This is a genomic window from Pedobacter hiemivivus, from assembly GCF_005144565.1.
Lineage (GTDB): Bacteria > Bacteroidota > Bacteroidia > Sphingobacteriales > Sphingobacteriaceae > Pedobacter > Pedobacter hiemivivus.
Genome location: NZ_SWDX01000010.1, coordinates 1 through 115,343, shown reverse-complemented (window position 1 = coordinate 115,343; position 115,343 = coordinate 1). Strand labels below are relative to the sequence as shown.

102 protein-coding genes and 1 pseudogene (1 of these 103 running past the window's edge) are annotated in these 115,343 nt (G+C 39.5%); 37 read left to right on the top strand and 66 right to left on the bottom strand.

Features of this window, described 5'->3' with window-relative positions:
* Positions 1-677: the 5' portion of a RagB/SusD family nutrient uptake outer membrane protein gene (locus tag FBD94_RS21465; RefSeq protein WP_136881723.1), read on the bottom strand. The gene continues 847 nt to the left of window position 1, outside the view; 677 of the gene's 1,524 nt are visible here — the first part of the coding sequence; the start codon lies at positions 675-677; the stop codon falls past the left edge of the window.
* A 3-nt stretch (positions 678-680) separates the two neighbouring features.
* Positions 681-3,968, bottom strand: coding sequence for a SusC/RagA family TonB-linked outer membrane protein (locus FBD94_RS21460; RefSeq protein ID WP_136881722.1), 3,288 nt, complete (start codon positions 3,966-3,968; stop codon positions 681-683).
* A gap of 218 nt (positions 3,969-4,186) precedes the next feature.
* On the opposite strand from FBD94_RS21460, the gene FBD94_RS21455 reads away from it, so the two are divergent.
* Both FBD94_RS21455 and FBD94_RS21450 read left to right on the top strand, forming a co-directional pair.
* Positions 4,187-6,019: a CocE/NonD family hydrolase gene (locus tag FBD94_RS21455; protein WP_136881721.1), complete on the top strand. Its 1,833-nt coding sequence runs from the start codon at positions 4,187-4,189 to the stop codon at positions 6,017-6,019.
* 6 nt (positions 6,020-6,025) lie between these two features.
* Positions 6,026-7,303, top strand: a complete 1,278-nt coding sequence (locus FBD94_RS21450; protein WP_136881720.1) for a M28 family metallopeptidase — start codon at positions 6,026-6,028, stop codon at positions 7,301-7,303.
* Positions 7,304-7,344: 41 nt separating this feature from the next.
* Here the strand turns inward: FBD94_RS21450 and FBD94_RS21445 are convergent, their stop codons facing one another.
* Both FBD94_RS21445 and FBD94_RS21440 read right to left on the bottom strand, forming a co-directional pair.
* Positions 7,345-7,803 (bottom strand): hypothetical protein, encoded by a 459-nt coding sequence (locus FBD94_RS21445; RefSeq protein ID WP_136881719.1) that lies wholly within the window; start codon positions 7,801-7,803, stop codon positions 7,345-7,347.
* Positions 7,800-8,204, bottom strand: coding sequence for a hypothetical protein (locus tag FBD94_RS21440; protein WP_136881718.1), 405 nt, complete (start codon positions 8,202-8,204; stop codon positions 7,800-7,802). Before FBD94_RS21440 ends, FBD94_RS21445 begins: the two co-directional genes overlap by 4 nt.
* Positions 8,205-8,470: 266 nt before the next feature.
* Here FBD94_RS21440 and FBD94_RS26025 point away from each other — a divergent pair, with 266 nt between their 5' ends.
* Positions 8,471-8,623 (top strand): hypothetical protein, encoded by a 153-nt coding sequence (locus FBD94_RS26025; RefSeq protein WP_169472382.1) that lies wholly within the window; start codon positions 8,471-8,473, stop codon positions 8,621-8,623.
* Positions 8,624-8,696: 73 nt separating this feature from the next.
* Here FBD94_RS26025 and FBD94_RS21435 read toward each other — a convergent pair whose 3' ends face one another.
* From FBD94_RS21435 to FBD94_RS21395, 9 genes are all read right to left on the bottom strand, one after another.
* Entirely contained in the window at positions 8,697-10,103 is a 1,407-nt protein-coding gene (locus tag FBD94_RS21435) for a DUF4972 domain-containing protein (RefSeq protein WP_169472381.1), read from the bottom strand.
* Positions 10,104-10,172: 69 nt separating this feature from the next.
* Positions 10,173-11,312 carry a DUF4972 domain-containing protein gene (locus FBD94_RS21430; protein WP_136881716.1) on the bottom strand — a complete coding sequence of 380 codons (1,140 nt, stop codon included), beginning with the start codon at positions 11,310-11,312 and terminating at the stop codon, positions 10,173-10,175.
* A 36-nt stretch (positions 11,313-11,348) separates the two neighbouring features.
* Positions 11,349-12,527, bottom strand: a complete 1,179-nt coding sequence (locus tag FBD94_RS21425; RefSeq protein WP_131608798.1) for a glycoside hydrolase family 76 protein — start codon at positions 12,525-12,527, stop codon at positions 11,349-11,351.
* Between the two features lie 71 nt (positions 12,528-12,598).
* A complete protein-coding gene (locus tag FBD94_RS21420; RefSeq protein ID WP_136881715.1) occupies positions 12,599-14,506 on the bottom strand; it encodes a RagB/SusD family nutrient uptake outer membrane protein in 1,908 nt (635 codons plus the stop codon).
* 9 nt (positions 14,507-14,515) lie between these two features.
* Positions 14,516-17,950 (bottom strand): TonB-dependent receptor, encoded by a 3,435-nt coding sequence (locus FBD94_RS21415; RefSeq protein WP_136881773.1) that lies wholly within the window; start codon positions 17,948-17,950, stop codon positions 14,516-14,518.
* Between the two features lie 106 nt (positions 17,951-18,056).
* Positions 18,057-19,247 carry a FecR family protein gene (locus FBD94_RS21410; RefSeq protein WP_136881714.1) on the bottom strand — a complete coding sequence of 397 codons (1,191 nt, stop codon included), beginning with the start codon at positions 19,245-19,247 and terminating at the stop codon, positions 18,057-18,059.
* A gap of 63 nt (positions 19,248-19,310) precedes the next feature.
* The gene (locus tag FBD94_RS21405) at positions 19,311-19,883 is read right to left on the bottom strand and encodes an RNA polymerase sigma factor (protein WP_205945923.1); all 573 of its coding nucleotides are present in this window, start codon (positions 19,881-19,883) and stop codon (positions 19,311-19,313) included.
* 5 nt (positions 19,884-19,888) lie between these two features.
* Positions 19,889-22,177 (bottom strand): GH92 family glycosyl hydrolase, encoded by a 2,289-nt coding sequence (locus FBD94_RS21400; protein ID WP_136881713.1) that lies wholly within the window; start codon positions 22,175-22,177, stop codon positions 19,889-19,891.
* Positions 22,178-22,219: 42 nt separating this feature from the next.
* Positions 22,220-23,089 carry an ROK family protein gene (locus FBD94_RS21395; protein ID WP_131608802.1) on the bottom strand — a complete coding sequence of 290 codons (870 nt, stop codon included), beginning with the start codon at positions 23,087-23,089 and terminating at the stop codon, positions 22,220-22,222.
* Between the two features lie 175 nt (positions 23,090-23,264).
* On the opposite strand from FBD94_RS21395, the gene FBD94_RS21390 reads away from it, so the two are divergent.
* Complete coding sequence (locus FBD94_RS21390; RefSeq protein WP_205945922.1) at positions 23,265-25,949, top strand: glycoside hydrolase family 78 protein; 2,685 nt, start codon at positions 23,265-23,267, stop codon at positions 25,947-25,949.
* A gap of 62 nt (positions 25,950-26,011) precedes the next feature.
* Here the strand turns inward: FBD94_RS21390 and FBD94_RS21385 are convergent, their stop codons facing one another.
* From FBD94_RS21385 to FBD94_RS21315, 15 genes are all read right to left on the bottom strand, one after another.
* Positions 26,012-27,529 (bottom strand): RagB/SusD family nutrient uptake outer membrane protein, encoded by a 1,518-nt coding sequence (locus FBD94_RS21385; protein WP_136881712.1) that lies wholly within the window; start codon positions 27,527-27,529, stop codon positions 26,012-26,014.
* A gap of 18 nt (positions 27,530-27,547) precedes the next feature.
* Positions 27,548-30,976, bottom strand: coding sequence for a TonB-dependent receptor (locus FBD94_RS21380; RefSeq protein WP_136881711.1), 3,429 nt, complete (start codon positions 30,974-30,976; stop codon positions 27,548-27,550).
* A gap of 202 nt (positions 30,977-31,178) precedes the next feature.
* Entirely contained in the window at positions 31,179-32,336 is a 1,158-nt protein-coding gene (locus FBD94_RS21375) for a FecR family protein (protein WP_131608805.1), read from the bottom strand.
* 100 nt (positions 32,337-32,436) lie between these two features.
* Positions 32,437-33,021: an RNA polymerase sigma-70 factor gene (locus FBD94_RS21370; RefSeq protein WP_131608806.1), complete on the bottom strand. Its 585-nt coding sequence runs from the start codon at positions 33,019-33,021 to the stop codon at positions 32,437-32,439.
* Between the two features lie 216 nt (positions 33,022-33,237).
* Complete coding sequence (locus tag FBD94_RS21365) at positions 33,238-33,858, bottom strand: cysteine hydrolase family protein (RefSeq protein WP_205945256.1); 621 nt, start codon at positions 33,856-33,858, stop codon at positions 33,238-33,240.
* Positions 33,859-33,894: 36 nt separating this feature from the next.
* Positions 33,895-34,425 carry a hypothetical protein gene (locus tag FBD94_RS21360; RefSeq protein WP_136881710.1) on the bottom strand — a complete coding sequence of 177 codons (531 nt, stop codon included), beginning with the start codon at positions 34,423-34,425 and terminating at the stop codon, positions 33,895-33,897.
* A gap of 16 nt (positions 34,426-34,441) precedes the next feature.
* Positions 34,442-35,527, bottom strand: a complete 1,086-nt coding sequence (locus FBD94_RS21355; RefSeq protein ID WP_131608809.1) for an NAD(P)H-dependent flavin oxidoreductase — start codon at positions 35,525-35,527, stop codon at positions 34,442-34,444.
* A gap of 11 nt (positions 35,528-35,538) precedes the next feature.
* A complete protein-coding gene (locus tag FBD94_RS21350; RefSeq protein ID WP_131608810.1) occupies positions 35,539-35,910 on the bottom strand; it encodes a nuclear transport factor 2 family protein in 372 nt (123 codons plus the stop codon).
* Between the two features lie 2 nt (positions 35,911-35,912).
* Positions 35,913-36,647: an SDR family NAD(P)-dependent oxidoreductase gene (locus FBD94_RS21345; RefSeq protein WP_131608811.1), complete on the bottom strand. Its 735-nt coding sequence runs from the start codon at positions 36,645-36,647 to the stop codon at positions 35,913-35,915.
* Positions 36,648-36,667: 20 nt separating this feature from the next.
* Positions 36,668-36,886: a tautomerase family protein gene (locus FBD94_RS21340; RefSeq protein ID WP_131608812.1), complete on the bottom strand. Its 219-nt coding sequence runs from the start codon at positions 36,884-36,886 to the stop codon at positions 36,668-36,670.
* A gap of 27 nt (positions 36,887-36,913) precedes the next feature.
* On the bottom strand, positions 36,914-37,432 hold the full coding sequence (locus FBD94_RS21335) for a YceI family protein (RefSeq protein ID WP_131608813.1): 519 nt from the start codon (positions 37,430-37,432) through the stop codon (positions 36,914-36,916).
* A 108-nt stretch (positions 37,433-37,540) separates the two neighbouring features.
* Positions 37,541-38,113: a Crp/Fnr family transcriptional regulator gene (locus tag FBD94_RS21330; RefSeq protein ID WP_131608814.1), complete on the bottom strand. Its 573-nt coding sequence runs from the start codon at positions 38,111-38,113 to the stop codon at positions 37,541-37,543.
* Positions 38,114-38,176: 63 nt separating this feature from the next.
* Positions 38,177-39,157: an alpha/beta fold hydrolase gene (locus FBD94_RS21325; RefSeq protein ID WP_136881709.1), complete on the bottom strand. Its 981-nt coding sequence runs from the start codon at positions 39,155-39,157 to the stop codon at positions 38,177-38,179.
* 121 nt (positions 39,158-39,278) lie between these two features.
* Positions 39,279-39,785 (bottom strand): TlpA family protein disulfide reductase, encoded by a 507-nt coding sequence (locus FBD94_RS21320; protein WP_136881708.1) that lies wholly within the window; start codon positions 39,783-39,785, stop codon positions 39,279-39,281.
* 37 nt (positions 39,786-39,822) lie between these two features.
* Complete coding sequence (locus FBD94_RS21315) at positions 39,823-40,923, bottom strand: tetratricopeptide repeat protein (protein WP_136881707.1); 1,101 nt, start codon at positions 40,921-40,923, stop codon at positions 39,823-39,825.
* Between the two features lie 375 nt (positions 40,924-41,298).
* Between FBD94_RS21315 and FBD94_RS21310 the strand changes: the two genes are divergently transcribed.
* Positions 41,299-42,363 carry an IS110 family RNA-guided transposase gene (locus FBD94_RS21310; protein WP_136881706.1) on the top strand — a complete coding sequence of 355 codons (1,065 nt, stop codon included), beginning with the start codon at positions 41,299-41,301 and terminating at the stop codon, positions 42,361-42,363.
* Positions 42,364-43,019: 656 nt separating this feature from the next.
* Here the strand turns inward: FBD94_RS21310 and FBD94_RS21305 are convergent.
* The 4 genes from FBD94_RS21305 to FBD94_RS21290 all read right to left on the bottom strand — a co-directional run bounded on the left by FBD94_RS21305 (position 43,020) and on the right by FBD94_RS21290 (position 46,717).
* A complete protein-coding gene (locus FBD94_RS21305; protein WP_131608818.1) occupies positions 43,020-44,168 on the bottom strand; it encodes a porin family protein in 1,149 nt (382 codons plus the stop codon).
* Positions 44,155-44,793, bottom strand: a complete 639-nt coding sequence (locus FBD94_RS21300; protein WP_225874694.1) for an RNA polymerase sigma factor — start codon at positions 44,791-44,793, stop codon at positions 44,155-44,157. Before FBD94_RS21300 ends, FBD94_RS21305 begins: the two co-directional genes overlap by 14 nt.
* A 29-nt stretch (positions 44,794-44,822) precedes the next feature.
* Positions 44,823-45,533 carry a DUF4397 domain-containing protein gene (locus FBD94_RS21295; protein ID WP_131608819.1) on the bottom strand — a complete coding sequence of 237 codons (711 nt, stop codon included), beginning with the start codon at positions 45,531-45,533 and terminating at the stop codon, positions 44,823-44,825.
* Positions 45,534-45,715: 182 nt separating this feature from the next.
* Positions 45,716-46,717, bottom strand: a complete 1,002-nt coding sequence (locus FBD94_RS21290) for an NADP-dependent oxidoreductase (protein WP_136881705.1) — start codon at positions 46,715-46,717, stop codon at positions 45,716-45,718.
* 128 nt (positions 46,718-46,845) lie between these two features.
* Between FBD94_RS21290 and FBD94_RS21285 the strand changes: the two genes are divergently transcribed.
* The 3 genes from FBD94_RS21285 (at position 46,846) to FBD94_RS21275 (ending at position 48,980) form a co-directional block, all read left to right on the top strand.
* The gene (locus FBD94_RS21285; RefSeq protein ID WP_262710997.1) at positions 46,846-47,211 is read left to right on the top strand and encodes a winged helix-turn-helix transcriptional regulator; all 366 of its coding nucleotides are present in this window, start codon (positions 46,846-46,848) and stop codon (positions 47,209-47,211) included.
* 55 nt (positions 47,212-47,266) lie between these two features.
* The gene (locus FBD94_RS21280) at positions 47,267-48,511 is read left to right on the top strand and encodes a cation:proton antiporter (RefSeq protein ID WP_136881704.1); all 1,245 of its coding nucleotides are present in this window, start codon (positions 47,267-47,269) and stop codon (positions 48,509-48,511) included.
* A gap of 115 nt (positions 48,512-48,626) precedes the next feature.
* Entirely contained in the window at positions 48,627-48,980 is a 354-nt protein-coding gene (locus tag FBD94_RS21275; RefSeq protein WP_131608823.1) for a hypothetical protein, read from the top strand.
* Positions 48,981-49,126: 146 nt separating this feature from the next.
* Here the strand turns inward: FBD94_RS21275 and FBD94_RS21270 are convergent, their stop codons facing one another.
* Positions 49,127-50,482, bottom strand: a complete 1,356-nt coding sequence (locus FBD94_RS21270) for an ATP-binding protein (RefSeq protein ID WP_136881703.1) — start codon at positions 50,480-50,482, stop codon at positions 49,127-49,129.
* 522 nt (positions 50,483-51,004) lie between these two features.
* Here FBD94_RS21270 and FBD94_RS21265 point away from each other — a divergent pair.
* Together FBD94_RS21265 and FBD94_RS21260 are read left to right on the top strand one after the other, a co-directional pair.
* Entirely contained in the window at positions 51,005-51,472 is a 468-nt protein-coding gene (locus FBD94_RS21265) for a mobile mystery protein A (RefSeq protein WP_136881702.1), read from the top strand.
* Positions 51,463-52,044, top strand: coding sequence for a mobile mystery protein B (locus FBD94_RS21260; RefSeq protein ID WP_205945921.1), 582 nt, complete (start codon positions 51,463-51,465; stop codon positions 52,042-52,044). The genes FBD94_RS21265 and FBD94_RS21260 overlap by 10 nt, the downstream gene beginning before the upstream one ends.
* 395 nt (positions 52,045-52,439) lie before the next feature.
* Here FBD94_RS21260 and FBD94_RS21255 read toward each other — a convergent pair whose 3' ends face one another.
* Positions 52,440-53,678: a TlpA family protein disulfide reductase gene (locus FBD94_RS21255; RefSeq protein ID WP_169472380.1), complete on the bottom strand. Its 1,239-nt coding sequence runs from the start codon at positions 53,676-53,678 to the stop codon at positions 52,440-52,442.
* A gap of 114 nt (positions 53,679-53,792) precedes the next feature.
* Between FBD94_RS21255 and FBD94_RS21250 the strand changes: the two genes are divergently transcribed.
* The 4 genes from FBD94_RS21250 (at position 53,793) to FBD94_RS21235 (ending at position 57,461) form a co-directional block, all read left to right on the top strand.
* On the top strand, positions 53,793-54,011 hold the full coding sequence (locus tag FBD94_RS21250) for a hypothetical protein (RefSeq protein WP_136881700.1): 219 nt from the start codon (positions 53,793-53,795) through the stop codon (positions 54,009-54,011).
* 188 nt (positions 54,012-54,199) lie between these two features.
* Positions 54,200-55,786 carry a hypothetical protein gene (locus FBD94_RS21245; protein WP_136881699.1) on the top strand — a complete coding sequence of 529 codons (1,587 nt, stop codon included), beginning with the start codon at positions 54,200-54,202 and terminating at the stop codon, positions 55,784-55,786.
* Positions 55,787-55,864: 78 nt separating this feature from the next.
* A complete protein-coding gene (locus tag FBD94_RS21240) occupies positions 55,865-56,062 on the top strand; it encodes a helix-turn-helix domain-containing protein (protein ID WP_136881698.1) in 198 nt (65 codons plus the stop codon).
* Positions 56,063-56,150: 88 nt separating this feature from the next.
* Positions 56,151-57,461 carry a hypothetical protein gene (locus tag FBD94_RS21235; protein WP_136881697.1) on the top strand — a complete coding sequence of 437 codons (1,311 nt, stop codon included), beginning with the start codon at positions 56,151-56,153 and terminating at the stop codon, positions 57,459-57,461.
* Positions 57,462-57,732: 271 nt separating this feature from the next.
* Here FBD94_RS21235 and FBD94_RS21230 read toward each other — a convergent pair whose 3' ends face one another.
* The 6 genes from FBD94_RS21230 to FBD94_RS21205 all read right to left on the bottom strand — a co-directional run bounded on the left by FBD94_RS21230 (position 57,733) and on the right by FBD94_RS21205 (position 64,139).
* Complete coding sequence (locus tag FBD94_RS21230) at positions 57,733-58,638, bottom strand: hypothetical protein (RefSeq protein WP_136881696.1); 906 nt, start codon at positions 58,636-58,638, stop codon at positions 57,733-57,735.
* A 345-nt stretch (positions 58,639-58,983) separates the two neighbouring features.
* A complete protein-coding gene (locus FBD94_RS21225) occupies positions 58,984-60,171 on the bottom strand; it encodes an AAA family ATPase (RefSeq protein ID WP_136881695.1) in 1,188 nt (395 codons plus the stop codon).
* 2 nt (positions 60,172-60,173) lie between these two features.
* Positions 60,174-61,016, bottom strand: coding sequence for a hypothetical protein (locus FBD94_RS21220; RefSeq protein WP_205945920.1), 843 nt, complete (start codon positions 61,014-61,016; stop codon positions 60,174-60,176).
* Between the two features lie 250 nt (positions 61,017-61,266).
* The gene (locus FBD94_RS21215) at positions 61,267-62,118 is read right to left on the bottom strand and encodes a TIR domain-containing protein (protein ID WP_136881694.1); all 852 of its coding nucleotides are present in this window, start codon (positions 62,116-62,118) and stop codon (positions 61,267-61,269) included.
* An 809-nt stretch (positions 62,119-62,927) separates the two neighbouring features.
* Positions 62,928-63,203 (bottom strand): hypothetical protein, encoded by a 276-nt coding sequence (locus FBD94_RS21210; protein ID WP_136881693.1) that lies wholly within the window; start codon positions 63,201-63,203, stop codon positions 62,928-62,930.
* Positions 63,204-63,245: 42 nt separating this feature from the next.
* Complete coding sequence (locus tag FBD94_RS21205) at positions 63,246-64,139, bottom strand: HEPN domain-containing protein (RefSeq protein ID WP_136881692.1); 894 nt, start codon at positions 64,137-64,139, stop codon at positions 63,246-63,248.
* Positions 64,140-64,579: 440 nt separating this feature from the next.
* On the opposite strand from FBD94_RS21205, the gene FBD94_RS21200 reads away from it, so the two are divergent.
* From FBD94_RS21200 to FBD94_RS21190, 3 genes are all read left to right on the top strand, one after another.
* A complete protein-coding gene (locus FBD94_RS21200; RefSeq protein ID WP_136881691.1) occupies positions 64,580-64,798 on the top strand; it encodes a helix-turn-helix transcriptional regulator in 219 nt (72 codons plus the stop codon).
* 69 nt (positions 64,799-64,867) lie between these two features.
* On the top strand, positions 64,868-65,203 hold the full coding sequence (locus FBD94_RS21195; protein ID WP_136881690.1) for a toxin-antitoxin system YwqK family antitoxin: 336 nt from the start codon (positions 64,868-64,870) through the stop codon (positions 65,201-65,203).
* Positions 65,204-65,628: 425 nt separating this feature from the next.
* Positions 65,629-67,194 carry a recombinase family protein gene (locus tag FBD94_RS21190; RefSeq protein ID WP_136881689.1) on the top strand — a complete coding sequence of 522 codons (1,566 nt, stop codon included), beginning with the start codon at positions 65,629-65,631 and terminating at the stop codon, positions 67,192-67,194.
* Positions 67,195-67,316: 122 nt separating this feature from the next.
* On the opposite strand, the gene FBD94_RS21185 is transcribed toward FBD94_RS21190, so the two are convergent.
* Together FBD94_RS21185 and FBD94_RS21180 are read right to left on the bottom strand one after the other, a co-directional pair.
* Positions 67,317-67,811 carry a hypothetical protein gene (locus tag FBD94_RS21185; protein ID WP_131608825.1) on the bottom strand — a complete coding sequence of 165 codons (495 nt, stop codon included), beginning with the start codon at positions 67,809-67,811 and terminating at the stop codon, positions 67,317-67,319.
* Positions 67,812-68,019: 208 nt separating this feature from the next.
* Positions 68,020-68,376: a winged helix-turn-helix transcriptional regulator gene (locus FBD94_RS21180; protein ID WP_131608826.1), complete on the bottom strand. Its 357-nt coding sequence runs from the start codon at positions 68,374-68,376 to the stop codon at positions 68,020-68,022.
* Between the two features lie 114 nt (positions 68,377-68,490).
* Here FBD94_RS21180 and FBD94_RS21175 point away from each other — a divergent pair, with 114 nt between their 5' ends.
* Complete coding sequence (locus tag FBD94_RS21175) at positions 68,491-69,465, top strand: alpha/beta hydrolase family protein (protein ID WP_131608827.1); 975 nt, start codon at positions 68,491-68,493, stop codon at positions 69,463-69,465.
* A gap of 389 nt (positions 69,466-69,854) precedes the next feature.
* Positions 69,855-70,385, top strand: a complete 531-nt coding sequence (locus FBD94_RS21170; RefSeq protein WP_136881688.1) for an antibiotic biosynthesis monooxygenase — start codon at positions 69,855-69,857, stop codon at positions 70,383-70,385.
* A 41-nt stretch (positions 70,386-70,426) separates the two neighbouring features.
* On the opposite strand, the gene FBD94_RS21165 is transcribed toward FBD94_RS21170, so the two are convergent.
* Entirely contained in the window at positions 70,427-70,720 is a 294-nt protein-coding gene (locus FBD94_RS21165; protein ID WP_136881687.1) for a hypothetical protein, read from the bottom strand.
* 156 nt (positions 70,721-70,876) lie between these two features.
* On the opposite strand from FBD94_RS21165, the gene FBD94_RS21160 reads away from it, so the two are divergent.
* Positions 70,877-71,131, top strand: coding sequence for a hypothetical protein (locus FBD94_RS21160; protein WP_136881686.1), 255 nt, complete (start codon positions 70,877-70,879; stop codon positions 71,129-71,131).
* Positions 71,132-71,243: 112 nt separating this feature from the next.
* On the opposite strand, the gene FBD94_RS21155 is transcribed toward FBD94_RS21160, so the two are convergent.
* The 6 genes from FBD94_RS21155 to FBD94_RS21130 all read right to left on the bottom strand — a co-directional run bounded on the left by FBD94_RS21155 (position 71,244) and on the right by FBD94_RS21130 (position 79,221).
* On the bottom strand, positions 71,244-71,435 hold the full coding sequence (locus FBD94_RS21155; RefSeq protein ID WP_048905418.1) for a cold-shock protein: 192 nt from the start codon (positions 71,433-71,435) through the stop codon (positions 71,244-71,246).
* Between the two features lie 132 nt (positions 71,436-71,567).
* The gene (locus FBD94_RS21150) at positions 71,568-71,798 is read right to left on the bottom strand and encodes a hypothetical protein (protein WP_136881685.1); all 231 of its coding nucleotides are present in this window, start codon (positions 71,796-71,798) and stop codon (positions 71,568-71,570) included.
* 67 nt (positions 71,799-71,865) lie between these two features.
* Positions 71,866-73,119: a TlpA family protein disulfide reductase gene (locus tag FBD94_RS21145; RefSeq protein ID WP_136881684.1), complete on the bottom strand. Its 1,254-nt coding sequence runs from the start codon at positions 73,117-73,119 to the stop codon at positions 71,866-71,868.
* Between the two features lie 12 nt (positions 73,120-73,131).
* Positions 73,132-74,571, bottom strand: a complete 1,440-nt coding sequence (locus FBD94_RS21140; RefSeq protein WP_136881683.1) for a RagB/SusD family nutrient uptake outer membrane protein — start codon at positions 74,569-74,571, stop codon at positions 73,132-73,134.
* 12 nt (positions 74,572-74,583) lie between these two features.
* Positions 74,584-77,895, bottom strand: coding sequence for a SusC/RagA family TonB-linked outer membrane protein (locus FBD94_RS21135; protein ID WP_136881682.1), 3,312 nt, complete (start codon positions 77,893-77,895; stop codon positions 74,584-74,586).
* A 153-nt stretch (positions 77,896-78,048) separates the two neighbouring features.
* Entirely contained in the window at positions 78,049-79,221 is a 1,173-nt protein-coding gene (locus FBD94_RS21130) for a FecR family protein (protein WP_136881681.1), read from the bottom strand.
* Between the two features lie 207 nt (positions 79,222-79,428).
* On the opposite strand from FBD94_RS21130, the gene FBD94_RS21125 reads away from it, so the two are divergent.
* Complete coding sequence (locus tag FBD94_RS21125; RefSeq protein ID WP_169472378.1) at positions 79,429-80,001, top strand: RNA polymerase sigma-70 factor; 573 nt, start codon at positions 79,429-79,431, stop codon at positions 79,999-80,001.
* 57 nt (positions 80,002-80,058) lie between these two features.
* On the opposite strand, the gene FBD94_RS21120 is transcribed toward FBD94_RS21125, so the two are convergent.
* A complete protein-coding gene (locus FBD94_RS21120) occupies positions 80,059-80,592 on the bottom strand; it encodes a carboxymuconolactone decarboxylase family protein (protein WP_136881679.1) in 534 nt (177 codons plus the stop codon).
* A 124-nt stretch (positions 80,593-80,716) separates the two neighbouring features.
* On the opposite strand from FBD94_RS21120, the gene FBD94_RS21115 reads away from it, so the two are divergent.
* A complete protein-coding gene (locus tag FBD94_RS21115) occupies positions 80,717-81,577 on the top strand; it encodes a helix-turn-helix domain-containing protein (protein WP_136881678.1) in 861 nt (286 codons plus the stop codon).
* Between the two features lie 243 nt (positions 81,578-81,820).
* Here FBD94_RS21115 and FBD94_RS21105 read toward each other — a convergent pair whose 3' ends face one another.
* The 7 genes from FBD94_RS21105 to FBD94_RS21075 all read right to left on the bottom strand — a co-directional run bounded on the left by FBD94_RS21105 (position 81,821) and on the right by FBD94_RS21075 (position 92,285).
* Complete coding sequence (locus tag FBD94_RS21105) at positions 81,821-82,954, bottom strand: TlpA disulfide reductase family protein (RefSeq protein WP_235884589.1); 1,134 nt, start codon at positions 82,952-82,954, stop codon at positions 81,821-81,823.
* 40 nt (positions 82,955-82,994) lie between these two features.
* A complete protein-coding gene (locus tag FBD94_RS21100) occupies positions 82,995-84,131 on the bottom strand; it encodes a TlpA disulfide reductase family protein (protein WP_131608836.1) in 1,137 nt (378 codons plus the stop codon).
* 32 nt (positions 84,132-84,163) lie between these two features.
* Positions 84,164-85,135, bottom strand: a complete 972-nt coding sequence (locus tag FBD94_RS21095; RefSeq protein ID WP_131608837.1) for a discoidin domain-containing protein — start codon at positions 85,133-85,135, stop codon at positions 84,164-84,166.
* A gap of 15 nt (positions 85,136-85,150) precedes the next feature.
* Positions 85,151-86,530, bottom strand: coding sequence for a RagB/SusD family nutrient uptake outer membrane protein (locus tag FBD94_RS21090; RefSeq protein ID WP_136881677.1), 1,380 nt, complete (start codon positions 86,528-86,530; stop codon positions 85,151-85,153).
* Positions 86,531-86,541: 11 nt separating this feature from the next.
* Positions 86,542-90,090: a SusC/RagA family TonB-linked outer membrane protein gene (locus tag FBD94_RS21085; protein ID WP_235884588.1), complete on the bottom strand. Its 3,549-nt coding sequence runs from the start codon at positions 90,088-90,090 to the stop codon at positions 86,542-86,544.
* A gap of 363 nt (positions 90,091-90,453) precedes the next feature.
* Positions 90,454-91,629, bottom strand: coding sequence for a FecR family protein (locus FBD94_RS21080; RefSeq protein WP_136881675.1), 1,176 nt, complete (start codon positions 91,627-91,629; stop codon positions 90,454-90,456).
* Positions 91,630-91,706: 77 nt separating this feature from the next.
* Positions 91,707-92,285: an RNA polymerase sigma factor gene (locus FBD94_RS21075; RefSeq protein WP_131608841.1), complete on the bottom strand. Its 579-nt coding sequence runs from the start codon at positions 92,283-92,285 to the stop codon at positions 91,707-91,709.
* Between the two features lie 144 nt (positions 92,286-92,429).
* On the opposite strand from FBD94_RS21075, the gene FBD94_RS21070 reads away from it, so the two are divergent.
* From FBD94_RS21070 to FBD94_RS21045, 6 genes are all read left to right on the top strand, one after another.
* Positions 92,430-92,627: a P-loop NTPase family protein gene (locus FBD94_RS21070; RefSeq protein ID WP_235884587.1), complete on the top strand. Its 198-nt coding sequence runs from the start codon at positions 92,430-92,432 to the stop codon at positions 92,625-92,627.
* 234 nt (positions 92,628-92,861) lie between these two features.
* The gene (locus tag FBD94_RS21065) at positions 92,862-93,443 is read left to right on the top strand and encodes an RNA polymerase sigma factor (RefSeq protein ID WP_136881673.1); all 582 of its coding nucleotides are present in this window, start codon (positions 92,862-92,864) and stop codon (positions 93,441-93,443) included.
* Between the two features lie 94 nt (positions 93,444-93,537).
* Positions 93,538-94,761 (top strand): FecR family protein, encoded by a 1,224-nt coding sequence (locus FBD94_RS21060; RefSeq protein WP_136881672.1) that lies wholly within the window; start codon positions 93,538-93,540, stop codon positions 94,759-94,761.
* A 357-nt stretch (positions 94,762-95,118) separates the two neighbouring features.
* Positions 95,119-98,445, top strand: a complete 3,327-nt coding sequence (locus FBD94_RS21055) for a SusC/RagA family TonB-linked outer membrane protein (protein WP_169472377.1) — start codon at positions 95,119-95,121, stop codon at positions 98,443-98,445.
* Positions 98,446-98,456: 11 nt separating this feature from the next.
* Positions 98,457-99,965 carry a RagB/SusD family nutrient uptake outer membrane protein gene (locus FBD94_RS21050; RefSeq protein ID WP_136881670.1) on the top strand — a complete coding sequence of 503 codons (1,509 nt, stop codon included), beginning with the start codon at positions 98,457-98,459 and terminating at the stop codon, positions 99,963-99,965.
* Between the two features lie 94 nt (positions 99,966-100,059).
* Positions 100,060-101,235 (top strand): TlpA disulfide reductase family protein, encoded by a 1,176-nt coding sequence (locus FBD94_RS21045; protein ID WP_136881669.1) that lies wholly within the window; start codon positions 100,060-100,062, stop codon positions 101,233-101,235.
* 93 nt (positions 101,236-101,328) lie between these two features.
* On the opposite strand, the gene FBD94_RS21040 is transcribed toward FBD94_RS21045, so the two are convergent.
* Complete coding sequence (locus FBD94_RS21040; protein WP_136881668.1) at positions 101,329-102,144, bottom strand: alpha/beta fold hydrolase; 816 nt, start codon at positions 102,142-102,144, stop codon at positions 101,329-101,331.
* Positions 102,145-102,258: 114 nt separating this feature from the next.
* Here FBD94_RS21040 and FBD94_RS21035 point away from each other — a divergent pair, with 114 nt between their 5' ends.
* From FBD94_RS21035 to FBD94_RS21025, 3 genes are all read left to right on the top strand, one after another.
* Positions 102,259-102,855 (top strand): Crp/Fnr family transcriptional regulator, encoded by a 597-nt coding sequence (locus FBD94_RS21035; protein ID WP_136881667.1) that lies wholly within the window; start codon positions 102,259-102,261, stop codon positions 102,853-102,855.
* Positions 102,856-103,004: 149 nt separating this feature from the next.
* A complete protein-coding gene (locus FBD94_RS21030) occupies positions 103,005-103,754 on the top strand; it encodes an alpha/beta fold hydrolase (RefSeq protein WP_136881666.1) in 750 nt (249 codons plus the stop codon).
* Positions 103,755-103,780: 26 nt separating this feature from the next.
* A complete protein-coding gene (locus FBD94_RS21025; protein ID WP_136881665.1) occupies positions 103,781-104,518 on the top strand; it encodes an SDR family oxidoreductase in 738 nt (245 codons plus the stop codon).
* Positions 104,519-104,574: 56 nt separating this feature from the next.
* Here the strand turns inward: FBD94_RS21025 and FBD94_RS21020 are convergent, their stop codons facing one another.
* Positions 104,575-105,750, bottom strand: coding sequence for a DUF3095 family protein (locus tag FBD94_RS21020; protein ID WP_136881664.1), 1,176 nt, complete (start codon positions 105,748-105,750; stop codon positions 104,575-104,577).
* A gap of 257 nt (positions 105,751-106,007) precedes the next feature.
* Here FBD94_RS21020 and FBD94_RS21015 point away from each other — a divergent pair, with 257 nt between their 5' ends.
* Together FBD94_RS21015 and FBD94_RS21010 are read left to right on the top strand one after the other, a co-directional pair.
* The gene (locus FBD94_RS21015) at positions 106,008-106,802 is read left to right on the top strand and encodes an alpha/beta fold hydrolase (RefSeq protein WP_136881663.1); all 795 of its coding nucleotides are present in this window, start codon (positions 106,008-106,010) and stop codon (positions 106,800-106,802) included.
* Positions 106,803-106,986: 184 nt separating this feature from the next.
* Complete coding sequence (locus FBD94_RS21010) at positions 106,987-107,199, top strand: hypothetical protein (RefSeq protein ID WP_136881662.1); 213 nt, start codon at positions 106,987-106,989, stop codon at positions 107,197-107,199.
* 118 nt (positions 107,200-107,317) lie between these two features.
* Here FBD94_RS21010 and FBD94_RS21005 read toward each other — a convergent pair whose 3' ends face one another.
* The 4 genes from FBD94_RS21005 to FBD94_RS20995 are packed head-to-tail and all read right to left on the bottom strand — an operon-like array spanning position 107,318 to position 110,815.
* Positions 107,318-108,637, bottom strand: a complete 1,320-nt coding sequence (locus tag FBD94_RS21005; RefSeq protein ID WP_136881661.1) for a MutS-related protein — start codon at positions 108,635-108,637, stop codon at positions 107,318-107,320.
* Positions 108,634-110,202, bottom strand: a complete 1,569-nt coding sequence (locus FBD94_RS26355) for a MutS-related protein (RefSeq protein WP_235884586.1) — start codon at positions 110,200-110,202, stop codon at positions 108,634-108,636. Before FBD94_RS26355 ends, FBD94_RS21005 begins: the two co-directional genes overlap by 4 nt.
* Positions 110,203-110,213: 11 nt before the next feature.
* A complete protein-coding gene (locus FBD94_RS26010; protein WP_169472376.1) occupies positions 110,214-110,378 on the bottom strand; it encodes a hypothetical protein in 165 nt (54 codons plus the stop codon).
* Positions 110,379-110,422: 44 nt separating this feature from the next.
* Positions 110,423-110,815, bottom strand: coding sequence for a hypothetical protein (locus FBD94_RS20995; RefSeq protein ID WP_136881659.1), 393 nt, complete (start codon positions 110,813-110,815; stop codon positions 110,423-110,425).
* A gap of 321 nt (positions 110,816-111,136) precedes the next feature.
* Here FBD94_RS20995 and FBD94_RS20990 point away from each other — a divergent pair, with 321 nt between their 5' ends.
* A complete protein-coding gene (locus FBD94_RS20990; protein WP_136881658.1) occupies positions 111,137-112,030 on the top strand; it encodes an oxidoreductase in 894 nt (297 codons plus the stop codon).
* Between the two features lie 31 nt (positions 112,031-112,061).
* Positions 112,062-112,865 (top strand): helix-turn-helix domain-containing protein, encoded by an 804-nt coding sequence (locus FBD94_RS20985; RefSeq protein WP_136881657.1) that lies wholly within the window; start codon positions 112,062-112,064, stop codon positions 112,863-112,865.
* Positions 112,866-113,084: 219 nt separating this feature from the next.
* Here FBD94_RS20985 and FBD94_RS20980 read toward each other — a convergent pair whose 3' ends face one another.
* Positions 113,085-113,537 (bottom strand): nitroreductase family protein, encoded by a 453-nt coding sequence (locus tag FBD94_RS20980; protein ID WP_136881656.1) that lies wholly within the window; start codon positions 113,535-113,537, stop codon positions 113,085-113,087.
* A 106-nt stretch (positions 113,538-113,643) separates the two neighbouring features.
* On the opposite strand from FBD94_RS20980, the gene FBD94_RS26145 reads away from it, so the two are divergent.
* Both FBD94_RS26145 and FBD94_RS26140 read left to right on the top strand, forming a co-directional pair.
* Positions 113,644-113,838, top strand: a complete 195-nt coding sequence (locus FBD94_RS26145) for a helix-turn-helix domain-containing protein (RefSeq protein ID WP_205945919.1) — start codon at positions 113,644-113,646, stop codon at positions 113,836-113,838.
* Complete coding sequence (locus FBD94_RS26140; protein ID WP_205945918.1) at positions 113,819-113,974, top strand: hypothetical protein; 156 nt, start codon at positions 113,819-113,821, stop codon at positions 113,972-113,974. The genes FBD94_RS26145 and FBD94_RS26140 overlap by 20 nt, the downstream gene beginning before the upstream one ends.
* Positions 113,975-114,025: 51 nt before the next feature.
* Here FBD94_RS26140 and FBD94_RS20970 read toward each other — a convergent pair whose 3' ends face one another.
* Together FBD94_RS20970 and FBD94_RS26630 are read right to left on the bottom strand one after the other, a co-directional pair.
* On the bottom strand, positions 114,026-114,244 hold the full coding sequence (locus tag FBD94_RS20970; protein ID WP_136881655.1) for a hypothetical protein: 219 nt from the start codon (positions 114,242-114,244) through the stop codon (positions 114,026-114,028).
* Positions 114,245-114,905: 661 nt separating this feature from the next.
* A pseudogene (locus FBD94_RS26630) lies at positions 114,906-115,049 on the bottom strand (RHS repeat-associated core domain-containing protein); the annotation flags it as partial.
* Positions 115,050-115,343: the final 294 nt, after the last annotated feature.

Sequence of the window (115,343 nt, the reverse complement as noted above, 5' to 3'; positions counted from 1 at the left end):
GTTTTATAATTGCCAATTTTCTTAAATAAATTTACCGACAACTCCGCATCTTTGATGATCAAATCCCAAACCTGTGCCGAAGTAGCTCGTGGCTGGGGGTCACCCGAAGGATCTACAATAGGAACACCTAATTTGTCCTTTCCGCCATGCAAATAATCATCCTGATAAAGCCACATCAAATTAGTGTAAGCAAATGAACGCATAGCCAATGCCGTTGCTTTATAGCGCATGATAGATTTATTGGTAGTAGACAATACACTTTCGTCTATTTCAGGAATTACCGATAGTATTTGATTCGCTTGGAAAATATAACGGTAAAATGTCCCCCAATAGATCTGGGTACGTGGCGAATTTTCTTCTCGATAAGCACGCATCTCATAGTCACCCTTTAACCAACTTGTTGAATTGGCCAATACCATGTCATTACCTTTCAGACTCAGGAGCAAATTATTTACGGAATAATTTCTTGTGTCTACAGAATTGCTGTAGGTATAATTATTTACCTGCTCAACCAGATTTGTGACCAGGGGATTCAAAACTTTATCTGGATCTCTTTTAACTATTTCTTTGATATCATCTTGGGTCAAAGTGCTTTCTGGATCAACCATTAATGATTTCTGACAGGATGCCAATACCAGGGAGGCTATAGCGAGTAAATATATTTTTCTGATTTTCATGATTTATAAAGTTAAGTTAATGGCAAATGAAACAACTCTTGATTGTGGATATCCGAATGCACCTACACTGGAGCCATCATCAAATGCAGTCCTTGGGTCGACACCTTTTTTAGCGGAGATAAAGAATAAATTCTCTGCAGCCAGGTAGCATCTTAGTTTTTGAATTTTGTATTTCGATAATAAACTTTGTGAGAAACTATATCCTAAAGTCATCGATTTTAGATTCAGATAACTGGCATCAAATAGGGCAAAATCAGAATATTGGCCGGCACCACCACCCAGCGGTACACTGCCATAGTTGGTGCCGCCCAGCATGCGCATAGGGATATTGGAATCTTTATTTTCAGGAGTCCATGCATCCAATAGATCTGTGTGTATACCCCTTCCAATTGAATTTCCTGTCAGTCCCTGATAGGATAAGGAAACGGTTTTACCCCCTAACTGATAACTTGCATAGATAGAGAAATCAAAATTTTTATAGTTGATACTGGTATTGAAACCACCAACTAAATCAGGATTTGATGTACCTAATTCGTAACGGGTACCATCGATGCCTGTAGTGGTTACGATATCACCAACTTTATTATTCGGATATTTAGTGAAATCATCCGTTTCTTTCAAGGTTTTATAGATCATTCCTAAGCCCGTATTCTGATCAACACCAGCATATTTGTACAGATATAAGTTGTAGTAATCTTTACCCGGTCCTCTCAGGAAGTTTCCCTGAACAAATGCGCCGCCCAGGTCTTTACTACCAACTCCCGTTGGCATCGAAACTAAGGTCGTTTTATAGTACGATGCATTTGCGCCAAACGACCACCTTAAGTTATCATTACGAAGGATAACATAGTTCAGATCAATCTCAAACCCTTTATTGTTCAGCTCTCCTGAATTTTCCAATCTGGAGGAACGTCCTGTTGAAGCGGGCAATGGTTTACCGAACAATAAATTCTTTGTATCTCTGTTAAAATAATCAAAACTGCCAGATAAACGGTTAAAGAAACTAAAGTCAAGTCCGATATCATAAGTATTGTTCGTTTCCCAGCTAAGATCTAAGTTACCCCAGGTTGCCTGCGCAAGCGAAGCAACTGGTGTGACCAAGGTACCGGCATTGCTGAGTGTCCATGTATCAATCCAATTGTTTGCTCCTACTGCGTTATTACCTTGAACGCCCAGACTACCACGGATTTTTAAATCATTGATCCAGCCAATTTTTTTCAGGAACTTTTCTTGTGAAAGACGATATGCACCACCCACGGACCAGAAAGTTCCCCATTGGTTGTCTCTAAAAAAGGAAGATCCATCAGCACGCACACTTGCTGAGAGGTAATATTTCTCATCATAGTTATAATTGAATCGGCTTAAATAACCTTCTATGGTTGATGAGCTTTCAGTTCCATTAAGATAGCTAATGCCAACTGCGTTGTTAAAGGTAGGTTTGTCATAGGCCAGCATCATATATTTCTGGCCTGATTGATCGTCTGAACGTGCCCACCTGAATTCATGACCTAATAAGGCATCGACATGGTGTTTTGCAAATTGTTTATTCCAGGTCAACAGTTGTGTTGTATTTACCTGAGAACCGCGTGCCCAATAGCCTGCAATAGTTCCCTGAAAATCACGCGCAGCTGTTCCACTTTCGTTATTGCCATAACTTTTATTAAAGAGATAAGAGTTGTCTAATGCCAGATCAACCTTAAACTTGAAATCTTTTAAGAAAGTAGCTTCCAAATATGTTCTTCCTGAAAGGACATCTTTTTTTTGATTGGTATAGTCCTTTTGAAAATAAATTCCAGGAGAATAACCATTAAAGGCTAATCTGGCTGTAGAACCATAAGGCGAATAGGTTTCACCGGTACCTAAATCAAATAAGGTTTTACCAAATTGATCGTATTTAATTTTACCCTGTTCGTCATGGGCAAACAAGGAATTGATTGGACTAAAGTAGTTTAACCAGGTAAACAGGTTGGTATTAACCGTACCACCAGTATAGCCTGGAACATCAGAATTCGTACGTGAGTAGAACAAAGAAGCTCCGCCTTTTAACCAATTGTTAATCTGTGAATTTACATTAATACGTGCGTTATAGCGATCAAAATTTGAAGCCATTACATAAGCTGGATCATCCAGATAGCCTAAGGAAATGAAAAAGTCATTTTTCTCAGAACCTCCGCTTATGGATAGGTTATATTCTTGTCTTGTAGGGGTTTTGAAGAAATAATCCTGCCAGTCATCATTGTACAACAATTGCGCATCCGGGCGAATTTTACCAGTAGTTGGGTCGATTAGCGTTGTACCATCGGGTATTTTATAGGACATGTAATTTCCAAGACCATTTCTTGCTGACAATGCGTTTCCATTGGCTTTGAATAAGTTGTCTGCAGCATATTTTTTTAAGTCTGCATCGCTCATGGTTTTAAAACTTGCGTTACGATCTGGAGAATACTTGACGTAATTGTAAATTCCTTGCCAGGTATATTCATAATAGGTAGCGGGATCGGTTACTTTATCAAAATCACTCTGACCAATGCTGGTTATACCAAGACGCATATCAGCAGAAATAGAAGTAGCTCCTTTTTTCCCCTTCTTTGTTGTTATTATTATTAATCCATTCGCGGCTCGAGAACCATAAAGTGCATTCGCCGCTGCATCTTTCGATACAACAATTGACTCAATATCCGCTGGATTTAATGAATTTAAACTCACATTGCTAGGTGATCCATCGACTACAACTAAGGGGTTGCTGCTGGCGTTTAGTGAGCCCAATCCACGGATTCTTAAGGTTGCATCGGCACCAGGTTGTCCTGAATTTGTAGAAAACTGAAGCCCTGGAACTGTTCCTTCAAATGCCCTGGAAATTGTAGAGACCTGACTTTTTTCTATAGTCTCGGGCCCAATGGAAGAGACAGCGCCTGTAAAGTCTTTCTTTTTCATAGTTCCGAATGCCACTACCACCACTTCATCTAATTTGGATTCCTCTTCCTTCATCGCTATACTAAGCGATGTTTGATTAGAAATGCTGACGGTTGTACTTTCATAACCAATGTATTTAAAAGTTAATTTTGAATTTGTTTTTGACCCAATCTCAAATGAGCCATTTGAAGATGTGGATGTTGAATTTTTGGTACTGGCATCAAGAATAGAAACTCCCCCTAGCGGAGTTCCTGTTTTTGCATCTACAACAGTACCTCGGATTTTGAGATCGCCTTGCGCATAACTTTTTACGTTTACGTTCACGAGGAGAACACAGAGCAATACTGAGCAACAACTCCATAATTTAGATTTCATCATGTTTTTAATTGGTTAATTGTTGATTTAATTGGTTAATTGTGATTTTCTTTAAATCCACTGCGTTAATTAATGGCGTCTTAAAGTCTTGATTAGTGGAATTTAAGTGACTGTAAATTAATGAAATATAGTTATTTTGACAAAATTTTTTCGGAAGGTATTAGCCCGCTGTCGATTTTTTTTGTTGATATTAGTCGGTATTCGGCTTTATAAATCGCGATATGAGATTACTAACCATTTGTTTTTTTTTATGCGCCTTCACTAGTCTGTATGGACAAGTTCCTGAAATCGTCTTTTCTACTCAAAAAAACTATACAAAACGCGAGGTGCATATAGCCATGCGAGATGGTGTTAAATTGTTTACCATCATCTACGAACCGAATGATAAACTGCAAGATTATCCTATTATGATGATTCGCACACCATATAGTGTAGCCCCTTATGGTCAGGATAATTTCGGAAATAGCCTCGGACCAAATATTGAATTTGCTAAGGAAGGTTTTGTTTTTGTGTACCAGGACGTTCGTGGTAAGTATAAGTCAGAAGGTGATTTTATTGCCAACAGGCCGTATATACAGCATAAGAAAAAACAGGAAACCGATGAAAGTTCTGATACCTATGATACGATTGATTGGTTAGTTAAGCATATCAAATCAAACAAAAAGGTGGGTATTTGGGGTGTTTCTTCGCCGGGCTTTTATGCATCAATGTCCTTAATTGACTCCCATCCGAACTTAAAGGCTGTATCTCCTCAAGCACCTGTTACAGATTGGTTTTTAGGGGACGATAGACATCATAATGGTGCTTTTATGTTAATGGGTAGCTTTTCCTTCCTCTCTTCCTTTGGAAAAATAAGAGACTCCATAGGAACCAGGCATCCAGGTGGGTATGCTGCTTACCATACAACTGATGGATACGATTTTTATTTAAAGTCTGGTCCGCTTAAAAATTTCAATCAAAAATATTTATTGGGTAAAAGTGTCCTCTGGAATGAAATGATGAATAACCCTGATTACAATGATTATTGGAAAGACAGAAGTTATACTAGATATTTAAACAAAGTAAAGCCCCATGTTCTTGTTGTAGGCGGTTGGTTTGATCAAGAAGATTTGTATGGTCCTTTAAAAACCTACGCCGCTTTAGCTAAAGCGCCTGGTCATCAAGTTTCTTTGGTGATGGGCCCCTGGTATCATGGATCCTGGACTCGCGGAGAAGGAAATGCATTGGGGAACCTGGATTTTAACGCCAATACATCTCGTTTTTACAGAGGCGAAATCGAACTCAAATTTTTCAAAAAACATCTGAAGGACAATAAAATTCCGGCAATTGATCCAGTTTCTATATTTGTTACTGGTGCTAATGAATGGAATTCTTTTAATCAATGGCCTCCTGAAGAAAGTAAAATGACGCCGTTATATCTTAGTGCCAATCAAAAATTAAGTTTCCAAAAACCCATTGAAATCAATAATGGTCATGCTAAATATATAGGTGATCCTCAAAAACCAGTTCCATATACAGCTGAGAAAACATTAATGCGTGGTTTTCAATATATGTTTGAAGATCAGATTTTTGCTTCTCGTAGACCTGATGTATTGGTCTTTGAAACAGAAGTACTTACAGCGGATGTAAAGATTATGGGTAATATTCAAGCTAGTCTTTTTGTAAGCTCTACAGGAACGGATGCTGATTTCGTGGTTAAATTGATAGACGTTTATCCTTATGATAAAGAGAGTAAATTATCTGATTGCCAATGTTTAATCAGAGGAGAGGTTATGCGCGCCAAATACAGGAATAGTTTCTCAAAAGCTGAACCTTTAGTGCCAAATCAAATTGCGAATGTCAGTTTTGATATGCAAGATGCTGCGCATGTTTTTAAAAAGGGACACAAGATTATGGTGCAAATCCAAAGCTCCTGGTTTCCGCTGGTAGATCGTAACCCACAAAAATTTCTGAATATTTATGAAGCAAATGAAAGTGATTTTGAAACCCATGAACATACAATTTATTTCAATCAAAATCATGCATCCAATATTATCCTTCCAATTTTTAAATAGAATAAAATGAAAATTAAACTCGTACTGGTATCGTTATTTCTAATTGTTTCTGGTAAATTATTTAGCCAGGTAGAATATGGCAAAAGTGTTGTCAAGGTATTAGCTTCTGATAAGTTTGCAGGAAGAGGCTATGTTTTTAATGGCGACAAAAAAGCTGCGTCGTTCGTAACTCAGGAAATGAAGAAGTCCGGCTTACAGCCTCTGGGAAACTCCTTTGAACAACCGTTCGATTTAGCAGCTAATATTTTCCCTAAAACAGCTAAGATTAGTATGGATAATAATCCTTTAAAAATGGGGAAAGACGTGTTGATTGATGCTACAAGCCCATCTATTAAGGGAACTTTTGACATTGTTCCTGCGGAATTACCTTCGGCAGATTTAGCTGATTTGAAAAAAATGCAAACTGATGCTCAATTCAAAAACAAGATTATTTTTATTGACGAAGCAAATCACATTAAAAAAATTACTGCCGATGGGTACAGAAAAAGTTTAGCATTTCTAATGACTGAAGGAAATTATGCTGCTATTTTAGTTAAAACAAAACAGAAATTTACCTGGAGGGGAGCTACGCTACAAAATAAGATACCGGTAATATATATTCAGGAAAGCGTTTATGATTTATTAAAGCAACCTCATCATATCACCTTAGATATTACAGCTAAGTTTCAGCCCGCTTATCAGAGCCAAAATGTATGCGGGTTCTTAAAAGGAACGAGCAATTCCGATTCTACTATCGTGGTTACAGCTCATTATGATCATATTGGATCAATTGGGAAAAAGGTGATATTTAATGGCGCTAATGATAATGCAAGTGGCACTGCAATGATGCTTTATCTGGCGAATTATTATGGCAAAAATAAGCCTAAATACAATATGATCTTTTTGGCTTTTTCTGGCGAGGAAAGTGGCCTGCTGGGTTCAAAATTTTATGTAAACAACCCTCTAAATAATTTAAGCAAAATTAAGTTCCTATTGAACCTGGATATGGCCGGAACAGGTGACGATGGAATTCAGGTGGTTAATGGTACCGAATTTAAAAAGGAATTTGAATTACTTCAGCGGATTAATGCCGAGAAAGGCTATTTGCCAAAGGTATTAGTAAGGGGGCCAATGAATAGAAGTGATCATTTTCCTTTTTATGAAAAGGGCGTACCTTGTTTCTTTATTTACACCTTAGGTGGAATTGCAGCTTATCATGATATTTTTGACCGTTATGAAACGCTGCCTTTTACAAAGTTTAATGGATATGCAAACCTATTGATTCAATTTTTATCACAACTATAAGATGAGGGGGTTGATTGGACATCCATAAAACCCCACCTCCATCAATAAACCAACTCCGATCCTTTTACCACCACTTCAAAATCCTCAGACATCTCCGCATCATACACCCGAAAACAAATCTCCCAGGGATCCCTCACCAGATTCATGATAAAAGCTCTGAACAACCTTTCAAACCGATCGAAATCAATCCCATTTTTACAAACCAGCAAATACTGACGATCCCCCTGCGCAATCACTTCCTGCAGATAGGCCTCCCAATGTATTTTGATCTCCATCGGAAAACGGTTAAAATGCTGCTGATCAATCAATCCACCAATACCCTCAATTAGCTCCTGCGGAATACTCAGCTTCCCTTTCACATACCACAAACCATCCAGCTTTTCCATACACCAGATCAGCTCACCTGCATAAACAATCCGCCATGGTTCACCAGCACGAAACTGCAATACCTGATAAACTACGCCATCAACTCCATCTGGGAAATAATCCAACTCAATCATCTGTCCTCCGATCCTTTATTTTGAGCAACAATTAATATGGTCTTACTCTTTTCAATCACCTGGCTACCATACCTGAACCTCAAACTGAATCCTTGTGCATCAAAACCAATCTCTTTAACAAAGCCTATCAACACCGGATTGATCAATTCTATAAACCTCAGACAGTATCCCTCCATATCGGGCAAAATAAACTTCTCGCGATAAGCTTCAGAAAACTGCATCAAATTGAACTCAATTGCCTCCGCGGTATTGTTCACAAAAGGGTGCTTGTCAGCAATATTGTTGCGTAGCTTCTCATTGAGCCTTAAAAACAACACCAACTTTTCCTGTAATAATTTAACTGTATCCCGGTACTCCGGTTGCCAGAGATACCCATCAGCTGTATATCCTAATCTTTGCATAACTAAATCCTTTGCCCTTTTTAAACTTAGGTCCCACAAATCTAGGTCAATTAAGGTATCAATTCCAAATAAAATACTAATATTTTTAGTATTTAAAATTCAACGAGCGACCTGCGAACATTGTCAGACCTTAACATTATATCTTATAAAAGGTTTGGATTTCAAAGCTATTTACCTCGGGAAAGGTTCTAAACTTATTCCTATTTACCAGATCCTAACGCTATCCATCAAAAGTAAAGTTTGCTGCATGGCTAATCGGAAGCATCATGATGCTGCGCTGGCTGGTTATTTTCGGGAGCACATTATTAAAAAACAAAGCAGCACTTACAGATATCCTGACTGATACGATTGCAATAGCTATCGTAATTACCGTAATCATTTTAGGAACAAAAGAAAAACGAAAGAATACTGCACAGTAAGTAGCCAATTTTGACGGATATGACAAAAGCCACTACATCACTGCAGTGGCTTTTGTTTATTTATGCTACTATTTTATTCTACTGACTCTACCCAACTATAATTTCCAATAAGTTTGGCCGTATGCTTACCCGTAATATCCTTAATTTCATCACTTTGCCCTGCCGGTTTTGTTCTGAAATCCCAGGCTCCAACTAAATCAGGATCCTGAGGATCAATAGTATTTTGTCTGTTATAGGATAATTTTATTTCTCCCGGAGTTTTGGCTATTTTCCAAATCCGCATGTATTTGATAGATCCATTAAAATATTCCAGTCTATTACCATTAGCATCCAGACGGGTAAATGCCGTCATTTTCATTTTTTTAGAAATAGCAGATGCTGCATTATACTGGCGTTCTTTTTCTCCAATTCTGATGATATCACCGGTTTGATTTCCGTTTTTATAAATCTTCGATCTGTTATCAGCATCGCCATCCAGTCCTTTATCGCTATAGATAAATACAAAATGCATCCATTCGTCCTTATTAGAATAGCTAAATGCAGGCTCCCACAACATTCTGTTCTGATTATTAACATCTACTATACCTACAGACCCCCTAACAATATTCTTGTTTCGTGATTGAACGCGCCAACCCGAGTAAAAACTATTTTCCGTAGTATAAGTGGAAAGGAAAGTACTATTGTCTTCACCTGCCAGATTGCAATAATCTTTAATCTTCACCCACAATTCAATGGTAAACGCCTGATTGCCCTGCGCTCCAAACTTGATATAATCATCACTGTATCCAAAGTCAATATAACCACCGCTATTTCCGTTGACCAGCAATTCATAACTTATATTATCTACAATCCGAACAGAAGCTTTAAATTTCGTTATTTCTATTTCAGCATCATTTAAAGCTGCATTTATTTCTTCATTGCCGACAGTTAGCATGGTCCCACCTTTAATCCTTTCAATCAATTGATCTAACTTTTCGACTGCTTTCTGAAGTATTTCTTTGCTCAAAGACGGATAATTACCCTCATAATTTCCATAGGTAGTATTATCTCTCATATCCTTAATGGACTTAGATTTAAGTTCTACTCTTTCTAATAAAGCGGTTGCTGCAGGATTCAGGTTGATCCGCCTGGAATCTTTGAATTGGTCTATAGCCACATGCGCCCTTTCTATTGCTGCCTTTACCGTACCCTCATCAGGTATACTTCCATTCTTTATTTTAGCAAGAAGTTCATCTATTTCAGCAATAGCTTTATCCACTATAATTTTGCTAGACGCTGGATAAGTACCAGCAACATCGCCATAGGTAGAATTTTCACTTAAATAATTCAGTGCATTTTTCGTTACCTGCACCTGAGAAACATAAGCAGGATTAGTGTCTTTATTTTCATCTTTACAAGCAGCAAAAACGAACAAGATACATAGCCATAAAAATAACCGTTTTACACCGATCGTTCCCGCTCTATTATTTATTAATTTCATAATCATTTTCAATTATTGAATGTTCAATTATATTTTAAGATCATTGGATTTTAATGATGATCCCGACTATTATCGATTTTCCCACTTGTATGTACCAATAATTTTCGCAAAGTGTCTTCCCGTTATGTCAGCAATTTTTGAATCATCAAGCGCTGTATGCTGCAGGTCCCAACCGCAAACTAAATTAGGATCACTGGCACTTATGGTCTCAGTTCCATCTTTTGAAGCTTTTATATAAGCATCGTTTTTATCCGTTTTCCAGATACGGATTTTTCGCATATAACCTGTAAAGCCCTCTATGAGCTTCTTTTCCTTTGTAAACCGGGAAAACGCTGTCATAGGAATCTGTAACTGTGCTGCCTTTTCCGAATTGTACTTATAATTTAATTCGGAAACATTAAGACGCTCGGTAACCACTCCATTTTTATAGAGTTTTGCCCGCAGACCAGGATTTCCATCTAAGCCTTTATCGTTATATACCACAGCAAAATGTATCCATTCTGCAACACCACTGTAGGCAAAGTTAGGTTCCCACAACCTGTACAAATCGTTGTTATCTGTGTTTTTAACGCCCGTTGTAAGGCGTAAAATGTCTCTATTGCGCGAATACATCATCCATCCTGTACGGTATTTTGGATCATTATCCATATCTACAAAAGTGGAAAGCAGAATACTATTGTCTTCTTTACCATAAGTGGTAATTTTTACCCAAAACTCAATAGTGAATGCCTGGTTACCGGTTGCTCCGAAAGTACTGTAGTCCGGACTATAATCAAAATCCAGGTAACCGCCATGATTACCATCCACGAATAAATATGCAGCTGGAGTTTCAGCGTTCTCGCCGCGTTTACTAGCTTCGAAACTGGCAATTGCAGACGTTGCTTTTTTAAGAAAGCGATCTTTCTCTTCTGAAGATAGCTTCGGCACCCCGTATTTAATTAACAAAATATCTCTTTGTGCACCACTAATGGCCGCAATCAATATTTCTTTACTATCCTGAGGATACTTGTCTTTAGCAAAACCATAACTTGAATTGTTCATCAATTCAGTCATTTGGCTAATCAAAAGGTCAAGTTTTCCAACAATAGGATCAGGAGCTGGTTCAGCTATTTCATTCTTATCAGAGCAGGATAGCAAATTAAATGTAAATGCAATAAGTAAGGTATAGCACACAACCCTAAGTATGGATAAGTTTCTTGATTTACTCATTATATAATTTTATTTGGTTCAGAATTTAAACATGAATTATTTTTCTGCCGGAATAACCAGCATTAGTGCGGTAATTCCCGACGCATCGTAACATTCAATCACATCATTCGCAGTATATTGCTGAGTATAGTTTTTTCCCATAAGATTTCTTGATTTATCTCTGTTCTTCCAACCATAATTGATGGTTCTCTGGAGCCATGGTAAATATTGCTTCTGATTTCCATCTTCAATTAAACGAACAATATATTGAGCAAAGATTGCCGTATAAATTCCCTGTTCAATTCCGTTTTTATAAGGCATGATCATCAATGGGGCCGACATCGTATTCATGGTATAATCTGCCGTCAACTTTGCCGCATCAAGATATCGTTGTTCACCAGTAGACTTATACAACATGGTGGCAGCGCCAATACAAGTTGCCTGATTATAAACTTGTGATGTCCAATCGTTTGCTTTACCGTGTCTGGAATCTGCAACCAACCCTCTTTTATTGTCAAACAGATTTTTGTAAGACCACTCGTAAATCTCCTTTGCCTTACTTAAATACTCTGCTTTGCCTGTAGCATTATATAATGTCATCGCAGCAATAATGGTAGGATAATTAATGCATGCCATTTTACCAGCTTTCAGCTTTGATGGATTATTGTTTTCCCATGCCCAAAACATGCCCCCCTCTACCGGATCGTATGATCCCGGGTCACCTAGCTGAGGAGAACCGCTCCAAACTCTCTTAAAACCAGATTCTGCCAGTTCAAGATATTTTGGGTCTTTAAACAATTCATAGGCACGGGCATGTGAGATTACCCACCACATGATATCATCGTAGATAAACCAAACCTGACCATTATTCCAATTGTAATTGTCATAATAGTTTTTGTTTCCCTCAAAGAGATCATTAACCAATTGCAGGTATTTACCATCCTTATCTCTTTTGTAGGCATTCATCGCCATATCCCAGAAAATTGCCTGCGTCCATATCGCGCCTACTGCATTCGCATCACTAGCTTGTCGGTTAGTATCGCGGAAATAAATTTTGCGGTTCTTATCTAACAGTGATTCATTAAATGCATTATAAGCCACCCAGGTATCTGCGTTGGTGTAAGGAGTTACCAAAGTATATTCAGGTACAAATATTTCATCCTTATGGTCTGCGTTGCAATTGGTAAATAACAACGAGCTGCTAAGCATACTTAGCGCGAAAATCAAATTAATCATGATATATTTTTTTTTATTTAGACCGTTCATTTCATGGTTTTGTTTATACATTTCCTAAAGATTGAATTTGATTAATAGCCATTGTTTTGAACCAGATTTTTATCAACATCTATTTCCTTCTGAGGAATAGGGAAGAAATATTGTCTTGGCGCAAATGTGCGGTTGGCAACTTTTGTTCTGTTATAAAAAGCATTCCCGTCAGCTTCCACATTCATCCCATAAATAGGTTTATTCAGATATTCATTAGCCATTCCCCAACGCCTCAAATCGAAATATCTGGTATTTTCAAAAGACATCTCTACCCTTTTTTCAGCCATAATAGCTTTCATAATATTCTCCTTACCTGTAGGTGCAGGAATTCTGCCCGAACCACTTCCATATTGAGGTATACCTGCTCTTTCTCGAATTTCGTTTATATATTTCCAGATATCCGGATTTGTAGGATCGTACTGACATAGCGCCTCTACATAGTTAAAATAAACCTGAGGCAAGCGAAGAAGAATACAAACCCTATCCCCTGTTCCCCAAGGACCTTCTGGAGCACATTTACGAACTACATATCCGGTTTTAGAATAATCATTAACTCCGTTTAGCTTTCCGGCATTGCCACTGTATTCCATTGAGGTATAAATGTTCCCATCTTTGTTATAAAGCCACTTCTGATTGTTAAAAGTAACATCGGCATAAAAACGTGGCTCCCGTTTATAGTACATGTTTGAAGAACCCGCTGGTGCATATAACTGGTCAGTACCGCTGCCTTTATAATCTGTTGCAATGGTTCCACTCTCCACATAACCAGACGCGCCATTAATAATTGGACTCTTTCCATCAGCTTGATAACCCAAAACAGGAGGCAATCCATTGTCCATAAAATAAGCATCTACCTGTTCTTGTGTAGCGCCCAGGAAACCTCCGCCACGATAATCTCCACCAGCACCCTTATGGTTAGGTGTTCGGTCATATTGCATAGTTGCGGCAGAATTGTCGATTCTATAAAAAATCATCTCTGTATAGCCAGTCATTTCACTATAACTGCCCCTGGTGGCCGTACGATACGATTTATAAGGATCAAGAACCCCATTTGTCAGTACCCTTTCCAGCTTATAATAAGTTGGCACATAAGTGTTCAGGAATTGCTTTGACTCATTAATCACATCCAGCCATTTAGCAGTAGCCTGAGACGCATTTTGTGGAAACAATTTCGTGCCATCCGGATTTGCCATATTTGAATAATAGGCATTACTACCATTAAACAACCAACTTGCACGGAATGTCAACGCTTCAATAATAAATGCCTGAGCTATACTCTGATCAATCCTTCCTGCTCCGCCACTGCGGTCTTGCGAAACATGTACTAACAAGCCCTCTTGCTGGGCGGCTTTTAATTCAGAAACGATAAAATTAAAACATTCATCTACGGTATTTCTGGGCAATTGTAATTCTGCCGAAGGTGTATCCTGAGTAAAATTACCCTTAATAAGTGGTACCGGACCATAAGCACGAACCAGGTAAAAATAGTAGATGGCGCGCAATGCTCTTGCCTCCGCTCTCCATTGATTTTGGTTTTCTACGGACAATTGGGAGGTTGGACACTTATACACATTGTCCATAAAAACAGTAGCTTCCCGTATGCCAATATACCAGCTTTTCCAGCGGTTTTTAACAAACGTATCCTCTGTAGCAGTAAGTGTATTGTTATTGATCAGTTGCGCTTTATTTCCACTTGGATACTCCGTCTCATCGCCCGCAGCGGTCCATGGCCCTGGCGTACGAAAAATCGCTTGTTCCTGAAGCTGCCGCTGGTTAAACTCATCTGGAATATAGGTGTATACACCTGCAAGGTGTTTTTGAACGCCATCTCGGGTATTGAATATTTCGGCTAATGAAAGGCGGTCTTGCGGCACCTGGTCAAAATACTTCTTACAGGAAACCGTAAATAGTAAAGACACAATCCCTAATAATATTATTATTCTTTTCATGTTATTAAATTAGAAGGTGAAATTAATACCCAACGAATAGGTAGTGGTATTTGGATATTTACTGCCGTTATTGGTATTTAACTCAGGATCCCACAGTTTAAATTCACTGATTGTAAACAAATTATTCCCCATCATATAGACCGCAGCATTCTTAATATTAATTGCGTTAATCCATTTTTTAGGTAAGTTATAGGAGATTTGTAAAGTCTTCAGACGAACGAAACTCATATCATGAATCCACCAGTCGCTGGGCTGAAAGTTATTGGTATTACCATCCTGATCATCACCATAAGCTAACCGGGGATAAAAGACATCCTGACGAGGGTTACTTTCCATCCACCTGTCTTTAATATTGGTATAAAGATTTCCTCCACCTCCGGTACCGCGGAAAGGTTGAATACTATTTCCGGACACCATTCTATCTGCATTTTCTGATCCTTGAAAAAGAAGTCCAATAGAAAGTGCTTTATAACCTACATTGAATCCAAATCCATAAATAATCTGAGGGACATCTCCGCGACCAACATAAGTTTGATCATAAGAGTCAATCACACCATCGCCATTCAAATCTTGATATTTAATATCTCCAGGTTGCATCACCCCCCATTGCTTAGCAAAGGGACGAGGCGTAATCGCTCTATCTACAGGAGTCATAGACTCCCATCTTTTGATGTCGGATATGTCATCCTTGGTAAATAATCCCACTGCTACATATCCCTTTTGTGCCAGAATGTTATGACCATTTAAATTCATCCAGGGATAGCGTTGATCTGGAATCTCACTTTTTGTCCATTTATCATCATTGTAAGTGATATTTCCGCGAACTGATAAAGACCAGTCTTTGCCAAGTGACTTACTATATTCGATTGTTCCATCAAACCCTTTATTGTCAACCACACCTATGTTTCCGTAGGGAGCGGCCATATATCCTAAAAAGCCTGGAATAGAACTTTCCCGTTTTAATAAAATATTTGTACGGTGTTCCTTAAATAAATCGAATACGATGGACAAACTATTGTCAAAGAGTTTCAGGTCCATACCTAAATCCTGCTTTCTGGATTCTTCCCAACCAACGTTTACTGCGTTATTTCTAACTTCGTAGCCATTAATCCTACTACCTGTATTACTGCCTAATTTATAACCAAAGTCACCGTTTTCTACGATTTGATCCAGGTACATAAAACGTCTGTCAGACACGTTACTGTTACCGATCTTTCCATCCGTATACCTAAATTTAAGGAATGAAATAACAGAAGATAAGGGTTTGAAAAATGATTCATTGGAAACTACCCAACCGATACCAAATGCCGGGAACACCCCATAACGACGAGCTGGTGAAAAGTTTTCGGCACCGTTATAACCGATATTGAACTCTGCAAAATAGCGATCATCATAAGAGTAAGTAGCTCTTCCTGCAACGCCCATCATCCGATAAGGAATAGAAGCCTCCAAAGTTGTTGTTGGATAAAGTAACTTTTGTTGTGAATTAAACAAGGTTAAACCACTCACACGATGCTTACCAAATGTCCTATCGTAAGTAAGAGAAGCCTCTAAATATGTTTTTTTATTGTTAATCCCTTGCTCACTTCTTTGTTCAAAACCCAATACATTAGAACCGCTATAAGTCTGTACTAAAATAGGCTGCTTATCTAATCCGTAAGGCACAGATCGATCTGCGAAATAAAAGGTAGACTCTCTTTTACTTTGTATTAAATTTACCTCATTATAAACATCGTAGGCAAACATAGCTGAAGCCTTCAAACCTTCAGTTACCATACTTAAATCCTGAGTAACACGAAGGTTGGAGTAAATCTGATTTCTAACATTATTGTTATAGCCCCTTCTAGTAGCATCGGCATAGGGGTTACGATAGCCTCCATTTGGATTAATCCCAGGAACAAATGACGCTCCATTAACGTAAAACATTTTCGGATAATCAACTGGAGAAATATCCATAGCCGAATTGTAAATATCAGATGAAGATATAGCGGGATAATTACCCTCTCCTAGGTACCCTTGTGCACCAACATCTACGGTTGTAGTTGGTGTAGCTTTAAGACTTAAATTGGTTGTAAAATTATATCGGTTATAGCTTATTTTTGAATTAAATTCACTCCTTTTATCTGTTTTAGTCATGCCCGCTTCATTATAATAGCTGACAGATGCATAATATGTTGCACTCGGACTACCTCCACTCACATTTACATTCATCCGTTTGTTACGACCATATTCGTTAAATATTTCGTCCAACCAATTCACATTAGGATATAAATAAGGATCAAGTTTATTTTGAGTACTCTCAATGTAGGCGTTAGAATACTTAGGGTTATAACCATTATTTGCCAGGGCTTCATTTGCTGTCTTCATATACTCAACCCCATCAATAAGATCAACTTTTTGAGTAAACCGGCTGATGGATTGATAATAGTCTGCACTTATAACCGGCTTTCCGATTTTCCCTGGTTTTGTTTTGATAAGGATAACCCCATTGGCACCCCGAACACCATAAACTGCTGTAGCCGAAGCATCTTTTAGTGTGGTTAAAGACTCCACATCCTCGGGATCAATGTCATTAAATCCACGTTCAACACCGTCTACCAATACCAAAGGACTAGAAGAGTTTGGTGTAGCAATACCTCTTATCCATATATCCGCTCCATCTTTGCCTGGTTCGCCGGTACGTTGCACCGCGATCACTCCAGATAGTCGCCCAGCTAAAACAGTTGATAGGCTGCCAGAAGGAGATTTAATATCCTGACGCTTTAAGGTCGATTGTGCGCCAATATTACTAATCTTCCTTTGTTCACCAAACCCAACAACAACCAATTCATTAAGCTCATTTTTATCCTCTTGCAGCGTAACATTATAGGTGTTCTTGCTGCCAATGCTGAGCTCCACCATCGTATAGCCGACAAAAGAGAATCGAAGAATTGTTTTGTTCTGATCTATAGAAATTTCATAACGTCCATCAATATCCGATTTAACGACCCTGTTCGTTCCAACCAAAGCAACACTTACGCCCTGCATAGGTTCTCCTTTTGAGTTAACCACACGTCCGGTAATTTTCTTTTCTTCCTTTTGTAAAGGATGCGTTACTGCAGGTACCTTTCTAGAAACAAAGATCTGGCGGTCTGATATCCGATAAGTATAATCTGTACTTTTAAATAACTCAGTTAGAAGATCATCAATGCCTTTATTTTTGATATCCAACGTTATTTTTTTGTTCAAATCAACAACATTATCAACATAGAAAAATATATACTTACTCTTACCTTCTATTTCTTTAAAAACATCTTTAAGGTTTCGATTGTACACGGATAAAGTGATCGGCGTACTTTGAGAATAGCCAACCGTTGCAAAAGAGCTACTAACTCCAAAAAGGATAAGAGATATCATTAACCGTATCGTCCTAAATCCCCACCAATGGACTTTTCCTAAATCCATATCATTGATTTTATCATACATTTAATTTGGTTTATTTGGTTACACTAATTGTTTATTATACCTCAAACGTCTTTGAGTTTAAAATCCCGGGTGTAATTTTGGGTAATTAATTTTTTCTTCTTTCTATTCTAAAATCTCCATTTTCCTTAACTGCGCTTACCGGAGCCAAAAATGAAAAGTCTTTCAATATAGTTTCAAGGTTATCCTTCAGATCTAATTTTCCGGAACACTTTAATTGAGCAGTTTCTGAATCACAGATAATTTTAACACCGTAAAATCTAGACAACCTTTTAAAGATTGAACCTAACTCCTCACTGTTAAATTGATATAGACCCTTTGTCCAGGATACATAGTCATCAACATTAACTTGACTAACACTTTCTAACTGTCCTTTAGCTTGGAACATTTGATTGGGAACCAATAAAGTTTTAGGTGTCTTCGCCGTTTCTACCTGCACACTTCCAGACAATAGCACTACAGACTGCTGATCATCCGAATCATAAGACATCACGTTAAACTTGGTTCCTAAAACCCTTACGTCCATGTTTTTTGTCTTTACAAAAAAGGGCCTTTTTTTATCTTTAAAGACTTCAATGTATATTTCTCCATCCACATACACCTCTCGCTTATCCTTCGCAAATTCAGCAGGATATATCAATCTACTTCCAGAATTCACCCATACTTTGGTACCATCGGAGAATGTAAGTGAAGATCGCTTACCATATGGAACAATCAATTGATTATATCCGGCATATTGGCTTTTTGAAATCCGTTCCTCATTCGTTTGAATATTAGCAGAATCGTAAATAACCTCGGCATCCTGTTCATTTAAAAGAATAGTTTTATTCTTCGAAAGAATAAGCTGCGTTTGATCACTACCATTTGTATCCGCCTCGTGCGCTGCAGCGAATGTGGTAATATCTGTTGACCTATCTTTATTCATTAAGCTCTTTATGGCGAGAGTAGAAATCAGTATAACACCTATACATGCTGCTGCCATTGAGACATAATATAACTTGTGTTTCTTTCGGGTATGAGTGTTCTGCGCTACAATACCGTCCCATAGTTCCTCCTCTTCCTGATCGGTAAGAGGAATTTGTTGTGCAGCAAAGCGTAAGCAGTGATTTTTGGCGGCAAGGTACTCCTGTAAATTCTCGCAAGAATGCTCAAATTTATCCCAGAATTCTTCAGTTTCAGGAGTTGGATTTATAATGGAAGAAATAAAAAAATCATCCTTTAGGAATTGTTCGTAGGTATATAAAAGATATTTTTTACTTGCTTCGATGTGGTCTTTCATTACTATTATTTTGCTGTTTTATATTAGAACAGTTAACAGTAACTTTTATACTCGCCTATTTGGTTATTTTTTTATTAAAGCTTTGATTTTTATTAAAGAGCGCTGAATAATATTGGATACCGATTGATAATTAACACCTTGCTCTTCGCTAATCTCACTTATACTCATCCCCTTGAGAAACCTACTAGAAATAATTCCACGCTGCCGATCTGTAAGTTGAGATAAAAGTAAATCAAGAGTAAGGTGATTCTGGGTTTGGGTCTCTCTGTCAATATATAAAGATTCAGGTGTTTTTTCATCTTCCCATGATTGCTCATCAACAGCTTCCAGATATTGAACCTTACGATTGTGTTTCTTTACGGCATTTATAATACTGTTTTTTACCGCTACAGCTAGATATAAAAAAATGTTATCCGTTGAACTTACCCCTCTGCGTTTATTGTATATTTTGACAAATACATCCTGAATGCAGTCTTTTACGACATCCCTATCTGATGAATAAAATAACCCGTATATAAACAACTTTTGAAAATGTTGTTTATATACTTGGGCATAAGCTTCATCATCACCCATAAGAAACTTATTCCATAAAATGGAATCGGGTAACTCATGAAGCTTTTTATCCTGCTTTTCCAAAGCTCCTACTCTTTTACCGTCGATAATGAATAAGGGTAGTCTGCACGATCCACTCCTCTTTTTTTGTTGGGTACTGCAGACATTTCAAACTCTAATACTCCTCCTTTTTGTAAGTCCGAATGACTTAACCAATTCTTGGAATATGCTTTTCCATTATATGTTAAGCTTTTAATATACCTGTTTTCCTTACTGTTTTTAGGCGCGTTAATCGTCAATACCTTCCCATTTTCAAGTTTCAAAGTTACCTTTTTAAATAAAGGTGCACCGATAACATATTGGTCAACTGCAGGTGTAACCGGGTAAAAACCCATGGCAGAAAACACATACCATGCAGAGGTCTGACCATTATCTTCATCACCACAGTAACCATCTGGAGTAGGTTTATACATTCTATCCATAGTCTCTCGTACCCAATATTGCGTCTTCCATGGCGCGCCCGCATAATTGTAAAGATATATCATATGCTGTATCGGCTGGTTTCCATGTGCATACTGACCCATGTTGGCAATCTGCATCTCGCGGATCTCATGAATTACGCTACCGTAATAGCTGTCATCAAAAACTGGAGGAAGTGTAAATACAGAATCCAGTTTGGTCACAAACTTCTCTTTACCCCCCATTAATGTAGCCAAGCCGTCAATATCCTGAAATACAGACCAAGAGTAGTGCCAGCTATTTCCTTCCGTAAAGGCATCTCCCCATTTGAAAGGATTAAATGGAGTCTGGAACTTTCCATCTGCATTTTTACCACGCATTAAGCCTGTTGAAGCATCAAACAGGTTCTTGTAATTCATGCTGCGTTTTTTATAAATCTCGATTTCTGAAGCAGGTTTTTTTAATGCTTTGCCCAACTGATAAATGGTAAAATCATCATAGGCATACTCTAAAGTTCTTGCTGCATTTTCGTTGATCTTCACATCGTAAGGTACATAACCCAGCTCGTTGTAGTATTTAACACCACGGCGACCTGTTGCCTGCGGCCCTTCATTGTTCGCACCATGCTTAAGGGCTTCCCATAAGGTATTAATATCATACCCACGCCCTCCTTTAATGTAAGCGTCTGCAACAACTGAAGCTGAATTATTACCGATCATACAGTCTGCATAAGCGGGGCTTGACCATTCTGGCAACCATCCGCCTTCTTTATAGTCATTAATTAAGCCTTCCTGCATTTCTTTGTTTACGGATGGGTACATCATATTCAGGAAGGGGTACAATGCCCTGAAAGTATCCCAGAACCCAGTGCCTCCAAACCTGTAACCAGGTAAGGTTTTCCCAGTGTATGGACTCCAATGCACGACTTTATTGCTTTTGTCCAATTCATACATCTTATGCGGGAAAAACAACATGCGATATAAGCTGGAATAGAATGTTCGTGTTTGATCCACAGTACCACCCTCTACAGCAATTCTGCTTAAGGTTTTATTCCAGATTGCTTTTCCTTTTTGTTTTGTAGTCTCAAAATTATCGTTGGACAATTCTCTGCTTAGGTTAAGCTCTGCCTGCTCAAAACTGATGAATGATGAAGCTACCTTCATGTTGACCTGTTCGCCTTTTGCTGTTTTAAATCCAACAACAGCACCAGAATGATTTGCTGTAACCTCAAGCTCCCCTTTTAACAGTTCATTGCCTTCCCATCCGTTTGCAGAAGTAAAGGCTTTATCGAAATAAATGACAAAATAATTCTTAAAGTTTTCCAGTTTACCGCTACTGTAACGGGTACTGTAACCAATTATTTTACGCTCGGCAGGGATGATCTTAATGTAAGATCCTTTATCGAATGCATCTACAACTATATAAGAATCATCTGATTTTGGGAAAGTGAAACGGAATTGTGCAGCTCTTTCCGTAGGCGTAATCTCTGTGGTTACATCTGCATCAGCAAGGTATACGCTATAATAATATGGCTTTACAATTTCGGATTTATGGGAGAACCAACTGGCCCTGTCATCCTGGTTAAACTTCATTTTACCAGTTACCGGCATTATCGAAAATTGTCCGTAATCATTCATCCATGGAGATGGCTGATGTGTTTGCTTAAAACCCCTGATCTTATCTGCATCATAAGTATAAGCCCAGCCGTCGCCGATTTTACCGGTCTGTGGAGTCCAGAAATTCATTCCCCAAGGCATTGCAATTGTAGGATAAGTGTTTCCATTAGAAAGACTCGGCTTACTGGCTGTTCCCATTAAAGGGTTTACCCAGTCCACAGGGTCAGTGATTTTACCTACTGTCTGTGCAGACAAAGCAGAAGACACAAATAGTAGTGAGGCAGTCAAAAGTTCTTTAATCATATCTGTATGTTATCAAATCTTATATTTATAGTACTAGATTTTTTAGGTTAAACTCCAACAAGAACCTGCACCAATAAGCGCAGCATCTTCTTTTAACTCGGCAATTTTTATTTCTGGACAGCAATTCTCTTTTTTAAGATATAGCTCCAAATAAGGCATGAAACACTCGTGTGCATTCACTATATTTCCACCCAAAACTAGGAGATTCCCAGGCCTTTCCACAAGCAGCCCCTTAATAAACAGCCCCAAATTGTTACCAAATTCTTCAAATATTTGACGTTCGGGCTGCTCAAAGCATTCAGAACGATTTAGTTCCTTTACTCCCCGAATAGTCCTACCTGTAAGTTCAAAGTACCGCTTAACAAACCATCCGGTAGCCAAATAGTCTTCTGCAATACCATCTTTAAAAGTAGATTTCCACAATGCAGCATCTTCGGTTACTCCATCCTCAAAAAATGCAGAACCTAAACCCGTTCCCAGCGTTAGTCCGATTGCCTTATCATACCCTTGAGCTGCACCTCCAAACGCTTCCCCCTTCAGAAATCCGGCAGCATCATTGATAAACCGAATGTTATCTGTTTTAATATTTAAACGTGCAGCCAGTTCATGTTTAACATTTACGTTATACAAACTCTTAAATTTATCCTGATCCTTGATAAAGGAGATCCCATCATCATACTCGAAAGGTCCTGGAATTGCAATTCCAATTCTCTTTTCTGAAATATTCCCCACACCGAAAGATCCTTGGATGACATTGCACCAATTGTCAAAGATTGCCCCTGCTGAATCACCAGAATTGACTTGTTTTCGTTGAAAGGAATCTTTGATCAATGTCCCGGCTGCTAAATCTACTAACGCTGCCGTTATATGTGAGCCACCTATATCAACACCTAACACAATAGGATTTTTCATTTATATTCTTTGTTTGAATGAGTAATTGCTAAAACGTTTTACTAATATGAAAAATATATTTGAACATTACAAATTCCCTTGAAAAGAATAAATTTAGAATCTAGCAGGATGGTACAGGATGCGAATCCCCCATAAGGGATTTATTATTGCAATAATAACACCTAAATTTATACGAATGAGCCACTATTTAAAGAATTTGTTTTTTCCATTACTGCTGTTGCTAATTACTTGGTCATCAGCTGGAATGGCCAAAGATCCCCTGGTCGTGAAACCTGCCACCTTACAATGTGAATACCTCCTCAATCCGATAGGAATTGACGCGCTCAAACCGCGTTTATCCTGGTTAATGATAGATAATCGTCAGGATGCCAGGCAAACTGCTTATAGAATTATAGTTGGAAAGGATTCGATAGCAATCAGTAAAAGAATGGGGAATTCATGGGATTCCGGGAAGATAAATTCCTCAGATCGTCTAGTAAACTATGGAGGGCAGCCGCTAGAAGCTTTCCACAAATATTTCTGGACCGTAGAGCTTTGGGACAAAAATGGAAAATTAGCTGCCCCTGGTCCGATTTCAAGTTTTGAAACAGGCATGATGACAGCAGCTCATTGGAAAGGTGACTGGATCAGTGATGGGAATGACATTAATAAGCGTCCTGCCCCGTATTTCAGGAAAGCATTTGAATCTTCAAAACAGGTTAAATCGGCCCGGGCATATATCGCTGCTGCAGGATTATACGAGTTGTATCTGAATGGTAAAAAGATTGGTAACCACCGCTTGGATCCGATGTATACGCGTTTTGATAAAAGAAATTTATATGTGTCTTATGATGTGACTGCCCAGCTGCAAAAAGGCAGCAACGCAATCGGTGTTCTTCTCGGAAATGGCTGGTACAACCACCAGGCAATGGCAGTCTGGAATTTTGATAAAGCAGCCTGGAGGGCAAGACCTGCTTTTTGTATGGACCTCAGAATTACCTATACTGATGGCACAACAACAGTGATTACTTCGGGTAAAGACTGGAAAACCAGCTTAAGCCCAATCATATCAAATAATATTTATACTGCTGAGCATTATGATTTCCGCCTGGAACAACCGGGATGGAATACCTCAGATTTTGACGATCGTAAATGGGAATCTGTTGTGGTAAGAAAAGCACCTTCAGACTTGGTGGTCAGTCAGGCCATGCAACCTATCCGGAATGTGAAAGAAATTCCGGTTAAATCGATGAAAAAACTGGATGATACGACTTATGTTTTTGACCTTGGTCAAAATATATCCGGTGTAACTAAAATCAAGGTAAAGGGAGAAGATGGTACCATCCTCCGTTTAAAACACGGTGAACGCCTGTATGCCAATGGCAGAGTTGACCTTTCTAATATTGATGTTTACTACCGCCCTAAAGATCAAACTGATCCTTTTCAAACAGATATCATCACCTTATCAGGAAAGGGACAACTTGAATTTATGCCCAAATTCAACTATAAAGGTTTTCAATATGTAGAAGTAACCAGCAGTAAACCAGTTCAGCTAAGTAAAGAAAGTATCACTGGCTACTTCATGCATAGCGATGTGGCTCCAAAAGGCAAAATCAGCTCATCTAATCCATTAATAGATAAGTTATGGTGGGCAACGAACAATTCTTATTTATCCAATCTTATGGGCTATCCTACAGATTGTCCGCAAAGGGAAAAAAACGGTTGGACTGGTGATGGACATTTCGCTATAGAAACGGGTCTGTTTAATTTTGACGGGATCACTGTTTATGAGAAATGGCTGGCAGACCACAGGGATGAGCAAAAGCCGGATGGTGTATTACCAGATATCATTCCTACCGGTGGCTGGGGATATGGAACCGCAAATGGAACCGACTGGACAAGTACCATTGCGATCATTCCATGGAACATCTACCTTTTTTACGGCGATAGCCAACTTCTGGCTGATAGCTATGACAGCATGAAAAAGTATGTGGATTACATCACACAAATCAGTCCTGAGGGACTCACTACTTTTGGCCGGGGAGATTGGGTACCTGTTAAGTCGAAATCCAACCTGGAATACACTTCATCTACCTATTACTTTGTGGATGCAATTATTCTTGCAAAAACATCCAAAATACTGCACAAACAAAAGGATTTCGACTATTACAGTAAACTCGCCGAAAAGATCAAAGCTTCGATAAATAACAAATATTTTAACGCTGAAACGGGAATTTATGCTTCGGGAGTACAGACTGAATTGAGTGTTGCCCTACAGTGGGGACTGGTACCAGAAGGACTCAAAGCTAAGGTTGCGCAGAATCTGGCTAAAAGAGTTGCAGCAGATGGCATGCACCTGGATGTTGGGGTGCTTGGTGCCAAGGCGATATTAAATGCCCTTAGTGACAATGGACAGGCAGAAACGGCTTATAAGTTAGCTGCCCAAGACACTTACCCTTCTTGGGGATGGTGGATTGTAAACGGAGCTACTACCCTTTATGAAAACTGGGACATTAAAGCAGAAAGGGATATCTCTTTAAATCATATGATGTTCGGTGAAATAGGTGGCTGGTTTTTTAAGGGATTAGGTGGCATTCATCCTGATGAGCAGTATCCTGGATTTAAGAGGATCCAGCTGCGTCCAAATTTTGTATCCGGGCTTAACCATTTCAAGGCAGAACATGAAGGCCCTTATGGTAAAATCGTCTCCGCATGGAAAAGATCAGGAAATAAGGTCGTTTATACCGTTACCATTCCAGCCAATTCGGATGCAGTGATTAGTTTTCCGGTAGCCGATGGTAAAAAAGTATACCGCAATGGTAAGGTCATCGCTTCGAAGGTCAAGCTTAATGCTGGTGTATATCAATTTGAAATCGCTTAAACATAGACCATAAAAAAGCCGACGGGAATTCCGTCGGCTTTTTATGTTTACAACTATACCTGTTATTGTGGGTTCTGCGGTAAATTATCCAATGTCACTTCCCGTTGTGGGATTTGAAGCAACAGTTTATTCTGCGTTACCTGGTAAGAACCTGCAGGGAACTGGGAAGGCGCTTTCAGGATTTCCCTTTGACCATGCGCATTCATTACTGCTATGGCCGTTCCTGTTCTAACAAGGTCATACCACCGGTGGTTCTCAAAAGCAAGTTCGATTTTCCGTTCTTGATAAACGGCATCCCTAAACGCAGCCTGCGAATTCACATTCAGTGCAGGTATCGGATTACCAGAAGTTTTAAACGGAAGTCCAGCTCTTCTTCTGATTTCATTTAGCAAAGTAAAGGCCTCTCCGTTAGCAACAAATCCACCTTCGTTCAAACACTCCGCAATCATCAGCATTACATCAGCATACCGAATAACGGGAAAGTTGACATTGGTCTGTCCTGGTTGAACAAATCCCTGGTTGTATTTTTTAACATAGGGTACCGCCACAAAACCAGATGCATCTGTAAAACCCTCGCCCAGCGACACATTCTTCCTTAAGTCTCCTGCTTCATAAGCACTGATCAAATCAGTTGTTGGGGTATTCCATCCACTTCCAAAGCTAAGATTGGTCTTACTATCCCCTGTTACCACAGACCCGGAATTAAATGGGGCAAACTGGTACATAAAATTGCTCGACAGGTTAGTACCGGCCGTAGAATAATACTGGATTTCGAAAACAGATTCTACATTGTTCTTCTCTGTGGTAAGAAATATAGATGCATAGGTAGGCATTAAACTATAGCCGGTTACTTTTCTTAGCGCAATCAATGCGTCCGAAAACTTTCTTTGGGTCATGTAAACCTCGCCTAAAAGTGCATTTGCAGAGCCTTTTGATACCCGTCCTTTATCCCCCGAAGGATACGAGGATGCATCAGGCAGATTGTTAGCAGCATCGTTCAGATCGGTTATGATCTGATTGTAGACTTCATCTGCACTTGCCCTGCCTTTGGACGGGGAATCGCTTGGCGACTTGGTTACCGACAGTCTCAGCGGCACGCCACCAAACTGTCTTACCAGGTTAAAGTAATGAAAGGCTCTTAAAAACTTGACCTCCCCTATAGCCTGATTTTTTGCAACGGCCGACATTTCTATAGCGTCTACGTGATCCAACACATCATTACATCGCATTATTGCAGTATAAGAATCTCTCCAATAATCCTGAAGAAGCGTATTTGAGGAGCTCGCCAGAAACTGATCTACGAGTTCCCTGTTTTCCTGGCCTCTTTGAGGGGCATTGTACTGGAAGGTTGTATTGTCAGACCTCATTTCACCAAAAAGCCAGTAACTGAACGACCCCATGCCCCGAAGAGAACTGTAAGCCCCATTTACGCCTTGTTTGAGATCAGATTCTGTTTTCCAGAAATTCGTTCCACTTAGGTTCGATTCAGGAGGTTGTTCTAAAAAACCCTTTTTACATGATTGCATATTAAGCAATAGTGTCAGTGATGCCAGGACAATATATTTTGAGTTATTTTTCATTGTTGATTCGATTAAAGTTTAAAAAGTCATGTTTATACCAGCTGTAATAATCCTAGGAATTGGGTAACTGGTAAAATCACGCCCTGGAGTTAATGCAGAAAACCCATCGTTCGTTCCTGCCTGCGGATTGGCACCGCTATACTTTGTAAAAGTGACCAGGTTCTGAACACTGGCATATAATCTGACTGCTTTTACGATTCTGGAATTTGTGATAAAAGGCTGCTTAAAATTATAACCTAGTGTAACATTTTGAATCCTTAAAAAGCTGGCATCCTCTATCCATTGTGAATTGACCTCGCGATATAGTGTCCTTCCGCCAACTGTCGTTGGCACTAAGCCGCTACCGGGCTGTGCCGTTGACCTGAACCTATCAATAACTTTGCGATCAACATTAAAAACACCATCTATATTGGTTAAAAATTCATTACCAGTCCTCATGATCTGTCCGCCTTGAACGCCAACAACAATCACATTGAGATCAAAATTCTTATAACTAAAACTGTTGGTGATGCCATAAGTAAAATCTGGCTGGGTATCTCCTATTACCGTAAAATCCTTAACAGCTTCAATAATTCCATTGCCATCAACATCCTTATAGCGAACAGAGCCCACAATAGAAGAATTGTGCTTGGGCTGGCTCGACAGTTGCTGCGCGTTTTGGTAAATACCATCAAAAACGAATCCGAAGAACTGACCTATAGGTTTGCCAACCTCCGTTTTATGGGTAAAATTACCCTCTCCACTTCTACCACTATATACTGGAGCGTTGTTATTTCCCGGGTTAAGTTCAAGTACAACATTTCTGTTCAAGCTTAAATTAAGATTGGTGTTCCATCTGAAACTACCCGTAAGGTTTTTGGAGTTGACACTAAATTCAAAGCCCCGGTTTCTTACCTTACCCAGGTTAACAATAGCGGATGAGAAACCAGAAGCAGAAGGCAGCTCGGCATTTAGCAGCAGGTCGCTTGTAATCCGGTTATAATAATCTACCGTCAAGCTCAACCTGTCGTTTAAAACGGCCATATCAATCCCCAGATCTAACTCTCTCGATTTTTCCCAGGTCAGGTTTTCATTGGCAATTGAACCAGAAACCCTTCCGCTGGCCAGTTGATCTCCAAAAGCATAGTTTGAGGGTCCTACGCTGGAGGCATAGGCATAATTTCCGATGTTAAAGTTTCCAGTTTGACCGTAACTTGCACGTAATTTAAGGTCGTTTATCCATCGGATATTTTTAAGGTACTTTTCCTGTGAAGCCCGCCATGCAAAAGCAGCGGATGGAAAAGTACCATATTGTGTGTTCTTACCAAAACGGGAAGATCCATCTGTTCTTATGGTTGCGGTAAACAGGTACTTATCTTTAAAGGTATAATTAGCCCTTGCCAGGTAAGAGAGCAGAGACCATTTCTCTATACCGGCCCCGGCGCCATCTAGCAAAGTGGATGCATTTATAGTTTCGATGAGGTCATCGGGGTAATTTGTTGCGCCAAAAGAATATCCATTGTAACGTTCTTTCTGTGCTGTGTAGCCTAAAACTGCATTAACCCGATGGTCCGTACCAAATGTCTTATCGTAGCTAAGGGTTAGTTCCGAGAGCCAGTTTGTTGTTGTGGTTTGGGCAGTATTAGAACTTGGAATCGATAGACTAGGATTTGATGCTCCTGTTTCCCCGATCACAAATGTAGGATTAAACACAAAAGAGCTGTTGTTGGAATAATCCACATTGAATGCATATTTTGCCTTTAGTCCGTCGATGATCTTATACTCGGCAAAAGCTGTTGCCAGACCACGAAAGTATTTGGCTTCTGTTCCGCCATACTCCAGGGTATTCAGTGGATTCCCTGCTCCGATTGCCCCTGGTGAATGGATAAAAATTGTCCGGTTTCCGTTTGCATCAGTGATAGGAACGATAGGGCTCAGCCACAATGTACGTGTGAGCACATCCCGCTGACCACTCTCAAATCCATTACGATTCTGTGTCCCTGCTGTTGGTGAAAGACTGATACCGAGTTTTACTTTTTTGCTCAGATCCGATTCCAGATTAAAATTGCCCGAATAACGTCTGTAATCTGTGTACTTGATGGTTCCTTCCTGCTCCAGTCGGCCAATGGACACAGAATATCTTGTACTTTCGCTACCGCCTCTTAAACTGGCATCCACATTAGTTTGTATTCCTGTACGCAGTACAGCATCATACCAGTCTGTGCCTTTCCCATATTGTGCAGGATTTCTGAACGGGGCGGGAATATCTGCATCCGTTGGAACAGCACCCCTGGATGCGAATTCATCGATAATGATATCTTTCCTGAACTGGGCATACTCAGTTCCGTTCAGCACTTTTGGACGTCCTTTCTGCGGCACTTTTTGTGCACCGATATAACTGTTTACACTTACTACCGGATCACCTGGCTTTCCTTTTTTCGTTGTAATCACAATGACCCCGTTAGAACCTCTGGAACCATATATGGCTGTTGAGGAAGCATCCTTGAGTACAGTCACGGATTCTACATCATCTGGATTAAGCAAATTCAGCGGATTATAGTCGTGCCCCCCTGTATTTGATATCGCAAATCCATCAAGGACGAATAACGGACTGTTACTAAAAGAAATTGAGCCTGTTCCCCGGATCTGAATATTGACTCCCCCACCGGGTGCTCCCGTAGGTGAGCTGATCTGGACACCGGCAATCTGACCCACTAGTTTTTGATCCACCGAACTTACCGGAAGATCTTTTATCTGTGCTGAAGATACACTTGCAACGGAGCCTGTAAGATCTTTACGTTGTGTAGTTCCATACCCTATCACCAACACTTGCTCCAGTTGAGACACTTCAGCCTTGAGCTGAAAATTAGCTTCCAATACTTTTCCATCGGAAATGAGTAGCTCTTTAACCTGCGACTCGAAGCCCAGATATGAAGCTGTCATTTTATAGGAGCCAGTAGGCACATCTTTAAAAGCATAATCTCCATTGGCATCCGTCATTTTACCAATATTGATGTTCCCGCCAGTCAGCCTTACGGTTACTCCCGATATTGGAAGGCCTGTACCTGACTCCGTAACCTTTCCTTTAACGTCTCCTGTTACTGGTGGCTTTGGCGTTACAAGGATGGTTTTATTCTTAATCGAATAGGTAAAAGGCTGGTTGCTGAAACAAAGATTCAGTACCTGCATAAGGTCAGCATCGCTAACCTTTAAACTAATTAATTTGGCATCTTTAATAATCGGATTGGTGTACAAAAAATCATACCCCGTTTGCTTATTTATTTCCTTAAACAACTGCACAATGGAGGCATTGCTTTTAGAAATTGTTACTTTTTGGCCGTAGCCAGTAACTGCGTTGGCTTGCAGAATAAAAACAGCCATGATCACGACAATTAATCGCATAATCAGTATTATTTTAGGGGGCAGCAACAGACGTGGCATACCTTGTTTAAAAGCATTTAAATTCATACTTTTGAGTTGGTTTGAGTTAACAGATATAGTTCGATAAATTATTCTCCCGGCTTTGCGTCGGGGTTGGTCACTCAAATCAATTGTCGGGTAGTGCTAGAACACTGCCCGGCTTTGTATCTAAGTAACCCAGCGCTAATAGCGCTAAGTTCGTATTGGTTTGTTCATATTTGGTTAGGTTAGGTTTAGTAATTTATATTTATTAACGTGTTACAATTATCTTTTTTCCTTCAATTTTAAAATGCCCCACTCCTGTTGCTTCCAGTAACAATAATACTTCTGAAACGTTTTTATTTCTGGAAATCATTCCTCCCATCAAGGTGGTTGAAGGTGTTTGCTGATAAATTATTTCTGCATCGTACCAGCGTGAAATCTGACGCATAACGGTAACAATATCTTGATTTGAAAAAACAAACTTGCCATTTTTCCAAGCCACGGCCTGCTCAAGGTCATATGCCTCCTGCACACTTAGTTCAAAATTACTGTTCACTATCGATTCCTGCCCAGGTACAAGCGTTCTACGCTGCATTATTCCCGGAGGGCGCGTACCAACACGTACAGAACCTTCTAATAAGGTAGTTTTAATGTCCTCTTCATCTGTATAACTGTTGATGTTGAAATGTGTGCCAAGGACAGTGACCTCCTGTCTGGCTGTTTTAACGACAAATGGATGTTTTGCATCTTTACGAACTTCAAAATAAGCTTCGCCAATTAGATCAACCTTACGACTATCCTCTCCTGTAAAACTCGAAGGGAATTTAAGCACACTGGCGGCATTGAGCCATACTTTGGTCCCATCTGGTAGATGAACCTGATATTGGCCACCTCTAGGCGTTGTTGCCGTTAACATTTGAACAACTCCCCCGACGTGGCCGCTACCCCCGATCGGAATCAACGACCCGTCGTTATAGCTCAACTTAGCAGCGTCAATTATCACTCCATTCTTAGCATCACTTAATTTTATGATTTTACCGTTCGCTAATGTTAATGTGGCGGTATTTTTACCCGGGGTCATATCATTCTTGAACCGGCCATTGATCTGAGCTATTTCTTTATCTGCTTTTTGCAAAGTAAAAAACCATAATCCTGAACCTATCGTCAATAGTATAGCCGCCGCCGCCGCTATACTCGACCAAAGCTTATGGCGTTTTAACGGTTTAATCATCCTAGTCCTAGAAATTTTCGAAAGCATTCGTTGTTTCACCAACTGCTCTTCCTCAGTCGCATCAGTTGGCCATACAATATCCTTTTCATTCTCCCTGTTATACCATTCTAATAATTCGTACTGTTCAGTAACTGTCGCAGTCTTTAGGATATACTTTTCTATGAGGTCATTTAGCCGCTGGTTCTCCATCTTCATATTTGGTCTGTACTGTAATGTACCCGGCCAGATAGGATTACCCTTAGTCTAATTGAAAATATTTTCAGTTTTTTTTTTACCTCATTTCCTCAGCGGTATTTTAGTTCTTATTTAACAACGTTGACAAGAATAGGAGCAAAGCTCCAGTATCGGTAAGATTCCCTTTTACTACTTTTATGGCTTTACTTAAATGCGCCTCAACTGTCTTTTCAGAAATCCCCATTTCCCTCGCAATTTCATGATTTTTTAATCCAGCTTCCCTACTGTATTTAAATACGAGCCTGCACTTTTCCGGGAGTGTAGTTACAATCGAATCAATCTGCTCTTGTAGAAAACGAGCAGCTATTTCTTCTTCAATCTCATAGCTTTCCTGATAAGGCATCTTGCTCACCATATGATCAATTCGTTTTCGTTTACGGTAGTAATTATTGAATACCGTAAATTTCACGGCAGTTGCTAAATAGCGATCCAAAGCATGTACGTTCAAAGCCTCTCGTTTATTCCAAAGACTGAAAAATACTTCCTGCACAATCTCTTCACTATCCGATTTATCTCTGGTATGATTGTATGCTACTCCCAATAGCATCTTCCAATACCGATTATAAATCTCGGTAAAGGCAGCTTCATCTCCTGAATTTAATAAAGCAGTCAATTTGTGATCAGAATATGTGCTGTGAACGTTCATTACTATTTGGTCATTTCTTATGTAATTTATCAAAGAAACTTAGCAAAGACAAATACACGGTTGAAATTCCTCTCTCAAGTAAGTAAAATCAGGCCATTCTTTATATTGCCAATTATACATATTGAGCCGATTATTTTGTCTAATCAGCTCAAATATAAACAAATTCTGAGCCGATTAGGTAAAATAATCGGCTATCAAGCCTCGGGCAATTGAGGTCTATTTTATGGTTAGCGCATTAATCAGTTCACTGGTCGTTAATATGGCATGGGCATAGGTCGGACCATTGAGTGCATGGGCAGCGTGCATCATTTCCGCAGTAAAAGCTGCAGTAGCATCCTTGATGAGCGTAACATGATAACCCAATTCCATCGCAAAACGAGCAGTACTTTCCACACAGGTATTCGCTAACAATCCGATAGCGATGACATGTGTGATCTCTTTTTGTTTAAGTAGCATATCCAAATCGGTATTCGCGAAACCACTTTGTGCCCAATGCTCCTTAACAATGATATCTCCTTGCTGGGGAGTAAAGTCAGGATGCCACTCTCCACCCCACGTACCCTTAGCAAAGGTGTGACGTTCCATGATGCCCAACTGTGTTGGGTTAGGATGCTTCCAATATTGATAATCTGTTGCTTCCCACCGTTTATGTGGAACAATAAACACTTGAATACCGGCTTCTCGCACCGTTTTGACAATTGCCTTTAGATTATCCAATAAGTGATTAGCCTCGGCAACTTCTTTTACCCGAGGCCATATTTTCCCACCCTCTGACAGAAAATCGTTGTAGGGATCGATAAACAGCAGTGCTGTTTTTTCTCTCTGATAAGATTGCACTTTCATTTTATCCGTCTTATTTGTTTTAGATTTTGCTTATTTTTTTCCTAAAGCGTGACGCTCGATACTTTTTGCAAACAGCGGCGTCTCTGTCTGATTGTGATAGATGGAGGCCGGTTGTCGCTGAGCTTTGAACTGCTCAAAAGGAATCCCCTGCTGGTCAATAAACTTTATAAATTCTTCCGTAGCCCTTGATTGAACCCTGTTTGTAAATTCGCTGGTGTGATCATCAATTTTTTTAACGCTCAATTCCCAGTGAACATGAATAGTGCTGCGACCAGTTGGTGTAAATACATCTGAAACTGATTCCAGGACCAGATGTGTAGGTTCACCCAAATGCTCTACATAGTGCTGAACCATCAGGCTGCCTCCAATTACCTCTACATTTATGGACATACGTTTCCCCTCCGGCGAGGTCGTAAATCCTGCTGCGATATGGGCCGGAGAACACGACTGGTACTCCTTCTCCGGAAGTGTAAAGCACCATTCCGGAATGTTAATTTTTTCAATTGGGGCGTTGATCATCGCTGAAAAGCTCGATTCAACGATAATTTGTTCATTTTCCATGACAATTATAATTATTTTAAGATTTTAAATGGTCAAAGTGGGCCTGCGTTTCTTCCAAAATAGATTTCATCAACTCAGCAGCCCTGGTATGTTTCAGGATAGGTGCAATCTGACCGCCCCAAAATAATATCATATCCCATTTTTCTTGTTCAATAGCTGCTTTCCTTAAGCGCGACATAAACTGTGTTTGCAGTGGGAACGGTAAAAATCCTTCCTCCCGGGACACCAAATCCTTTGCAATGCGACTGGTTATTCCTCTGCCAAGCCGGCCAGTAAATGCCCGTGATAACGTAGTATATTTCGCTGCATCCGAAAATAGCATTTGTTTATGAATGGCTGTGGCATTAGATTCCTCAGTCGCCAGAAAAGCGGTGCCAATTTGTGCGGCATCTGCCCCGAGGGCCAACGCAGCGGCAACACCTTTTCCATTAGCAATTCCGCCTGCGGCAATCACTGGTGTCTTTACCTTCTCTTTAATCAGTTGGAGCAATACAAATGTTCCAATTGTAGATGTTTCCGCCGACGACAGAAACGATGGACGATGTCCCCCAGCTTCAAACCCGGATGCGATGATCATGTCCACCCCGGCAGATTCCAAAACAATAGCCTCATCCAGCGTGGTTGCAGCACCAATAGTTACAATACCAAGTCTATGGCACTGTTCCAGAATATCGGCTGTTGGAGCTCCAAACATAAAGCTGAACACAGGTGGCCGTTGATGCAAGATCACTTCGACCTGGTTTTCGAACCTGCTTTTGAATGGTGCTGGCTTTTCTGGAAGCGCTATGCCCAACTCCTCAAAATAAGGCTTAAACAACTGCTGAGCCCGATTAAACTGCTCGTCTGAAACAGTGCCGTCCACCGCATCAGTATCCGAAACCCATAGGTTAACATTGTAAGGCTTATTTGTAGCTAACTTGATCTGCCGGTCTACGGCTATAATCTCCTCAGGGCTCAAATTATAGGCGCCGAAGCCCCCAAGCCCTCCCAGATTTGACACTGTCGCTACCAACTCAACAGACGACAAGTTGCCTCCGAACGGCCCTTGCAGGATGGGATATTGAATGTTCAATATTTTGGATGCTTTTGTTTGATACCACATAACTTCTCTATTTACCTAGCCACATCGCTGAGCATTTTATTCACAATCAGCCATTGGTTATTGATTTTATGAAACGACAGGAACTCGTCATAATTGAAATCATACATTTTAACATGAACTTTTGCAACCGCTATTGTATTGACCACATCTATCGAGATAATAGTCCCCTTAAAAGGTTTTCCCGAATCTTTCACACTTTGTCGGTTCTTTACCGCATCAAGATACTCCTCACGGGTTTTGGCATAAGGCTGCCCCTTTACATCCCCAAACAACAGGGTTCCCGGATATATAATACGGCCTAGTTTTTCTACATCACCTTCATAAATGCCTGGAAAGTAATCGCTTTCCAGGGCAGCTGTAATAGCTAATGAATCTTCTTTCATAATTAGTTCAGATTATGGCCGGCGCCCATGCCACCGTCAACATTAATAATAGCACCATTGACAAAATTGTTTTTCGCAATGGTATAAACCATTTGTGCAACGTCCTGGGCTTCGCCCACCCTGTTCAATAAATGTAAACCAGCACTTTGATCAGCTTTATCACCATGCATAGGCGTACGAATGACACCTGGAGCTATAGTATTTACCCTGATGTTATTTTTACCAAACTCAGCTGCCAACTGTAAGGTGAGTGCGTGTATTGCACCTTTCGATGCAATTGGTGCTGTCGATGGTGCGCCACCCAATGCGTGATAGACCAAAGGAGTGCCAATATTAATGACTACGCCACCTAGCTGTTTAAGCATTTGTGGCAAGATAGCCTGGGTGGTAAAAAAAGTTCCCTTGAGGTTGGTATCCAAAAAGCGATCAAGATAGGCTTCGTCCACTTCCAGGAAGGGTTTGGTTTCATAAATCCCGGCATTGTTTACCAATACATCCACACCGCCAAACTTTTCAATAGCAGTGGACAGTAACTGCTCACCAGTGCTTTTATCTTTTACATTCCCTGCTACCTTAGCCAGGCGATCTCCTGCACCTAATTCCCGATACACCTCTTCCAGTTTTTCAGCTGTTAAAGAATTGATGATCACATTATCACCCCTTTCCAAAAAATAGCGGGCTATTTCTTTACCTATACCTGAAGAGGCACCGGTAACAATTATGGTTTGTGTTTTCATTTTATTTTTCTGTTAAAGCGTTATTTTTTATCCGCTGTAATTCCCCTTGCCCTCAGTTCTGACACCTGTTCTCCGGCATAGCCCCAGTCGTCAAGGTCATGTTCTTGTATTACTACGTGGGTCAAGTGTGGATCCTTATTCAGTACCTCAGTGATCAGGTCTGTTACCCCTTTTATCAGGGCCTGTTTTTGCGCTTTGGTAACACCTTCACGGGTTACTTCTATTTTTACAAATGGCATAGCTTAAAATTTATGCTAATGAGCCGATTACTCAGCTTTAGCGGTAATACTTACATTTAATTCAAAATCATTATATATCAAGGTGTCTCCCAGGTCTAGGAAAAAGTTTCCAGATCGGAACTTCATACCATATTTAGTGCGATCTACCAGGAGCTTAGCCTTTGCAGTCAACGTATCGTCAGTTTGACTGATAACAGCGTCAAAATCTATAGGATGTGTTATACCTTTAATGGTAAGGTCAGCGGAAATATGATTCCCGGTAACAGTGTTGATCACCAAATTTGCTTCCTGGAACTGTTCTGTACCAAAGAAATCGTCGGAGATCAGATGTCCCAGGAATTGGGCATTTGTATCAGGATCCGCAATATCGAGTATATTAATGGAGGTGGTGTCGACGATGAAATTACCGCCTGTGACTTTACCCTCATTCAAAATGATTTTACCGGCTTTAATGGCTATTGTCCCATTATGTGCGCCAGTTACTTTTTTTCCTATCCAATCAATATTGCTCTGTGCAGGATCGATGATGAATTTTTGATTTTCCATGTGATTTGTTTTTTAATTACACCACAAAGTACGGAAGGAAAAACGGTTGGCAGGCGTGACCTAGATCACATTTGAAACTGGCAATAATTATGTGATCTACATCACATTTCAGGTATGATAAAGTCTGCTTAATGTTTCCCGGGATACGCCAAGATAAGCAGCGATCAGGTTTTTGGGCACAATATTATAAAGTTCCGGATATAAGCTCAGCAATTCTTCGTATCTGAATTTGACGTTATTATTCATGAATGATAGCAATCTTTTCTGACTAGCTACATACCCCCTATTGGTTCGCCAACGGAAGAAGCTTTCTACGGAGTGGATTTCTCTGCAAATTTTTTCCCGATTCGCATTACTAAGGCGTAATACTTCTACGTCGGTAATGCAATCTAATGATATACTTGCTTTAGTATGGTTATAAAGTGCATCAAAATCAGAAGCCCACCAGGAGGGCATGGCAAACTGCAGGATGAACATCTTCAATTCGTCATTAATGAAAAAAGATTTCAAGCACCCGGAGATCACGAAATATTCATAATCGACAATGCTCCCCTCGGAAATGATTACCTGCCCTTTTTTGAAATTCTGGAGCTCAAAATGGGAAAAGAAATATTCGAACTCTTCATCCGTAAGTGCAACATTTTTTGCAACATGTTCCTTTAAAACTTCTTTAGCTTTCATCTAAATAGTCGTATTTCTAAAAACTACTGTTACCCAAAGTTAACATAAAAACGATTCCAAATATTATTTCTCATTAACAACGCTTTTCAAGAATTGTTGCATCAATCTTAAGATTTCAGGTTCGGCTTCATCTAATGCAAAGTGCCCTCCATCGACTATGTGTACTTCCGCTTTCGGAACATCATCCTTATATTTCCAAGCTCCTGCAACAGTAAATGAGGGGTCATATTTACCCCAAATAACAAGCATCTTAGGCTGATTCGTTTTTAACCATTTCTGCCATTTGGGATATGATTTAACATTGCTCTGGTAGTCGTAAAAAAGACTTAATTGAATATCTGCCATTCCCGGTTTATTTAGGAATAAATATTCGTCAACATACGTGTCAGGGTTAATTTTTTCAGGTGTCGGCGTACTTCCTATGTGTCTTTGCTTGGTCGCCTCTAAGCTTATAAAATTCTTTTTTACGGCATCATAATATTTCTCTTTATCAGCCCAAAATGCCTTTCTTGTTTCCCACAAAGGCGAAAGCCCCTCTTTATGGCTTACGGCATTCTGAACAATTATTGCCTTTACTTTTTCAGGATATTTTTCAGCAATCCGCATTCCAATCGGCCCGCCATAATCCTGTTGTACCAATACGAATTTCTCCAGAGATAATTGAATAATGAATTTACCTATATATTCCGCTAAATTATCAAAAGTATAAACAAAGCGATCTGCTGCTGGCTGGCTACTATGTCCAAACCCTATGTAGTCTGGTGCTATGACATGATAATCCGCCGATAATTTTTCCAATAAGGGTTGCCACATACGCGACGATGATGGAAAACCATGTAGAAAAAGAATTGTTGGCTTATCTAATTGCCCAGCTTCTCTATAAAAGATAACCCGACCGTCTACTTCAATCGTCTTGTAAAAAATTGAATGGTTATTTTGTTTTTCCAATAAATTTTCTGTTCGGGTCTGAGCCATAGCTTGATTTTTTGATGTGGCAGGCATTAAGGCAGTATATAGTAGTGCAATGTATATTAGTTTTCTCATAGTATTCACGATTAACAGTACAAATTTATCTGTATTTTCTCACCATTAAAAACAATATATAGTGATATATATTTATCACTAAAAACGATTGCAGGCTTATTTTGGGATGTCAATACCCAATCTAACTGCTCTTTTTGATCAAGTCTATCATTGAGGATAGTTCTGCAACCGCAGCATCATCTCCACCTGAAAATCCGGTTATTTTAAAACGGGTTTTACCTTTACCGTCAATTACGAACTTGGCAGGGATGCCCTTTACATCAAATGCACTTACGGCGGGATTGGTCTTTGTTTTCGGATCTTTTGTGTCCATATAAAGATCAAATTTATAATTGTTGCTATTCAAGTAGGATTGTGCATCTGCAAGCGGCTGATCAACCTTTTCCCAGGTATGAATAAACAAGAACTTTACGTTTGGATCATTTTTATATTTATTTACGGCCATCTGCATCGCCGGAAAGGATTTCTTACAAGGCCCACACCAGGTTGCCCAAAAATCGAGCACAATGGTCTTCCCTTTAAAATCAGCTAGTGAAACGGTTTTCCCGTTCACATCTTTAACTGTAAAATTTGGGGCCACCTCATCAATTAACATTTTGGAAACTTCAGCTTCTATTTTGGAGCTCACTCCCTGTTCTAAAACAAGCAGATAAGCTGCCGCATCCTTAACGGGATTTAAAGCCGAGTAGGATCAGCAGCAGACAGATTGCTACTACAGATCCAGTGGAGATCAGCGTGATCTTTTTATCAACTTTCAACTGCTGGATTTCGCTATCTTTTCTTTCTACTTCAAAAAAGGTTTGCAGTAAATTGATTTGCTTGCTACTTTCTTCCTTAAAGGTCTGGTGGTAATTTTTACTGGCAGTCTGACTGTAATAATAGGCGCTGTCGGTATTACCGATAAGCTTATAAGTTTGAGCAAGGTTGTCACAGGCGCTGATTAATTCTCTTTTGCTTTTGAGTTCAATTGCAAGTGATTTAGCTTGCATGGTCGCTGAAAGTGCTTTTCTGTAATCCCCGGTTTTGCGGTAGAAGTCACCAATATTATTGATATTTCCAATCTGCCCTAGACGGTTGTCCAAAGACTCATTGATTGATAGTGCCAATGTAAAATACTTCAACGCATCATTGTATTGACGCTTGCGCTCCAGAATAGATCCAATATCGTTGTATACTTTGGCCAGGCCCAGACTGTCGTTTATTTTTTTATAGTGCTGAAGAGCGAGTTGTTGATACCCAAAACTAATATCATACGTACCTTTCTTTTCAAAAAATTTCCCAAGAATGCTGTATGTTTTAGCTATTCCCTTGTCATTCCTAAGCTCCTGGAAAATTTTCAATGCTTCTTTAAACATGGGTAGAGATTTCTGTTTAAGATGGGCAGAACTATAAGTTTGGGCAATATTGTTGAGGTTTTGGGCGATAAGTAGGCGATCCTTTTCCTTTCGAAATATCTTGTCTGCCTTGAGGTAAAAGGTTAGCGCCTGGGCGTAGGCTCCCTGATAATGAAAAATCTTGCCCAGTTGCTGGTTACATACAGCCAAAGCATGCACGTCTTTCCGATCGGAATATTCTTTTCGAAGTTTTTGTATCAGTAAAAATGCCGAATCAGGATTGGTGAGTACTAATCTTTCTGCATAAGAGAGCGTTTCTTTGGGGCTGTTCTTTACATTCGCACTCAAACAGCTACTTCCACCAAAAAATGTGAATAGGAAACAGCATGCAATCGAAACACCGATTACAAAGAACTTATTATACACGTACATTTTAACAGGATTAATTGAACATTTATATAGTTGACACTATTCCATAGGAGACAAGCAAGTTTAAGCTTCTACTATGAACTTAAGTTTATCAAATGTTAAAATTCCAATCCTAATGAAATTTACTTGTCGAGACTCTCCTATGTTTGTGGTGGAATGAGAGATGTCCGTTAAATTTGAATTGACAATTGAAAAAGATGAGAGTATTCGAGACTCTAAGCAACTTCATGGTATGCAGTAATTCAGGTATTTCCTCATCCTTTTTTATCTTTTCGAGTTTGGACAGAATGTAAGGAGTAAGGCATCGCTTTATATCCAGAATAACCAGTAGGAGACAAAACGAAGGAAGATTTTCAATTTTAATCTAAAAAAATTGATATGAAAAAAGTAATCAAACAGGTATTAGGAATTGATGTTGCTCAAAAGGAACTAGTAGTTTGTTTAGGAAGAATGTTTGAAGATGTGCGATCTGAATTATATTCACATAAAGCATTTCCTAACACAACAAAAGGCTTTTCTACAATGCTCCAATGGACCAAAAAGCTAACAGATTCAAATGTTGCAGTCAGCTATGTGATGGAAGCCACCGGTGTGTATCACGAGCCATTAGCGTATTATTTGAAAGATCATGGCCTGATAGTAAATATCGTCCTTCCCAATAAAATCAGTAATTATGCAAAAAGCTTAACTGTAAAAACCGTAACAGATAAAACAGCGTCAGAAGCTATTGCTCTTTTCGGGTTGGAACGCCATCTTGAGCAATGGAATAAACCATCTCCACTATACAAAAAGATGAAGCAACTAACCAGAGAAAGAGATCAGATTATTGGAGAAAGAACAGTGGTGAAAAACCAATTTCATGCGGAGAAATCAGAGGCAGAGCCCAATAAAACATCATTAGCTAGGATTAAAAAAAGAATTATGTTATTAGATAAACAGGAAAAAGAGATTATGGCAGAACTCTCAGAACTTGTTAGCGCAGATGAAAAAATCCACAAAACAGTGAGCCTGCTTTGTTCTTTACCTGGTGTTGGCCTGCTAACCGCGACCATTGTATTAGGGGAAACCAGCGGCTTTGATTTAATCAGAAACAAACGGCAACTCTCCAGCTATGCTGGGCTGGATGTGCAAGAAAAAGAATCGGGGACATCGGTAAAAGGAAAACCTAGAATATCTAAAAAGGGGAATCGATTTTTAAGAAAAGCTATGCATTTGCCAGCGTTAAGCTGTAAAAGAAACGATGAATATTTTAATAATATTTTTACCAGACTATTAAGTAGACCTGGTGTTAAAATGAAAGCTATAGTCCCCTTGCAAAGACGGCTATTAGAAATGATGTATACTTTATATAAAACCAATAAAGAGTATGATAAAAATTACTCTAAAAATCATGTTCCAGAATTATTAGAATCAATACATAATAAAGGGGTAAATAAAAATTAGAAGGCGACCCCATAAAAAAGATCGCCCCTAAACTGGCTGACATAAAGCCGCCTTAAGAAACAAAAATAGCAAATAAAATATTTTGATTTTAACACAGAATCTGAATTAATACCTCATTTAAGAAGTATGATCTGTTATTGTCGTTTCTTTATTTCATTGGCTATCAGTTTAGGTGATTAATTTTGATATTTTTATCAGGTTATTTCAACAAACATCTCGAAACAATTAAAGATAAATCTACCCGGGCTCAAATTTGGTTGAAAACGCATCGGAATTGCATTTAACCCAAATAAAATACCTAAAAGCATCAAAAATCGAGTCAAGACCAAATTAAATAAGCTCCCTTCAAATTGATACTTTGTTCCATTTTATATTCTTTACGAGAATAATTGCTACATTTGTTAAGAGAGCGTTAATTTAACGGGGTAAGTCTTCGGATTTATCCCGTTTCTTTTAATGTTTATTTTTTAGGGTATAATATAAAAACTATATACCCTTTTTATATTATAATATTGATTTTGGCTAGCTAGAACAGGTTTTACATCAGTATATCATTCTAAGAATTGAAAAGAAGTCCGCTGGCAATATGATCAACAGCCTTTGCTATGCAGTTTATAAAAAACTGGCGATGGTCATTCAAATAAAAAAACGGCTTCCTAAAGATCTACTTTTAAGCGGATACCTCCAGAGATGAGTTTGACCTTTTCCGATGAAAAAGAATGCATCGGCAGCTTAACAAAGGGTTCAATGGTAATGTATTGTTTGTTGCTGATCTTCTGGTGCCGCCCTATAGAAAGATTATAAAAGCCCAAGTAGTCGTTTGCAGATAAATCGTCGTTTCTTACGGTCTCCTTTGTATTTTCAACAACCGTTCGGCTCTCCGTCCTTACTTCCCCCTGTTCATCGGTATAAGAACTCACAACGATTTTAGTATCAATATAATTCCGGGTCTGATGCTGTTTTAAAACTGCCATCGCCGACAAACCAAAACCAATTGCTGTATTTTTATTTAGGCTGTATTTTATTTCCAGGGGAATATCAATTCCGGAAACGCTGGTATAAACAGACGCTAGTGTTTTTTCCATGTCCGCTGCCCCCATCATTGAATTATCACTGGTCTTCTTCGATGCTAGCTGATTGTAACCAATACCCGAGGTCAATGCAATACGCTTTGTGATGTGTACATCTACTGCTGCCGCAACACCAAAGGTTAAGCGGTCAGCTGCATTATAACTATTGTTAAGCGCTGCGCTAATTTTCCAGGAGCTGCCCTGATCAAATCGCATTGCCAGATTCGGCCGTTCGTTTGCTATCGGATTATATGGCTTATTATTATTATTTCTTGTTCCCTGTTTTACTTTCTCTTTTACATCTTGTGCTATTTCATTTGCTTCAGCATACCCAGAGCCGATGGAAGCGGCCAATCGTTCAGCCACTGTACCCGGAGTCTGAGTCACCGCTTCTTTTTTTATTTGATACGGCGGCCTCCTATTTTTTTTCAGGACTATTTTTTTTGTTATTGCTTGCGCCCGTTTTGGCTGCGCGGCACCTGTCGCCGATTGACCTGTCCTCAGCGATGTAATTTTTTGTTTCACTTCAACGAAATGATCTGCCTGCGGCCAGAAATAAATCATACAACACATCACTATAACTGCCGCTGCAGAAATCATTGGAAAAAGCAAAGCACGTTTGGTTTGTTTTTCCTGATTCTTAAAACTTTCCCAGGCCCCGGCCCGATATGGAACCCGTTCCTGTTGGATTACAGCTTTCAGCCTTGCAAAAAAATCGTCTTCAATAGGTTCCATCTGAATCGACTGTTGATTTTTGATATAATAATCTTAACTTTTGTTTCGCCCGTCCCAGGTATACCCTACTGATATTTTCCTGGACATTTAACGTTCTGGATATCTCTTCGTGTGAGAAGCCCTCAATTTCATACATATTAAAAATCAGGCGCTGTGTTTCAGGAAGATTATTGATCATTTTTAAAATATCCTGAGCATTCAAATGAGGCATCACATCCGGATTAATCAGCGGATGAACATCATCATAGAGTTCCTCATCCACGGTCAACAACTTGCCTTTCCTTAAAAAATCAATCGCTATTCTGCAGCTGATTTTCACTATCCATCCCATAAAGGCTTTCTCCAGATCTGCACTTTGTGTGGGTGGACAAAACTTTGATAAATTTTGGAAGATTCGGATAAAACTATCGTTCACCAGTTCCTCCGAATCATTGCTGTTCCTGGTATATCGCATAATTACAGCCATGAGGTAGCCATAATAAAATTTATAAAGGGCTTCTTTAGCGGATTCCTTTTGATCTTTGGCAGCAGCTATAAGCTCAGCAAGACCGGTAGACTTTTTTAACACTTTTAACATATATCGGAACTGGCAGACACCAGCTTCAAAATCCGGTACCATTTGCATTCAGGCGCATATGGTACCGGTTCTGATTCCTATTTGTTAGTCATCACTGCTAAACCAAGTTTGGTGTCATCAGTAGCATCTTTCAAACCTTTAACCCAAATCGTATAAACTTTTCCCTTTTCAATTTTAACCTTGTCAAGCGTAGCCAAAACAACCGTTTTACCATTCTCTACAATTTCAAATTTAAGCTCTGCAGCCGCGGCTACATTCACAAAAGCAGTAGCTTCTTTAAATGCTTTTTTAGTCAGTGCCGCTTCCGCTTTACCCCCAACAATCAGGTCAAGTGCAGGCGCATCAGGACTTAAGTTTGCGAAACGAACTTTGGCATTCTCACCTGTTGGCGCCGACAAATCATCTTCAAACAAAGCAAATACAGCCTTAGGTGCTTTTTCTGTCACAAACGCCGTGTAAGATTTTTGTTCCTTTAACGTAAACGGAGTTTTTACAATGATATCCGTAGTTCCTTTTTTAACCAGGCTCAATTGTTTATCACCGGCTTTTACATCCTGGTAATCCAAAACTGTGTTATAGGTGAATGCCTTTGGCGTAGCTGCAACATCGTTGATCAGGAATGTGAATTCAGGGCCACCTGGAGAAGCATGAACCACAGTAAGTCTGGCGGGTTTCAAGACAACGGGAGGTTTAACCTTGTCCTTTTTGCAAGAAGCAAAAATAGCGGCTGCTAAAAGTAAAACCGTCCCTTTTTGTATTAACGATGACAAATTATTTGATGTTTTCATGTTTTAATTTCTTTTGTTTTTAAATGTATTCCAGTTAAATGGCCATTAACTCTTTTCTATTAAAACGGGATGGAAATTTAAAACGCAACAGGTCTGTTACAAAATCAGTTGTAGTACTATTTGCAATAACCTAAAAAGAAGGGTTAAGGTCAAAACAATTTAAAGACGAAAGAACCTGTGGCTTACTTTATTTTCACCACTACTTTTCCCTTGGCACGTCCAGTCTCTACATATCCCAGAGCCTCATTAATCCGATCAAAAGGAAACACCTTATCCACAACAGGTCTGATCACATTCTGTTTAATCAGTTTGGAAATTTCCTGTAATTGTTTACCATCTGCCCTCATAAACAGAAATGAATAGTCCACCTCTATTTTTTTAGCCCTCTTGCGGATTCCATAACTAAGCAGTGATAAGGCAATCTTTACAAACCGGCGGGCTCCGATTGCTTTGGCAAAATCCGGTGTGGGTGGCCCCGAAATAGAGATGGCCTTTCCTCCCGGTTTTAAAATTCGTAGTGATTTTTCAAGTGTCTTGGTATCCTGGCTGTTCAATACTACATCATAATCTTTCAGGATAACTTCAAAATCTTCCTTTTTATAATCAATCAAAACATCTGCTCCGAGTTCCTTTAACATTGCAAAACTTTTTTCACTTGCAGTTGTGGCGACCGTTGCACCAAGGTGTTTCGCCAGTTGAATGGCAATTGTACCCACTCCTCCTGAACCAGCCTGAATAAATACTTTCTGGCCTTTTTTCAGATTCGCCTTTTCTACTAACGACTGCCATGCAGTTAATGCCACTAAGGGAACTGAAGCCGCCTCTTCCATGGTGATGTTGCTGGGTTTGAGTGCTACATCGTCCTCTTTAATGGCTATATATTCGGCAAAAGTACCGATGTTAAAATCGGCAACACGAGCATAAATTTCATCACCCACTTTGAACTGTATCACTTTTGTTCCTACCTGGGTAATTATACCCGCTACATCATGTCCCAAGATGAGTGGCAACTTATAAGGCAATATTAACTTAAATTCACCGGACTTTATTTTAGCATCAAGCAGGTTTAGACCTCCAGCATGAATCTCAACCAGCACTTCATCTTCTTTTATGATTGGAACAGGAAGATCGGTAAGCTTTAGCGCTCCTTTTTTATCATATTTTTGTATTATGAATGCTTTCATATTATGGCTGTTTGGCAAGTGCCGTAGCATCTTCTACCAGCGCATGTATTTTTTTAGTATCACCAACCGGAACTTCGAACTGATCTTTCGCCAAGGCAACAAACAGCTCATCAGCCACTTCACTAGATATTTGGGGAGATAAGTGGTCATTGCTTATCGTTAGGGATCTAATGTTTTCAAAACAATGTACCTATGGTGACTTCCTGAAATCAGATGAGAAAATAGCCACCAACATTTTAGCTTCCCGGTTACAAATGTTAGAAACGACTGGCATAATTATCAAACAAGACCATCCCCAAAGCAAAGCAAAAGTATTATACAAGCTTAGTCAGAAAGGGATTGACTTGCTTCCTGTGATGATAGAGATAAATTTATGGGCCGATAAATATTTTACATTGCCTGAGGAAAGAAAAGAAATGCTTGCGGAAGTAAAAAAGGACAAAGAAGCATTTATAAAAGAAAAAACAAAAGAATTGACGGGGGATACTGAGTAAGAAATAACATAGAACATATCAGTGGAAGAATTGTTGTTTATTATTAAACACGCTGATGGACCACTATCTTCCGGTCATATTGATTGCTGGCCTGGCCAGCCTGGGTATGGCTTTTATGCCAGCAGTATCAAAACGCACAGGCATTTCTTACGCTCTGATTTATGTAGCCATCGGTATGCTCACCTATCTCCTGACTGAAGACTGGCTACCATCACCCCTACCTGCATCAAATAATGAAGTGACTCTTCGTTTGACGGAGCTCATCCTAATTATATCACTGATGGGAACCGGCATTAAAATCGACCGAAGTTTTTCTTTCCGGAATTGGTCTAGCCCGCTTAGGCTAATCTCAATCGCCATGCTCTTATGCATTGCAGCTTGCGTACTTATGGGAATTCTGGTGCTAAACCTTGCATTGCCGGCTGCACTACTTTTGGGAGCAGTTCTGGTACCAACAGATCCGGTTTTAGCCTCTGATGTACAAGTCGGCCCACCGAATGAAAAATACAAATCCGAAACCAGGTTCGCGCTCACCTCGGAGGCAGGATTGAATGACGGATTCGCCTTTCCCTTTACCTGGTTGGCCATTCTTGCAGCAACGATGGGATTACAATCCGAGTCCATCATCCACTGGCTTGGCTACCATCTTTTGTATAAAATTGCTGCCGGAATATTTCTTGGATGGCTTTGGGGGAAACTAGCAGCCTACCTCATTTTCAATTTCTCAGAAAAACACAAATTACTCAAACCCACTGATGGATTTCTCGCCATTTCTTTGACGCTCTGCACCTATGGATTAACCGAACTACTTCATGCCTATGGTTTTATTGCGGTGTTCATTGCGGGATTAACGCTGCGTCATGCTGAAAAAACTCATGACTACCACAAAGAGCTGCATTTATTCACCGATCAGATCGAGCGCCTGCTGTTAGGGGTCTTACTCATCTTTTTTGGAGGAGCACTAGTTTCAGGCATATTAAAGCCGCTTACCTTTGAGATGGGTATCTTTGCATTTGCCTTTTTGCTCGTAGTCAGACCGCTGTCAGCCTACCTGTCTTTGTTAGGTACAGAAATTCACTGGAAGGAAAAATTAGCCATCAGCTTTTTTGGAATACGTGGCATGGGCTCAGTTTACTACCTGGCTTTTGCCTTTGGCCATGCCTCCTTTGGCAGCGAAAGCCAATTATGGGCCATTGTTGCCTTCACCCTGATGCTATCTATTGTGCTGCACGGACTTACAGCTACCAGTGTTATGAAGCACCTGAAAATAAACATGCCTAAGGAGCCTGTTCCGGAATAGCACTAGTCACAAAATACATCCAAAACCGCTATAGTTTCGTTTGCTGCATCACCTGGAAATAATTGGCACAATTGATGCATATCCGAAACGGGATAATTTCACATTTTATTAGCGTATGAACGGACTGATTGATTTTGACTGCCACGAATTTCTTGACAACACCAACCTAGCCATCCTGGAGATTTCTCTGCCGGAGGATGATGGCAATGAGCGCCGCTATGAATGGCTGCTCATCAACAAACAAAATCTTTGCATCAAAAGGATGCTGCTTAAAACCAGGGACAGTTCCTCATCAGTTCAGGAGCGATTTTTTGACTTAGGATTTCTCAAATATGCCTCCTCGTCCGGAGTTTTTATTGAAGCAGCGGCAAAAGACCTGCATCACCTGGAGCACAAAGGTTGCGAAGATATCCCGGAGGAATATTTGTCTGCTGTTACCGGCTACCTGCTTGAAAACTTAGTCATGTAAAACACCCAGGAAAGTGAAGCCAGGCTGTAAAGCAGAAAGGCGTACAGACTTGACCACTTGGGTGGGCCATGATGGGCGCTTCTCGAACCATTTCCTATCTGATTTATGTTTAATCAGCGATTTGGCTGGCAAATGATATATAGGATTTAAACTTCCTGCCGAACAAACCACTCCACATACTGTGGCAGAGAGGTACCAGCATAGTAAGGCAAATTCATGAGTAAATATGGTTTTTGACTCGGTGTGATCGCTTTCTCAATGTTGAAAGTACCAGCATACATACGTATAGCATAAGGATGATCTGAAGCATCTATGAACTGGTGAAGTGATTTCAGACTCCCTGTGCTCCCTGATTTTATTTCAATGGGAATAACCAAATCCTGGTGGGTAAAAAGTAAATCAACTTCTGCATTCGATTGAGATTTTTCCCTAACCCAAAAATTAGGCTTATGCGCTGAAATACTTTGAAGGGATATAAGTTCCTGTGTTACTAAATGAGGTATAACAGCACCTTTGTAAGCTCTATTCAAATCATCCATAGCGAGCATTTCTAATTGGATACCAAGAGAATAATTGACTAAACCAGTATCTAGAAACTGTAGACGTGGCGACTTCTTTAGATCTGTTTTTATAGGAGGTTGCAAATCTGTTGTAGGATAAATCAACCGTATGATTTTTGCATCATCAAGTGTTCTAAATGCTTCTCCGACCTCCCTTGATCGGTAACTGGAATTTCCAAAACCCTGAAACTTTACACGTTCGTCGAGATACAATGGGGCGGTATCCATCAGATGTTTAATAATTTTCCTTTCCGTATCATTAGATGTATACTTCTCTACATCATTTTTATAAGTCCCCCAAATACTTTCATATATCCTAGGTAAATCTGAAAGGCTCTGCTGCTGAACATCCATTTTTATTATTTCTGGCATTCCACCAATAATTGCATAACGATGGAAAGCATCCATTAACAACTTATGAGCAACTGGTTTTATTGGAACAGACTGCAAATATCCTAATAGCTCTTGTTTACCTACGGCTTCCAGATATTCCTGGAAATTTAATGGATGGAGGTATAGAAATTCTACTCTTCCCACCGGGAAGCTTTGCACCTTTTGCATTGCAAACTCTAAAAGAGAACCAGCACTGATCACATGAAGCTCCGGCAATTCTTCATAAAAATACCGTAATAACTGGATGGCTTTTGGACTTTCCTGAATTTCATCGATGAAAAGAAGCGTATTAGCCATAGCAGATGAAGGTATGGTATGAGCTAAAAACAACGCTTCTAAAATCGTTTGAACATCGTCAAAGTCTTCAAAATAACGTCGATCGCCAGGCTTTTCCAGATTGAGTATAATTCTATGCTGATAAGCCTTGGCAAAATCTCGTATCAGTGTAGTTTTCCCAACCTGACGTGCTCCTCTAATGATGAGCGGCTTACGACTATCCCTTAATTTCCAGCTATTAAGATAATTTTCAATGTTTCTTTTAAATGACATGACCGGTATGATTTTTATTTTGTAATAAAACCAACCCAAATTTACTTAAATAATGTAACAGAACAAATCCATATTATCTCATATTTTGTAACAAACCAAACTCAGTTAAAATACCGTGACATGTTTGTTACGGTTTTAGGTATAGGAAACATAAATCTTGCAGCCGACAAATAATACTTAGAAACTAAAAAAGCCGTTTTTCTTATCGAAAAACGGCTTTTTAAGCAGTGGACCCAACTGGGTGCTTCTCGAACCATTTCCTATCTGATTTATGTTTAATCGCGAATCTAATAAAAATATAAATAAATAATAAGGTGAATTAAAAACCTTCTGGGCAGAACTACCAAGCTATTTTTATGCCCAAAGATGCCTAGGAGGCACTTGATATCGCAATTAATTTCCAACAATTAATTAAGCTATAGCTTAATATTTAAACTAGTATTTCAAAGCTATAACTTATTTTTATATTGACAATATTAAGTTATAGCTTTATATTTGATTAAATAAAATAAGGTATAGCTTATGAAACTAACAAATAGCAGACTTATCCTAATTAGACAGCTTGATAGCAAAATAGCATTATTTAAGGCTTTGCTTGCAGTTAAGTCATCCCCTAAAGGATGGATAAACCAGATTAGAACCAGTTTGAATATGTCGCAGGTACAGTTAGCCAAACGCCTAAAAATGTCTGCGCCTGCAATCGCTGATCTGGAAAAACGAGAGGCCGAGGGGGCAATTACGCTCAAATCCCTTAAAGAAGCAGGAGAAGCCCTTAACCTAAAACTGGTTTATGGCTTTGTTCCTAAGGATGGTTCATTAGAAGCGATGATTGCGCAAAAAGCCAGAGAGCAGGCCACCAAGATCATCAAAAGAACTTCTGTAACCATGAAACTAGAAGATCAGGAAAATTCACAATCAAGGCTCGAAGAAGCATTGGCAGAATTGACGAATGATATCAAAAGAGAAATGCCAAAAAGCTTATGGGATTAATTATAGAGTATGAGGATGGCCAGACTCCACTTGATGAAGATGAAAAGGACGGGCTGCTGATCCGTGCCATTACGACCAGGGGGGAACTGGACGAGGTAGAGCAACGTAATATTGAAGAAGCGATCCGATGGACAATAGAACGCCGCAGAAAGTTCAGGCCCTCTGAAATCTTAACCGAGGGTTTTATCTGTCAATTACACAAACGAATGTTAGCTGGTGTATGGCACTGGGCAGGATCATTCCGTAATTCCAATAAGAATATCGGTGTTGATAAATATCAGGTTGCAACTGAATTACGAGTACTTTTAGATGATTGCATCTATTGGATTGAGAAGAATACGTTTAGTCCCGATGAAATTGCAATACGGTTTAAGCATCGTATTGTTTCAATTCATTGCTTTGCTAATGGGAATGGCCGTCACTCCCGACTTATTGCCGATATTATCATTGAGAAGATATTTGGTGTTGAGGTCTTTACATGGGTGGTAATGATCTGTTATCAGCAGGAGAGTTCAGGGCAAAATACCTTAGTGCTTTACGTGCGGCAGATAAGGGCAATTATGAAGCTTTAATTCAATTCGCCAGATCATAAATGATTATGAATTACTATCGATATAGAATTTTCTCAATCAAAAAAAAAGATACAAAAAAAGCCGTTCTTCTTTCTAGAAAAACGGCTTTTTAAGCAGTGGACCCAACTGGACGCTTCTCGAACCACTTCCTATTTGATTTGCATTTAATCGCTGATTTGGCCAAAAAAGTAATATAATAGTTTGAATGAATGTTCAGTACGCAGCATTAAAGCTAAACCATGCTTGAGTCGAAATATTTAAATGATTGACAACGACCTCTTAGTACCCGCCTATGCATTCCGAACACACCGCTTTCTTGACGACTTGAAAGTGTTGGCTGGAATGGGCGAAATATATGACGGGCATGAAAAATACGCATCTTAGTATCTGTCTGACTATTTCAATAGCTGATCAAGCAGACTCCGTAAAGCGGGATCAGAAGGTCGTGCCGCATTTGCAAAGACAATCTTTCCATCAGGATCAATCAGAATAAACCTTGGAATTGATGCTACATTGAATTTTTTGATAAAATCAGAATTAAAATCTTTGTCGGCAATCACCTGTATGCCATCTAACTTATTATTCTTAACATAATTAACCCAATTTTCCTTATCTGAACTTTTATCTAAAGACAGGCTCAAAAATGTAATATTTTTATCGCTATAATTAGATACCAGTCTAGATAAAAACGGGATTTCAGCCTTACAAGGAATACACCAGGTAGCCCATAGATCAATGTAAACATACTTACCGCGAAGTTCATTTAGCCTAATCAATTTATCGTTTACATCGTAGTAACTGAAATCAGGTGCGAGCGAATTGGGTCTACTTAATACTAAATTATGGTATACCTGATCTATCTCTGATTTATTTTCGCTGTTCTCCCTTCGTCCTGCAAAGTCACTATATAAACTATCGAGCTTTTGCGGGTTTGTAACCATTCTCAGAGCAAAAAGTGTATACTGATAAGTAAGGTGATTTTTGATGAAACCAGGAGGTATTTTATTGTAAATCGCTTCTAATGGCAAAAGGTAGCGGTTTTCGTATTCGCTTGAGCTGTATCGAAATTGCCTGTCAATATTAAGATTATAAATATAGCTATCTATCCATTCGCGATAAGATCCAGAACGTTTAAACAGTTCAGGATCGTTTAAATCTGCAGAACCTAAAACAAATTGATTAAGAAACTTTCTCTCAGAAATACTCAGGACTTTGGTCTGCAATTTCTTAGATGCTTCTTTAATTAAACTGGAATAATTGGGGTTCGATTGCTGCTCTGAATTAATTTGCTGTATTGTAGCCATCGCTAAAGAATCTCGTCCATAATGGGAAACATAATATTCTACCATGTTTCGGGTAAAGTAATCTATGTCTTTCTTTAGTAAAGCCTCGTTGCTTTTATTTTTTATTTTTCTTGTAGCCTCTGCTTTAAATAGGTTGATTTGGTGTATAAAGGTTTTTGGATCTAGTAAACATGCACCATACGTAAGAGTTCCGTTATTTAAAGGAACGAATTTTGAGAATTCGTTTAATTTATCTGCAAACAGATTATCATGTAAGTTAGTTGTTAAAGATTGCGAAAAACATGGAATCCATACCAGATGCAGAATGATACAGGTAAGGTAAATTTTCATGGAATTATTGTAAAGCATCAATAGGCTTGACTTACTTGTTTATCTTTAATGCAATGTAAGTTAAATTTGTTTGGAATCAAATAACAACATTTGGTATTGATCCAACTCAACTTTATGCTTAAAAACGAAAATCACAGCCCTGCTCCACAACATTTGTTATTGACCCCAAACATCACACTGGCTACCAAGAAGTTAAAGGGTAAAAAAAAGTGGTCAAAATCTGAATTTTCAGACTTGACCACTTGGGTGGACCTGACTGGGCGCTTCTCGAACCATTTCCTGTCTGATTTACGTTTAATCGCCGATTTGGCTAAAAAACTTGAAACTAATTAAAAATGTGATTATAAAATAGAATGATTAGACTTACAATAGATATATTCTTCTAATTAATGATTATCGGTTTAGATTTGGCCTAAACTGATATTGTTATATACTATATGAAATTTACGATGCAGCCAAACTTAAGCCTACATTTGAAAAAATGAATCAAAATTATTAGGTTATTCCGATACATATATCACATGATCCCACAAAAAAAACTAAATGAGCTTTACGACCAATTAAAAAAGTTTCATTTATCCGACGCACTCTATGTGATCGGCGCCGTAAATGCGGCACTGAAATTTGGCACCAGTAAACCAGACAGGAAGAATATTCCGGACTGGATATGGACTTGGCTACAGACAAGAGGAAGAAGCGATCAGAATAGGAGATCTTTATCTATTGTTCTCTCTAGAATGGCACGTTTCCTTCTTCTTTCCTCGGCAAATGATTATAGAGGAGTTTTTCTTGACTTGAATAATTTAGAAGTTCGTAAAGCTTATAGTCAGGTGGCAAATCTGGAAGAATTAGATGATTCCTTAGGAGATGATATTTCAAGTCAGTTTTCTTTATATTTCAACAGAATAGGACAGTATCAATTTCCACTACAGGCTAGTAAAAAAACAATAATTGGAAGAGGTTTTTTGTTATTTCATAAGCTGATTCTCGCCACGCCTAGCAATTATGATTTTGATGTGAAGTTTAAGGAGTATTTCGATTTGACACTTATGGAGTTTATGTCAACCGGCTTCGCTATGTGGATTTTGTCAAATGGAACGTTGGACTATGAAATAAAAAATGAAATAAAAGAACTTACACATGTCATGACATTGAAAACACAACGTATATTTCTGTCACTATCTTGCGGGACTCCAAAACGTTATCGGGAATTGGTACGAGGGAGTGACTGGAAAACCCCACATAAACTTAAAGATATGTACGCGCTGGATCCCTTAGCAATTATGCCAGCTGTAATTGTAGAGAAATCTTCAAAATTGTCCTTTAATACTTATGTGGTGCCTCAAGCTAAATATTTACTCGACAGGGCAAGTTCGGGAATATTCTACCTCCTAGGAGACAAAGAAAAAGAACTAGCGGAAAATGAAGAAAAAAAAGGTAAAAATCCTTTTAGAAATGCGTTTGGAATGGTTTATCGTGCTTATGTGGGTAACCATTTATCAATACTGGGTATGCACGAGTTCATTGATCTTGACAACGATTTTGTGGAATACAGTGGGAAACTGCCAGACTTTGCAATTTTACAAGACGAAATATGTATCTTATTTGAGGTCAAAACTTCCTTACTCAACATCGACGCTCGTACATATTTTGAGAAACAAACATTAGAACGAGAGGTTAACAATGGCAATATAAAAAAGGCAATCAAGCAGCTAATGGATTTCAAAAATGAAATACTATTGGGGCGAATTAAAGACGCCAGATTTTCAAAAATCACCTCAGTAATCCGAATTGTTGTTGGCTACGAAGATATTTTTTCCATTAATTCAACCTTATTGCCACTGCTAGATAAGATAAGTGGATCAGTTTTAGATGATTTGCAATTTGCATCAATTTCCGATATTGAAGCCATTGGCAGCGCTATCGATCAAAAAATAAACATCATAACAATGATTCAAAAAAAGGTAGCAAGCCCTGATGAACGGCAGTGGTCGATCGCCACCTTATTCGATAAAGACATAGATCAAAAAAACTCTGTCTTGGATAATGCCTTTAACGAGTTTATAGCAAAAATGGGCGTTCCAAATTTCGCAAGCAAATCAATTTAAAAAATTTACTTAACCTTTTTCTGTTTATACAATATATTGCGTGAAACTCCCCCTAATTTCGGAGTAAAGCTGCTACCAATGGACTATTTTATTCACTTAAAAATGCAAAGAGCCTGTCAGTTTCTATATGCTAATGAGACAAAGATTAAAACAATTGCTTTGGACTTGGGATATGAAGATCCTTTCTATTTTTCAAGGGTTTTCAAGAGATACATTGGAATGTCACCAAAACAATATAAACTAACTACTAATATCCGATCGTCATCGCTTACCTAACCTTTATGATCCAAAGAACCAAAAATTCAAGTAGTATTATCAAATATAGAATATCTTACTATATTTAAGAAAATTAACCCAAGCTCTAATGACAGCAATAGTAGGTGTAATAAATGCGCAAGGCATAGCAATAGCAGCAGATAGTGCTGTAACAGTTTCCGGAAGTAAAGGGACGAAGGTATATAATAAAGGAAATAAACTTTTTACGCTTTCAAAATATCATCCAATTGGGATAGCAATCTATGGTAGTGCGAGCTTTATGGGTATTCCCCTAGAGACATTGATAAAGATGTATAGGGCAAAGCTTGGAAAGAAAGGATTTGATAAGGTAGAAGACTACAAGTTGGATTTTTTGAAGTTTTTAAAGACTAATCTGCCCCACGTAAGTAATGATTTCAAAACAAATAGTTTTTTTTCCTATTGTCATACAAATTATCTGGCGTTGTTAGAATTAATTGAAGAAGGGATCAATGTTGGAAAGGATGCAATTTCAAAGGTGCCAGATACGGCTACTCACAACACGATTCTTGACGGGATTTTTAAAGAAATATCAAAAAACTATGAGGCTGAGATAGCATCTTATACTAAGTCTAAAACCGTGGCATTCAATTATGATCCTTTCGTTAAGTTCTATTCAGTGCAGCTTGAAAATATTTGTGATGAATTACTGAAAACGATTATAAAAGACTTTCCAGATTATGTGTTTAGTCAAGATATAAGGAGCTCAATAAAAAAACTTTTTTTTAATGTGGTTAATCTTGATGCGATTTGGGAAGCTAGTACTGGCCTGGTATTTGTTGGTTTTGGTGAGAAGGAAATATATCCATCAAGCCAGCTGGTAACCATTGGTAGCGTGATTATGGACACAATAAGACATCAATTTGATGATCCAGTTCAAATTATTCCGGGGAGTAAGGATTCCAATATCCTGCCATATGTACAGGGCGATGTAACTTGGACTGTATTAAGTGGTATAGATCCAGCATATAAAAAAGAGGTTCATAATTCAATTTCAGAGGCATTTAATACTATTTCCGATGAAATTGTAAAAAAAATCCTTAACACTGACGATGCGAAGGCTATGTCTGACGTGATAAAGGCGACATCAAAAGAATTAATAGCAAGTTTGGAAAATTATAAATTTGAGACAATCACTAGACCTTTATTAGAAACTCTTACTAATATGGGCAAAGAAGACATGGCTGAGCTTGCTGAATCACTAGTTAATATTACCTCTCTCAAAAGAAAGTTTGCTTCTTTAGATTCTTCAGAAGAAAGTGTAGGGGGGCCAGTTGATGTTGCCGTAATTACAAAAGGAGACGGATTTGTGTGGATGAAGCGTAAGCATTATTTCGACATGGAAATTAATAAAGGTTTTTTTGAAAAATATTATAATTAATTTTATGACTATGAACAATCAAAGTTTAATGCATAAAAATACCAAAAAGGCAGTAAACGTGGCGAAACCACAAGACTATTCTACAACTAGAAATTATCAGGATATCTTGAGGGGGGGGAGTCACATTAAACCAGTTTCAGAAACGATAAAGGAATTTATTATAAATAGATTCTCAAAGCTGGTTTAGAACCACATATTTTTCTTTGCTCCTTATTCGGTTATTACAGTTTAAACAAGAGTTATTAAACTACGTTGGCGATGAAAGGTTAATCTATTTTAGAATTGAATCGATAAAATTATCATCGCTGTTATCGTACGGTCTATATACAACTCTATTATTAACTACTTCTCCTATGTTTCCATTACGTAATTTGACAGAACCGACACCATCACCAGTGACCTTAAACTTTATTATCTTTTCTAATTCAAAAAAAGCATCCACAACCTCTGGGTTCACTGCGAAATTGTTATACTCTTCATTTACTGAACTTGGATATATCAAAAAATCACACTCGTTTTCATTTAATATCTGATAACATAGCCAAGAAGAAAGATAATATGGTGGTTTATCATTGTTAATTAAAACTGGAATGAATTCATGCATCAGTTTAAGTTGCTCTACTTTATCATTGTTATATATTTTCAAATGTTCCTCAGTAAATTTATGTATTTCTTTCGCCATAAAGTTCAATGGGTTGTTTAAAGACATCTCTCTAGACAAACAAATGGATGCTTTTAGTTCCCTATGAGGTTTAACATTCCAAATGCTCAAATATAGAATGCTATTAATGCTTGGTCTGCTTTCTAAAATTGCACCCCATGCGGCATCACCACAATAAAAGACAGTTGTATTACTTAAATTAGCCCTTTGATTTTTGGCACATAATCCCGCTTTAGGATATGAATACGAAGATAGTTTATGTAAATCTTTGTCTTGAATGTTCGACCTTACTCTATAAAACTTAGTATTAGCTAATTCATTAATATCAAACTTGCGATATAAATTATGAAGTAAAACAAGCTTATCCATTATCCGATGCCCTAAATCTTGTATTGATAGTGTTGAAAAATCGATCTGAAATAGTTCATTTAATCCCCTTTTGTAAACGGAGTATTCTGGCAGGAGGTTCAGCTCTGAGGCATCATAAAAACTAGACTTAGGTTCAAAAGCTTCCATAAAGATTAATGTGAAAAGATAATCATGAAAATTATACCTTTTATGATTTGAATTAGACTTCCAATATCGGGATATTAATTATTTGAATGTATTAAACTCCTCCTGGTTATTTTCAAGTTACCATCACTCATCATATCCTTTTTTAGTATAAAAATCGTTACCAAATGGTGAGTAAAGATTTAGGCTGTTGAAAAGGAAGCTAAATCAGTCACAGATCATCATTATCTCCTTTATGATTTCGAATCTCATCAACGAAACATAGCAAAGGGAAAGTTGATTCTTCATACTTCTACAGACTTTTATTTCTAATGTAGGAATGCCTAAGATCATCATTTTTTTTATAATTTAAATATGAATTAGTGCAACTTGATTTTGTGATATAAATTTGACGAACAAACTTTTTATCCTTTTATTCAAATCGCGCATGTTATTGAATTCCGATACATTTATTTGGCCTATAATGTCATCATATATGTTAGGAGGCAGTGAATCCCGATACGTTTCATTATATTTTCGAATAACTGATTCTAATCGAAACTTCACGAACATCAATTTATCTCTATTAAGTAGAACACTAAAGTGTCCTTTATAATCAAATCGAGACCTTAATTCAGGTGATATCCGTTCTTTAAACTCATTTTTACTAACATTAGAAGTAAAAATAATAATGAAACCATTCAAATCTATCTCATGCGACATTGAACTCACCATTTTTCCGTTCTCCAGAACGTCTAGAAAATAGTTGAACAAGGTTGAGTTCGACTTTTCAAATTCATCAATCAGAATCAGTCCAGTATCAGAATTCTTTACTCGGATAAATATCTCTCCTTCATCACTGCCGATGTAACCTCTTGGACTTCCAATCAAGGAATTTAAAGAATTATCGCTGCTATAATTTCCGAAGTTTATTTTTGCGAGTCTTTTATTACCGTCAAGGCACTTATGGATAGCTCTTGCAACCTCGGTCTTTCCTACTCCCGACTCCCCCATTAGAAACAGAGAGAGAATTTTATGCTCACCCAGTTTATTAAACACCCTAAAATTATCGATCAATTCAGCAAAATCGTCCTTAAATTTATCATGTCCATATAATTCCTGAGAAAAGTTAGCCAAAAATTCATCTAATTCTTGTTTATCTAGGTTAATAATTTTTCGGTGAACCGGTTCTTCTATCTCTGCGGGCTCTTGTGGATCGGTTAAAAGCTCAAAGACATCTTCTATTACTTCCACTTCTTCGAAGCTCAAAAAGCAATAGCGAAGGCTGTAGGTAAGTAAATCTTTGTATTTCCTGTCTGCAATAAAGATAGTATCCTCCTCAAACAGCGGAAAGATATTTTCTGCATTATACTGAATTTCATTGAGTGAGACAATCGAAGTTATATCAACAATTTGTCGATTCACATCGAGGTCAGAAACCTTTTCGAAATTTTGTAAAAGGGTAGTTATACTCACTATTTCCAACCCTATTATATCTTTTTCTCCTCGATATTTATAAAAATTATCCTGACTAAAGAACAAAAGTTTTTCCTGCATACTTAGCTTTCTATAACTGGAATCTGTACATTCTGCACTATTGCTAGTAAATCAATGTAATGATATTCCTTGGTGTCATCTACATTTCTAAAAGTATGGTTTGCTTGAACCTGTGGATATTGGCTCTCTTGGATTTCTGGATCAGGTGCATTGAGAGAATTCTGCATACTACCGATTTCTTGAAAAAACTCAAACGAATTTCTTAACGCATCAGTTTTTATCTTTCCTTTATATAACCCCACAAGGGAAACTTTACCGATAAATAAATCGTCGACGCTGTAAGAACTCTCAAACTCACTCTCAAAAGTCAGTGGAATTTTTACAATCAGTTCTTCTTCAGAATCACTTACGTTACCTTTGATTTTATATGCATAATCCTTAAACATGGAATTAAAGACATTATTAATGTCCAGCCCATTTGCCCCCGGAATAGCCATCCCTTTAAAAGACCCGTTTGTGAACAATTTTACAGTACGAAGCTCTGTTTCATTCTCAAGCGTCAGATTAACATTATCAATTCTAAGCAACTCTCCCTCATTCAAGCTGCTTAACAAGGTTACTTTCTTAGCTTTTTCGATAACCTCATTTAGTATCACCGATTTTGTTGTTTTCACTTCGAATGTCTCCAAAACTTTTTGTGAATCCGAGCCAGTCGTCTTTCTTCCGGCTTCAACATCGGCACTAAAAATATTCATAAACCTTGCACCAAGCTTCCCTCTCATATCAAGTTCTCTGCCATCTGTTGTTTCCTTGTGGAGTTCTCCACCAAGAGAAATTACATTGCTAAGCATCATCTTGATCTCATAGACCTTAGGGAAATTTATATAGTATATATTGAAAATCATAATTATTAGATTATTAAAGATAATAGATCGTTGTTATTTGCATCTATTTTTTAAATTAAAAGTTTTTATTTTATTAAAGAACAAAATAAATAAAGAAGTACTTTCGAAGCCAGATCGAATGATAGACTGGTATAGTATGAGTGTCTTTGTACCTCATCATTATGCAAATCGTTATCATTGTGGTAAATGGTATCTAAAATGATTGAGTACTTACGTTATTCGAGCTAGTAAGGAAATTTCTTAACATTGACTATAGCTCTTTTAGTGACTCAATGATGTCATCTAATGTATGTATTGCAGTATTTAACGCCATCTTGTCTGCCAATGTTGGGCTAAATTTAAGCACCTCATCCTTGCTTATCTTATGCCAAATTGGTAAAATTACTTTATGCCCATTCATTTCCTTTGCGACCATTCCATTTAATTCATATTCCGTCCAGTTCTTTTTTACAAACGCTGGAGAAATAATTACTATACCATATTTTGATTTGGATAACCCCGCATCAATTTTTTTTCTTAAACTATCGCCAATTTTTAATTCAAATTCATCATACCACACATTAAAGCCATTACTTTTTAATGCATCAGCAAGTTCCCTCACAATTTCATCCTTATCTTCTGAGGCATGAGAAATGAAAAAATCAAACTCTTTGGTATCTTCAACTAAAAAATCCGATGTATGATTGGAAGCATAATTATGATTAATCAGTAATTCAAGTTGGGACTTTTGTATTGCAATATCCTGTTGAAGTTTTCGTTGAAAATCCAGCTGGTCTTTCTGATTCTTTTTATTTTCAGCATCCTCGGCCTTCCTAGCGTCTTGCTTTTTTTTAGCAAGATCCGTTGATTTTGTAGCAATCTGTTTTTGATATTCAGCTATCTTCTTTTTACATCCTTGAATGTCATTCTGGTAACCTTGTATTTGTCGCTGTTTATTTTGAAGGGTTGATGCTGAAATCGATTTACTAACTGACCTATTGACAGCGTCGATTTGCCTAATTTTGTCATTTTCCTTTTTAGACTCATCAGCGACCTTCTTATAAAGATCAGCGATTTCTTTCTCAATTTTACTAATTTGGTTAAAATAAAAGGTTGAGTTCATCTTAAGCGTTTAATTTTTCAAGCCAATATCATTATTTTTTTGGAAAGGACTCTAATTGCTTTAACATTAATAAGCAAAATGTGCTGACCTATTTTTTTGAACTATATTTAATAACTTTTAATCCTAAATAACCTATCCCTAATGTACTCAATAACAAGATTAAAACTACAAGAGAATTGTTATTAAGTAGTAATCTTAATGGAGCTGATTGTAAATTAGTCAAATCGAGTGTGAAGATCAAATTATTACTTTAGAAGATAAACTATTTGATGTTTCAAGCCCGAAAATAAATATTAAAAGTTAATTGAAAGATGCCGATAATGCACTTTTAAGCCTTTATTTACTATATAAAAACCGGAAAATCGGGTTAAAAAGAGAGATAATAAAGAAAAAACAGATGCGGAATTACCGAAAATTCTCATTGCAGAGAATAATCCAATTTTGTTTCAAGTTGCAAATGAACTAAAGACCTTAAGAGGGCGTAGAAACGAAGCGGATTATAAAGCAGGATGTACTGATTTTCAAAATCCAAATCTACTCAATGAATCAATTGGGATGGCCATGGCAGCTTTTTCAAAGCTAGAAGAATATTAAACAATAACCAAAGTTCTCCAATCCCGTAAAGGCTAACAGCGAGAACAGTGGGCTGATTGGAGCGTGGGGGTTTCGCAAGCCGCACCGAGCGTGAGGGTAAATTAAAAAGTAGTGCATTTCAATATATGACAAAAGCCACTCCATTGCTGTAGTGGCTTTTTATTTACGGGCCTGTGAATGATGGCCTTTCAAATTATGCATTAGGTTTCAAATTTTTAAAGTTCTAATTTTCTCTTTTCCGTATATATAAATGCAGCGTTTATAAATTCAACGAGTTGCGTGTAGAAATATAGCATATCAGCATTATCCTCTCCCTCGGCAAAATCGACCGAGTTGTTTACCCATCCTTTGTACAGTTGCCATGCTTTTTCCCTGATATGGTGAAGATCATTGTTGTCAAAAAAGTCGGTCATTGTGCTTAAAGGGCTTTCTAATTCGTAATCTGATAAATTTGCGGGCTGGTAATCCAGCTTTTTCATAATGTTTTCCATAATCTTAAGTTTTAAATCAGTATTGAATAGTAAAACTGCTTGCTAATTGGAGGCTCTGGCGAGGTTAACAAATTCATTGTATAGCATCGCCTGTTGCGTTAATTGCGCTATTTTCTCTTCACACATTACTTTGGCAAGTGTTACAAACTCTATAATCTTATTATATAAAAGCCAAGAGTCATCTTCGGAAACGTTAAAAGTATCCTTGTATCTCGCTGCCGAATAACTTTTAAGTAATATCTCAAAAAGTCTTTCGTCATCAGGGCTGCCAGATAGGAACATTTTAATTGGGGCATCAGAAAAGCAGCAGCACAGCCTTAAAAGACGGTTTAAATTATGAATATCTGATCGATAGGCCAGATGCACCCTGATGAGTGCAATACAGGTTTGTTCTACAACCTGATGCAGCATAAATACACATACATTATGCTGTTCAGTGATGATGCACTCATGCGCTCCGGTTAAGAAACCATCCGCTAATGTTATTCTGTGGTCGAAATGTTCTCTTGCTTTTATAGCTGCCCCAATTGGAATAAAACGATTGGAGAAATCGAAAGTTGTCATTCCATTATGGCTATAAATCAATTGAGCACTACTGCAAACCGTAATAAAAAAACGATTATTAGCCATAATAGCTTCCTTAATGGTTTCTTTCCCATGAGAGAGGATTGTAATTATGCCGTGGTTGTAATTTCCATTTGCAAAATCCTGTATCTCATGTTCAATTCGGGTGTTGCTATCAGTAACAAGCAGTAAGCAATAATTGCACTGATAGCTTGCGGCTTTTTCTTTAAAACAGCCCTCATCATCTTGGCTGTAAGTGTGTTTAAAAAAGCTAAAGATTTGAAGAGGCTTGAACTTTTGAACAAGCTTATGGATGAACTCTCTAAAGTAAATCGCATGATCTTCTGTTGGTGATAAGGTTTGTAGTTCCATATATTGATCTTATTTAATTTAAAAATCAAATAAGCCTCAAATCAGTGGATACCTTTTTTTTTGAAAATAGGGCTGGTAACTCACTTAGTTTGTTGCAGCATGGTTCTGGTAAACCGCCAAACCTTTCGGGATGGATCTCAGCAACATACATAAGTGAGCACCAGCCCTATTTATTATAGGGTGGTGGATGCTACACTTACGCTCGCTGAGATTAAATTTACCAGATTTAGCTCCGAGGCTCGTATGCAATCCTAATTTCTCTTGACTAGAATTACAAAAGTATAATATTTAATGAATAACAACTTTCACTCAAATTTAATATTTAATAATGTAAAACACAAATTAAATAATAAATAACATTAATATATTGACGTAATACATTACTAAATGGTGTAATATGATTATTTTACGAGTATTATATTTGTTTTACATCACTATATATGAGTAAAATAATTTATAACCGCATCAAATCAATATTAGCTGAAAAGGGTAAAACAAATAAGGATTTAGCGGATGCATTAAAAATTGCCCCTGAAACTGTTTCGAGTTGGTGTACAAATTCTGCGCAACCCTCTATAAAAAAACTATTCGAGATTGCCATCTTCTTAGGTGTTGAAGCAGGTAGTTTGCTAATTTCTTCTGTAAAGAAAGGTGATTAAGACACATATGCTGACTATTTTCATATAACATATTTAATTACTCTTATTAAGCCTTGATAATAGAATAATATGTTACGAATAAACATTGAAGATCCAAATTTAACATTAAGAGATAAACCGACTAACTGGGGAGGAGGGGTATCTCTTTATAACGGACAACCTTTTACAGGAGTTATGTACGAATATTTTCCAAATACTGATCAATATTCTTCAGAAGATGAATATAAAGACGGTATTCCAGATGGCCGCCAAGTTGAATACTGGCAAAATGGAAATATGAAAGAAGAATGTTTTGCTAAATATGATAACACTTACGGTTCTTTCAAAACTTGGGATGAACAAGGTATCTTAAACTTTTACGCTGAATATGATCAATTGGGAAACTTAATTAAGAGAATTGTTTGATTTTGGCGTTTCAGATACACCTAATTATGACTTTAGGCACACGAGTTCCGAGTGTGGCTCTGTCCAGCGGACGGGAATCATTTTCGTATGCGAAAATACATCTTTGCTAAGTCCGCTACGGACTTCAATTCCCCTACTCCAACAGTCCCCTTGTTATCCCAAGATATTAACTTGAAGAACGAAGTGATAATATCTTTATATTCTTAGGTACTACCTAATAGGTTGTCAAAAAGTAATTCTCTTTTATCTCAAATTGAGCAAAGAAAGGAGATATACATGGAAGACAACTATTCACTATTAACGCCAGAAAAAGTAGTTAAAATTCTAAAAAAGCATGGTACAATTATATCAGTAGAAGAAGCTAAAAAAGTATTGGAGTTTTATAAAAAATTCGCTAAATTATGGCTAACCCAAGTATTTAGACCATGAGAATAGCAGACTTATACATAAGAGTTAGCACCGATGAACAGGCGGAAAAAGGTTATTCGCAAAGAGATCAGGAAGAACGTTTAACCCGATACTGCGAATTTAATAACATCACGGTAAGAAAAGTTATTTATGAGGATCATTCCGCAAAAACCTTTAATCGTCCTACATGGGGCTTATTACTTGCTGATTTACGAAAAAATAAGGGTAGACTAACTGACTTGGTTCTATTTACTAAATGGGACAGATTCAGTAGAAATGCAGGTGATGCTTATAACATGATTAGTGTTTTAAGAAATTTAGGTATCGAGCCACAAGCAATTGAACAACCTTTGGATTTATCTATTCCCGAAAACAAACTAATGTTAGCTATCTACCTTTCTACACCAGAGGTTGAAAATGACAGAAGAGCATTGAATGTGATTAACGGAATGCGTAAGGCAAAAAAAGAAGGTCGTTGGATGTCTACAGCCCCAGTAGGTTATAGAAACATTACTACCGAGGATGGTAGGAAGCTAATCGTTCCAAAAGAGCCACAAGCCTCATTAATTAAATATGCTTTTGAAAAAATCACAACAGGAATGTTTTCTACCGAACAAATATGGAAAGTCTCTAAAGCTAACGGATTGAAGTCTGGTAAGAATAATTTCTTAGTCGCTATGCGCAACCCTGTCTATTGTGGCAAACTGTTTATTCCAAAATATAAAGACGAAGAGAGCCAATTGGTAAAAGGGATTCATGAGCCATTAATTTCTGAAAAGCTATTTTATGAAGTTCAGGATGTCATGGATGGAAGAAAGAAAAAACAAGCTACTAAAGTTTTTTCTCTTGAAGAGCTACCTCTAAGAGGATTCTTATATTGTTCAAAATGCACAAGGATGTTAACTGGAAGTGCATCAAAAGGAAGAAATCGTTATTATTACTATTACCATTGTTCGTCCTCATGCGGCTGTAGGTACAAAGCCGAAGATGTAAACAATGCAATTTTAAAGGATTTAAAATCCTTAGTCCCTAAAGCCGGAATGGCCGAAGTATGTGCAAAAACAGTTAACGAAATGTATCATTCAGAATTTTCAAATAAGGGCGATAGTAAAAAGGAGATTATATCTAAAATTGACGCGCTCAATAACAAGATTAAAACCGCTAGAGAATTATTATTAAGTGGTGATCTTGATGGAGCAGATTACAAAGCCGTCAAAATCGAATGTGAAGATCAAATAACAACTTTAGAAAATAAACTATTTGATGCCTCAAGTCCAAAAATAAATATTGAAAATCAATTGAAAGATGCCGTTAACGTACTTTTAAACCTAGATTTACTATATAAAAACGGGACAGTCGCTATAAAAAGAGAGATAATTGGTTCGATCTTTCCAGAAAAATTGAGTTTTGACGGGACGCAACATCGAACCACTCGGGTCAACGAAGTCGTTTCAATCATCTGCATGACTTCCAATGAATTAGGGAGCAAAAAAAAGCGGGCAAACGACTTATCTAAGTGTTTGCCCGCTTTGGTGGGCCATGATGGGCTCGAACCATTTCCTACTTTTAATAGGGGCAGGTAATCCATCTACTATTTAGTTTTATATTTGTTTATGCGTGAACGTTTTCTACCAGGCATATCCCTAATTGGGAAGGTTAGATTTATTGCTATCGGTTTAGCGAGGTGTTAATAAATCTTAATATATCAATTCTTTAACATGTCTTTTCTAAAAAGAGTACCTAATCCTGTGGCATCTTTGGAAGTGAAGTTGACTGTGTCAAAGTTTTTAATTACCCTGATATGATACTGCATTTGGAATGTTATGGGTCGTGTGAGATCTCTTTTTTTTTCTTCTATTAGCTTTTCTATTAATTGTTTTGCAGACACCTGATAAGTTGTATCTAATTGAATTGGGTAGTCTGCATTTAAAATATCCTGACCTGGCGCAAGGATGATATCGTTGTGGGTACTAAAGTATTGAACTTGGCATTGATCCTGTGATTTAGTAATAGCTGCGACCACTTTACCAAACATTGTTCTATGACCGCCTACTATCTCAATTTTTATATGATCCCTTTTACTGAAACTTGGTTTTATCATATCAACAATTTGGTCGTAAACGGAGTCTATTGATGTTTTTTTATTACAGGAAAAAAAAAGAATAGTGTAAAGAGCAGTAATAAATAATCTTTTATGCATTAGATGTTATTTTATGTTCTTTAATAGGATTCAATTTCTTTTGATTTCCATAATTTCTACCTCATCTATTCAGAACCGTTACTAATCAAATAAATTAAGTATAGTCTATTATCTATGTGGTTTTAATTTCAAAATATTAGCAGCCTATATCAAACATCGAAAGCAGATAGAATCCTTTATTCATGATATGTCATTAAACCTTAGTATTCTAATCCTTATCCCTCAATTTTCTTCTGTGCTGCATTCCCCAGGCAACTATTTCGTCAACTAGAGGTTGTAACGAATTTCCATATGATGTAAGCTCATATTCAACCGTAATCGGCTTGGTGTTGTAAACAGTTCGCTTAACAAGGCCATTTAACTCCAAATCTTGCAGCTCTTTAGAGAGCATTTTTGCACCAATACCATCAATATGCGCCATTAATCCCCCAAAATGCTTTTTACCTAAACTGAGGGAACCCACAATCTGTAATTTCCATTTTCCAGACAAAATATCCATGGTATCACGGATTGCTCTGTGATGTATATCGCATGCTTCTTTACTATTCTCTAGTTTTTTTAACATATCCAGTTATAGGTTTACTCCAGGAAAGTAGTTTCCTGGAGTAAACCTATAACAAAAATAAACTTTGTTACTAATAACTTTGTCTTAGTTTAAATAAGCAAAACCTATATTTACATGATTTTTACAACGGATTCCAACATACTTGCTTCCTCCCCCATTATTTCTGTTAGCCCGATAGATATACCTTCTCCTGGACGAAGTCATACACTCCAACTTCGCGTATCTGCTCCTATTAATGGTACTTCATTACCAATTATTATTTTTTCTCACGGCTTTGGATCATCCATGGATGCATATGCTCCTTTAGTTAAGTATTGGGCTGCTCAGGGTTTTGTGGTGATTCAACCTACATTTCTGGATTCCAGAACATTAATCACTAACCCAAAGGCAGATCATCATGAAGCTGTTAAAGCATATCTGCAAAACCCTGACAAAATACACATGTGGCGGTATCGTGTTAATGATGTAAAGCGGATACTAGACCATTTAGATATGATTGAGAATTCCGTCCCTCATTTAAAAGGACGCCTGGATAGAGATCGCATAGCGGCAGTAGGACATTCATTCGGGGCACAAACCACCGCAACATTGTTGGGTACAAGAGTAATTGATGATCACGGCGGTTTGACAGAAGATCTCTCGGATGTGAGAATTAAATGTGGCGTTGTGCTCAGCATAGGGGGATGTGGCGGTGCTGCCTTAAGTGAATTTGGAAAAGAGCATTTTCCTCATCTTAATCAAAATTATACCCAAATGAACAAACCAAGTCTTGTAATTGCCGGCGACAAAGACATTTCTCCATTGACTATTAAAGGGCCGGAATGGTTTACTGATGCCTATTATCAGAGTCCAGGTGCTACTGATCTACTACTTTTGTACGGAGGTGAACATATGTTAGGAGGAATTTCAGGATACCTTGTCACAGAAACTACAGATGAAAATCCTGAACGGGTTCATATTGTCCAGCGCCTTACTTTAGCTTATCTTATAAACAAGCTCTATGATGAATCCTCACACTGGGATAAAGCATCAAAGTGGTTAAAGGAAAGCATAATACCACAAGCTGTAGTGATAAGCAAAGTATTTTAATATTGTCGCCTAGATAAACTAATTCATTCATGTAACATCGCTCTTATAGTCCGCCGCAAGAGTCGTTTATAGCTTTCAAGGGCTAGTTTTCAGGATAAGATTACTTTATCTTTTTAAATTGAATAGTTGAAATATTTTCCGGGATTATAGAGACTGTCTGCTGATTTTCAAGAAAGAAGTCAACCAGCTGATAAGCGATCAGCAAACCTTCAAACCCCTGTTTATTTCCTAGTGTTACTACAGAAAACTGTTAAGAAGCCCTCCATTTGTGCCCAGTTTTCAGGATTTTGAGTTAGTTTTTTTTCCAGACCAACCAATTACCAAAACCCTAACTGAATTAGGTTTGCTGAATCAAAGCAATTCTTTAAATTAGTAACATATCAGAAACCATGGCCATACACGTTGCAATCACGCGCAAAATCCTTCCTGGAAAAGAACAGGAATTCACAGAATCCCTGCGAAATTTTCTAGGGCAATCGTTTATCCACGATGGCGTACATGGGGCAGCAATCATTTCCTCCTTTCCAGGAGCGGACGATAACGAAATTGGAATCTTAAGAACTTTTAAAGACGAAAAAGAACGTGATGCATTTTATAATTCTGAGCAATTCAACAGGTGGGAAGCCTATGCTTCCACCCTAACTGAACCAGCTGTCTATAGGCAACTAACCGGTCTGGAGGCATGGTTTCGTTCCTCAACTCCACCGCCAAGATGGAAGATGGCAATTGCAACGTTATGCGGTGTATTTCCAACGAGCCTTTTCCTGTATTACGTTACTGGCTGGTTACTAATAGACTTGCCCGCTCCATTCAGGTTACTCATAACCGCCACACTCATGGTCGGGATATTGACATGGATAGTGATGCCAATGGTTACTAAAATTCTGAAAGCCTGGCTAACCATTCGTAATCCACATTAATTTTCGAGAATCGAATGACATCGCAAAAAAAAGCAGCCTGGCTAACCTGCCTTTAAAGTCAAAAATTCCATGAGGTGCTGTTCCAGCAATTCGGTATTGTAAGTGCCGTCTGTAGTATGGTCTGTAATCTCAAGGTTATTGTCACCCACTGTAATCGTGTACGCATTTCCGTCAATAATTTCTGGAAAACTGATATTCACAATATCAGCTACACGGGCAAATTCCACAGCCAGGTTGCTACCAAGCTGCTCATTCACGTAAGCAGGAAATTCCGTTTTTAAAAGGTCAAATAAACTTTCAGGGCTTAAAGGTTGTACATTGTCAATCGCTATCATAGGTTTTCCTATAAGCTTCCAATAATGATGCCCCGAAATCATAAACCATCAATCAGCCACCACAGGCAGATAATGACCGTCGGCTTTCAAAACAGTGTACGATTTCGACTAACTATTTCGGCTTGCATGTGTTTACCTTATAAAACATAACAGGTCATGCAAGAAGAAGAAGAAATATTTAACGTATCCGTAGCCATCAACACCGGACTAGAACCCTTAACATTCACGATCACCACAGACCACCCAGCCTCTGATCCAAAATATCAGCAGGATTACCGCGTAACCCGTGACAACGAGATGCTCGGCGTCCTTCGTCAGGATGCAGACCACCGCTGGCATTTATGGGAAGGCAACCTGGAGCAGGAAGAAATCGAGGCCATCGGACAGGCAATTGATGCACATTACGCCTAGCCAGTCCTCACATGCAAACCAATCCTTGACGCTTCCAGTCACGCAAAATTCCGGGCAAAAAAAAACACCCGCAAAAAGCAGATGTTTTCACCAATTTATGAAGGAAATCTAATTAGCTGATTTTAACATTAATTGCGTTCAAGCCTTTTTTACCTTGCTCGATGTCATAGCTTACTGAATCATTCTCACGAATATTGTCCATTAAACCAGAAGAATGAACAAAGATTTCGCTATCACCATTAGCTGGCACGATAAATCCAAAACCTTTTGTCTCATTGAAAAATTTTACTGTTCCTTGTTGCATTATATTATATATTAATTAACCAAAGATAGTTAAATTTCCGATAAATAGAATTTTATTTCAAAATTAAAATAAATATAAAATTTTGTTTTACTTAACAAATGGGTTACAAAATATTTTTTCGATAAAAAAAAACTATCCCGCTTTCAGATTCAGACGCTTAAATAACTCCCTTGTAATGACCTGCACATCCCTGGCCAATTGCTCATATCCGCAATGGCGAAGCTCAAGCGGAAAAAGATCATTACTGTAAAAACCTAACCTACAATAAATTAAGGTATAAATACACCTTTTTTTGTCGTAAATCCCCCGGGAAATTTCCTTAGCAACAACCATCTTTACAGGTAGATTCGTCAATTGTATCATCAATTCTTTTTTTATTGACAAAAGAGGCTATCAGCAAAATGATAGCCTCTTTCTATGATAGTAACAACTATTTCATTACCGATTCAATTTTATCCGAAAATCCTTCTCCTCCTTTTCCATTTCCTACATATTTCGCTATGATGTTCCCTTCTTTATCCAATAAAATTTTGGTAGGAAAAGCACTCACGCCAAATTGTACTACTGCATTAAATTTGTCGCGCTGCTCATTATCAAGCACCTGAATCCAGGGCAGGCCATCTTCTGCTATGGCTTTTGTCCATAATGTCCTGGCCGCATTCAAATCTGTACCCATTTCCTGTGAAATACCGATAATTTCAAACCCCTTGTCTTTATATTTTGCATATAATTCCTTTAAGTGAGGGTGGCTGTTTCTGCAGGGCCCACACCAGCTGCCCCAGAAATCTAGCAGCACATATTTACCTTTCAGCGTATTGAGGTTGATCGCTTTTCCATTCACATCCCTTTTATACATAGAGAAGGCCTGGAGCTTATTACCTGTTACCTGTAACAAAGAATCCTTTAATTGCTGGTAATAGGCCTTGCCCCCCTTAAACTGACCGGACAAATCGGCCACCTCCGCTTTCAGTTCTGCTGAATTGTAGATGGCACTCATATCCATTCTTGTTAATATCTTCACCGCTTCTTTTTTTCTACCTTGAGCTGCCAATGCCTGTGCATACATATAAAAAAGATCGTCTTTGATGTTGTAATCGCCCGATTTCACACTAGCTATCGCCCGTATATCGGGCTGTATCGTGTCTTTGCCGGTCTTGTACAAAGGATCAAGGTATTTCAGGATCTGGCCCTGCAGGTTTTTCCCTCTCAGTATTTTACTAAAAACTTCTATTGTTGAGCGGTAGGTCTGGGCAACTTTACCGGTACTTACATACAACTGGTACAGGCTATCGGCCAATGGCCGGATCTTTGAATCTGCATAATCAAAATCTCCCCGGGCCCCCATTTCCTTGCCTACACTTAGCAGTGCTAGATCGTGGTATTCGCCGGTGCTGGTCCTGCTGATCCACAATTCTGCAGATTTGATGTTGCCTATTTTGGCGTAGTCGCCCGCCATGCTGATCCGGGCATAATTGTAACTAATACTGGCACTGCGGTCGGTATCCGGATAGTTTTTTAAGGATTCTTCGTAAATGGCAATTCGTTTCTGTAACTCAGGCACCAGGTAAAATCCTTTAAGCACCGGGCTGGGCACATATGCTTTGGCTACTGGCGCTGGTGTTTGGCCAATTGCCTGCATGGCAATGAGCGTAAACAACAACGCTATTAAGTTTATCTTTTTCATTTGACCGTATTTTTAGTTGTAACCAGGATTTTGTTTTAAAAATGGATTTTTGTTGATGTCATCCAATGGAATTGGATACAGCTTAGCTTCCGGTCTCCAGTTTGGCTTGCCTTTCAACACCTCATCAGCTGTAGCGGTACGTTTTAGATCCATCCAGCGATGACCGTACTCAATAAACAGCTCAACAAAACGTTCATGGGCAGTAAGGTCTAAAAGCTCTGACTGTGTAGCATTTGGCTTTGTTACCGAAATCAGGCTGATGCCCGATCGTTTTCTGATGACATCCAGGTCGCTGATGGCGTCGCTAAGTTTATTTTGATGTGTCCTTGCTTCTGCGCGGATCAGGTAAACTTCAGACAGGCGAAGGAAAACATTCGATTCCGTTCTGGTTGTGCCCGTACCACCATTAAGTTTATACTTGTAAGGATAGCTGTAGTTTTTAGTTACCCCGCCAATGGTTAATGTTACAGTTTTAATCCACTCCGTTTTTCTTAAGTCGCCTGTTTCAAAAGACTGGAATAACTTGTCAGTAATTTGATATTGAGGTGCATTTGCTGCGTTTGAAGGAACAAAATTAAAGCCATCATAGGTATACAGATTGCTCCCAGGCTGTTGTAATTGCAGGATCACCTCTTTGCTGCTCGTTAAAAAGGTTTTTTTCAGGTCTGTTTCCACATCATATACCGTTTTGCCGGCAACATCAATCACTTCCGAGGCCTGGATCTCTGCATTTACCCAATCTTCTTTATATAAATATACCCTGGCCAGCAATGCATTTGCAGCATATTTATTGGCACGAAGGCGTTGCGTACCCAGGTAAGCGGGACCAAGATTCGCTACTGCATATTTCAGGTCGTCCAATATTAAATTGTAGATGACCTCCTTACTAACCTTCGGAAGGTTGGCATTAGTCCTATAGTCGCTGGTAAGTGGCATGGGTACATCACCATATATATTGATGAGGTAAAAGTAGTTGGCGGCACGAATGAACTTTGCTTCAGCAAGAAACTGCTTTTTGCCCGCAGCCGTGATACCTGTTGATTTTTCTACATTTTCGATAATGGAATTTGTATTAAATATGAGGTTGTAAATACTCCCCCAGATGTCGCCGCTGCTTTTACTATTCGCGGCACTAATAGAATTGGTATAAAACTCATTAAATACATTGGTTACTGAAGTGTTCATGATCTCGTCGGCACTAAGGCCCATAGAGATCTGCACTGCTCCGCTGTAAGCCAGTGTGGTCGTAAAAACACCGGTACTTCCTACCATTATACCATAAAGTGCCCTGACTGCTGATGCGGCCTTCGTGTCGCTGCCAAACGCAAGATCTGAAGGGATCTGGTCTATTGGACTAGGTACATCCACAAATTTTGTACAGCCCGATACAGTTAAAAGTATGATAACCAAAGCAATCAGACCGTTTTTTTTATATATGTTATTTAGATTCATGATTGTATTTCTTTAAAGTGTTAACTGTAAACCTGCTGTAACGGTGCGTAATGGGGCCATCCTGGTGTAGCTTTGTGTTTCAGGGTCTGCACCTTCATAATTGCTGATCACAAACAGGTTTTGTGCCTGCACATAGAACCGGCATGATTTGATATGTACAACGTTTAACCAATTAGCCGGGATGCTGTAAGAAACGGAAACGTTTTTCAGGCGGAGATAAGAAGCATCCGTGTAGGTACGGCTGGAGAAACTCATCGGGTAAAAGCCCGAAGTACCTGAAATGGCGCCCTGGGAAGTAGTGAACTTCTGGACCCCAGTGATGTCGTTCTCTTTCTGCCATCTGCTGAGTACCAGCGTTGGGGAGTTAAAAATCATTCCCGGAGGATTAAATAAATTGCCACTTCTCCAGTCTCTGCCCAGTTGTTTGCTGAACTGAAAAAAGAAGCTTGCGCTGAAACGTTTATAACTGAAAGTGTTGTTTAGTCCCCCGAAGAATTTAGGGTCAGAAGATCCCAGGGTTGCATAATCATTCGCAGCATTTACTATTTTATCACCATTTACATCTTTTACAGTATATAGACCTGTGATGGGATCTACTCCAACAAACTGACTGGCATATATACGGTTTAAGGATTGTCCTATAGCGTAGCTGGTGGCATAGCTTGATTTTTCAAGATCAGGGAATTTCATCAGTTTGTTTTGAGGAAAAGTAATGTTGAAATCTGTGTTCCAGGTAAAACCACCTTTAACAATGTTTTGCGACGTTAGTGTCAACTCTAAACCTCTGTTGCGAACTTCTACACCTGCAAGGTTGTCTACGATAGTAGAAAAACCTGTAGTTTTAGGCAATGGGTAATTCACAAGGGGCTCAGAAGAAATGTTATTATATCCGGAGGCTGTAAACAGGATCCTGTCTTTCAGGAAACCCAGTTCTAAGCCAATTTCCATTTTATTGTTGCGTTCCCAATGCAGGTTGGGGTTGTATAACTTGGTTGGATAAAGCGTTGCCGAATCGGCATAATTTCCGGCAGAACCCCAGGCATCAAGATAGGCATATTCACCAATCTGGTCATTCCCTGTGGAGCCGTAACTTGCCCTTAGTTTACCATAGCTTAATATTTTATTATTTTTCAGGATAGCTTCTTTAGTGAAGATCCATGCTGCACCCACTGCGCCAAAATTAGAAAAACGGAAGTTTGGTCCGAAACGGCTTGACCCATCTCTTCTCCCTGTAAAGTTAACGATATAAGTATCTTCCCAATTGTAATTGACCCTGCCGAAAAATGCCTGATATTTATATACTGTTGCTGTATTGCTAGGTGTAATTGCTGTACTTGGCAACCCTTTTAGGGAGCCGATCAGTTCATCACTGAGGTAACCTTTTGCATTGATCACCTGTCCGGCTGTAGAGCGCTGGTTATAGGTTGCTCCTAACAAAATATTCAATTTACCTTTCTTAATCTGCCCGGTATATTCTGCCTGAGGCTCAATGATCCAGTTTTTTAGCTGGTTATTGCCAAAAGCAGCAAATCCACTTAAATCAGGTTTTAATGGGTTTTGCGCTGAAAGTGGCGTTAACCTTTTTTCATCATTTTGTGTGGTGTTGTAACCAAAGCTGCTTCTTACCACTAAATTCTTTAGGATTTTGTAGTTAAGGATCATGTTGGCATTGAGACTGCTCATTTTAGAAAGGTAGGTCTGATTCAGGAGCGCCAAAGGGTTATCTTTTTGCAGGTAAAGTCCGCCTTCGTTCCATGCCAGCTTGCCATTTGCATCGTATAGTTTAAAATTAGGCGGTAATATGACCGAACCAGATAAATCAAGCGCAGTAAGGTTGCTTTCGTTTGCAGAATAATTTGCCGAAAGGTCCAGTGTAAATTTTTCATTATCACTCATGCTGTGGATGTTCGCACTCATAGAAGCGCGGTCGGTATACATATCGCCTGGCCAAACCGTTCCTTCTTTGTGATAACCACCGCCTAAACGGTACTGCGTATATTTGTTGCCTCCTGAAAAAGTAACCTGGGCATCGTTGGTATGGGCGTTATTGCCTACCAGCAGCTTCGCAAAATCGGTATATCTGTTGTTGTCCCATAAAAGGAGGTCGTAAGCATTGGCGTTCGTTTTCGCGAGTTTGTCGTTTGCAAATGCCTCATTTCTCATGGCTATATACTGTTGGGTATTTAGCATTTTCGGCATACTGGATACCTGGCTGACACCAGAATATACATTAACGTCCATATTCATTTTACCGGCTTTACCTTTTTTTGTAGTGATCAGGATTACGCCATTTGCACCCCGGCTTCCATAGATGGCGGTGGCATCGGCATCCTTGAGTACGTCAATACTTTCAATATCCGCTGCGTTTATACCAGAGAAGGCGCTTAAACCATCCCATATTCCGGCACCAAAAGGGCCGCCTACCTGGCTTACTTTATCATTGGCAGCTGCCATAGGCACACCATCAAGAATATATAAAGGCTGATCGGAAGTCAGGAACCTGTCGAAATTTGCTCTTCCACGGATCTGTACACTTAAACGGGCGCCGGGTACACCTGTACTTTGACTGACTACCATGCCTGGGACGCGTCCAATCAATCCTTGTATAGGATCAAATACTGGCTGTTTCATCAGTTCTTCTCCTGTTAGTCTTGATTTATTGGATGTGGAGGTACGCTGACTTCCCTTGCCATAGGCCTCGACCGATACCTCATCAAGTTTAGAGATATCCTGCTCAAGACTAAGATTGATCTTTTTGGTGTTCTTACCAACCAGTACTTCTGCAGTTTTGTATCCCAGATAAGAAATTTCGAGTAAGGTCCCTTCCTGAACATTGATGCTGAAATTCCCGTTAACATCAGTTGTGGCAATTACATTTGCACCCTTTATCTTAATTATGACTCCTGGAATGCCATTTCCCTTCTCATCAGTAATTGTTCCGCTGACAGGCAGGGCAAAGATGAACAGGTCGACCAGTTTGCTGATGATCGTTTTATCCTTCTTTTTAATGATGATTGTTTTTTCCTTAATCACATAGGTCAGGTCCTGGTTTTCAAGGACAGTCTGCAGCCCTTTTTCCAGCTCTGCATTTTTCAGGTTTACGCGAATATTTTTCAGACCTTTCAGGTCAAAATCATTGTAAATAAAATCATAGCCACTCTGTTTACTGATGGTATTGAATATGGTTTCCAGCGGTGCATTTTTAAGGGAAATGTTCAGGCGCTGAGCATACCCTGCAGCAGAGGTTTGGATGATCACAGAGAAGATCAGTATAGCGGTGAGCTTCATAGCAAGCACAAGTCGGTTAAGTGTATAAAAATTCATACATTTGAATGAGTTTGGGTTAAAAAGTTGATTGATTCTAGCGGATAAATAAACGAGTAAGCCCGAACGTACGATCAATTACAAGTTGATGGTAGCCAGGGTTCCGGTTACAGCCGGAATCCTGCTTTATGTTCGGATTACCTTAGCGTAGCATTATGGCATAACGGTAATCCTCCTTCCTTCAACTTTAAAATGTACAGTATTGGTAGATTGCAGTACGTCTAATATTTTCGAGACGTGCGCAAAGCGGGGCACGCTTCCCGAGAAGTCTTTATTGGTCATCTGACCATCGTAAATGATTTCCACATCATACCACCTGGCCAGTTTGCGCATCAGATCTTTAATATTCTCATTGCTGAACTTAAATTTTCCATTTTTCCACGCAACGGCTTCTTCGGTATCCGTGTCCTTAACCAATATGCTATTGCCTGAGTTTACGGCCTCTTCGCCCGGTTTAAGTAAAGTACTGCGGTTAATGTTTACACTTCCTTCCAGTAAGGTGGTGCTGGTCATATTGTCGTCACTATATGCACAAATGTTAAAGTGGGTACCTAAAACTTCCACTTCCTGTTTATTGGTAACGACGAAAAATGGCACACGCCTAGTTTTTCTATCTCTGGTATTTATTTCCTGTTCTAGTTTTGTGACTTCAAAATACCCTTCACCGGTTAGTGTCACCCTACGTTCTTCCAGTCCGGCAAAACTTGCAGGGAATTTTAAGGAGGACATCGCATTGAGCCATACGTTTGTACCATCTGGCAATTTAACCTGGTATTGTCCGCCGGCGGGAGTGGATATGGTATTGTATACTGTTGCTTTGGAAGCAGTATTCCTGGAAGGGTTTATTTCGTAAACCAGCTGCCCATCGGTAGTTTTAGTAATCTTAATTCCAGATTGACTGGCAATTTCTCCCTGGGCGGCATCGTCGAGCGCTATTTTTGAACCATCGGCCAGCGTAAGGATTGCTTTATTTTTACCCGGGGCAATATCATTGGCATAGAAGTTTGCAGATCGGGACTGATAATTATTGTAAAACAGTAGGGCCGCTGAGCAGGAAATCAATAAAATGGCTGCAGCGATAAGCCTTTTTGGCCAGACTTTTTTTACAGGCACTTCGACCTGGTCATTGGCAGCGTTGATCTTTTCCCTTAACCCGGATAGCGATTTTTCAAGGGAGCCACGCAGCTGAGCAGTATCACCGTTATAAAACTCGTGATCCGTAACGCTGTGTTTTTCGTACCATTGTGTTACCAGTTCTTTTTGAGCAGGTGAACACGCTCCTTTAAGGTAAAGATCAATTAACTCTGATATTTCTTCGGCGGACATATTTAGTGCTTATATGTAGGTATTGCATCAGAATGATTCTACCGCCAGTCCTTTAAGAAATATTTTATTTTTTTTATAATTAATGCAGTTTTCAGATATTATACTGGATGATTTTACATTATTTTGGAGACAATTAAATAATATAATTAAGTTTACCCTTGGGGAATATGTATCATCAGACCTTTTAGCGAATATTCAGATCAGGATTTGCTTGAACAGTTAAAATCAAGCAACAGCAAAGCCCTCGAGGCATTGTATGAGCTATATTATGTGCAATTGTGCCAAATTGCATTCAGAAAACTGGGGGATGAAGCGCTGGTAGAAGAATTGGTTCAGGACGTATTTTTAAACCTTTGGATAAAACGAAAAGAGCTGGACGCCAATGGAAGTTTATTTGCCTATTTATATGCTACTTTAAGAAATAGGGCATTGCATGAAATACGGGCCAGAATAATCAAAGAACGACATTATTTGCACATAGCAGAACTGGATAAAGGCCATCTGCCCGACCCAGAAGATGATTATGTGGCCAAAGAAACCAAGCTTAAGGTGATGAAGGTGATTGAAAGTTTACCAGCCCAATGCCGTGAGGCCTTCAGGTTATCAAGGGAGGAACAGCTTTCCTATAAAGCCATTGCAGCACGAATGAATATTTCTGTAAACACGGTAGAGAAACATATCGGAAAGGCACTTAAGATACTTAAACGGGAACTGAAAGATTACGACGCGCCAGTGATCACGATCATAGGACTTCTAGCACTATACAGACTACTTAGCTGAACGCCTGACCGGCCATTTGGTAGGGCTACCAAATGGCCGGTCAACAGCGCAAAACATTTAAATTTCCGGGGCTACAGGAAAATCAATCGGAACATTTACAATCGCATTTAAATAATTACTAAAGGTCCTCTCAGCGATGACCATCACCGTATCAACCAAACCTTCATTGGTATATCCCGCTGCAAAAAAGTTAGCTATGACCTTCTCTCCAACATTACCTTTATTATTGGTTATCTCTTTCACCAACTGGGCCAAAGCATCGAGTTTTTCATCAAAACTTACCGCTCCACGACGGATCTCTAAAATTTGTTCCTGGGTAAAACCATTGAGTTTGGCAATAACAGTATGCGCACTGGTACAATAGTGACAACCATTGATACCACTTACAATCAGGTTAATGACCTCTTTCTCTTTGATGCTAAGCGAACTTTTCGCATTGGACAAAGCCAGGTAAGTGGCTAAACCATTTTCAGAACTTGCCATAAACGCATAGCTATTAGGCACCCGGCCCAAATGCCGTTTAACACGATCGAACAGGTCCTGGTTGGCCTGGCTAAGTTCATCCCGGTTTGGTACTTTAAATGTTTTCATAATCAATTGAATTTTATTTTTGTCTGCATTGACAACACAAAGTTGCATTTAAGACAAGCGCGATGGAATGGATTTAATTCCCAATGGCCTGCCTATTTTCCCCCGGATATGTTAAATTTGAGACATGAAACACGCACACACCGACCGGAGAACAGGTGGCATTATCCACTTTCTACAGAATGAACCCTTTTATGGTCGGCTCAGTGATCAATCCGATGAGCGGCTTTTTACCATTGCACTAAATAGCGGCCCGGACCAGGAAGTTTACATTGACAACATTACCTATACATTTCCGTCCTGGAGTTTACTCCCGCTATTCTCTAACCAATCCTTCTCATTTGAGGCGCCCGAGCAGGTTTCTGCCTGGCAATATAACCGAGACTTCTATTGCATTGTGGACCATGACAATGAAGTCAGCTGCGCCGGCTTTTTGTTCTTCGGATCCTATGGCCAACTGTTCATCCACCTAGACCAAAACAATCGAAAAATGCTCCAGCGCCTAAGCAGCGATTTTGTAGAAGAATTCCAAACCCAGGACAGTACTCAATCAGAAATGCTCAAAACACTTTTAAAAAGATTGATCATCATTGCGACCAGACTGGCAAAAGCACAATACCTCAAAACTCAGTCGCCCAGTGCCGATCATTTCCTGATCATCAGGAAATACAACCTATTGGTAGACAGAAATTACAAAACCCAGCACCAGGTACAGTTTTACGCCAATGAACTCAACAAATCGCCCAAGACACTTTCCAATCTGTTCGCACGCCATCACCATAAACTACCCCTACAAATTATCCATGACCGGATCATGGACCAGGCAAAAAGACTACTCTTTTATACCGACAAATCCGTTAAAGAAATCGCCTATGAACTGGGGTTTGAAGATGCGGCGCACTTTAGCCGGTTCTTTAAAAATATAACAGGACAAAACATCACACAATATAAAACTGTAGGACACCATCTCCCCCCGATCCATCAGTAAAAATAAAAATCCCAGACCAGGACCGGGCAGGCAAGAATAAAATTTTACGGAAATTGCGTACGCATTAAACTTTGAGGACAATTCCTATTTTTGCAAATTTTTCAAGAAACAAGAAGGGTTGTCACCTGATGGATTCAGAAAGCATATTCATTTAAAGCAATCTATTCACAAATAAAAAGAGCTTGTAAATCACTGAAAAAACAGATCATTACAAACTCTTTGTGTGTCACTTCATTTTAGTTTTTATTTTATAAAAGCCGCAATTTTCTGATCTACATCCTCTCCTCTTAAGTTCTTCGCTACAATAATTCCTTCCGGATTAATCAGGAAGTTCTGTGGTATGGCACTAATACCGTATTTTACCGCAATCTCTGTATTAAACCCTTTAAGGTCGCTCACCTGTATCCATGGCATACCATCATGCTTCACCGCATTTAGCCATGCTGCCTTGGTTTCATCCAAAGAAATGCCTACAATTTCAAAGCCTTTAGTTTTTAACTGGTTATAGGCTTTTAGCAAATGTGGGTTCTCTGCACGACATGGCACACACCAGCTGGCCCAGAAATCAACCAATACATATTTACCTCTTAAAGACGAAAGTTTAAATTCATTGCCCTTATCGTCTGTTTGTGTAAAATCTATTGCTTTTCCAATGGATATTTGCTTTGCCTTGTCATATTTAGCTGTTAACCTTTGTCCTGTAAAACTAGCCAACACCTTTGGGCTAAGTATCTTGTAATAAGGCTCAAAAGTCGTAGGGTCAATAACAGCTGTCTTATTTTCGCTAATGAGGTCGATTGTTACATAGGAATCGGGGTGGCTGAAAATAAAGGAATCCAAAGCTGCTTCTATTTTAGCATGTACAGGTCTTGCTTCTGCCTGGATGGTTTTAATTGCCACGGTATCTTTTACTTTAGCATAGTAAACTTTGGTAAAGCGCTGTGTGATATCCTTGAAATAGGTCAGCAATGCTGATGTTTTAGCCGTGTAGTCCAGAAAATCCTTCTGAGCCTGGCCTCCGGTAATGCTTGCATTGACCATACTGTCTGCCGCAACAACCTGGTACTTACCCTTCTCCAGGTAAAATTCTTTATAGTCCGATTGGCCACGTTTCCGCGTGGTGTCTTTTTTCAAAGGCACCAATGATAAGTAAGCTTTATTTGCAAAAGCTGTTGTACCGCTCAGCGCAAACTTACCATTTTTCACTACTGCGCTATCCTTTGCGTCTTTTCCTTCGCTGTTTTTGTAACTCAGCATCACCATCTTGTCTGCACCGGCTTTGGATAGTTTCCCGGCTATTTCAAATTTATCCTGTGCCATACAGAAACTGGCAGGCAATATCAAAAGTGCACCGATAATTGTTTTTATGTTCATCATTCTTTTATCATATTAATTTTTGAAGATTACTTCCGTCAGTCTATTTAATCAATTCCTTCAATTTCTCCGTCAATGCCTCACCCCTCAGATTTTTCCCGATAATCATTCCGTTCGGATCGATCAGCAGATTTTGAGGTACTGAATTGATACCATACATCACAGCTACCTCATTTTTCCAGCCTTTCAGGTCGCTCACTTGGATCCATGGCAATCCGTCTTTTTTAACCGCTTCCGCCCAGACTGCTTTACCACCCGGATAATCAAGCGATACGCCTACTATCTCAAAGTTCTTGCCTTTCAATTCGTTGTAAGCCTTTACTACATTCGGGTTTTCGGCCCTGCAAGGGCCGCACCAGCTTGCCCAGAAATCAACCAATACATATTTGCCTCTTAAAGAAGACAGTGTAAATGGATTACCATTCAGGTCATTCTGCGTAAAATCGGTTGCTTTGGCACCGGTCTGGCGTCTCTTCCCAATTTCCAATTTCTCTATAGTGCGTTTACCAAGCGGAGAAGTTTTTAAACTGGCCGAAAACCGGTTAAATAAGGGCTCCTCCTTTGCAGGATCAAATTTACTGTCAAGCACATACATATTAAACGTATAAAGCCCCATAAAAGAGTTTAAATGGTCTTTTGCAAACTTCAGATTGATATCCTTATTCGTAGCCACCAATTTTTGTATGCTATCTCCAGCCATTTTACGTTCTTCTGAGGATTTTACATAAGCTCCATCAGCAGATTTTTTCCCGAATTCGTTTTGCAGTTTTACGATTTTAGCGGTAACGGGTTTGATCATTGCCTCCCTTTCCCGGTTTTCTCTGTCGGATATAGAGCCAGTGATGGTTGCATTTTCGACAGCATCGTTACCAACAATTGAAATATTGGAGTTTTCAATAAAAAACCCCTGCGAATCCCGTTGGTTCCCCGCATCCGGGGCACCCTTACGCCGAACTGCTATAATTGCACCCTGCGGTTCCTCTACACTTCCTGTAAAGCGAAACTTTCCTTCTTTGATATCAGCAGAATCGATTTCCTTCCATGCATTGTTTTTCAAAAGAACCAGGTAAGCTTTGGCCGGACTTTTTACAGCGGGCAGTTGACCTGAAATGGTGTAGCTTTTTTGAGCTGCTACCACAAAAGGCAGCAGCATCAAAATTGAAAATATTGATTTTTTCATTTTTAATTATATATATAACGAGTTGCCATAGTTTAATTCAACAACAAAATCCCGCCCACAAAACATATGTTGTAAGTGATTGTCGCTGAGGCTACATATGGATTTGCAGCCAAAACGGTGAAGCGTAAATACCTGGCCGTAGTTAATGAAGGGAAATTTATAGTGTGCACTCTTGCGGTATTGTTGACATTTATCGCATATGTACCTTTATCTACCCAGGTTATGTTATCTAAACTCGTTTCCACTTTAGCAGAAGTTGTCTGGGCTCCATTGGCAGCGGTTAAACCTGTCGGGAAGAAATAGTCTAATCCAGAAAAGGTAACGTTCCTTGCAAAATCAATATTCACCCATTGCGGCAACGGCACGGTATTGGAACTTGCCCAGAAGGTTGTCCCTGTAGCCGCATCCACTGCTCTGAGCGCTGTATTAGCTCCAAATACGGAAGACGCGGTGGCTCCGAGGGTGAACCCCGTATGGCTCACATACCGTGGTTCTTTTGTGTTAAAAACATAATAAACAACTTTACGTGTCTTTGGATCCTGCGGTATACCATCTATAGATGCGATAGTCAACGGAAGCACATAGGTAGTGAAAGGCTGTAACGTTGTCTGAAAACTAAGATTTAGTACTGCGGCTTCGGAAAGGTTTGTCCCGGCAGCGATGGCTACCGTTGGTTTATAATAAAGATAACTTCTAGTTGGAAGTAAAAGAGCATTACCGCCATACTTCAGCCTATAGTCAACAATCTTAGTCGTATCGGCGGCAAAAGTAACATAATGAACATCCGATGCCGTAGTGCCTTGAAGTGCGGCTTTCATTTCCACGCTCACCACCGACACACTTCTGATGTCATAATCTCTCGCCACAACATCTGTTGACGCCGGCACATCAAAAGTTACACTACCTTCTGGTAAGGGTTCGCTGCCGGTTTTGTCTTTTTTGCAAGCCATAAGCAATAGCACTACCGTGCATATTGCCAATAAATTTAATTTGTATGTCTTCATCTCTTAATTTTATAGTTATGGATTTTGGGGCATATCCGGGTTAAAGGCCGTCACCTGAATGGGTATTTGCAGCGTGTATCTAGGGCTGTGTGGCTCAAGTGTGGCAAGAACTGTGTTCTGCGCATTGGTGCGGGTTACCGCTGGCATCCTGTTCTCCATGTCAAATCTGCGCATATCAAACCAGCGTAGGGTATGGAAAGGCAATTCACGCCTTCTTTCTGCCAGTACTTCAGTAAATACAGCATCCAGACTGGTTGAGGCAAAATCTCTGCTCTCAATTGGTGTGCCTGTAAATCTGCTCCTGCGCACCAGATTCAGATGGCTGAGCGCCGTAGACAGGCCATTCGGAGCAGTACTGCGCGCCGCGCACTCAGCCGCGATTAAATGCATTTCCTGCACAGTTGTACCGGAATTGGTTAGCTGGAAAGTTGGTGTAACCGCAGCTGCGTAAAACGCAGTCACCCCTCTTGCGGTACTGGTCCAGCTTGAATATAAGATTGTCCTCCTTGCGTCGTTGCTGGCGAACGAACCTTTTAAATCTAAGGCTATCGGGATACCAGCGGCAGCATATCCCTTACCGTAAATCGCGTCCGGATGAGACACTACATTCAGCGTGGCGGGAAATGAAGCAGGAGTGGTATAATCAATCATGGTGGCACGGGTATTGGCCAGCGCAAGCTCAGCATAACGCAGCGCTTCACTATATTCCCTTCTGTATAAATAAACGCGTGCCAGCACGCTGTATGCGGCAGCTTTAGAGCCACGAAACCTTGCAGTGCTGTTGTCAGCAGGAAGGTTCGGGATAGCGGCATTGATATCATCCAGGATGTGTTTATAAATTTCAGCTGTCGTAGTTCTTGGCGGCGCTTTCTGACTTACATTGTCTGAAGTTACAAAGGGCACAGCCAAATCGGTGGCTGCGGTTGCCGCATCGTAGGGCCCGGCATATTCATTTACCAGGTAAAAATACGAAAACGCACGGCCAAGTAAGGCTTCCGCCTTAAGGCTGTTCTTCTGTGATGCGGTCCCCCCTTCAGCAGCGTCAATACCTAACAACACCGTATTGTACAGACTAATACGTTTATAATGGTCAGCCCATAAATGGGCGGTTGCTGCCGCGTCATTTGTAAACTGCGGGGCCCAGGTATAAACGAAGTCAGTAAGTGTAATTGGCGGAGTATTAACGCCTAGGTAATCTATATTATCCGTCATATAATCCAAATAAGGACTACTAATTTCAGTTGTGAATGTTTGTGCGTTTAACCAAAGGTCAAAGTCATTCGTTGTTTTCAGCAACTGCTTGCCCTTTGGTTCAACATCCAGATATTTATCGCAACCGCTGAAAATCATGCAGCATAAAAGCAATTGGGCGGCTATATATTTAAATTTCTTCATCAGTGTAAATTTTAAAAATTAGTGAACAAACCAAGCGTATACGTAGGGGTTAAATACGATTTGGCATAGCTTCCCGTAGCCATACTAAAGTTATAGCGGTTAAATCCGACAGAGTACAAGTTTGAAGCCTGGGCTTTGATCTCAAAGTTCTTAAAGCCGGCCTTTTTTATGAAATTAACATCATTTAAGCGGTACGAAACTGTCACATCACCTAGCGTCATGTAATCACCGCTAACCACATAGTTGCTATTGTAACGGTACGCCAATCCCGGAGCAAAGCTATTCAGGTCAGTTAAGTTTGGAATATCTGTTTTCGCCTCATCACCGGCAACCCTCCAAAAGTTATTTGACCCTAGCAAAGGTCTGGTCTCTGCCGGTGTAGGTCTTGGCACCCGTACTTTAAAACCACCATAATAGTTGATCATCGCGAAGAAATAAAAATCGCCTACATCAACCCGGTTACTTAGTCCACCGCTAATAGTCGGAATGGTTGTTCCCGAATACTGTACCAGTCCTGAATTCTTATCCGACATCGCGGTAACTAAAGGCGTTCCAGTCGTACTGGTGTTTACAACATATGACGCCCCGTTCTGATCGTAAATAATCGGATGACCTTCATTATTGAGTCCACGTGTATCATAGGAAAACATAGCACCTACCGGATAACCACTTACATAACCCAGTAAATCAAGAATCTGCGGATCATAGCGTCCCGTTCTATACACATCAAGTACCTTGCTGTTATTTTTGGCGACCACAATACCTGTATTCCAGTTAAAGTTTTTAGTGGATATCCAATCTGTTTTCAGGCTAAACTCTAAACCATTATTTCTGATGGTGGCATAATTAACCAAAGCGGAGCTTGCGCCAAGCGTCGGGTCAATACTGGAATTACCCATCACATCGGTTGTTTTTTTGGTGTAATATTCAAGACTACCAGTGATATTTTTGAAGATATCATAATCAAGCCCAAAGTTTAAGTTTTCAGTCTGTTCCCACCGAAGGCCTGTATTGGCATTCGAGAATAAGACCAGCGATGGAAGTGTAGGTGTATTCTGTGTATTGTTCTGTGCCTGGGCGATTACCTGCGGAAGCGAAAGCTTGGCTACATTTCCATTAAATCCGTAAGCAGCGCGTAGTTTCAACTGGTGAAGCCAGTTGATATCATTCATAAAATCTTCCTTATGAATGTTCCAGGCTGCACCTAATGACCATAGTGGTTTGTACTTATATTTCGGATCACTACCAAAAAGGTTTGATTGGTCAATGCGGATACTTCCTGATAAGGAATAGGTATCTTTAAAGGAATAGACAATATTAGAAAAAGCCGATACATAACGGTCGTCATCATAGGTCTGGTTAAATAATGTATTCAAAGCCTCAAGTGGATTAGAAGTAACTAAGGTGCCTCTAACTCCCGTTACACCGTTAATTATAGAAGCGTAATCTACAGGCTGATGCAGCAAACTCTGATCATTATAACCAAAATATGAGGCTAAATTACTTTTATTTAATACGCGGCGCATTTCAGCACCTGCTATACCATTTAGGGAATGGTTACCAATTCTTTTATTATAATTTAATTGCGTCCGTGCGGTATAACCAGTTGAACTGGTATTCTGCTGACGCAGGAAATCCCCGTCAGGAAGATTCCTTTTGAATACCAATGAAGGGTTAGCGGTAGTAGGCGTAACCGTGTAGGTATTAACCATGGCGTTCACTTCATTCGAACCCTGGGCGGCCAGGTGCCTGAACTCTGTACGGGACGTTTCATATACCCCGCCGAACAACAGGTTAAATCCTTTTCCAATGTTATAGTTAAAATTGGCAATGGTCTTGTAATTCAGCGTCCGCGTTTTATTGCTTACTTTATTCGCTTCAATTAGTGAGTAATAATTTTGGTCTAAAAAGCCTTGCGACAGCAGTACATTATTATATACCGGTGCGTAGCTTTTTGAAATGATGGCGGCAGGGTTACCGTTTACATCTTCATAGCGTTCATAGCCAGCAAACTCAGCAGCCCCCGGTATCGGAGCACTGTTAGCACGATTTTCCTGGTATTCTGTGATCAGTTCCAAGCTCAGTCGTTTCGCCAGTTTAAGGGTAGTTCGGCCTGTCAGTTGAAATCTATTGTTGTCATTCAGGATCGCGTTATTACGGTTCCCCGTATAATTTGCCGTGATGTAATATAGTGCGTCTGGCACGCCACCTGAAATGTTCAAGGTATTTGTCTGCGAAACTGCCGTTCTTTGGAATAAGCGACTGTAATCCTCAAGATTGTCATAGTTAGCCAGTTCCGCAAAAGAGCTTTCCGCCTGTGCAGGTGTAATAATGCCGGCGACAAGCTGAGCCTGGATATAGTAAGGGATAGAACGACCTATATTACCTCCTGTTATTGGTCCTGGCGCAAATAAGGCATTCCAGCTGGATGGATTAACAATTAACGCTTGTCTTTCACGTGTATAACTGGCATTGATGCCCGACGCCTCCGGATCCCAACGGTAGCGGCTGTAATTTTCTTCTGGTGTAAGGCCCAATGTGCTCCTGAAATTGAACTGTGCGGCACCGGGCGTGGCTTGCTTACGCTCAATGATGATCACACCATTAGATGCCCTCACTCCGTATACCGTAGCAGAGGCGGCGTCTTTAAGAATCGTCACCGATTTGATTTCATTCGGATCTATCATATCCAGTGTCAGTTCTGTCGGGTAACCATCCACTACAATTAACGGACTTTGGTTAGCCGACATCGTAGAAATACCCCGGATATTGAACAAAGGCCTGGTAGTTTCTCCAACGCCAGGAGTAGTACTGGTAAACTGTACGCTGTTATTAATCATCAATCCCGGCAACCTGTTTACCAAACCATCAAGGAAATTGGAACTTACCCTGGACTCATACTCTTTGGTACCGATCTGCGCAACAGCGCCCGTACTCTGTTCAGGCTTAATCCGCTGGTATCCTGTGTTTACCGTTACCGCTACTTCCTCCAGGTTTCCGATGGCAACTTCCATACGGATAGTTCCAAGTTCTTTAGCTGCAGGCACTTCTTTGGTTGTGTACCCGGTATAACTAATAACAACTGTCACATCCTCCTCCACATTTTGCAGCAGGAACGTTCCATCTGTACCGGTCCTTACCCCTTGTCTTCGTCCCTTAACACTCACCGTGGCACCTGGTAAAGGATTGCCCGTTACCGAATCAACTATTCGACCACGCACATCGATATTTACAAAAACGGCACGCAGGTTATCCATAAAAGAAGGCTTAGCGGCTTCTATGACAATGAATTTATCCTTTACAGAATAAGTAAGATCCTGATTGCGGAACAGCACCCTCAGAGCTTCTTCCAGTTGAACATTCTTCAGGTTTACGGTTACTTTTTTCGCATTTCCAACCTCTTTCGAGTTAAACACAAAGTCGTAGCCGGTTTGTAATCTTATTTTATTAATTATATTTCCAAGAGAGGCGCCCGTTTCATTTAAAGTTACTCTTTGGGCATACCCAACAGCACTTGCCTGAATCAAAAAGGTGGTCATTAGTACTATGATTAACTTCATAATCAATAGGAGTTTGGCTGGCAGCCACTTAAACGGCTTACCACAGTTTAAAGCATTGTTATCCATACTTCGTCATTGCTTTGTATTCAAACTAAAGGGTCGACGACAGACCATCAATATTGCTTTGTTGCACAATATTGCCTAAGTTTGAATTGGTTTGAGTTGATAAATGATTGTACACAAAAAATTGTTCTTCCTGATTTTTTTCAGGAATGGTTGCTCAAACTTCTGCCGGAAAGTGTTGGTAGCACTTTTCGGCTTTTTATTAAAAGCTACCGTTTCTCTTGTAATCTTAGTAGCGTAGCATTTCTTTCATAATTCGGTTGTTTAGTTTTTATTAATATGATTGATTTAGGTTGATGTTTATTTTGTAACTGTTATTGTTCTGCCTTCTACTTTAAAGCGTACGCTTCCTGTGGTCTGCATACGCTCCAGTACAGAAGATATATTCCTTGTTCTCGACACCGCACCACTAAAAATCTCGTATTTTGGTGCGTCGGCCATGTATACAACATCTACCTCATACCAGCGGGACAATTCGCGCATAATGCTTTCTAATGTCCTGTCCGTAAACACGATATTTCCATTTTTCCAGGCCACGGCTTCCTCCAGATCAACTTTCTCTACCCGAATATTTCCGTTATTTATGGCTTGTTCTCCTGGCTTTAAGATGTGTGAAAAAGCAGCTGAGGCACTTTTAGCACCAGCAACAACCACACGTACGCTACCCTCCAGTAATGTGGTTTTGGTGGCTGCCTCATCGCTATAACTATTGATATTAAAGTGCGTGCCGAGCACAGTTACTTCCTGCTTGTCTGTAGCTACAATAAAAGGAATAGGCTCCGATTTAGACTGATCGCCTTTAGCTTTTGCGCGATAGCTTTTTGCTACTTCAAAATAGGCTTCCCCCTTTAATAATACTTTACGTTCAGGTCCAGAAAATTTTGAGGGGAAAGAAAGCTTAGAATCCGCATTCAACCAAACATGGGTGCCGTCTGGGAGCGTTACCTGATAGGTACCGCCACGTGGGGTGCTTGCGGTAAGCATTTGAGCTTGAGTTGCAGCAGCAGCTACTTCCGTTCCATCATTGTACTTCAAACCTTCCTCAGCAATTACCACTCCTATTTTTGACTCACTCAATGTGATCACTTTTCCATTTGCAAGTGTAATCATTGCCGTATTTTTCCCTGGAAGAATATCCTTAGCAGAAACGAAGAGGTTTTCTGAACTAATACCGGAATATTGTGAATTATATAACCAAATCCCCAACGTAATTAGTGCAAGTATAGCTGCAACCCCGCCTATACGATACCACAATCTCCTCACCCTAATTTTATTTACGGACTTGGGTTTGCCGATATGCAATGCTAATTCTGCACCAATTCTTTCATCAGTTCTTTCAAAAGCCTTTTGATCGGGCAATATCGTACTCATCTCCAAATCAATTAGAAACCATTGCTCCACAAGTCTACATTCTTCCTGGCTTGCTAAACCCTGACGATATCTAGAGATCAATTCTTTTGCTTTAAAACTATCCATATTAAGATGGGAATATAGTCCCCCTTATATACATGTAGGTTAAGTCAGTAAAACTCCCAGATGAAATGAAAAAAAAATTATGGTTGAGCTAAAAACAAGAGAATCGCAAACATGCCAAGCTTTATTTTTAAAAGTTTTAGCGCATTATTAACCTGATTATGAGCCGTTTTTTCGGTAATATTTAAGCGTTCACTAATTTCTTTATAGGACAGATTTTCTTTATGACTCATTAAGAAAACTTTTCGCATCTTCTCTGGAAGCTGTGCAATTTGTTGCTCTATAAAAGCCATCAACTCATTTTCAGCAACCTGATTGTCGGTAATCCATTCGCCTTCATCAATAAATAACTGGAAAGAAGCCGCATAATCAGCTCTTACTTTCTGTTTGTCTATCCAATCAAAAAATCTGTATCTGAGTGCTGTGAATAGATAGGCCACAATACTACCCTTTAGGTCGACTACCGCTCTCCTATCCCATAGAGAAATCAATACCTCTTGCACTAAATCACCTGCAAGATCTTCATCCTTTACCAGCCTCAGCGCATAAATAAACAATTCCTTTTTGTGTCGGTTATAAATCTCCGTAAATGCAATACCGTCCCCCTCCTTTAACAAGGCCGTCAATTCCTGATCGGTATAAGCACCATAAGCAGCCATGAAATGAGTTCCTTGTTTAGGTTACTGAAAATTTTCATGTAAACATATACAGGAAATCTCAAACGCCTTGTAAAAACTTAATTATTTTTTGAGTTATGCTACATTTTTTCAGGCACCTTTGTCAACATACAAGAGAACCTGCTGGTGATTTTCGACGAGCTGTTTAAAGGGACAAATGTTAAAGACGCCTATGATACCACCCTTGCGGTAAGCAAGGCCTACGCACAATACCGGAACTGTATGTTCATTATTTCCACACATATCATTGAGGTAGGTGAGGCGCTCAGGGAAGAGGTTGAGGGTTTACAGTTCCGAAGGCCGATAACAATAGGAAAGCGATAGCTGACTATATCCTGAAGCAGATGGATATGAGCAATGCAAGGATCAAACAAGCCCTCCTGAGTTAGTTAAATTTACCGGCAACCAAGGGCTAATATCCCTGGATAAAAAAAATGCTTGCAGAAAGAAAACGTCATTGAGTAATAATCTTGGAAAGATTCATTAATATTGGCTGACTAATGTGTAAATTTAACCAATCAAAACCCGGAAAGTGATTGGCACCATGATAAAAAAATAATGGACAATTATAGCGGATACACGGATCAGCAGCTTACCGAAATTCTTCGGAAGGGAGATCAGTATGCCTTCGCCGAAATCTATAACCGTTATTACGCTTTACTTTTCATACATGCAGACAGCAGATTAAAAAACCACGATGAGTCGGGGGACATCATTCAGGATGTATTTGCACAGCTTTGGCAAAAGCGTGAATCGCTCAACATAGAGAACCTTGTCGGCTACCTCTACAAATCTGTACGAAATAGAATTTTTAATCTCATCAAACATAAAAAGATCATCACAGGCTATCTCGACTGGTTCACCTTACCGGATATCGATCAACAGGAATTTGCAGATCATCTAATCCGTGAGAAGCAATTCGCCGCCATGATTGCCGCTGAAATCGAAGCCCTGCCGCCTAGAGAGAGACAGGTATTTGAACTGCGAAAATTCGAGAATCTATCAAATAAAGAAGTAGCCAGCCGTCTCGATATTACTGAGGCCACAGCTGCCGATTACATGAAAAAAGCCGTAAAAACACTTAAACCTCGTATAGGACTTATTCTGTTCACCGCATTTAATCATTTTAATTCATTGTAAATCAATAAATTATTATTTTTAAGCATTTTATTCAATTATTCCTCCCCTCGATTTGTCGTCTCAAGTTGTCTTTCTAATATAAGCGCAAATCACGATGACAAAAGAAGAACAATTCAGAGCAATACTAAACCGGTATATCGCAGGAAAAGCAACCGAACAGGAAATTGCGTTTTTGGAAAGCAGCTATCAATCCTGGGGTGACCTGGACAGGTCCGCATACAGCCCTGAATTCTTAGATCAGACCAAAGCGTTGTTGTGGGCTGGTCTTTCTGCACGCCTGCAATTGGAAGAAATCAAACCAGCGCCGGTCATCCAAATGCGGGCCCGTCAATCGCTTGGCACACGTATCGCCATTGCTGCAGCAATAGCCAGTATCATTTTTAGTGTTACGCTTTTTTACTACAAACAAAAGACCAGCACTAACCAACCTGTTAAAATCGCCTACCAAAACGATATCGCTCCAGGTAAAAATGGTGCTACGCTTACCTTAAGCAGTGGTAAAAAAATATACCTATCAGATTTCCAAGACGGGACAATTGCCAGTGAATCCGGTGTTAGCATAACTAAAGACAGCATCGGTCAGCTCATTTATACAATAAACCGCAATACCTCCTCCGGCAAGGGCGTCAATACGCTGGAAACATCCAAAGGAGAGCAATCCCAGGTTCGCCTACCCGATGGCTCAACTGTATATCTCAATGCGGCTTCCAGCCTGAGTTATCCGGCAAATTTCACCGAACATCCTTACCGGAAGGTAAAACTTTCAGGCGAAGCCTATTTTGAGGTAGCCAAAGACAAAGCCCATCCATTTATTGTACAGACCAAGGGACAACAGGTACAGGTTTTGGGAACACACTTCAACATTAATGCCTACCCAGATGAAACAGCTATTAAAACCACTTTGCTGGAGGGATCTGTAAGCGTTACCCTCCTATCCGCAAGTGGCAACCGCAAAGGTATCACAGCCGGGGAACCAGTTACCTCCAAAAGCAAAATCATCCTGAAACCTGGCCAACAATCAATTCTGGCACAAACCGAACAATTAAATATAAGTCAGGTGGATGCCCAGGCCGAAGTGGCCTGGAAAAACGGGGAATTCGTTTTCGAACGTGAAAACATTAAAAGTATCATGCGTAAAATCTCCCGCTGGTACAATGTAGAGATCATCTATGAAGGGGATGTAGAGAAAAAGGCATTATGGGGTTCCATATCAAGATACTCCAATGTCAAGAACGTCCTGGAGATGCTTTCAGTTACTGGCGCGGTAGCTTTTGAGATCAGAGATCAAACCATTATAGTCAAACCGGCCATCAAATAACCTGATAAAACCCAATGCAATAAACACGAATCAACCACAAACAATCATATGTTTAACTAAACCAACAAAGACATGAAAACGAAGAATCAAAAGAGCCCCTAAGGCTGTAATGGAAGTCCATAAATTAAACAGGGATGCGACTAACACCCCTGTTCTACTGATGGCAAAATCATGAACTAACACAATTTTAAATGCAGTACCTGCCTAAGTATCCTCGAAGATCCATGCAGACACCGCTTAACCACTAAGTAAATGTATAAAAATTTTACAAGAAAACTTTGTATGCCAAAGGCCTGCAAAGTAAGGAGTTTTGATCTATCATTGATTTATCCAAAAGGCCTCAATTTAATTTTAGCTATGAAAATAACCATACTATTATTGATCGTCATCGTCTTTCAGGTCAGTGCCAGCACTTTTGCACAAAAAGTGACCATTAACCAAAAGAACATGCAATTGGAACAGGTATTCCGGCTAATTCGTGCCCAGTCCGGATATAAAATTTTAATTGATGTTGACCTGCTGAAAAGCACAAGCACCATAAGTTTAAACATCAGGAATTATTCCGCAGAGGAAGCGGTAGCTGCTGCGCTCAAAAATCAAAATCTGGAATATGAGTTGAGAGATAAGTTGATCCTGATCAAAGCCAGAGAAAAAGGCTTTTTTGAGCAGCTTATTTCTACTATTCAGGCAACTGAAGTGTGGGGTAAGGTACTGGATGAGAACGATCAGCCATTAATCGGCGCTACGATAACGATCAAGGGCAATAACAGGTCGGTAAAAACAGATCAGCGTGGTATTTTTCACCTATTGAATATAGCAGAGGATGACCGGCTTGTGATTAGTTATATAGGATACCGGACGCAGGAGCTTAAAGCATCGGAGATCAAAACGCCTTTGCTGATTAAAATGGAAGTTACCTCCAGCGATCTGGACCAGATACAGATTACAGCTTATGGCTCCACAACAAAGAGGTTGGCCACTGGTAATAGTACAACCATAACCGCAGCAGAAATTGCTAAAAATCCCTCACGGAATGTGCTGGAGGTTATACAGGGCCAGGTACCCGGTTTATTTGTACAACAAATGAGCGGACTACCCGGTTCACCCTTTAACCTGAAGATCAGGGGACAACAGAACATCAGCAATTCGTATCGGGTTAGTCCTTTAATCATAGTAGATGGTGTATCCCTTCCCAGCGGAGCCCTTCCTTTAAATCAACTCGGTCCCGCCAGGGAAAATCTGAATGTTGAATTAACTGGTGGTAATCCCCTGGATTATATTGATCCTTCTACAATTGAATCCGTGACCGTACTAAAAGACGCAGATGCCACCTCGATATATGGTTCACGAGGTGCCTATGGAGTCATACTGATCAAGACTAAAAAAGGCAAAGCAGGGTCACCTAAGCTAAATGTAAGTGCTACTTCCGGACTAACCATGCGCGGCTCTTCTCCTAAATTGCTCAATACAGAACAATATATCATGTTGAGAACGGAGGCATATAAGAATGATGGCGTCACCATTACTTCGGCGCCAAACTTTGCCGACATTAATGGGCCTAATGCTAATCGTTATATAGATTTCCAGAAGGAATTAGCCGGTAATCATGCTTCAGTAAACAAGATAGATGCCACTTACTCAGGCGGGACTTCAGATATAAGCTTCTTAATTGGTGGAAACTATCGTAAACAAACCAGTATCCAGATTGGCAAAGGTTCTGTTAGGGACGGCGGACTAAATTTTAACATCAACAACAGTGTAAAGGACAATAAATTTAACATCAGTTTGTCTGGCAGCTTTTTATCGACTACAGATGATGCGGTTCCTTACGATTTTAGCCAGGGAAATGCCTATACCAGCGCGCCCAATTCAGGACCCTTGTTCTTAGCTGACGGTAGTTTAAACTGGGTTGACTATGCAGACTTAGGCAACCCGGCAGCAGCAAAGAATATTATATTCAAAAATATCACCAACAATTTGTTATCTACGCTCAGTTTAAAATATGCACCTGTAAAAGGTCTTTCCATTAATACCCAGATTGGCTATAATTATATAAACTCCAAGGCCATAAAAGCGCTGCCTTCTTCTTACTTCCAGCCCGGAACCGCATTTAAAACAAGTAGCACTTTAAACTTTTACACCATCCGGAACATTACCTTTGAACCGAATGTGTCGTATCAGACCGCTTTAGGAAAAAAAGGCGAGTTAAATGTTCAGGCAGGAGGTACACTCGAAAATCAACTTACCTATTCTTCTTCCATTACCGGTAATGATTTTATATCTGATGCCATGCTGTATAATCCCACATTCGCCGACAAATTGACACCTGGGACAAATCCTCAGGCCAATATTGTGACCACCTATAATCAATCGCCTAATAAGTATCTTGGTTATTTTGGGATCATCCGTTATGTATGGGATAACAAATATGTTTTAAATTTAACAGGCCGTCGTGATGGTTCTACTAAATTTGGTGAAAATTATCAGTTTGGCCAGTTCGGGTCAATAGGGTTTACCTATATCTTTAGTACTGAAAAATGGTTTAAAAGTTTATTGCCCATAATTTCTTTTGCCAAATTAAAAGCAAGCACTGGGACTTCAGGAGGTGATGCGGTCGCTAGTTATTCTTACATCACCACCTACAGTTCAGGCGTATCCTACCAAGGCAGTTTAGGCTTACAGGCAGACAATCTGGAAAACAAGAACTTACATTGGGAACTCAACAGAAAAACAGACATCGGCATTTTAACAGAGTTTTTTGATGGAAGAATCACTTTGGATGCCACTTATTACAACACAAAAACAAGCGAGCAGCTGCTTAACCAACGCTTACCCTCTGTTACCGGATTTACGACACGAAATATGAATCTCCCTGCCATTGTTAAAAACTACGGATGGGAATTTGATCTGACAAGCAAGAATCTAACCGGAAAGCATTTCAGCTGGACTACGCGTTTTAACCTCACGCTGCCTAAAAACAAATTGGTCTCCTATCCCGGACTTGGGACGACAATTATAGATTTCGACAGAGTAATCGGCAAATCCATAAATGGCATCAGGCTGTATCAATATGCGGGGGTTGATCCTGAAACAGGATTATACAACTTTATTGACCGCAATGGAGTGAAATCAGCATTTACCCCTCCCCCTTTTGGGACCAATGCTTTGGACATAAACCTTGATAAAACGGAATTTATTGACCTCTCCCCAAAATTTTACGGTGGGTTGAGCAATAGTTTCAGCTATAAAAATATTAGCCTTGATGTGGTGTTCACCTTTACAAGCAGAATGGGTAAATCCTTTCTGGGATCTTCTCAATATCCTCCGGGCGTTGGGTATGTAAATACGACTACTGCGGCCTTAGAACGTTGGCAAAATAAAGGCGATATCGCCACTGTGCAGCGAGCAGGTGCAGGACCCTATGCCTATTATGCGCAAACGAACTTTCTGCTCGGCACCGGGGCCTATGAAAAGGCGATTTACGCCAGGCTCAGTAGTTTGAATCTTTCTTATACTTTACCTGCTGCAATAGCCAAACGGCTTCGCCTTGGCAGTTTGACGGTTTTTGCACAAGGTTCAAACTTGCTGACCATCTCTAAATACGGAGATCTGGATCCCGAAAACCTGGGTGCGGGAATGGCACCATTAAGGAATTTTTCGGGAGGTTTAAGAGTTTCACTATAAAAAATAAGATCATGAAATCAATATATATATATATTAAGACCCCTTTAAAAGAATTGCTATGGGTTCTAGCAATTGTGTTGATCGCTGCTACGGGATGTAAAAAGTACCTGGATATTCCTTTGCCGGTTAACAAAATTGCCGGGGAAGGTGCTTATACCAATGATAAGTCAAGTGCGGCAACTATCAATAACATATTGGGAAATTTTTCAACCCAGGGATATTTCGATGGGTCAGCAACCAATAACCTGTGTTTTTTTACCGGATTGTATACCGATGAACTTCAAAACCTCAATATCACCTTCGCAAACCAAAACTTGTATTATACCAATGCAATAAATGCAGGCAATACCGGAGGGTTGTGGAGTAACCTTTATAAACAGATTTATAATGCAAACCTGACTATCGAAGGCGTTACTACATCCAATACCCTCACTTACAAAAACCAGTGGTTAGGTGAAGCCTATTTTATCAGAGCCTTTTGTTTCTTTTACCTGGCCAATTATTATGGTGATGTTGTCATTACCTCCTCCAGTGACTATCTGATGAATAAAGACCTTCCGCGAGTTGCTAAAACAGAAGCTTATAAACTGATTACAGCGGATTTATTGAAGGCGAAGGAATTGCTGTCAAATGAATACAAAGATGGCAACGGCCTTAGCACTACCGGCCGCGGAAGACCAAACAAATTTACAGCGGCAGCTCTGCTTGCCCGTACTTATCTGTATACAGAAGACTGGTCTAATGCAGAAATTCAGGCAAATGATGTGATCACAGCAACCATTAACGGAGCTTCTGCCTACACTTTACTGCCTCCTTCAGACATTGACAAAGTTTTCCTGTCCGCCAGTAAAGAAACCATTTTTAACCTGGGATCCACAAGGATTAATCAGGATTATGTGATATATAACAACAATATGCCCGCTATTGTTGACTATAATGCCGGCGGCAATTGGGGAAGTGTGAACGTTGCGATCAGTCCGATGCTAATCAGTGTCTTTGAGAAAAATTCAACGACTTTGGCTGATGATCTTCGGAAGACCTACTGGATAAGGTCTGCAACAATGAAAGCCAGCACAACGAATCCTGTTATACCTGCACAAATCAAATATTTTCCCAATAAATATAAATCTTCTGTAGTTGGTGCGGAGAATATTGTCCTGTTCAGACTTGCTGAGCAATACCTGATCCGTGCCGAAGCACGTGCAAGGCGAAATAATTTAGATGGTGCAAAAGCAGATCTGGATATGATTAGGATCAGAGCCGGATTGAATGGAACTAATGCTGTTGGACAAACAGATATGATCAATGCGATTATCCGGGAAAGACGTGTAGAACTCTTTACCGAATCCAGCCACCGCTTTCTTGATCTGAAACGTACAAGTACTATTGATGCTGTGATGAATTTAGTAGTTACACAGAAAGGTAATGGAGCAACCTGGAATCCATTAAAGCAGAATTTTCCAATACCTGTTAACGACATTTTGGCTAATCCTAAACTGAGACAAACTGAAGGTTATTAACATAAAACATGAAGCGATCAGTGATGATCGCTTCATTACAAACAACATTTTTTGAACACTTATCTCTTCACAAGATCACATAAACTACAAATAGATGAAAACCAGTAGAATAGTACTAGCTGCAGTGACTTATTTAATATCCCTGCCTGCTATAGCCCAGGTAAAGCACTTTACCATCAGTGGCAGCCTGAAGAATATGGCTGCAATGCCGGCTAAAATTTACCTGAACTATGATCCGGTGGTAAAAAAGCCAACAGACAGTGCTATGGTAATAAATGGCAAATATACTTTTAAAGGTAGCGTTGACGTCTCGGTACCTGCATTGATGACATTGGTGGCTGCTGAACCTAAAGAAATAGACAGCAAGAATCAATACACGCTAATGCTGGATAATGGCACTATAAGCCTGTTATCCGATCAGAATTTAGGCAATACCACTGCTACTGGAACCGGGACGCTGGCAAATACTGAATTTCATAAAATAACCAGCTTTGCGCTTACTGAATCAGCTGCGATCAATAAGATCTTCCAAAGTGAAGCCTATAAAACAAATGACTCTTTAAAAAAATCAGTACAAAAAAGAAGTTCAGCATTACTTGGAAATGCTTTGGTTAATATGATCACCTATATAAGGAAGAATCCTGAATCACCGGTAAGTCCATATTTGACCTACTCACTGTTTTCCACTGGTTTTTTAACCCCGCAAATGACCGATACCTTAAATCAGATCGTACCTGCTTCGCTGCGTTCTTCATCCGTTGGCATTGCGATAAACAATATCTTCACTAAAAAGAAAGAAGCCCAGCTTGAGGCAGCAGCCAAAAGGAAAGCGCTGGATGACATGACCCTGTTGGGCTCGAAAGCCAAAGATTTTACACAGAACGATGTGGCCGATAAGCCGGTTAGCTTGTCTTCTTTTAAAGGCAAATATGTACTGATTGATTTTTGGGCCAGCTGGTGCGCGCCATGCCGGGCAGAAAATCCGGCTGTACTTAAAGCTTTTAACGCCTATAAGGATAAAAATTTCACGGTTCTTGGTGTGTCTCTCGATTCGCAAAAGGGCAGGCAAGCCTGGCTGGATGCCATTAAAAAGGATGGATTAACCTGGACGCAGGTTTCAGACCTTAAAGGCTTTGAAAATGAGGCAGCGGTATTGTATGGCGTAGAGGCAATTCCTCAAAATTTTCTGATTGACCCTAACGGAGTAATTGTAGCTAAAAACCTAAGGGGTGAAGAATTGCAAAAAAAATTGGCTACACTGTTAAAATAGAGCAATGAAATCTCATCCATAAAAAGGAGGGTGTCTATTTTTTTTGGACACCCTCTTCATTTATATCTATTCTATCAAAATTTGCCGACAATATTATCGTCCTATTTTAGTTAGTAATAAAGCCACTGAATCAGGTTTTGAAAGGAATGGCGAATGACTGGTGTTTAATTGATATATCGTTTTTACGCCTGCAGCACTGATCATGCGATTTTGTAAGGATGGAGATACTACGTGATCTTGCAAGGTTTTAATATAGACTTTCTCCACAGAACCGAAATTGGCAGCTGTTAATGTCACCGGATTCATAAATGGAATTGCTGGTTCAGGACGGTAATTTTGTAAAACAAGGCTTTTAATCTGAGCAGAACCGTCCTGAATGAAGATATTAGTGATCTGATCTTGTTTTACATCAAGAGTTCCATCAGCATTACCAATAAGTATTCCTTCCCCGCCCAGTGAAGAGCCTGCATCACTTAAAGCAAGGTCTTGGAGCGATTGTCCGGAAGTTGGCAGATAGGCTGCGATATAAACCAGCTTTTCGATTTTCGAAGGATTTTGCTCGGCAACAGCAGAAATGATCATTCCGCCTAAGCTGTGGCCTACCAGGATAACTTTGCCGTTTATTTTTGATATCGCATCAGCTACTTTATCTCTGTAAGTGTTTAATGTTAATGTTGAAGGAACAGTATTGTCGCTGCCATGGCCCGGAAGTTCTACAACGGTTACATTATTGCCTTCATTGATCAGGCTTGTCTTTACGGCATTCCATACATAAGGTGCCTGCCATGCTCCGTGTACAAGGACATAATTTTTAGCGACAGGTTTCATTTCATCATTCTTTTTTGAACAAGATGAAAACATAATGGTAGCTATAGCTACAGAAAGTAAGGTTAATATAACTTTTTTCATGATTCGAAATGCCTAATTGTTTAGGACATGACAAACATCCGATTATGTTCGCCGGATAAGTTTAACCCAGGTTAAAATCGAAAAATAGTGTAAATAAATTTATAATTTTATCACATGTCAGAGAACACAACAGAAATAGAACGATTACGAACGATTTTAGGATCTGCCGGCATGAAACCGGAAGCATTTGAATTGTCATTGCCTTATTGGAAATTGAAACAGTATAAAAAAGGTGAGTTTTATAATGAATATAAAAATGTTTGTAAACACCTGGGCTTTGTGATCAACGGCGTATTTAGAATCTATCGGGCAAATAGCGATACGGGTGAAGAAAAAAATATGCTGTTTTTTACGGACAACCAATTTGTAGCATCTTATAAAAGTTTTTTAGGCCAGACAGCCTGTGATTATTATACGGAAGCGATGGTTGATTCGCTTATACTATATATACATGTGGATCACCTGGCTGAACTGTATGGTAAATCACATCCCTGGGAACGGTTTGGAAGGATTGTTGCCGAAACGGCTTTTCATGAAGTTATGGTCAATACGGAAGGATTCTTGTTTAAAACGCCGGAGGAGCGTTACCGCGAAATGATGGAAAAGCATCCCAATATTTTTAATGTGGTGCCACTTTATCACATTGCCTCTTATCTGGGTATCCAAGGCCCATCGCTGAGCCGGATTCGTAAAAGAATGGTTGGAAAATAATGTATTGACCTGACATCAGGTTGCCGGATTGCTGAAATCCTCTAAAAACACTTTTTTTTAGAGGATTTTCGATTTTAACCTGGGTTAAACTTATTGCCGGGAGATAGCCCGATGTTTGTCATGTCCTAAACAATTAGGCCTTAGACAATATGAAAACAGCACAAAAAACAACCGGCAAAAATTCTAAAACTATTATACTTATTCACGGAGCATGGTCAGATGCATCTTCCTGGGATGCAGTGATCCCTTTGTTAAACGCAGAAGGCGGAGAGGTCATTAATGTGAACCTTGCAGGTCACGGAAAAGATGAAACCTCATTTGCGGGTATCACATTTCAAACTTATGTTGACCAGGTAAAGGCAGCTATCGGCACCCGCAGTAATGTTGTTTTGGTGGGACATAGTTTTGCAGGATTGGTGATTAGCCAGGTTGCGGAACAAATTCCTGCTCAGATTAAAGATTTGATCTTCCTTGCAGCAGCCTTGCCACATGATGGTGATAGCCTTTTATCCTTGGCAAAACAAGACCCCGCATCTCATATCAGCAAATCCCTAACTATTGATCAGGAACATGGTGCAGCAATCATCGCGAAAGATGCCGTAGCAGATATATTTGCCGCCGATGCACCTGTGCAAGTTCAGGAATATATTGCCGCTCACGTTAAACCCGAACCACTGGCCCCTCTTGCTACACCGGTTCAACTGACCGATACAAACTTCGGTAGCATTAGAAAAGTCTATATCCACACGGTTAATGATAATGCGATCAGCTATCCTGCGCAACAGTATATGGTGAAAGCAGGTAAAGTGGATAAAGTATATACCCTGCAAAGCAGCCATACACCATTCGTTTCTATGCCGGATGAACTCGCTGAAATCCTAATTGCCGAAAGCATATAATAATTATATATAAATTAAAAATAGCTATGAAAACTCATAACAACACAATCCTGATTACCGGTGGTGGTTCCGGTATTGGTCTGGAAACTGCCCGTAAATTCTCTGCACTGGGTAACAAGGTGATTATCGCAGGCAGAAATATTGAAAAGTTGAACGCTGCTGCCGACAGTATGGATAACGTTAGTGTGATCCAATGTGATGTCACTGTGGAAAGTGAACTGGATGCTTTAGTGCATAAAGTTGGGTCACTTTACCCCGATTTAAACATATTGGTCAATAACTCCGGCAGCGCATATCAGTATTCTTTAAATGAGAACTCCAATGCTTATGATGGTGCCCGCAAGGAGATGGAGATAAATTATTTGGCTCCGGTAAGATTAACTGAAAAGCTTTTGCCATTTCTAAAGAAAAATGCAACGCCTGCAGTAATCAACATCACATCAGTTGTTGCTATTGTTCCCTGGGCTGTTATGCCCACTTACAGCGCCAGCAAAGCCGCCTTACAATCTTATACCAGGTTATTAAGATTGTCATTATCAAAATCTAATGTTAAAGTATTTGAAATATTACCTCCATTAGTGGACACGGAATTTTCCAAAAATATTCCTGTCGAGAAGATGCCCCCATCTGCAGTTGCCGATGCAATTATCAACGGTATAGCTGAAGACAAATTTGAAATCAGGATCGGCTTTTCTGATCATTTTTATAACCTAAATAAAGAATCTCCCGAAAAGGCTTTTAATGCATTGAACGGCGTGGCCTAATTAAAAACTCATCGGATGAATATCCGGTGAGTTTTTTTATTTTGACGACTGCCGGCCTATAGATGAGGATTACTATTACTACTCTTTACTTTCTTACTTTTTATTTGTCTGGCTGCCATGGTATAACCACCTTGGGAGCCATCAACGAAATGAATGTGGGCGTTTTTCATATCCCTTACATAACAGGACATCACAGAGGAAGTGCTGATATGGGCACCATACGTAATTTCACCCTCAGATTCCATTTTATCCAAGGCTGCTATAAGTTCGATCCTTTGCAGCCTGGTACCGGAAATCACTGTATTGATCCTCCCGTCGAGTACGAGATTATCAGACATTTCTACCAGGTCACTCAGATATCGCTGACCTGAACTGGTCAAGAAATATAAGTAAGCCACCAGACCGGAAATTCCATTCACAAGGTAAAGGGACAATCGACCTTTGTTATACTTGGCAAGCGATTCGCTCCTCAGCCTGTTATAGGTGGATTTAAGTTTAAGTTTTTTCGTTGAAATGGGTCGTCGCTGCTTATCGCTGCCATAAATTGAATCAATTTTATCTAACACCTTGCTATAAGTCATACCTTGAGGCTCAATTTTTCCAATGATTAACAGGGTGAGTACTTCCTCCTGATCTACCGGCACAGGAATCTGGTCCCACCGGCACTCCATTCCGCTTAAATCAGCTTCATCTGCAGCCTCCGAAGATTTTGCAAATTCACTGCTTTCATTCTTTAATAACTCTTCAGCATAGCTAAGTCCATTCCCCAAGATAACCGGCATCGAAAAAACAGAAGACCTGCTGTGTTTGGCAATTTGTAATTCAAACCCCGCGCTATAAACGTCTCTTACCGGGATCACTCCTATTCTTAAATCAAGATTGAAATTTTCTTTCGTATTGGCCCTGAAACTTTCAAGCGAGCTCATGATGTGTTTACTGATTGTCGAAGGCACGATGAAGGTAGCCCCATCACCACCAAAAAAAAATGGTATATCAATCCCTTTAACAAAGGCAATGTTGAGTGCCAGTACAATCGTACAAGTGGCAACTAAATTTACAGTTTGGTGCTTGCCTTCTGCAACCGCAGCAGTTGAGTTTTTAATATCTGTTAAAATAATATCCCAGTCATCAGGAATAGGGCTAAAAGCTGAGGTCGAAGAAAACAACTCCACAAGTGGAAGGTTAGATTGTTCGAGCGCTCTGTAAAACAAATCTGATTTAATGATGCTCATGTTGGGATTGGGTTTTATTTTTGAGTGATAGCTTTTCTATGTTTTACCCCCCACTTATGTAAGTCGATCACTACATAGTAAAATTAGCTATTTTTACTTGAAAATCAAGCCGCTTCAAACATGACGTTCATCTTATGGCGTCCGATTGATCTATTTCTTTTTTTTTAAGGTTATTTTCGATTTTAACTTGGGTTAAACTTATTGCCGCGACATAGCCCGATGTTTGTCATGTCCTAAACAATTAGGCATTAGACAATATGAAAACAGCAATAATAATGATGGCATTGAGTATATTAGGTTTTACTGCTCAAGCACAAAAAACAACCGGCAAAAATTCTAAAACGATTGTACTTGTTCACGGAGCATGGTCGGATGCATCTTCCTGGGATGCAGTAATCCCATTGTTAAAGGCAGAAGGCGGAGAGGTCATCAATGTGAACCTTGCAGGTCACGGAAAAGATGAAACCTCATTTGCGGGTATCACATTTCAGACTTATGTGGACCAGGTAAAGGCAGCTATCGGCACCCGCAGTAATGTTGTTTTGGTGGGACATAGTTTTGCCGGACTGGTGATTAGCCAGGTAGCGGAACAAATTCCTGATCAGATTAAAGAATTGATCTTCCTTGCAGCAGCCTTGCCGCATGATGGTGATAGCCTTTTATCCTTGGCAAAACAAGACCCCGCATCTCATATCGGCAAATCCCTAACTATTGATCAGGAACATGGTGCAGCAGTCATAGCGAAAGATGCCGTAGCAGATATATTTGCTGCCGATGCACCTGTGCAAGTTCAGGAATATATTGCCGCTCACATTAAACCCGAACCACTGGCCCCTCTTGCCACACCGGTTCAGCTGACTGACAAAAATTTCGGTAGCATTAAAAAAGTCTATATCCATACGGTTAATGATAATGCGATCAGCTATCCTGCGCAACAGTATATGGTGAAAGCAGGTAAAGTGGATAAAGTATATACCCTGCAAAGCAGCCACACACCATTCGTTTCTATGCCGGATAAACTCGCTGCAATCCTAATTGCCGAAAGAAAATAATAGTTTATGCTTAATGTAATCTGAAGCATCCGGTAGCATGCTAACTGAAAACTCATTGGATGATATCCGGTGAGTTTTTTGTTTTGAGAGCGTTCATTAGTGCATTTAGGAATTCGTTAGAATCTACTGCTGCATCCATATATAATTACTAAATTTGATCATCCCCGTAATTAGAATTGTTTCAATGCCCAGTCAGAATGCAACTCCTCCAATCGATTTTCCTGTTAATATGGGAAATGAACATGATTTTCACCGGAACCGGATTAAGCTCAGCACTTACAACATTGTAGGCATCCCCAGGGTCTTGCTAATCGATAAAGATTTTAAGATTGTAGAAATGAGCGCCCCGCTTCCTTCACAAGCAGGTGCGATAAAAGCAATAAACGATTTATTGTAACAACTCGATCCTGGTAAACTAGCAGGGCAGCGTCATTACCGGCGCTGCCCTGCTTCTTAACAATGAGACCTTTAACAGAGGTGATGGCGAATCACCTGCAGCACTTACTTTCGTATATTTAGGATTGAATAAGATCCAGAATTCCCTCATTTTTAATGATGATCATTCCCTGTCTGTCCTGGCTTATTCCTTCAGTGAGTTTATAGGTATATCTAGGTACAACCCCCTCCATGACTGTAGGCAGGTATGCGAATTTAAAATGATCACAGCGGCCTCTAAGGTCTTCTCCTACTTCAACAATGTGCGTTGAAATCACAAACAAGCAATTTCTGTTTTCTGAAAATGCCTCTGTGATGGAAAGTGTAGCATCATAGGCGTCTTTTACATTGGTGCCTTTAAACAGCTCATCAAATATAACCACCAGATTTTTTGATGCCGCAACTTCTTCAGCAACTTTCTTCACCCGCAAAACCTCTGCATAGAAATGGCTATATCCCATATCCAGATTGTCCGGAACATTGATAGAAGTATACAAACCATCCTTCACTGAAAACTCCATATGATCTGCAGCAACCGGAAATCCCATATGGGCCAAATAAATACCAATACCAAAAGATTTCATCAATGTAGATTTGCCCGCCATATTTGCACCGGTAAGAAAGAGCACATTGTGGTCTTGATCTAAACAGGAGTCATTCCCTATCGCATGTTCAAGCACAGGATGAAAAAGTCGCTTCACCTTCATGGTATTCTTTTCTTTACCAAAAGCCCTTGCATAACAAAAATTCTTTTTGATCCCTATACGCGCAACTGCGATACAAACATCCAGATCAAAGATCAGTTCAATCAGCTCATTCATCTGCTCACGCAACACATATCTAAACAAATAATCGAACCGGATTATTTTAGAAACAGAGAACACCAATATTTCAGGTTTTCCCCTCAGCCATTGTAAACTTGGATGCGCATAAATTTTTTCTATCCGCTCCAGCTGATCACGATAGGCAAGATTTGATTTTGGCAACAGGCTGACAAACGCATAGAAACGGTTCAATAGCTCAATGGTTTTCAAGACTTCTGACTGAAGCAATTCAAAGTCGCTATCGTTTGCTATACCTTGTAATATTTTTTTATAAATGACCCCTGATGCCATCTGTAGTAAGTTACCACCACCATCGGAAGCCAGATAATCTTCCATCACCGCAAACTCAACAGCAGTAAAAGGGAAAGAAAGCAACAGTTCGGAAAAGTACCGGAAAGTATCACTACGTTGATTAATGGCTATCGGATCAGAAAGTGGTTGCTGAAACATTTTATCCATCAGCTTTTTTCCTCCTGCGGTAATTGCCTCATCAAAAAGCTGCGCAATAGAATTATTTTTATATCGGCCCAATAGGTTTAAATCCTCCTGGGTCTGTTTGTCTGCATAAAAATTCATGATGATGTTGGTTTATTTTTCTTACTCCTGATGATTTCCAGGATCCGTTCATTATTAATGATAACCATGCCATGGCGGTCTGCTGTTATTCCATGCTCAAGTTTGTAGGTATATCTTGGCATATTATTTTCCATAACAGTGGGTAAATAGACAAAATTTATGTTGCTACATCTTTCTTTTAAAACTTCCCCTGCTTCTATGATGTGTGTAGAAACCACAAACATACAGTTTGGCTTTTTAGCAAAGGCCTCAGTTATTGCAATCGTACCTTCATAAGCATCCTTCACGTTTGTACCGCGAAAAAGCTCATCAAAGATGACAAAGAGGTTCTTTGCAGAGCCCAGTTCTTTGGCTACTTTTTTCACACGTAATACTTCCGCATAAAAGTGGCTGTTCCCGGAGCTGAGGTCATCCGGTAAATTGATGGTCGTATAAATACCATCGCGGACTGAAAATTGCATTTTTGCTGCTGCAACAGGAAAGCCCATATGTGCCAGATACAGGGCAATACCCAGAGATTTCATAAAAGTAGATTTACCTGCCATATTCGCACCCGTTAAAAAAACGATATTCTTGTCCGGTGTCATATCGATGCTGTTTGATTTGGCATTTTTAACAAGCGGATGGTAAAGTTCAGTTAACCTGATGAGGTGTTCTGCCTGATCAACTGCCTGAGGAAACACGTAATTTCTTTCTTCAGCGACCCTTGCAACAGAAATGTATACATCTAATTGATAAATATGCTTCAGGATCTCCAGTAAGAGATGCCTCATTTTAAAGCGAAAAAGCTGATCGTAATCCGCAATCTGCTCATAACTAAGCTTATTAAAACTTTTAGCTGTTGAGTTGCCCATAAAAAGATAGAGTTTTCCCAATAATCCTTCGGCTGCTGCTTTGGACATCCGGGTAGGAAAATCTTGTTGTACACGAAGATTGGGTATCGCATCTTTAAAGTCTTTGATGATAAAATCATAAACTTCCTGAAGGCTGTTGCGCTTAAAATTTGTAGCTGTGATATCCGTAGATGTAACAATTGGCCATCCCGGATCTGTTGAAACAGTACTGGCATTATAGGGTTTTCCGAAATAATTAATGATTTGGATGTAAATAAATGCCCGCTGTGCTTTGGCTTCCGACAAAAGCTCCAGCTTTTGCTGTTCGGTTCCTTTTGTGGCATCCATCACCTCATTGATGATCTTATTACAGGTGTAAATATTGAGGAGCATCGTGCGCAAAAAGATAGGAATTTCAGAATTGCCGGTTGATGCGTTTCCTGGCATAAAAATATTGGCATCCCACCTGAACAATGCCGTCGCAGCATTTGATCGAGCACTATTATAGTACACATCAAGCGCCGCGACATCATCTCCCATGATCATGGCCGCCTCATAGGGACCATAGCTCGGGTATAGATAAAATTCAGAGGTATTCATTAAAAGATTATAATCCTGGTAGGTTTGTGCAATCAGCTTCCCCTTAGGCACAACTTCCAGAAAACTTTTTTTACAGGAGATGACAGACAAAATAAAGATCCCCGCTGCTATTATATTGATATATTTTCTCATGGTACGGTACATTAAAAATTTATATTTAATCCAAGATTGAACGTATGGTCGTTGCGCAATCCACGGCCTCCATAGGTATAATCCTGGTATTCAGGATCAATTCCATATTTGTTCGCTTTCCACAACATGATGTTATTCAGTTGTGCCCTTAGTGTCAGGCTTTCAATTTTAAGCATACGTAACAGGTTAGGCCTTAAGGCATAAGAAAGCATAATATCCCTCATTTTGATATAGGAGGCACTGACGATATTAATGTCCGCATTGGTATAATAAGAAATATAGCGCTTGCTATTGTCAACAGACAAATAACCGGGGCGTCAATAGTTTGCTGAATTTGCCTGGTTACTTTAGATCCTTCCTTCGCTCCATTAGCTATAATATTTGCACTTAGTGCTGGAAATGAAAATTTCTTCAATTGCGGCATTTGAAAAGGTGCGTTAATTGGCGCAATATGATCAGGAAGATTTAGCGCTCCTACCTGATGTTTGAACGGAACCAGGTTTAACTGATTTGAAGCGATCTTTTCTTTTCTAAAGGAACAGGAAATAAAAAAGAGGGAAAGGAATGCAAGTCCCAAATAGTGCTTTAAATTTTTGCAAGCGGAATTATTCATTCTAAATTTATTAAATGTGTTAACCAAGTAAATACCGAAATATTATCGCAAAATACGTTTTACCTTTCAAATACTTTCCATCCAACTTTATGCTCAGGAAATCAATACGAACTATGATGAGGCCCTGGCGAAAGAACTGAAGGGAGATTGGTACGGCTCTGCGGCCTTAAAAGAAACATTAAAGATTCATAATAAAATAGAAAAGCTAAAACATTAGATCGCTTCGGCTACTTGACCTTCTAAGCAAACCAACTTTGAGCTTTCTAACAAAGCTAAAAGACTATTTTGTTTGGATCTTTGCTTTACTAAAATTCAATAACAATGAAAAAAGTTTGGTTTATTACAGGTAGTTCAAGGGGACTTGGCAGAAGCCTGACAGAAGCAGTTTTGGCAACTGGAAGCAAGGTAGTGGCAACTGCAAGGAAGCCCGAACATTTAAAAGATTTGATAGAAAGATTCCCAGATCAAATACTCGCGATATCACTTGACGTTAGCGATAAAACACAGATTCATACTGCCGTAGCAACAGCAGTAAAGCACTTTGGAAAAATTGATGTGCTGGTAAACAATGCAGGGTTTGGTATTACGGGTGCAGCCGAAGCTTTTACAGATGAAGAAGTCCGCAGCCAGTTAGAGGTAAATTTATATGCCCCGATAGAAATTACCCGTGCTATTTTACCTATTATGCGAAAGCAACGTTCAGGTCATATTTTACAAATCAGTTCGATTGGTGGCAGGGTTGGGAATGCAGGGCTAAGTATGTATCAAGCAGCCAAATTTGGTTTGCAGGGTTTTGCAGAAGCATTAAGTAAAGAAGTAAAGGTTTTGGGGATTAAAGTAACATCGGTAGAGCCTGGTGGTTTCCGCACCGATTGGGCAGGTGATTCTATGACATTTGCTAAAGATGTAGAAGGTTATGAAAACACGGTGGGAAGCATAAAAACATTTTTAAGTTCCGGCACATTTATACCTATGGGCGACCCTAAGAAAGCAGCTCAGGTAATGATTGAATTAGTAGAAAATCCAGAGCCGCCCCTGCATTTGGTTTTAGGAAGTGAAGCTGTTCAAATATTAAAAAGTGCCGATGAAATAAGAAAAGCTGAATTTGAAAAATGGTTGCCTGTAAGCATTTCTACCGACCATAGCGACAGCAAAAATTTTATGGATACAGAACAGGGACAAGAATATTTAAAAGCAAAAGGAATAAAATTTTAATTCTCTGCTTTTATTTACCTTAGTGATTTGAATGGAAAACAAAAAACAATCTTCGGATATCGTATATTCCTGCTACTACAATAGTAGCAGGGAAGGCGAGCATTTTGTACCTGAACATACATTGAGTTATGTTATAGCAGGTTCGTTAACACTTAATGACAGCAGCAAAGAATATCCTTCACGCAATGGCACGTTTAGGTTGATCCGAAGAAACCAGTTGATTAAATTTGAAAAGCAACCACCACAAGAGGGAGAATTCAAATCTTTATCAATTTACCTCAACCAACAAATTCTAAAAAAAATCAGTATAGAATATGGAATATATGCAGATCATACCCCACAAGATAAATCGGTTTATGAATTAAAAATAAATGCTCCTGTCAAAACCTATATCAACTCACTATTAGGTTATCGTGATAACGGTACTTTGAATAATCAGCAATTAATAGAATTAAAAATAAAAGAGGGCATATTGCTATTACTTCAAATAAACCCGGACCTGAAGAATATTTTATTCGATTTCAGTGAGCCACACAAAATAGATTTAGAAGCGTTTATGAACAAGAACTATCATTTTAATGTACATTTAAATAGGTTTGCTTACCTCACAGGCAGAAGCCTTGCAACTTTTAAACGTGATTTTGAGAAATGGTTTAGAATAACTCCTGGCAAATGGTTGCTACAAAAGCGTTTGCAGGAAGCCCATTACCTAATTACTCAAAAAGGAAAAAAAGCATCAGATATTTATCTCGATTTAGGCTTTGAAGATTTATCACATTTTTCTTATGCTTTTAAGAAACAATTTGGATCTGCTCCTTCAAAAATAAGCACCTAATAAATAATATGAAATAAATATTCTTCAACCTTGAATACAGTTCCTTAAAAGCTAACCGGTCTTCATTCTTTAAAAGATCAGCCAGTTCTTCGTCACTATATGCGGTGTATGGTACCATGAATATCTCAGTTTCCCTAGTTAAATTTAAGTATTAATGTTCCAATATTAAAGAATATTTGGGAAATTTGGCACATACCGATGTTTTGTATCATTTTTATTTCATAACATGAACGCACTTAAATTAATTCGACCATTTACATCAGCTATATTTGCTTGTTTGGCAGCATGGTGAAAGTTCTCTTCCAAATTCATCTGCCCGAAAAACTGTTTAGCAAAGTTACGTTGACGTTCAGCGTTTGGGTGCACTAAACCACGTTCAGCATCCAAACGCTCAAATACCCTGTCAATCCGTTCATGACTATATTCCTCCCAAACTGCAAACACGAGCAAATGAGATGATTCCATAACCTGTGCTTGGTTCATCGCGACCGGCAGTATCACCTCTTTAAGATATTGATTGCTGATCACGATAACTTCATAGGGTTGTAAACCAATACCAGATGGAGCTAAATGCGTAGCCTTGAGGATATGCCCAACCTGTGCTTCAGGCACAATACGGCCAGTCATTTTTTTGGTGGCATATCTCCATTCCAATGCTTTAATAATCTCCATTTAAATTAACCGCTATATTTTGATAACCATTTGGCCTTAAGTTCAGCACGTGCGTTTATAAATTCGATATAAGTTCCACCATACAAACAGGCTACTTTAGATAAATATGATTAACATCGGAGAACGGATTATACAACTGAGAAAGGCCAGAAACTGGTCACAGGACGACCTGGCCAAGAGAGTAGAAGCTTCAAGGGTAATGATCGGAAAGTATGAAAGGGACGACAATTCCCCTTCCGTGGAAGTTATTGTAAAGCTTGCTAAGGCCACTGGATGTTTCAGTGGATTATTTACTTGGTGAAGACCTGAATGCCTCCTACGACAAAGAGATGGTTAAACGTCTCGATGAACTGGAAACCCTATCTGAGGACGAAAAAAAGCACATCTTCCATTACATGAATCTGGTAATCAAGGACTACAAAACAAAGAAAACATAAAACCCTAAATAAGAAAAGCCCGGCTTGTCCGGGCTTTTCTTATTTAGGGTTTTAGTTAGGCTTTATATTTCTTGAAGGCAAATAATGCATTACTTCCTGATCCTTATCATATATAACACATTCAATATTCACCTTGACTGATATCAATGCCTCCGCATATTTCAAAGCCAATTGAACATCGTCAAATATAGTATATACTTTTTGAGTATCATTTAAAGCCAATACACACTGGTCATCTAGCACATGACCAGTAAGAGCATCTGATCTCATTAATGTAACCTCATTATTCTTCAAATCGGGAAAGTTTTCCATTTATTCTTTTTTAGTTGACCGGTTTAATTTTAGCACCAGATATAGTGCCTCTCAATAACACTTCAGACTCGTTAACTACGGTACCCGGGCTCTGAATAAGATTAACACGTTTTAGGCTAGGACTCGCTACGGTACTACTAGTCGGTACGGTGACTTCCATCGTAACACCGGTCCCGTTAGGCCGCAATGCATAGTTGCGCGCAACTTCTGGATTTGTCGTCCAAGAGGTAAAAGAACTAACTGTATTTCCTCCATTATGTTCAGCGGCTGTAGCCGCACCACCACGTGGAACTGCAACTCCTTCAACTGCATTTGCATAACCAACATGAGATTCATTAACCCCCCTATGCAAAGTCACACTTGATTCTGACACTGCCGTTTTTGGAAGAGCAGCCGATTCAGAAGCATGAATTGCAGGCCTTCTAAGACTGCCCAAATTTGTCCCGGGAACTGCATGTACTAAACCAGCCGTAAAGGCAGCAACGTATACCTGACCGACAGTTTTAGATTCATATCGTTTTCCTGTTGCACTTTCGTTGACAGACTGACTAACGACTCTTTGGTTCTTGGTTAAAGGCGTATTAAACCATTTTGTAATTGCCCCCCATAAACCTTCTCCTGGCCACATCCCATCCGGATCTAAAAATCGAATAGGATTATTGAACGCGTAAGTATATGGCGACCACCTTCTACCTTTCTCCGCCATTGGATCCACCACATTCCACCTGCCAATAACCGGATCATAAAACCTTGCGCCATAATCTAACGCCCTTACGCAACTTTTTTACAGTTCGCCGGATTCGCTGGCAGCGACTTTTCAGCTTTATAAAGAACGTTCCTTTACGGTAAAGTTAGTTTTTTGTTCGGGTTTTACAAGCCTGTTTTCCGATGCTTTTTTTATATTCCCTACGGGACTTTTAGGTTTTTTTAGGCATTGGGTGTTCCAAAGTATACACCAAAAAAGAAAGCCAGAACGCAATGTCTGGCCTTATTTAACGGTATACTTCGTTACACACTGGTTATTTCCTCACAGGTTGCTCCTCAGCAGGGCCTGTTT

Excerpts from the sequence above, each read along its gene's own strand:
- FBD94_RS21460 (WP_136881722.1), bottom strand. The coding sequence starts at position 3,968 with ATGATGAAATCTAAATTATGGAGTTGTTGCTCAGTATTGCTCTGTGTT.
- FBD94_RS21455 (WP_136881721.1), top strand. The coding sequence starts at position 4,187 with ATGAGATTACTAACCATTTGTTTTTTTTTATGCGCCTTCACTAGTCTG.
- FBD94_RS21450 (WP_136881720.1), top strand. The coding sequence starts at position 6,026 with ATGAAAATTAAACTCGTACTGGTATCGTTATTTCTAATTGTTTCTGGT.
- FBD94_RS21445 (WP_136881719.1), bottom strand. The coding sequence starts at position 7,803 with ATGATTGAGTTGGATTATTTCCCAGATGGAGTTGATGGCGTAGTTTAT.
- FBD94_RS21440 (WP_136881718.1), bottom strand. The coding sequence starts at position 8,204 with ATGCAAAGATTAGGATATACAGCTGATGGGTATCTCTGGCAACCGGAG.
- FBD94_RS26025 (WP_169472382.1), top strand. The coding sequence starts at position 8,471 with ATGATGCTGCGCTGGCTGGTTATTTTCGGGAGCACATTATTAAAAAAC.
- FBD94_RS21435 (WP_169472381.1), bottom strand. The coding sequence starts at position 10,103 with ATGAAATTAATAAATAATAGAGCGGGAACGATCGGTGTAAAACGGTTA.
- FBD94_RS21430 (WP_136881716.1), bottom strand. The coding sequence starts at position 11,312 with ATGAGTAAATCAAGAAACTTATCCATACTTAGGGTTGTGTGCTATACC.
- FBD94_RS21425 (WP_131608798.1), bottom strand. The coding sequence starts at position 12,527 with ATGATTAATTTGATTTTCGCGCTAAGTATGCTTAGCAGCTCGTTGTTA.
- FBD94_RS21420 (WP_136881715.1), bottom strand. The coding sequence starts at position 14,506 with ATGAAAAGAATAATAATATTATTAGGGATTGTGTCTTTACTATTTACG.
- FBD94_RS21415 (WP_136881773.1), bottom strand. The coding sequence starts at position 17,950 with ATGGATTTAGGAAAAGTCCATTGGTGGGGATTTAGGACGATACGGTTA.
- FBD94_RS21410 (WP_136881714.1), bottom strand. The coding sequence starts at position 19,247 with ATGAAAGACCACATCGAAGCAAGTAAAAAATATCTTTTATATACCTAC.
- FBD94_RS21400 (WP_136881713.1), bottom strand. The coding sequence starts at position 22,177 with ATGATTAAAGAACTTTTGACTGCCTCACTACTATTTGTGTCTTCTGCT.
- FBD94_RS21395 (WP_131608802.1), bottom strand. The coding sequence starts at position 23,089 with ATGAAAAATCCTATTGTGTTAGGTGTTGATATAGGTGGCTCACATATA.
- FBD94_RS21390 (WP_205945922.1), top strand. The coding sequence starts at position 23,265 with ATGAGCCACTATTTAAAGAATTTGTTTTTTCCATTACTGCTGTTGCTA.
- FBD94_RS21385 (WP_136881712.1), bottom strand. The coding sequence starts at position 27,529 with ATGAAAAATAACTCAAAATATATTGTCCTGGCATCACTGACACTATTG.
- FBD94_RS21380 (WP_136881711.1), bottom strand. The coding sequence starts at position 30,976 with ATGAATTTAAATGCTTTTAAACAAGGTATGCCACGTCTGTTGCTGCCC.
- FBD94_RS21375 (WP_131608805.1), bottom strand. The coding sequence starts at position 32,336 with ATGAAGATGGAGAACCAGCGGCTAAATGACCTCATAGAAAAGTATATC.
- FBD94_RS21370 (WP_131608806.1), bottom strand. The coding sequence starts at position 33,021 with ATGAACGTTCACAGCACATATTCTGATCACAAATTGACTGCTTTATTA.
- FBD94_RS21360 (WP_136881710.1), bottom strand. The coding sequence starts at position 34,425 with ATGGAAAATGAACAAATTATCGTTGAATCGAGCTTTTCAGCGATGATC.
- FBD94_RS21355 (WP_131608809.1), bottom strand. The coding sequence starts at position 35,527 with ATGTGGTATCAAACAAAAGCATCCAAAATATTGAACATTCAATATCCC.
- FBD94_RS21350 (WP_131608810.1), bottom strand. The coding sequence starts at position 35,910 with ATGAAAGAAGATTCATTAGCTATTACAGCTGCCCTGGAAAGCGATTAC.
- FBD94_RS21345 (WP_131608811.1), bottom strand. The coding sequence starts at position 36,647 with ATGAAAACACAAACCATAATTGTTACCGGTGCCTCTTCAGGTATAGGT.
- FBD94_RS21340 (WP_131608812.1), bottom strand. The coding sequence starts at position 36,886 with ATGCCATTTGTAAAAATAGAAGTAACCCGTGAAGGTGTTACCAAAGCG.
- FBD94_RS21335 (WP_131608813.1), bottom strand. The coding sequence starts at position 37,432 with ATGGAAAATCAAAAATTCATCATCGATCCTGCACAGAGCAATATTGAT.
- FBD94_RS21330 (WP_131608814.1), bottom strand. The coding sequence starts at position 38,113 with ATGAAAGCTAAAGAAGTTTTAAAGGAACATGTTGCAAAAAATGTTGCA.
- FBD94_RS21325 (WP_136881709.1), bottom strand. The coding sequence starts at position 39,157 with ATGAGAAAACTAATATACATTGCACTACTATATACTGCCTTAATGCCT.
- FBD94_RS21315 (WP_136881707.1), bottom strand. The coding sequence starts at position 40,923 with ATGTACGTGTATAATAAGTTCTTTGTAATCGGTGTTTCGATTGCATGC.
- FBD94_RS21310 (WP_136881706.1), top strand. The coding sequence starts at position 41,299 with ATGAAAAAAGTAATCAAACAGGTATTAGGAATTGATGTTGCTCAAAAG.
- FBD94_RS21305 (WP_131608818.1), bottom strand. The coding sequence starts at position 44,168 with ATGGAACCTATTGAAGACGATTTTTTTGCAAGGCTGAAAGCTGTAATC.
- FBD94_RS21300 (WP_225874694.1), bottom strand. The coding sequence starts at position 44,793 with ATGCAAATGGTACCGGATTTTGAAGCTGGTGTCTGCCAGTTCCGATAT.
- FBD94_RS21295 (WP_131608819.1), bottom strand. The coding sequence starts at position 45,533 with ATGAAAACATCAAATAATTTGTCATCGTTAATACAAAAAGGGACGGTT.
- FBD94_RS21290 (WP_136881705.1), bottom strand. The coding sequence starts at position 46,717 with ATGAAAGCATTCATAATACAAAAATATGATAAAAAAGGAGCGCTAAAG.
- FBD94_RS21280 (WP_136881704.1), top strand. The coding sequence starts at position 47,267 with ATGGACCACTATCTTCCGGTCATATTGATTGCTGGCCTGGCCAGCCTG.
- FBD94_RS21275 (WP_131608823.1), top strand. The coding sequence starts at position 48,627 with ATGAACGGACTGATTGATTTTGACTGCCACGAATTTCTTGACAACACC.
- FBD94_RS21270 (WP_136881703.1), bottom strand. The coding sequence starts at position 50,482 with ATGTCATTTAAAAGAAACATTGAAAATTATCTTAATAGCTGGAAATTA.
- FBD94_RS21265 (WP_136881702.1), top strand. The coding sequence starts at position 51,005 with ATGAAACTAACAAATAGCAGACTTATCCTAATTAGACAGCTTGATAGC.
- FBD94_RS21260 (WP_205945921.1), top strand. The coding sequence starts at position 51,463 with ATGGGATTAATTATAGAGTATGAGGATGGCCAGACTCCACTTGATGAA.
- FBD94_RS21255 (WP_169472380.1), bottom strand. The coding sequence starts at position 53,678 with ATGAAAATTTACCTTACCTGTATCATTCTGCATCTGGTATGGATTCCA.
- FBD94_RS21250 (WP_136881700.1), top strand. The coding sequence starts at position 53,793 with ATGCTTAAAAACGAAAATCACAGCCCTGCTCCACAACATTTGTTATTG.
- FBD94_RS21245 (WP_136881699.1), top strand. The coding sequence starts at position 54,200 with ATGATCCCACAAAAAAAACTAAATGAGCTTTACGACCAATTAAAAAAG.
- FBD94_RS21240 (WP_136881698.1), top strand. The coding sequence starts at position 55,865 with ATGGACTATTTTATTCACTTAAAAATGCAAAGAGCCTGTCAGTTTCTA.
- FBD94_RS21235 (WP_136881697.1), top strand. The coding sequence starts at position 56,151 with ATGACAGCAATAGTAGGTGTAATAAATGCGCAAGGCATAGCAATAGCA.
- FBD94_RS21230 (WP_136881696.1), bottom strand. The coding sequence starts at position 58,638 with ATGGAAGCTTTTGAACCTAAGTCTAGTTTTTATGATGCCTCAGAGCTG.
- FBD94_RS21225 (WP_136881695.1), bottom strand. The coding sequence starts at position 60,171 with ATGCAGGAAAAACTTTTGTTCTTTAGTCAGGATAATTTTTATAAATAT.
- FBD94_RS21220 (WP_205945920.1), bottom strand. The coding sequence starts at position 61,016 with ATGATTTTCAATATATACTATATAAATTTCCCTAAGGTCTATGAGATC.
- FBD94_RS21215 (WP_136881694.1), bottom strand. The coding sequence starts at position 62,118 with ATGAACTCAACCTTTTATTTTAACCAAATTAGTAAAATTGAGAAAGAA.
- FBD94_RS21210 (WP_136881693.1), bottom strand. The coding sequence starts at position 63,203 with ATGGAAAACATTATGAAAAAGCTGGATTACCAGCCCGCAAATTTATCA.
- FBD94_RS21205 (WP_136881692.1), bottom strand. The coding sequence starts at position 64,139 with ATGGAACTACAAACCTTATCACCAACAGAAGATCATGCGATTTACTTT.
- FBD94_RS21200 (WP_136881691.1), top strand. The coding sequence starts at position 64,580 with ATGAGTAAAATAATTTATAACCGCATCAAATCAATATTAGCTGAAAAG.
- FBD94_RS21195 (WP_136881690.1), top strand. The coding sequence starts at position 64,868 with ATGTTACGAATAAACATTGAAGATCCAAATTTAACATTAAGAGATAAA.
- FBD94_RS21190 (WP_136881689.1), top strand. The coding sequence starts at position 65,629 with ATGAGAATAGCAGACTTATACATAAGAGTTAGCACCGATGAACAGGCG.
- FBD94_RS21185 (WP_131608825.1), bottom strand. The coding sequence starts at position 67,811 with ATGCATAAAAGATTATTTATTACTGCTCTTTACACTATTCTTTTTTTT.
- FBD94_RS21180 (WP_131608826.1), bottom strand. The coding sequence starts at position 68,376 with ATGTTAAAAAAACTAGAGAATAGTAAAGAAGCATGCGATATACATCAC.
- FBD94_RS21175 (WP_131608827.1), top strand. The coding sequence starts at position 68,491 with ATGATTTTTACAACGGATTCCAACATACTTGCTTCCTCCCCCATTATT.
- FBD94_RS21170 (WP_136881688.1), top strand. The coding sequence starts at position 69,855 with ATGGCCATACACGTTGCAATCACGCGCAAAATCCTTCCTGGAAAAGAA.
- FBD94_RS21165 (WP_136881687.1), bottom strand. The coding sequence starts at position 70,720 with ATGATAGCGATTGACAATGTACAACCTTTAAGCCCTGAAAGTTTATTT.
- FBD94_RS21160 (WP_136881686.1), top strand. The coding sequence starts at position 70,877 with ATGCAAGAAGAAGAAGAAATATTTAACGTATCCGTAGCCATCAACACC.
- FBD94_RS21155 (WP_048905418.1), bottom strand. The coding sequence starts at position 71,435 with ATGCAACAAGGAACAGTAAAATTTTTCAATGAGACAAAAGGTTTTGGA.
- FBD94_RS21150 (WP_136881685.1), bottom strand. The coding sequence starts at position 71,798 with ATGATACAATTGACGAATCTACCTGTAAAGATGGTTGTTGCTAAGGAA.
- FBD94_RS21145 (WP_136881684.1), bottom strand. The coding sequence starts at position 73,119 with ATGAAAAAGATAAACTTAATAGCGTTGTTGTTTACGCTCATTGCCATG.
- FBD94_RS21140 (WP_136881683.1), bottom strand. The coding sequence starts at position 74,571 with ATGAATCTAAATAACATATATAAAAAAAACGGTCTGATTGCTTTGGTT.
- FBD94_RS21135 (WP_136881682.1), bottom strand. The coding sequence starts at position 77,895 with ATGAATTTTTATACACTTAACCGACTTGTGCTTGCTATGAAGCTCACC.
- FBD94_RS21130 (WP_136881681.1), bottom strand. The coding sequence starts at position 79,221 with ATGTCCGCCGAAGAAATATCAGAGTTAATTGATCTTTACCTTAAAGGA.
- FBD94_RS21120 (WP_136881679.1), bottom strand. The coding sequence starts at position 80,592 with ATGAAAACATTTAAAGTACCAAACCGGGATGAACTTAGCCAGGCCAAC.
- FBD94_RS21115 (WP_136881678.1), top strand. The coding sequence starts at position 80,717 with ATGAAACACGCACACACCGACCGGAGAACAGGTGGCATTATCCACTTT.
- FBD94_RS21105 (WP_235884589.1), bottom strand. The coding sequence starts at position 82,954 with ATGATGAACATAAAAACAATTATCGGTGCACTTTTGATATTGCCTGCC.
- FBD94_RS21100 (WP_131608836.1), bottom strand. The coding sequence starts at position 84,131 with ATGAAAAAATCAATATTTTCAATTTTGATGCTGCTGCCTTTTGTGGTA.
- FBD94_RS21095 (WP_131608837.1), bottom strand. The coding sequence starts at position 85,135 with ATGAAGACATACAAATTAAATTTATTGGCAATATGCACGGTAGTGCTA.
- FBD94_RS21090 (WP_136881677.1), bottom strand. The coding sequence starts at position 86,530 with ATGAAGAAATTTAAATATATAGCCGCCCAATTGCTTTTATGCTGCATG.
- FBD94_RS21085 (WP_235884588.1), bottom strand. The coding sequence starts at position 90,090 with ATGAAGTTAATCATAGTACTAATGACCACCTTTTTGATTCAGGCAAGT.
- FBD94_RS21080 (WP_136881675.1), bottom strand. The coding sequence starts at position 91,629 with ATGGATAGTTTTAAAGCAAAAGAATTGATCTCTAGATATCGTCAGGGT.
- FBD94_RS21075 (WP_131608841.1), bottom strand. The coding sequence starts at position 92,285 with ATGGCTGCTTATGGTGCTTATACCGATCAGGAATTGACGGCCTTGTTA.
- FBD94_RS21065 (WP_136881673.1), top strand. The coding sequence starts at position 92,862 with ATGGACAATTATAGCGGATACACGGATCAGCAGCTTACCGAAATTCTT.
- FBD94_RS21060 (WP_136881672.1), top strand. The coding sequence starts at position 93,538 with ATGACAAAAGAAGAACAATTCAGAGCAATACTAAACCGGTATATCGCA.
- FBD94_RS21055 (WP_169472377.1), top strand. The coding sequence starts at position 95,119 with ATGAAAATAACCATACTATTATTGATCGTCATCGTCTTTCAGGTCAGT.
- FBD94_RS21050 (WP_136881670.1), top strand. The coding sequence starts at position 98,457 with ATGAAATCAATATATATATATATTAAGACCCCTTTAAAAGAATTGCTA.
- FBD94_RS21045 (WP_136881669.1), top strand. The coding sequence starts at position 100,060 with ATGAAAACCAGTAGAATAGTACTAGCTGCAGTGACTTATTTAATATCC.
- FBD94_RS21040 (WP_136881668.1), bottom strand. The coding sequence starts at position 102,144 with ATGAAAAAAGTTATATTAACCTTACTTTCTGTAGCTATAGCTACCATT.
- FBD94_RS21035 (WP_136881667.1), top strand. The coding sequence starts at position 102,259 with ATGTCAGAGAACACAACAGAAATAGAACGATTACGAACGATTTTAGGA.
- FBD94_RS21030 (WP_136881666.1), top strand. The coding sequence starts at position 103,005 with ATGAAAACAGCACAAAAAACAACCGGCAAAAATTCTAAAACTATTATA.
- FBD94_RS21025 (WP_136881665.1), top strand. The coding sequence starts at position 103,781 with ATGAAAACTCATAACAACACAATCCTGATTACCGGTGGTGGTTCCGGT.
- FBD94_RS21020 (WP_136881664.1), bottom strand. The coding sequence starts at position 105,750 with ATGAGCATCATTAAATCAGATTTGTTTTACAGAGCGCTCGAACAATCT.
- FBD94_RS21015 (WP_136881663.1), top strand. The coding sequence starts at position 106,008 with ATGAAAACAGCAATAATAATGATGGCATTGAGTATATTAGGTTTTACT.
- FBD94_RS21010 (WP_136881662.1), top strand. The coding sequence starts at position 106,987 with ATGCCCAGTCAGAATGCAACTCCTCCAATCGATTTTCCTGTTAATATG.
- FBD94_RS21005 (WP_136881661.1), bottom strand. The coding sequence starts at position 108,637 with ATGAATTTTTATGCAGACAAACAGACCCAGGAGGATTTAAACCTATTG.
- FBD94_RS26355 (WP_235884586.1), bottom strand. The coding sequence starts at position 110,202 with ATGAGAAAATATATCAATATAATAGCAGCGGGGATCTTTATTTTGTCT.
- FBD94_RS26010 (WP_169472376.1), bottom strand. The coding sequence starts at position 110,378 with ATGCTTAAAATTGAAAGCCTGACACTAAGGGCACAACTGAATAACATC.
- FBD94_RS20995 (WP_136881659.1), bottom strand. The coding sequence starts at position 110,815 with ATGAATAATTCCGCTTGCAAAAATTTAAAGCACTATTTGGGACTTGCA.
- FBD94_RS20990 (WP_136881658.1), top strand. The coding sequence starts at position 111,137 with ATGAAAAAAGTTTGGTTTATTACAGGTAGTTCAAGGGGACTTGGCAGA.
- FBD94_RS20985 (WP_136881657.1), top strand. The coding sequence starts at position 112,062 with ATGGAAAACAAAAAACAATCTTCGGATATCGTATATTCCTGCTACTAC.
- FBD94_RS20980 (WP_136881656.1), bottom strand. The coding sequence starts at position 113,537 with ATGGAGATTATTAAAGCATTGGAATGGAGATATGCCACCAAAAAAATG.
- FBD94_RS26145 (WP_205945919.1), top strand. The coding sequence starts at position 113,644 with ATGATTAACATCGGAGAACGGATTATACAACTGAGAAAGGCCAGAAAC.
- FBD94_RS20970 (WP_136881655.1), bottom strand. The coding sequence starts at position 114,244 with ATGAGATCAGATGCTCTTACTGGTCATGTGCTAGATGACCAGTGTGTA.